The 115,343-nt window shown below is 52.0% G+C and carries 99 protein-coding genes, 7 tRNA genes, 3 rRNA genes, 2 pseudogenes and 1 other annotated feature (2 of these 112 running past the window's edge); of the genes and pseudogenes, 40 read left to right on the top strand and 71 right to left on the bottom strand.

The window, feature by feature from the left end; translation table 11 throughout:
* Positions 1 to 135 carry the 5' portion of a serine endoprotease DegP gene (gene degP, locus MYB54_RS05360; protein WP_039499531.1) on the bottom strand. It extends 1,314 nt beyond the left edge of the window, so only the first 135 of its 1,449 coding nucleotides appear in the window; it begins with the start codon at positions 133 to 135; the stop codon falls past the left edge of the window.
* 189 nt (positions 136 to 324) lie between these two features.
* Entirely contained in the window at positions 325 to 1,836 is a 1,512-nt protein-coding gene (dgt, locus tag MYB54_RS05355; RefSeq protein WP_248721607.1) for a dGTPase, read from the bottom strand.
* Positions 1,837 to 1,957: 121 nt separating this feature from the next.
* Between dgt and mtnN the strand changes: the two genes are divergently transcribed.
* The 3 genes from mtnN (at position 1,958) to MYB54_RS05340 (ending at position 3,995) form a co-directional block, all read left to right on the top strand.
* On the top strand, positions 1,958 to 2,656 hold the full coding sequence (gene mtnN, locus MYB54_RS05350; protein WP_248721606.1) for a 5'-methylthioadenosine/S-adenosylhomocysteine nucleosidase: 699 nt from the start codon (positions 1,958 to 1,960) through the stop codon (positions 2,654 to 2,656).
* Positions 2,657 to 2,658: 2 nt separating this feature from the next.
* A complete protein-coding gene (gene btuF / locus MYB54_RS05345; RefSeq protein ID WP_248721605.1) occupies positions 2,659 to 3,489 on the top strand; it encodes a vitamin B12 ABC transporter substrate-binding protein BtuF in 831 nt (276 codons plus the stop codon).
* A 227-nt stretch (positions 3,490 to 3,716) separates the two neighbouring features.
* On the top strand, positions 3,717 to 3,995 hold the full coding sequence (locus MYB54_RS05340) for a hypothetical protein (RefSeq protein ID WP_014916269.1): 279 nt from the start codon (positions 3,717 to 3,719) through the stop codon (positions 3,993 to 3,995).
* A gap of 333 nt (positions 3,996 to 4,328) precedes the next feature.
* Here the strand turns inward: MYB54_RS05340 and erpA are convergent, their stop codons facing one another.
* Positions 4,329 to 4,676, bottom strand: coding sequence for an iron-sulfur cluster insertion protein ErpA (erpA, locus tag MYB54_RS05335; protein WP_005969047.1), 348 nt, complete (start codon positions 4,674 to 4,676; stop codon positions 4,329 to 4,331).
* 267 nt (positions 4,677 to 4,943) lie between these two features.
* On the opposite strand from erpA, the gene hemL reads away from it, so the two are divergent.
* Both hemL and MYB54_RS05325 read left to right on the top strand, forming a co-directional pair.
* A complete protein-coding gene (hemL, locus tag MYB54_RS05330; RefSeq protein ID WP_075278268.1) occupies positions 4,944 to 6,224 on the top strand; it encodes a glutamate-1-semialdehyde 2,1-aminomutase in 1,281 nt (426 codons plus the stop codon).
* A 162-nt stretch (positions 6,225 to 6,386) separates the two neighbouring features.
* Positions 6,387 to 7,010: a glutathione S-transferase family protein gene (locus MYB54_RS05325; protein WP_014916270.1), complete on the top strand. Its 624-nt coding sequence runs from the start codon at positions 6,387 to 6,389 to the stop codon at positions 7,008 to 7,010.
* Between the two features lie 6 nt (positions 7,011 to 7,016).
* On the opposite strand, the gene MYB54_RS05320 is transcribed toward MYB54_RS05325, so the two are convergent.
* Positions 7,017 to 8,480, bottom strand: coding sequence for an aminotransferase-like domain-containing protein (locus MYB54_RS05320; protein WP_248721604.1), 1,464 nt, complete (start codon positions 8,478 to 8,480; stop codon positions 7,017 to 7,019).
* A gap of 135 nt (positions 8,481 to 8,615) precedes the next feature.
* Between MYB54_RS05320 and MYB54_RS05315 the strand changes: the two genes are divergently transcribed.
* Positions 8,616 to 9,206, top strand: a complete 591-nt coding sequence (locus MYB54_RS05315) for a LysE family translocator (protein ID WP_039280663.1) — start codon at positions 8,616 to 8,618, stop codon at positions 9,204 to 9,206.
* A 42-nt stretch (positions 9,207 to 9,248) separates the two neighbouring features.
* Here MYB54_RS05315 and fhuB read toward each other — a convergent pair whose 3' ends face one another.
* The 5 genes from fhuB to hrpB form a co-directional block, all read right to left on the bottom strand.
* Complete coding sequence (fhuB, locus tag MYB54_RS05310) at positions 9,249 to 11,279, bottom strand: Fe(3+)-hydroxamate ABC transporter permease FhuB (RefSeq protein ID WP_119872177.1); 2,031 nt, start codon at positions 11,277 to 11,279, stop codon at positions 9,249 to 9,251.
* Positions 11,272 to 12,198, bottom strand: coding sequence for a Fe(3+)-hydroxamate ABC transporter substrate-binding protein FhuD (fhuD, locus tag MYB54_RS05305; RefSeq protein WP_248721603.1), 927 nt, complete (start codon positions 12,196 to 12,198; stop codon positions 11,272 to 11,274). Before fhuD ends, fhuB begins: the two co-directional genes overlap by 8 nt.
* Positions 12,199 to 12,214: 16 nt before the next feature.
* Positions 12,215 to 13,012 (bottom strand): Fe3+-hydroxamate ABC transporter ATP-binding protein FhuC, encoded by a 798-nt coding sequence (gene fhuC / locus MYB54_RS05300; protein WP_248721602.1) that lies wholly within the window; start codon positions 13,010 to 13,012, stop codon positions 12,215 to 12,217.
* A gap of 597 nt (positions 13,013 to 13,609) precedes the next feature.
* On the bottom strand, positions 13,610 to 16,090 hold the full coding sequence (gene mrcB / locus MYB54_RS05295) for a bifunctional glycosyl transferase/transpeptidase (protein WP_039523475.1): 2,481 nt from the start codon (positions 16,088 to 16,090) through the stop codon (positions 13,610 to 13,612).
* 102 nt (positions 16,091 to 16,192) lie between these two features.
* The gene (gene hrpB / locus MYB54_RS05290; protein WP_248721601.1) at positions 16,193 to 18,655 is read right to left on the bottom strand and encodes an ATP-dependent helicase HrpB; all 2,463 of its coding nucleotides are present in this window, start codon (positions 18,653 to 18,655) and stop codon (positions 16,193 to 16,195) included.
* A 92-nt stretch (positions 18,656 to 18,747) separates the two neighbouring features.
* On the opposite strand from hrpB, the gene thpR reads away from it, so the two are divergent.
* The 9 genes from thpR (at position 18,748) to panD (ending at position 26,365) form a co-directional block, all read left to right on the top strand.
* A complete protein-coding gene (gene thpR, locus MYB54_RS05285; protein WP_248721600.1) occupies positions 18,748 to 19,278 on the top strand; it encodes an RNA 2',3'-cyclic phosphodiesterase in 531 nt (176 codons plus the stop codon).
* 161 nt (positions 19,279 to 19,439) lie between these two features.
* Positions 19,440 to 20,144 carry a DNA/RNA nuclease SfsA gene (gene sfsA / locus MYB54_RS05280; protein WP_014916279.1) on the top strand — a complete coding sequence of 235 codons (705 nt, stop codon included), beginning with the start codon at positions 19,440 to 19,442 and terminating at the stop codon, positions 20,142 to 20,144.
* A gap of 266 nt (positions 20,145 to 20,410) precedes the next feature.
* Positions 20,411 to 20,866, top strand: a complete 456-nt coding sequence (dksA, locus tag MYB54_RS05275) for an RNA polymerase-binding protein DksA (RefSeq protein ID WP_005969032.1) — start codon at positions 20,411 to 20,413, stop codon at positions 20,864 to 20,866.
* A 128-nt stretch (positions 20,867 to 20,994) separates the two neighbouring features.
* Positions 20,995 to 21,927 carry a tRNA glutamyl-Q(34) synthetase GluQRS gene (gluQRS, locus tag MYB54_RS05270; RefSeq protein WP_248721599.1) on the top strand — a complete coding sequence of 311 codons (933 nt, stop codon included), beginning with the start codon at positions 20,995 to 20,997 and terminating at the stop codon, positions 21,925 to 21,927.
* Between the two features lie 139 nt (positions 21,928 to 22,066).
* Complete coding sequence (gene pcnB / locus MYB54_RS05265) at positions 22,067 to 23,479, top strand: polynucleotide adenylyltransferase PcnB (RefSeq protein WP_203450564.1); 1,413 nt, start codon at positions 22,067 to 22,069, stop codon at positions 23,477 to 23,479.
* Positions 23,476 to 24,036, top strand: a complete 561-nt coding sequence (gene folK / locus MYB54_RS05260) for a 2-amino-4-hydroxy-6-hydroxymethyldihydropteridine diphosphokinase (protein ID WP_248721598.1) — start codon at positions 23,476 to 23,478, stop codon at positions 24,034 to 24,036. The genes pcnB and folK overlap by 4 nt, the downstream gene beginning before the upstream one ends.
* Positions 24,037 to 24,143: 107 nt before the next feature.
* The gene (gene panB / locus MYB54_RS05255) at positions 24,144 to 24,941 is read left to right on the top strand and encodes a 3-methyl-2-oxobutanoate hydroxymethyltransferase (RefSeq protein ID WP_119872181.1); all 798 of its coding nucleotides are present in this window, start codon (positions 24,144 to 24,146) and stop codon (positions 24,939 to 24,941) included.
* A gap of 171 nt (positions 24,942 to 25,112) precedes the next feature.
* Positions 25,113 to 25,967 carry a pantoate--beta-alanine ligase gene (panC, locus tag MYB54_RS05250; RefSeq protein ID WP_248721597.1) on the top strand — a complete coding sequence of 285 codons (855 nt, stop codon included), beginning with the start codon at positions 25,113 to 25,115 and terminating at the stop codon, positions 25,965 to 25,967.
* A gap of 17 nt (positions 25,968 to 25,984) precedes the next feature.
* Positions 25,985 to 26,365 (top strand): aspartate 1-decarboxylase, encoded by a 381-nt coding sequence (gene panD, locus MYB54_RS05245; protein WP_014916285.1) that lies wholly within the window; start codon positions 25,985 to 25,987, stop codon positions 26,363 to 26,365.
* Positions 26,366 to 26,425: 60 nt separating this feature from the next.
* On the opposite strand, the gene MYB54_RS05240 is transcribed toward panD, so the two are convergent.
* Positions 26,426 to 27,196 (bottom strand): ABC transporter permease, encoded by a 771-nt coding sequence (locus MYB54_RS05240; protein ID WP_014916286.1) that lies wholly within the window; start codon positions 27,194 to 27,196, stop codon positions 26,426 to 26,428.
* Positions 27,193 to 28,131 carry an ABC transporter ATP-binding protein gene (locus tag MYB54_RS05235; RefSeq protein ID WP_014916287.1) on the bottom strand — a complete coding sequence of 313 codons (939 nt, stop codon included), beginning with the start codon at positions 28,129 to 28,131 and terminating at the stop codon, positions 27,193 to 27,195. Before MYB54_RS05235 ends, MYB54_RS05240 begins: the two co-directional genes overlap by 4 nt.
* 262 nt (positions 28,132 to 28,393) lie before the next feature.
* Between MYB54_RS05235 and can the strand changes: the two genes are divergently transcribed.
* Entirely contained in the window at positions 28,394 to 29,035 is a 642-nt protein-coding gene (gene can / locus MYB54_RS05230; protein WP_010280785.1) for a carbonate dehydratase, read from the top strand.
* Positions 29,036 to 29,093: 58 nt separating this feature from the next.
* Here the strand turns inward: can and hpt are convergent, their stop codons facing one another.
* A complete protein-coding gene (hpt, locus tag MYB54_RS05225) occupies positions 29,094 to 29,627 on the bottom strand; it encodes a hypoxanthine phosphoribosyltransferase (RefSeq protein WP_187290703.1) in 534 nt (177 codons plus the stop codon).
* A 152-nt stretch (positions 29,628 to 29,779) separates the two neighbouring features.
* Between hpt and MYB54_RS05220 the strand changes: the two genes are divergently transcribed.
* Complete coding sequence (locus MYB54_RS05220) at positions 29,780 to 30,214, top strand: GNAT family N-acetyltransferase (protein WP_180775379.1); 435 nt, start codon at positions 29,780 to 29,782, stop codon at positions 30,212 to 30,214.
* Here the strand turns inward: MYB54_RS05220 and MYB54_RS05215 are convergent, their stop codons facing one another.
* Both MYB54_RS05215 and MYB54_RS05210 read right to left on the bottom strand, forming a co-directional pair.
* Complete coding sequence (locus tag MYB54_RS05215; protein WP_248721596.1) at positions 30,215 to 31,300, bottom strand: ABC transporter ATP-binding protein; 1,086 nt, start codon at positions 31,298 to 31,300, stop codon at positions 30,215 to 30,217. It lies immediately after the preceding gene.
* A gap of 4 nt (positions 31,301 to 31,304) precedes the next feature.
* Entirely contained in the window at positions 31,305 to 32,927 is a 1,623-nt protein-coding gene (locus MYB54_RS05210; protein ID WP_248721595.1) for an ABC transporter permease, read from the bottom strand.
* Positions 32,928 to 33,221: 294 nt separating this feature from the next.
* Here MYB54_RS05210 and MYB54_RS05205 point away from each other — a divergent pair, with 294 nt between their 5' ends.
* The 7 genes from MYB54_RS05205 (at position 33,222) to nrdF (ending at position 39,883) form a co-directional block, all read left to right on the top strand.
* Positions 33,222 to 33,569, top strand: coding sequence for a YacC family pilotin-like protein (locus tag MYB54_RS05205; protein WP_010280797.1), 348 nt, complete (start codon positions 33,222 to 33,224; stop codon positions 33,567 to 33,569).
* Positions 33,570 to 33,676: 107 nt separating this feature from the next.
* Positions 33,677 to 34,540, top strand: a complete 864-nt coding sequence (gene speE, locus MYB54_RS05200) for a polyamine aminopropyltransferase (RefSeq protein ID WP_205594733.1) — start codon at positions 33,677 to 33,679, stop codon at positions 34,538 to 34,540.
* Between the two features lie 44 nt (positions 34,541 to 34,584).
* Entirely contained in the window at positions 34,585 to 35,379 is a 795-nt protein-coding gene (gene speD / locus MYB54_RS05195; protein WP_014916293.1) for an adenosylmethionine decarboxylase, read from the top strand.
* Positions 35,380 to 36,080: 701 nt separating this feature from the next.
* Positions 36,081 to 36,320 (top strand): glutaredoxin-like protein NrdH, encoded by a 240-nt coding sequence (nrdH, locus tag MYB54_RS05190; RefSeq protein ID WP_014916295.1) that lies wholly within the window; start codon positions 36,081 to 36,083, stop codon positions 36,318 to 36,320.
* A gap of 9 nt (positions 36,321 to 36,329) precedes the next feature.
* Positions 36,330 to 36,737, top strand: coding sequence for a class Ib ribonucleoside-diphosphate reductase assembly flavoprotein NrdI (nrdI, locus tag MYB54_RS05185; RefSeq protein WP_010280810.1), 408 nt, complete (start codon positions 36,330 to 36,332; stop codon positions 36,735 to 36,737).
* Positions 36,738 to 36,814: 77 nt separating this feature from the next.
* Positions 36,815 to 38,896: a class 1b ribonucleoside-diphosphate reductase subunit alpha gene (gene nrdE / locus MYB54_RS05180; RefSeq protein ID WP_248721948.1), complete on the top strand. Its 2,082-nt coding sequence runs from the start codon at positions 36,815 to 36,817 to the stop codon at positions 38,894 to 38,896.
* A 24-nt stretch (positions 38,897 to 38,920) separates the two neighbouring features.
* On the top strand, positions 38,921 to 39,883 hold the full coding sequence (nrdF, locus tag MYB54_RS05175) for a class 1b ribonucleoside-diphosphate reductase subunit beta (RefSeq protein ID WP_248721594.1): 963 nt from the start codon (positions 38,921 to 38,923) through the stop codon (positions 39,881 to 39,883).
* Positions 39,884 to 40,006: 123 nt separating this feature from the next.
* Here nrdF and MYB54_RS05170 read toward each other — a convergent pair.
* Both MYB54_RS05170 and dnaQ read right to left on the bottom strand, forming a co-directional pair.
* Positions 40,007 to 40,083 (bottom strand) — tRNA-Asp (locus MYB54_RS05170).
* Between the two features lie 172 nt (positions 40,084 to 40,255).
* Positions 40,256 to 40,993, bottom strand: coding sequence for a DNA polymerase III subunit epsilon (dnaQ, locus tag MYB54_RS05165; protein WP_039280690.1), 738 nt, complete (start codon positions 40,991 to 40,993; stop codon positions 40,256 to 40,258).
* A 55-nt stretch (positions 40,994 to 41,048) separates the two neighbouring features.
* On the opposite strand from dnaQ, the gene rnhA reads away from it, so the two are divergent.
* On the top strand, positions 41,049 to 41,513 hold the full coding sequence (gene rnhA, locus MYB54_RS05160; protein WP_510375062.1) for a ribonuclease HI: 465 nt from the start codon (positions 41,049 to 41,051) through the stop codon (positions 41,511 to 41,513).
* A gap of 19 nt (positions 41,514 to 41,532) precedes the next feature.
* Here the strand turns inward: rnhA and MYB54_RS05155 are convergent, their stop codons facing one another.
* Positions 41,533 to 42,243: a class I SAM-dependent methyltransferase gene (locus tag MYB54_RS05155; protein ID WP_010309446.1), complete on the bottom strand. Its 711-nt coding sequence runs from the start codon at positions 42,241 to 42,243 to the stop codon at positions 41,533 to 41,535.
* 43 nt (positions 42,244 to 42,286) lie between these two features.
* Between MYB54_RS05155 and gloB the strand changes: the two genes are divergently transcribed.
* Positions 42,287 to 43,042 carry a hydroxyacylglutathione hydrolase gene (gene gloB, locus MYB54_RS05150; protein WP_248721592.1) on the top strand — a complete coding sequence of 252 codons (756 nt, stop codon included), beginning with the start codon at positions 42,287 to 42,289 and terminating at the stop codon, positions 43,040 to 43,042.
* Positions 43,043 to 43,112: 70 nt separating this feature from the next.
* On the top strand, positions 43,113 to 44,486 hold the full coding sequence (gene mltD / locus MYB54_RS05145) for a murein transglycosylase D (protein WP_039281742.1): 1,374 nt from the start codon (positions 43,113 to 43,115) through the stop codon (positions 44,484 to 44,486).
* Positions 44,487 to 44,553: 67 nt separating this feature from the next.
* Here mltD and MYB54_RS05140 read toward each other — a convergent pair whose 3' ends face one another.
* The 9 genes from MYB54_RS05140 to rluD all read right to left on the bottom strand — a co-directional run bounded on the left by MYB54_RS05140 (position 44,554) and on the right by rluD (position 55,800).
* Positions 44,554 to 45,342: an endonuclease/exonuclease/phosphatase family protein gene (locus MYB54_RS05140; protein WP_039281746.1), complete on the bottom strand. Its 789-nt coding sequence runs from the start codon at positions 45,340 to 45,342 to the stop codon at positions 44,554 to 44,556.
* Positions 45,343 to 45,576: 234 nt separating this feature from the next.
* A tRNA-Asp gene (locus MYB54_RS05135) sits at positions 45,577 to 45,653 on the bottom strand.
* Between the two features lie 52 nt (positions 45,654 to 45,705).
* Positions 45,706 to 45,821: ribosomal RNA gene (gene rrf, locus MYB54_RS05130) — 5S ribosomal RNA — on the bottom strand.
* A gap of 140 nt (positions 45,822 to 45,961) precedes the next feature.
* Positions 45,962 to 48,868, bottom strand: a 23S ribosomal RNA gene (locus MYB54_RS05125).
* A 227-nt stretch (positions 48,869 to 49,095) separates the two neighbouring features.
* A tRNA-Glu gene (locus MYB54_RS05120) sits at positions 49,096 to 49,171 on the bottom strand.
* Between the two features lie 140 nt (positions 49,172 to 49,311).
* Positions 49,312 to 50,853 (bottom strand): 16S ribosomal RNA (locus tag MYB54_RS05115).
* Together the 16S, 23S and 5S rRNA genes with 2 tRNA genes alongside form the textbook arrangement of a ribosomal RNA operon.
* Before the next feature lie 490 nt (positions 50,854 to 51,343).
* On the bottom strand, positions 51,344 to 53,920 hold the full coding sequence (gene clpB, locus MYB54_RS05110; protein ID WP_039556103.1) for an ATP-dependent chaperone ClpB: 2,577 nt from the start codon (positions 53,918 to 53,920) through the stop codon (positions 51,344 to 51,346).
* A 133-nt stretch (positions 53,921 to 54,053) separates the two neighbouring features.
* A complete protein-coding gene (gene yfiH / locus MYB54_RS05105; RefSeq protein ID WP_039465128.1) occupies positions 54,054 to 54,779 on the bottom strand; it encodes a purine nucleoside phosphorylase YfiH in 726 nt (241 codons plus the stop codon).
* Between the two features lie 43 nt (positions 54,780 to 54,822).
* On the bottom strand, positions 54,823 to 55,800 hold the full coding sequence (gene rluD / locus MYB54_RS05100) for a 23S rRNA pseudouridine(1911/1915/1917) synthase RluD (protein WP_039276777.1): 978 nt from the start codon (positions 55,798 to 55,800) through the stop codon (positions 54,823 to 54,825).
* Between the two features lie 134 nt (positions 55,801 to 55,934).
* On the opposite strand from rluD, the gene bamD reads away from it, so the two are divergent.
* The 3 genes from bamD to pheA all read left to right on the top strand — a co-directional run bounded on the left by bamD (position 55,935) and on the right by pheA (position 58,838).
* Positions 55,935 to 56,669, top strand: coding sequence for an outer membrane protein assembly factor BamD (gene bamD, locus MYB54_RS05095; protein WP_010285959.1), 735 nt, complete (start codon positions 55,935 to 55,937; stop codon positions 56,667 to 56,669).
* A gap of 321 nt (positions 56,670 to 56,990) precedes the next feature.
* Complete coding sequence (raiA, locus tag MYB54_RS05090) at positions 56,991 to 57,329, top strand: ribosome-associated translation inhibitor RaiA (RefSeq protein WP_010285968.1); 339 nt, start codon at positions 56,991 to 56,993, stop codon at positions 57,327 to 57,329.
* A 194-nt stretch (positions 57,330 to 57,523) separates the two neighbouring features.
* Positions 57,524 to 57,649: a sequence feature (Phe leader region), on the top strand.
* Between the two features lie 28 nt (positions 57,650 to 57,677).
* The gene (gene pheA, locus MYB54_RS05085) at positions 57,678 to 58,838 is read left to right on the top strand and encodes a bifunctional chorismate mutase/prephenate dehydratase (RefSeq protein ID WP_014916307.1); all 1,161 of its coding nucleotides are present in this window, start codon (positions 57,678 to 57,680) and stop codon (positions 58,836 to 58,838) included.
* An 81-nt stretch (positions 58,839 to 58,919) separates the two neighbouring features.
* On the opposite strand, the gene tyrA is transcribed toward pheA, so the two are convergent.
* Positions 58,920 to 60,041: a bifunctional chorismate mutase/prephenate dehydrogenase gene (tyrA, locus tag MYB54_RS05080; RefSeq protein ID WP_010285975.1), complete on the bottom strand. Its 1,122-nt coding sequence runs from the start codon at positions 60,039 to 60,041 to the stop codon at positions 58,920 to 58,922.
* 6 nt (positions 60,042 to 60,047) lie between these two features.
* Positions 60,048 to 61,121, bottom strand: coding sequence for a 3-deoxy-7-phosphoheptulonate synthase (locus tag MYB54_RS05075; protein ID WP_014916308.1), 1,074 nt, complete (start codon positions 61,119 to 61,121; stop codon positions 60,048 to 60,050).
* A 249-nt stretch (positions 61,122 to 61,370) separates the two neighbouring features.
* On the opposite strand from MYB54_RS05075, the gene btsR reads away from it, so the two are divergent.
* The 3 genes from btsR (at position 61,371) to MYB54_RS05060 (ending at position 63,682) form a co-directional block, all read left to right on the top strand.
* On the top strand, positions 61,371 to 62,087 hold the full coding sequence (gene btsR / locus MYB54_RS05070) for a two-component system response regulator BtsR (protein WP_010306189.1): 717 nt from the start codon (positions 61,371 to 61,373) through the stop codon (positions 62,085 to 62,087).
* 82 nt (positions 62,088 to 62,169) lie between these two features.
* Entirely contained in the window at positions 62,170 to 62,481 is a 312-nt protein-coding gene (locus tag MYB54_RS05065) for a DUF2799 domain-containing protein (RefSeq protein WP_371928268.1), read from the top strand.
* A 262-nt stretch (positions 62,482 to 62,743) separates the two neighbouring features.
* The gene (locus MYB54_RS05060) at positions 62,744 to 63,682 is read left to right on the top strand and encodes a class I SAM-dependent methyltransferase (protein ID WP_248721591.1); all 939 of its coding nucleotides are present in this window, start codon (positions 62,744 to 62,746) and stop codon (positions 63,680 to 63,682) included.
* 217 nt (positions 63,683 to 63,899) lie between these two features.
* Here MYB54_RS05060 and MYB54_RS05055 read toward each other — a convergent pair whose 3' ends face one another.
* The 6 genes from MYB54_RS05055 to ffh all read right to left on the bottom strand — a co-directional run bounded on the left by MYB54_RS05055 (position 63,900) and on the right by ffh (position 68,037).
* Positions 63,900 to 64,265 carry a hypothetical protein gene (locus MYB54_RS05055; RefSeq protein WP_014916312.1) on the bottom strand — a complete coding sequence of 122 codons (366 nt, stop codon included), beginning with the start codon at positions 64,263 to 64,265 and terminating at the stop codon, positions 63,900 to 63,902.
* Positions 64,266 to 64,498: 233 nt separating this feature from the next.
* Positions 64,499 to 64,846 carry a 50S ribosomal protein L19 gene (gene rplS / locus MYB54_RS05050; protein WP_010285987.1) on the bottom strand — a complete coding sequence of 116 codons (348 nt, stop codon included), beginning with the start codon at positions 64,844 to 64,846 and terminating at the stop codon, positions 64,499 to 64,501.
* Positions 64,847 to 64,908: 62 nt separating this feature from the next.
* Complete coding sequence (gene trmD, locus MYB54_RS05045) at positions 64,909 to 65,664, bottom strand: tRNA (guanosine(37)-N1)-methyltransferase TrmD (RefSeq protein WP_010285995.1); 756 nt, start codon at positions 65,662 to 65,664, stop codon at positions 64,909 to 64,911.
* Between the two features lie 38 nt (positions 65,665 to 65,702).
* A complete protein-coding gene (rimM, locus tag MYB54_RS05040; protein ID WP_010308358.1) occupies positions 65,703 to 66,251 on the bottom strand; it encodes a ribosome maturation factor RimM in 549 nt (182 codons plus the stop codon).
* A gap of 18 nt (positions 66,252 to 66,269) precedes the next feature.
* On the bottom strand, positions 66,270 to 66,518 hold the full coding sequence (gene rpsP / locus MYB54_RS05035; protein WP_010285998.1) for a 30S ribosomal protein S16: 249 nt from the start codon (positions 66,516 to 66,518) through the stop codon (positions 66,270 to 66,272).
* 157 nt (positions 66,519 to 66,675) lie between these two features.
* On the bottom strand, positions 66,676 to 68,037 hold the full coding sequence (gene ffh, locus MYB54_RS05030) for a signal recognition particle protein (RefSeq protein ID WP_010285999.1): 1,362 nt from the start codon (positions 68,035 to 68,037) through the stop codon (positions 66,676 to 66,678).
* A 170-nt stretch (positions 68,038 to 68,207) separates the two neighbouring features.
* Here ffh and MYB54_RS05025 point away from each other — a divergent pair, with 170 nt between their 5' ends.
* On the top strand, positions 68,208 to 69,002 hold the full coding sequence (locus tag MYB54_RS05025; RefSeq protein WP_010286006.1) for a cytochrome C assembly family protein: 795 nt from the start codon (positions 68,208 to 68,210) through the stop codon (positions 69,000 to 69,002).
* A 72-nt stretch (positions 69,003 to 69,074) separates the two neighbouring features.
* On the opposite strand, the gene luxS is transcribed toward MYB54_RS05025, so the two are convergent.
* The 14 genes from luxS to MYB54_RS04955 all read right to left on the bottom strand — a co-directional run bounded on the left by luxS (position 69,075) and on the right by MYB54_RS04955 (position 79,572).
* A complete protein-coding gene (gene luxS / locus MYB54_RS05020) occupies positions 69,075 to 69,590 on the bottom strand; it encodes an S-ribosylhomocysteine lyase (protein ID WP_014916315.1) in 516 nt (171 codons plus the stop codon).
* 153 nt (positions 69,591 to 69,743) lie between these two features.
* Complete coding sequence (gshA, locus tag MYB54_RS05015) at positions 69,744 to 71,297, bottom strand: glutamate--cysteine ligase (protein WP_248721590.1); 1,554 nt, start codon at positions 71,295 to 71,297, stop codon at positions 69,744 to 69,746.
* Positions 71,298 to 71,379: 82 nt separating this feature from the next.
* Positions 71,380 to 71,808 carry a YqaA family protein gene (locus tag MYB54_RS05010; RefSeq protein WP_039499975.1) on the bottom strand — a complete coding sequence of 143 codons (429 nt, stop codon included), beginning with the start codon at positions 71,806 to 71,808 and terminating at the stop codon, positions 71,380 to 71,382.
* Positions 71,805 to 72,371 (bottom strand): fructose-1-phosphate/6-phosphogluconate phosphatase, encoded by a 567-nt coding sequence (yqaB, locus tag MYB54_RS05005; protein WP_039465264.1) that lies wholly within the window; start codon positions 72,369 to 72,371, stop codon positions 71,805 to 71,807. The genes MYB54_RS05010 and yqaB overlap by 4 nt, the downstream gene beginning before the upstream one ends.
* Positions 72,372 to 72,762: 391 nt before the next feature.
* Positions 72,763 to 72,839, bottom strand: a tRNA-Arg gene (locus MYB54_RS05000).
* 53 nt (positions 72,840 to 72,892) lie between these two features.
* A tRNA-Arg gene (locus MYB54_RS04995) sits at positions 72,893 to 72,969 on the bottom strand.
* A 71-nt stretch (positions 72,970 to 73,040) separates the two neighbouring features.
* Positions 73,041 to 73,117, bottom strand: a tRNA-Arg gene (locus tag MYB54_RS04990).
* 8 nt (positions 73,118 to 73,125) lie between these two features.
* Positions 73,126 to 73,218: transfer RNA gene (locus MYB54_RS04985), tRNA-Ser, on the bottom strand.
* 294 nt (positions 73,219 to 73,512) lie between these two features.
* The gene (csrA, locus tag MYB54_RS04980) at positions 73,513 to 73,698 is read right to left on the bottom strand and encodes a carbon storage regulator CsrA (protein WP_005972168.1); all 186 of its coding nucleotides are present in this window, start codon (positions 73,696 to 73,698) and stop codon (positions 73,513 to 73,515) included.
* 324 nt (positions 73,699 to 74,022) lie between these two features.
* On the bottom strand, positions 74,023 to 76,650 hold the full coding sequence (alaS, locus tag MYB54_RS04975; RefSeq protein WP_205557527.1) for an alanine--tRNA ligase: 2,628 nt from the start codon (positions 76,648 to 76,650) through the stop codon (positions 74,023 to 74,025).
* A 138-nt stretch (positions 76,651 to 76,788) separates the two neighbouring features.
* Positions 76,789 to 77,283 (bottom strand): recombination regulator RecX, encoded by a 495-nt coding sequence (gene recX, locus MYB54_RS04970; RefSeq protein ID WP_206556149.1) that lies wholly within the window; start codon positions 77,281 to 77,283, stop codon positions 76,789 to 76,791.
* Between the two features lie 45 nt (positions 77,284 to 77,328).
* Complete coding sequence (recA, locus tag MYB54_RS04965) at positions 77,329 to 78,402, bottom strand: recombinase RecA (RefSeq protein WP_014916321.1); 1,074 nt, start codon at positions 78,400 to 78,402, stop codon at positions 77,329 to 77,331.
* A 107-nt stretch (positions 78,403 to 78,509) separates the two neighbouring features.
* On the bottom strand, positions 78,510 to 79,004 hold the full coding sequence (gene pncC, locus MYB54_RS04960; RefSeq protein ID WP_248721589.1) for a nicotinamide-nucleotide amidase: 495 nt from the start codon (positions 79,002 to 79,004) through the stop codon (positions 78,510 to 78,512).
* A gap of 232 nt (positions 79,005 to 79,236) precedes the next feature.
* On the bottom strand, positions 79,237 to 79,572 hold the full coding sequence (locus MYB54_RS04955; RefSeq protein WP_014916323.1) for a PM0253 family protein: 336 nt from the start codon (positions 79,570 to 79,572) through the stop codon (positions 79,237 to 79,239).
* 481 nt (positions 79,573 to 80,053) lie between these two features.
* Here MYB54_RS04955 and MYB54_RS04950 point away from each other — a divergent pair, with 481 nt between their 5' ends.
* The 3 genes from MYB54_RS04950 to MYB54_RS04940 all read left to right on the top strand — a co-directional run bounded on the left by MYB54_RS04950 (position 80,054) and on the right by MYB54_RS04940 (position 83,077).
* Positions 80,054 to 80,542 (top strand): SRPBCC family protein, encoded by a 489-nt coding sequence (locus tag MYB54_RS04950; protein WP_014916324.1) that lies wholly within the window; start codon positions 80,054 to 80,056, stop codon positions 80,540 to 80,542.
* Positions 80,543 to 80,624: 82 nt separating this feature from the next.
* Complete coding sequence (locus MYB54_RS04945) at positions 80,625 to 81,299, top strand: MarC family NAAT transporter (RefSeq protein ID WP_014916325.1); 675 nt, start codon at positions 80,625 to 80,627, stop codon at positions 81,297 to 81,299.
* Between the two features lie 179 nt (positions 81,300 to 81,478).
* Positions 81,479 to 83,077: a sensor domain-containing diguanylate cyclase gene (locus MYB54_RS04940; protein ID WP_014916326.1), complete on the top strand. Its 1,599-nt coding sequence runs from the start codon at positions 81,479 to 81,481 to the stop codon at positions 83,075 to 83,077.
* Positions 83,078 to 83,321: 244 nt separating this feature from the next.
* Here the strand turns inward: MYB54_RS04940 and MYB54_RS04935 are convergent, their stop codons facing one another.
* Positions 83,322 to 84,536 (bottom strand): MFS transporter, encoded by a 1,215-nt coding sequence (locus MYB54_RS04935; RefSeq protein WP_043902036.1) that lies wholly within the window; start codon positions 84,534 to 84,536, stop codon positions 83,322 to 83,324.
* A 121-nt stretch (positions 84,537 to 84,657) separates the two neighbouring features.
* The gene (locus tag MYB54_RS04930) at positions 84,658 to 85,539 is read right to left on the bottom strand and encodes a LysR family transcriptional regulator (RefSeq protein WP_205569370.1); all 882 of its coding nucleotides are present in this window, start codon (positions 85,537 to 85,539) and stop codon (positions 84,658 to 84,660) included.
* Positions 85,540 to 85,754: 215 nt separating this feature from the next.
* Here MYB54_RS04930 and grxB point away from each other — a divergent pair, with 215 nt between their 5' ends.
* A complete protein-coding gene (gene grxB / locus MYB54_RS04925; protein WP_248721588.1) occupies positions 85,755 to 86,390 on the top strand; it encodes a glutaredoxin 2 in 636 nt (211 codons plus the stop codon).
* 96 nt (positions 86,391 to 86,486) lie between these two features.
* On the opposite strand, the gene MYB54_RS04920 is transcribed toward grxB, so the two are convergent.
* The 3 genes from MYB54_RS04920 to pvcA all read right to left on the bottom strand — a co-directional run bounded on the left by MYB54_RS04920 (position 86,487) and on the right by pvcA (position 88,198).
* Positions 86,487 to 86,903, bottom strand: a complete 417-nt coding sequence (locus MYB54_RS04920) for a bacteriocin immunity protein (protein WP_248721587.1) — start codon at positions 86,901 to 86,903, stop codon at positions 86,487 to 86,489.
* Positions 86,904 to 87,009: 106 nt separating this feature from the next.
* Complete coding sequence (locus MYB54_RS04915; RefSeq protein ID WP_165572846.1) at positions 87,010 to 87,159, bottom strand: hypothetical protein; 150 nt, start codon at positions 87,157 to 87,159, stop codon at positions 87,010 to 87,012.
* 79 nt (positions 87,160 to 87,238) lie between these two features.
* The gene (pvcA, locus tag MYB54_RS04910) at positions 87,239 to 88,198 is read right to left on the bottom strand and encodes an L-tyrosine isonitrile synthase (RefSeq protein ID WP_371928267.1); all 960 of its coding nucleotides are present in this window, start codon (positions 88,196 to 88,198) and stop codon (positions 87,239 to 87,241) included.
* A gap of 297 nt (positions 88,199 to 88,495) precedes the next feature.
* Here pvcA and MYB54_RS04905 point away from each other — a divergent pair, with 297 nt between their 5' ends.
* On the top strand, positions 88,496 to 88,618 hold the full coding sequence (locus tag MYB54_RS04905; protein WP_230857194.1) for a SymE family type I addiction module toxin: 123 nt from the start codon (positions 88,496 to 88,498) through the stop codon (positions 88,616 to 88,618).
* 63 nt (positions 88,619 to 88,681) lie between these two features.
* Here MYB54_RS04905 and MYB54_RS04900 read toward each other — a convergent pair whose 3' ends face one another.
* From MYB54_RS04900 to MYB54_RS04885, 4 genes and pseudogenes are all read right to left on the bottom strand, one after another.
* Positions 88,682 to 89,011 (bottom strand): hypothetical protein, encoded by a 330-nt coding sequence (locus MYB54_RS04900; RefSeq protein WP_119872312.1) that lies wholly within the window; start codon positions 89,009 to 89,011, stop codon positions 88,682 to 88,684.
* Positions 89,012 to 89,441: 430 nt separating this feature from the next.
* Positions 89,442 to 89,972, bottom strand: a pseudogene (locus MYB54_RS22030) (RHS repeat-associated core domain-containing protein); the annotation flags it as partial.
* Between the two features lie 174 nt (positions 89,973 to 90,146).
* The gene (locus tag MYB54_RS04890) at positions 90,147 to 90,728 is read right to left on the bottom strand and encodes a hypothetical protein (RefSeq protein WP_014916337.1); all 582 of its coding nucleotides are present in this window, start codon (positions 90,726 to 90,728) and stop codon (positions 90,147 to 90,149) included.
* Positions 90,700 to 92,793: pseudogene (locus tag MYB54_RS04885) on the bottom strand (RHS repeat-associated core domain-containing protein); the annotation flags it as partial. The gene MYB54_RS04890 and the pseudogene MYB54_RS04885, both read right to left, overlap by 29 nt.
* A 170-nt stretch (positions 92,794 to 92,963) precedes the next feature.
* On the opposite strand from MYB54_RS04885, the gene MYB54_RS04880 reads away from it, so the two are divergent.
* Complete coding sequence (locus MYB54_RS04880; RefSeq protein WP_230857193.1) at positions 92,964 to 93,023, top strand: hypothetical protein; 60 nt, start codon at positions 92,964 to 92,966, stop codon at positions 93,021 to 93,023.
* Between the two features lie 115 nt (positions 93,024 to 93,138).
* Here MYB54_RS04880 and MYB54_RS04875 read toward each other — a convergent pair whose 3' ends face one another.
* The 14 genes from MYB54_RS04875 to vasI all read right to left on the bottom strand — a co-directional run.
* Positions 93,139 to 93,465, bottom strand: coding sequence for a hypothetical protein (locus MYB54_RS04875; protein WP_052903876.1), 327 nt, complete (start codon positions 93,463 to 93,465; stop codon positions 93,139 to 93,141).
* Positions 93,462 to 98,735, bottom strand: a complete 5,274-nt coding sequence (locus MYB54_RS04870) for an RHS repeat-associated core domain-containing protein (RefSeq protein WP_248721586.1) — start codon at positions 98,733 to 98,735, stop codon at positions 93,462 to 93,464. The genes MYB54_RS04875 and MYB54_RS04870 overlap by 4 nt, the downstream gene beginning before the upstream one ends.
* A gap of 20 nt (positions 98,736 to 98,755) precedes the next feature.
* Positions 98,756 to 99,673 (bottom strand): DUF4123 domain-containing protein, encoded by a 918-nt coding sequence (locus MYB54_RS04865; RefSeq protein ID WP_039523223.1) that lies wholly within the window; start codon positions 99,671 to 99,673, stop codon positions 98,756 to 98,758.
* Positions 99,670 to 100,626 carry a DUF4123 domain-containing protein gene (locus MYB54_RS04860; RefSeq protein ID WP_248721585.1) on the bottom strand — a complete coding sequence of 319 codons (957 nt, stop codon included), beginning with the start codon at positions 100,624 to 100,626 and terminating at the stop codon, positions 99,670 to 99,672. Before MYB54_RS04860 ends, MYB54_RS04865 begins: the two co-directional genes overlap by 4 nt.
* 152 nt (positions 100,627 to 100,778) lie before the next feature.
* Complete coding sequence (locus MYB54_RS04855) at positions 100,779 to 101,477, bottom strand: ankyrin repeat domain-containing protein (protein ID WP_248721584.1); 699 nt, start codon at positions 101,475 to 101,477, stop codon at positions 100,779 to 100,781.
* A 65-nt stretch (positions 101,478 to 101,542) separates the two neighbouring features.
* Positions 101,543 to 102,241, bottom strand: coding sequence for an ankyrin repeat domain-containing protein (locus tag MYB54_RS04850; protein ID WP_014916342.1), 699 nt, complete (start codon positions 102,239 to 102,241; stop codon positions 101,543 to 101,545).
* An 80-nt stretch (positions 102,242 to 102,321) separates the two neighbouring features.
* The gene (locus tag MYB54_RS04845) at positions 102,322 to 103,692 is read right to left on the bottom strand and encodes a Tle-like phospholipase domain-containing protein (RefSeq protein ID WP_014916343.1); all 1,371 of its coding nucleotides are present in this window, start codon (positions 103,690 to 103,692) and stop codon (positions 102,322 to 102,324) included.
* Positions 103,693 to 103,701: 9 nt separating this feature from the next.
* Positions 103,702 to 105,738, bottom strand: coding sequence for a type VI secretion system Vgr family protein (locus tag MYB54_RS04840; protein ID WP_248721583.1), 2,037 nt, complete (start codon positions 105,736 to 105,738; stop codon positions 103,702 to 103,704).
* A 196-nt stretch (positions 105,739 to 105,934) separates the two neighbouring features.
* Positions 105,935 to 106,453 carry an Hcp family type VI secretion system effector gene (locus MYB54_RS04835; RefSeq protein ID WP_014916345.1) on the bottom strand — a complete coding sequence of 173 codons (519 nt, stop codon included), beginning with the start codon at positions 106,451 to 106,453 and terminating at the stop codon, positions 105,935 to 105,937.
* A gap of 618 nt (positions 106,454 to 107,071) precedes the next feature.
* Positions 107,072 to 108,427, bottom strand: coding sequence for a tetratricopeptide repeat protein (locus MYB54_RS04830; protein ID WP_014916346.1), 1,356 nt, complete (start codon positions 108,425 to 108,427; stop codon positions 107,072 to 107,074).
* Between the two features lie 28 nt (positions 108,428 to 108,455).
* A complete protein-coding gene (locus MYB54_RS04825; RefSeq protein ID WP_014916347.1) occupies positions 108,456 to 109,892 on the bottom strand; it encodes a VasL domain-containing protein in 1,437 nt (478 codons plus the stop codon).
* A gap of 52 nt (positions 109,893 to 109,944) precedes the next feature.
* The gene (gene tssM / locus MYB54_RS04820) at positions 109,945 to 113,442 is read right to left on the bottom strand and encodes a type VI secretion system membrane subunit TssM (protein ID WP_248721582.1); all 3,498 of its coding nucleotides are present in this window, start codon (positions 113,440 to 113,442) and stop codon (positions 109,945 to 109,947) included.
* A 24-nt stretch (positions 113,443 to 113,466) separates the two neighbouring features.
* Positions 113,467 to 114,891 carry a type VI secretion system protein TssA gene (gene tssA / locus MYB54_RS04815; protein WP_248721581.1) on the bottom strand — a complete coding sequence of 475 codons (1,425 nt, stop codon included), beginning with the start codon at positions 114,889 to 114,891 and terminating at the stop codon, positions 113,467 to 113,469.
* Positions 114,892 to 114,902: 11 nt separating this feature from the next.
* Positions 114,903 to 115,343: the 3' portion of a type VI secretion system-associated protein VasI gene (gene vasI / locus MYB54_RS04810; protein ID WP_248721580.1), read on the bottom strand. 120 nt of this gene lie beyond the right edge of the window; the window shows 441 of its 561 coding nt (coding positions 121-561); the start codon falls outside the window, past its right edge — the gene reads right to left on this strand; its stop codon occupies positions 114,903 to 114,905.

Here is a 115,343-nt window from a genome sequence, read left to right as displayed (position 1 = left end):
CATAGGGGCCAGGCTGGGTAATTGACCCGATGACGCGGCAGACGCCGCTGACTCAGCGGCATTCGCCGTGGTAGAGCCCATCGCCATCGCCAGACTTAACGCCAGCGCACTCAGAACCAGTGATTTTCTTTTCATAGGAGGTTATCTCATAGTAATCAACACGCGAGTCTTACGGCCCGTGTACCCGACACCGAGTACACTCAGGGGTCGTGCTGTATGAGATAAATATGGACCAACAAGGTTCCCGAGGGGAAGATCGTGAAGCGTAAGGAAATATTGAACGGCTTTACAAAAGTCGCGATTTCCGTTGCGGCCTGTTCATCGCTAATCCGCCGCCATCAGCTTGCGGTATTCGTCGTAGGCGTACAAATCGGTCATACCGCTGATGTAATCCTGAATCAGGCGCGCCCGATAATAATATTCACGGATGACGCGCTCGGTTTCGGGTAATCCTTCCAACTCAGCAACCGCTTCACAATAGGCCAGACAGTGCTTGCTGGAGAGCTTGTGATAAAGCCGCGTTTCAATCGGATAGCGTTTGTGCGTATCGTCGCTAACAAGCTGGCTGAAATCCTGATAGGGCATATCGAGCAGCGGGCTATAAATATCCAGCAGGCCGCGAATTACGCGGTCGCCCTGTAGCTCCAACTGTTCAACTTCATGATGGTTAAAAACGTGCTTTAAGGCGACGCGTTTGAAAATGCCTAACAGGCGGTTCTGCGGGCTGTCGTCCTCAAGCAACGCCTGATTGAACGAACCGGCATAAACTGCCGGCAGGTTGTCGATAAAACGCTGCGCGGCATGCGGCACCATTTGCCCCACGGTATGAACACGGAGATTCATGAAGAACTGATCGTCGTGGCTACGCCATTGAAAGCATTCGCGTTCTTTGTAAGCACGTTCGATCGTTTTAGCGAAGATGTCTTTCTCTGCTCCTGCGCCCCAATTTTCGCGCAGACGATCGTAAAGTTCGTCGATCGTGAGGATATCTTTCTCGACGGCGTCCTCAAGATCCGCGATGCAGTAGGAGACATCATCCGCAGCTTCCATGATGTAGCTCAGCGGGTGACGATGAAATTCGCCCATATCCAGCTCTTCACGTAGTGTGGCGACAAACGCTTCCTCTGCCAGATAGTAGCCCGGCTTCTTCATCAAATAATGGTAATCCGCCGGAAGCTCGCCATGCCAATACGCGGGACGGGTGTATTTCAGAATGCAGGCCACCTGCCCATAGGTCAGGTTGAGCTTCAACAACGTATGCACCAGACGGATCGCCTGTGCATTACCTTCAAAGTGACTCAGATCCTGCCGGATTTGCCCACGTAGATCGTCCAGTCCGTCCTGCTGCATCCGCAGCGTAGGCACTCTACAGTCATCGACGCGTTCCGGGGATTCGCTGTCCAGATAGTGGCTATCCAGTAATTTTCTGAACCACTGATTAATCGCCGATTCACCAAAATGCCCAAACGGCGGATTGCCGATGTCATGCATCAGGCACGCCATTTCGACCAGACTTTCAAACGGTGTTTCTCTGTCGTTCAGTCCCAGCGACGCCAGCCGCCCGTCGACTTTCAGGCGGTGCAAAATCTCTTTGGCGATATAGCGCCCCACCTGCTGAACTTCCATTGAATGGGTCAGACGGGAGCGGACGGCCGCATTACGTTCTAGCGGAAAGACCTGGGTTTTTTGCTGTAAGCGGCGGATGGCAGCGGAGTTAATAATACGCCCCCGATCGCTCTCAAACTGGCGCACAATCGTATATTCATCCTCAGCCGTTTTAGGCCGGCTGAAATGGCGCTGAAAGCTCATTTTTTTGGCGAAATTGATACCAGACATACGCTTCTCCCTATCATCCCGCTACAGCACAGTAATGGACATTCCATCTCATCCCGCTAGCCATGATAGACTAACCCCAGCTACACGCCTTCCATTTATAACAGAATTTGCGGGGAACCTTATGAAAGTCGGTATTATCGGCGCAATGGAACAAGAAGTAACGCTGCTGCGCGATCGGATTGAAAACCGTCAGACCTTCCAGCGTGCAGGTTGCGAAATCTACACCGGACAAATCAACGGTGTAGATGTCGCCCTGCTGAAATCCGGTATCGGCAAAGTCTCCGCCGCACTGGGCACCACGCTGCTGCTGGAACACAGCAAGCCAGACGTGGTCATTAACACCGGTTCCGCTGGCGGACTCGCACCTACATTGAACGTCGGTGATATCGTCGTTTCCGATGAAGTGCGCTACCACGATGCTGACGTCACGGCCTTTGGCTATGAACCCGGCCAGATGGCGGGCTGCCCTGCCGCTTTCCTTGCCGATGAAAAGCTCATCGTGCTGGCGCAGGCAGTGATTGCCGAGTTACAGCTGAACGCCGTGCGCGGTCTGGTTGTCAGCGGCGATGCCTTCATTAATGGCGCAGAGCCGTTAGCTCGTATCCGCACCACCTTCCCGAAAGCGATTGCCGTAGAAATGGAAGCGACGGCGATCGCCCATGTCTGCCACCAGTTCGCCGTCCCGTTTGTGGTTGTACGCGCGATTTCTGATGTGGCCGATAAAGCCTCACACCTGAGTTTCGATGAGTTCCTGAGCGTTGCAGCACAGCAATCAACGCGGATGGTAGAAGCGATTCTGGCCAAGCTGGCCGCACGCTAATCGTGACAGTCAGGCTCCTCTGCTGGCTGACCGGGCTGCTGCTCTGCACCGCCGCTTATGCCATTCCGCAGCGTGTCATCAGTCTCGCACCACACGCGACGGAAATGGCCTATGCGGCAGGTATGGGCGAACAGCTGATTGCAGTCAGCGCCTGGTCAGATTATCCGCCAGAAGCGAAAAAGCTGGAACAGGTGGCTTCCTGGCAGGGAATCAACCTGGAGCGGATCCTCGCCCTCAAGCCCGATCTGATTCTGGCGTGGCGCGAGGGGAACCCGCAGCGGCCGCTGGAACAGCTCGCCAATTTCTCGATTCCTATCGTTTATCTGGATGCGAAGACGTTAGACGATATCCCGGCGTCACTACGACAGCTGGCGACCTACAGCCGCCATCCTGAGCAAGCCGAACGGGCCGCGACAGATTTTCAGCAGGAAATAGGTGAACTCCGGCGCGCTGGCAAGGCACCTCACGCCGTGCCATTGCGGGTATTCATTCAATTTGGCACTCAACCGCTGTTTACTTCTTCGCAAGCAACGCTGCAAAGCCAGATCGTCTCACTGTGCGGTGCCGAAAATGTCTTTAGCGACAGCCCGGTGCCCTGGCCGCAGGTCAGCCGTGAACAGGTGTTAAGACGCCAGCCGCAGGCCATTATTGTCGGCGGTACGCCAGATAGAATTGCCAGCGTGCAGGCGTTTTGGCAGCCACAATTAGCGGTTCCGGTAATTACCGTCAATGAAGACTGGTTTAGCCGCAGTGGCCCACGTTTACGCTTGGCTGCCAGGCAAATTTGTTCCCAATTAGCCGAGTTAAGACCCACGCTTTCGTCAGCGAAGTGATTGTTAATTAACAGAGTGAAATCATTCCGATAACAATAGCTTCATTAGTATACAAGTTGTAACACTAACAGGCTTTTATTTCGCCAATAGTTGCCGATAATCTGAACGCAACGGTGGAATCATAGACACTATTCCGTGTTGATTACCACCCGGCGATAAAGCCAAAGCAAAACGAAATAAGAAAACTTTGAACCGATATCGGTTCTTTACACCAGGTAGCTTTAACTATGAAAAATGCGTTGCTTTACGCGGGCTTACTTATGGCAGCCTGTAGCACGGCATATGCAGGAAGTCAGGGCGGGCAGATTAACGCTCAACTGACGATACTACCGGCATGCGGCGTAACGCCTCAATCCGGTCAATATCAAATGAAATGTAACGTAGCCTCTGTACCACAACCTAAAATTACTGAGTCACGTATTCAGGTCGATCAGGCAAAATTTTCGACCTCTGCGGCAAAAACCGCACAGGGTACGGAAACGCGTCTGATTACGGTCGAATGGTAATCACAGTAAAAACACGAGGCGTGTTCTTTTAATTAACGCGTCTTGTGACAGGTTGCTTGTTTACTATGCCCTAAATAATTCGAGTTGCATGAAGGCGGCAACCGAGCGAATCCCCAGGAGCTTACACAGGTAAGTGACTGGGGTGAGTAAGGACAAATCGGCTTAGCCGATTTGAACGCCGCTTGCGGCGGCCCTTCAGGGCGAGGCTCAGAACTGAGCCGAGTATTGCCAACGCACAAGCAGCTTGAAGTATGACGGGCATATAAAAAAACCGTGTCTTGTTGCCGAGACACGGTTTTTATTTTTCAGTCGGTCAATCACCGCAACGCAGGATCAGACGCTGAAAGAGGAACCACAGCCGCAGGTGGATTTCGCATTCGGATTCGTCACGATAAAGCGAGAACCTTCCAGACCTTCGGTATAATCCACCGCACCGCCAACCAGATATTGCAGGCTCATCGGATCAACCACCAGCGCCACACCTTGTTTCTCAATGGTCATATCGCCGTCGTTGATTTGATCATCAAAGGTAAAACCATACTGGAAACCGCTACAGCCGCCGCCCGTGATATACACACGCAGTTTCAGCTCTGGGTTTTCTTCATCAGCAATCAGGTTTTTCACCTTGCTTGCCGCCGCATCGGTAAATTGCAGAGGCAGTGCTGCTATATCATCGCTCATATTTTTACTCCCAACTCAGGGCTTATCAGGTGATAGACCCATATTCATACGCTTATTATCCGGCAGTATGCGAAAACGTTCAAGATTTGACAGCTGCTGTTGAAATAATCGCCGCATTATGCCGCCTCCTCTCCCCCACAGCCAGTACTCTCTGTGGGTATGGCGCGGTGTGTTTTCAAGTGAAAACCCGCACAGCGATTTCATAACGGCGGTCAGTTCATTAGAATACCCCTACATTTTACGATCAAGACCAGTCAGGACCGCGTAATGAACAAATCTGAAAGCCTGTATGCTGCGGCACAGCAACTTATTCCCGGCGGTGTGAACTCACCCGTTCGTGCTTTTAACGGCGTTGGCGGTACTCCGCTGTTCATCGAACGGGCTGATGGCGCTTATCTCTATGACGCTGACGAGCAAGCGTACATTGATTACGTGGGATCGTGGGGCCCGATGGTGCTGGGGCACAATCACCCGGCAATCCGTGATGCGGTGATCGCCGCAGCAGAACGCGGCCTGAGCTTTGGCGCGCCGACAGAAATGGAAGTGCAGATGGCGCGTCTGGTTACCTCGCTGGTACCGAGCATGGATATGGTGCGGATGGTCAACTCCGGTACGGAGGCCACCATGAGTGCGATCCGTCTGGCGCGTGGTTACACCGGCCGCGACAAGATCATCAAATTTGAAGGCTGCTACCACGGCCACGCCGACTGCCTGCTGGTGAAAGCCGGCTCTGGCGCGCTGACGCTGGGCCAACCTAACTCCCCCGGCGTTCCAGCTGATTTCGCCCGCCACACGCTGACCTGCGTCTATAACGATTTGTCATCCGTTCGCGCCGCGTTTGAACAATATCCTGACGAGATCGCCGCGATCATTGTCGAACCTGTTGCGGGCAACATGAACTGCATCCCACCGCTGCCAGATTTCCTTCCTGGCCTGCGTGCTCTGTGCGACGAGTTTGGTGCCCTGTTCATCATCGATGAAGTGATGACCGGTTTTCGTGTGGCGCTGGCGGGTGCACAGTCGCACTACGGCGTAGTGCCGGATCTGACCTGTCTGGGGAAAATCATCGGCGGCGGCATGCCAGTCGGCGCATTCGGCGGTAAGCGTGAAGTTATGCAGGCACTGGCACCGACCGGCCCGGTTTATCAGGCGGGAACGCTGTCCGGTAACCCGATTGCCATGGCCGCAGGCTTTGCCTGTTTAACCGAAGTCGCGAAACCTGGCGTACATGAAAAGCTCACCGCGTTGACCAATCAGCTGGCTGACGGTCTGCTGGCTGCCGCGAAAGCCGAAAACATTCCGCTGGTGGTGAATCAGGCAGGCGGCATGTTCGGCCTGTTCTTCACGGATGCGGAGAGCGTCACCTGCTATCAGGATGTGATGAAGTGCGATGTCGAGCGCTTTAAGCGGTTCTTCCACATGATGCTGGAAGAAGGGATTTACCTCGCGCCGTCCGCGTTTGAAGCTGGCTTTATGTCGCTGGCACATACGCCACAGGACATCGATCGCACCATCGAAGCTGCGCAGCTCTGCTTCTCACGCCTGTAAAACGGACTCGTACACAATGGCGTCACTCACTGACGCCATTGCTGCTCAACACCCGCCTCTGCTCCGCCCCCACTTTTTTCGTCAGGATTCTCGTTTGAGAATGACAAGCCCTCTTAAATTGGTTATGAGTAAGGCTATGTTCCTGAAAATAGCGGAGAGATCATGTTAAAGGTTCTAGGACGCACGTCGTCAATCAACGTTCGGAAAGTGCTGTGGCTGTGTGATGAGTTGGCGATTCCCTTTGACCGGGAAGACTGGGGTGAAGGCTATCAGTCACCGCAGTCACCGGCATTTTTGGCGCTCAACCCTAATGCCATGATACCGGTGATTCAGGACGACGATTTCGTCATGTGGGAATCGAACGCGATTATACGTTACCTCGCCAACGCGAAGGACGGTGCCTGGCTCTACCCACAGGATCCGCGTAGTCGTGCTTCGGTCGATCAATGGATCGACTGGCAGGCCAACGAGCTCAATCCCTCATGGCGTTACGCCTTTATGTCGCTGGTGCGCCAATCCCCCGCACATCAGGATCCGGCGCTCTTGGCCGCATCCTGCAATCTTTGGTCCCGCACGATGGGCATTTTGAATCAGCAATTAGAGCGAACCGGCCACTACGTCGCAGGAAAAACGTTCACGCTGGCCGATATTCCCATCGGGCTATCGGTAAACCGCTGGTATGAAACGCCGCTGGAACACACAGACTATCCCGCCGTCCGCGCCTACTATGAGCGTTTAAGCGAACGCGCGGGCTACCTGACCTGGGGACGCAACGGCACGCCATAAGGCTACTCATAACGCTACGCTACCCGGCTCGATACCGCTCATCTCACAGGCCAGTGCCCCCGCGCGCTTAAGCGCATAGGTGTAGCGTTCATCAAACGGGTAGCAGCACGATAGCCGAAGCGCGTGCTTACAGCGACCGCTCAGCGTGTAAAGTTCGCCGGGCGTGACGCAAATCCGCTCTTGCAGCAGGCGATGGAATAACTCAACGCCATCCACACCGCCCGGTAACTCCAACCAGAAGACAAAACCGCCCTGCGGCTGCGTCGCGCGTGTTCCCTGCGGAAAATGTCGGGCAATCAATCCACGCGCTTCATCCATCTGCGCGGCATAGCGGCGACGCAGGGTGCGTAGATGGTGGTCGTAACCGCCGGACTCCAGAAACTGCGCCAGCGTTTCCGATAGCAGCGCCGATTCCGCCATTGACGAGACCGCTTTCAGCCGTGCTACTTTGGCACGGAAACGACCTGACGCCATCCAGCCGATGCGGAAATCAGGCGCCAGCGTTTTCGTGAAGCTGGAGCAGTAAATCACCCAACCTTCACGGTCGAAGGCTTTCACCGTCGGCGACAGCGGCCAGGTAAACTGAAGTTCGCTGTATAACCCATCCTCGATAAGCGGAACCTGATAGTCGTTCACCAGCTTTGCCAGCCGCTTTTTATCCGCCAGCGTCATGCTGCATCCGAGCGGATTCTGCGCGTTCGGCATAGCGATAATCGCCTGTAATCGCTGTTCTGACAGCAGCAGTTCCAGCGCATCTAGCGCAAGACCGCGTTGCGGATCGGTGGGAATTTCCACCGTTTTCAATCCCAGACTGGCGAGCAGAGGAAAGAGATAAAAATAGGTTGGCGTTTCCAGTCCCACACAGTCGCCCGGCTGCGTGACCGTGCGTAGCGCCAGCTGTAGCGCTTCCATACAGCCGTGGGTGATCGTGATGTCCTCGCGGGTCAATGTCATACCCAAATCCATCGCCCGCCGCGCCACTTCGCGTCGCAGTCGTTCACTGCCCGGCGGCAACGCATAGCGACCAATCAGGTTGGGCTGTCGTCGCAACAAGGAAGCCGCAATACGGCTAATCTTTTCGGTCGGATAGAAATCGGCATGCTGCGGGCACGCCAGAGAAATGTTGATGTAATCCGGGTGCGTCTGAGCAGCAAAAACGGTATCAATCAGATCCAGTTGCTCACTGCCCGGCACAATCACCTGCGCACGATGGGGCTTGCTCTCCGTCAGCGACGGCAGACGTCCTCGCACAAAGTAGCCTGACTGCGGTCGTGCTTCGATCAACCCGCGATCTTCGAGAATGCGCCAGGCATTCAACACCGTATTCACACTTACCTGATGCGATCCGGCAACGCGGCGAATAGAAGGCAGGCGGCTTCCCGGCGCTAACGTCCCTTGATGAATCGCCGTGGCGAAGGTTTCCGCGAGCTGTTGATAGAGCGTACTTTCTTGTGAATCGATAATGGACACAGTTCCCCCGCCAGCCGATGAGTACAGTTAACAATTAATGCATTTTGTACCCATAACAATAATCATTTTGTGTATCTGTAACCATTTCTTTTTTCTGCCTACCATAGTGTTCTCCCCCATCATCAGGATAACACCATGCTCGACCCTTCTTTTTTCAGCTACGTCACCGTCATGTCCATCACACCGGGACCCAATAATCTGCTGCTGGCAACCTCAGGCGTCAATTTTGGCCTGCGTCGTACGTTACCGATGATGATGGGCATTTCCGTTGGCTGCGGGATACAAACGGCGCTGATGGGCGTAGCCTTGGAACTTCTGCTGAGCTGGATGAGCATGATTCGCCTCCCCCTTACCGTGCTGGGGTGTGTCTATCTGCTATGGCTATCGTGGAAAATCGTGCGCTCATCGGCACCGGAATTACAGGGGCGAGTACAGCCGATGACCGTACTGCAAGGGACGCTATTTCAGGCGGTGAATCCGAAAGCCTGGCTGATGTCCAGCAACATCGCGCTGCTTTATGCCGCCAGCGGCGGCCTTTTTACCACAGTAGTCGCCTTTATGGCGCTCAATCTGCCCTGTATTTTAGTCTGGGCACTACTCGGCGATCGCATCGGTAAACATCTTCAGGAACCGTGGAAACTGAAAGCCTTCAACGGCATCATGGCGCTTTCTCTGGTGCTCACCACCTTCTGGATGCTGGTCGAAGCTATTAACCTCTCCGGCTAATCACACGGCCTCGGCGGGCTTCCCTCCCCGCCGAGGCTCGCATTATTTCACCTGTTTCCGCAATAGATAAACAAAGTAAGGCGCACCGATAAACGTCGCGAGCAGTCCTGCCGGAATCTGCGCCGGAAAGAGAATCATCCGGCCAAACCAGTCTGCAATCACCATTAGCGCGCCGCCAATCAATGCGGAGCAGGCAATTTGCGGTAACACGCGGCTAAAGCCCAGCATCCGCGCCATATGGGGTGCCATTAAACCCACAAAGCTCATGGGGCCGACCATCAGCGTTGCCATCGCAGTCAGTACCGATGCCAACAGCAAAACCAGCAGACGCACTGGCGTAACGGCCACGCCAAGTGCTCTGGCCGTGGTGGTGCCCAGCGGCAGAATACGCAGCCAGCGCTGACACAGCGGGACAATCAACAGCAGCAGAACGGCAATCACCGCCGTGCGTATCGCGTCCGTCGGTTCAACCGCATAGGTTGATCCCGACAGCCAGGTCAACACGGTTCCCATACGCGGATCGCCACTGGCCAGCAGCAGCGCAATGACGGTGGTGAACGCCATGCTCAGCGCGATCCCTGCCAGCAGCATACGCTGCGTGGAGAAACCACCGCGTCCGGCGATCATCACCATGACCAACAGCGTCAGCGCCGCGCCCGCACTACCGGCCGGAAGTAACCACACGAACGCATTGCCGGGAATGAAGAACAGCAAAATAATGACGCCAAACGACGCGCCGGAGCTAATTCCCAGCACTTCCGGGCTTCCCATCGGGTTACCCGTCAGCTTCTGTATTAGCGTTCCCGCCACCGCCAGCATCACCCCAGCGGTTAGCGCCGCCAGCACCCGAGGCCAGCGCCATGAGAGCAATTGCGTTAACACATCACCGCCGCCCCACTGCCAGCCGTCGGCATCTTTCCCTAACATCAGCGCCGTAATCACCACCATTCCCAGCAGCATGACGCCAAGTACCAGCCACGTTCCCCACAGGCGACGTTCAGCCGTCGGCGTACTGCTGCTGTCGACCATCGCTGGTTGACCACTATTACGCAGGCGCGGCAACAGCCACAGTAGCAGCGGCGCACCAATCAGCGCCGTCGCGGCACCCGTTGGAACGTCAAGCCACACGCGGCTCAGCCAGATAACGCCCTGATCGGTAACGCCAAGCAGCAGCGCCCCCAGCAGCGGCGCTAATAAGAGACGGTGAAGTAACCGCCGAGCCCCCAGCATTTTCGCCAGCAGCGGCGCAAACAGGCCGATAAAACCGATAATGCCTGCCGCATTCACTAATTGCGCACACAGGAAAATCCCCAGCCCAAGCGCGCTCAGACGTGCCAGCGACAGTCCAAGCCCCAAGTTACGTGCGACGCCGTCATCCAGCCCCAGCAGTGTTAGCGGACGAATCAACAACAGCGCCAGACAGAAACACACCAGAAGACGCGGGAGAACAAACTGCACATTGCTCCAGTCCTGCTGGTTCAGCACGCCGCTGCTCCACAGGAACAGGCCCTGAAGCTGCTCATGATGGAATAGCACCAGCAGTTGATTGACCGCGCTACAGTAGAAACTCAGCACCAGCCCCGCCAGAATCAGCGTCACGGGCGATAAACGCTTGCCCCAAGCGACGCCAAAGACCAACGCACCAACCACCAGCGCCCCAGCCATGGCCGCGACCTGCTGGAGCCATGCGCCACCCGGCAGCGCCCACAGTGTGACCACTGTGATCCCGAGCTGTGCGCCCGTGGCGATCCCCAGCGTTGATGGCTCAGCCAGCGGATTACGCAAGACCTGCTGGAACAGCACGCCGCACAGCCCCAGCCCCGCGCCAATCAGCAGCGCCAGCACCATGCGCGGCAATAGGCTGTAGTGAAACAGCAACTGCGGCATATTATTCAAGGCAGGCTGAGTCAGCCCCTCAAGCCACTGTGACACCGGTAATTGCTGCTGCAAATTGTAGCTGCCCATCCCCAGAATCACGATCAGCAGAAAACCAATCAGTACCACTGGCAGCACCCGCGGATGAGCAACGTGCTTGTGCGCGTGCGAGGCACTGGCAGACAGAGGATTAGGCATGTTTTCTCGCCTCCAGCGCCTGATTCAATACGCGGCAGAAGCGCATCGCCGAGAGCGTTCCACCATACAGCCAGACGGCAGGCACGCGTTGCAAACGCTGGTTACGTACAAACGGCATGGCCTGCCAAAGCGGGTTCTTATCAAGCTGCGCGCTGATGGCACTATCGCCATGCTCGAAGCAGAGCACGTTGGCATCGCCGACGTCTGCCAGACTCTCAATGCCCACAATCGTACTGCCCCAGAAGCTGGTTTCACCACGCCAGGCATTTTCAATCCCGACATGATCCATGACTTCCTGAAAAAGGCTGTTCTTGCCAATCACCAGCACATGGCGGCTGTCGACCAGCGTGATGAGCAACAGCGGCCGCTGGGTGTAAGGCTGGAGTGTGATTTTTTCCTGCTGGAGAAACTGCGCCAGCTCCGTCAGATGTTGCTCGCCAGCCGCTTTCATATTGAGCGCATCGGCCAGCTTCATGACCGAGGCCTGTGCCGACGTCAGTGGTTTTCCCTGTTCGTTGCTGAAGCCAAAGCCCAGCAGCGGAGAAATACGGGACATTTTTGCGACTGAAGGGCCGTAACCTTCAGAGTAAAGAATCAGCGACGGGCGAATCTGCGTCAGCAACTCCAGATTAGGCTCGGTACGCAGCCCCACATCAATTACCGATTCAGGCAACGCGGGCTCTTTCACCCACAGGTTGTAGTTATGCTTATCTGCAATCGCGAAGGGCGTGATGCCCAACGCCAGAAGCAGTTCAACAGGCAACCACTCCAGAGCCACAATGCGGTTTACATCGGGAAATATGGCAGTAGCCCCCCTGCTCGCCGCCGAATAAACCAGCGGTGACAGCAGCAGCGCCGTCAGCAAACGACGGCGTAGCGGATCGGGAGAGGATGGAGAAGAAAAAAATTCAGGCATCATGAGCAGAAAAACCGAGTTAACAAACGAAGCTGACCGGCGCGCCACCCGCCGGATGAGGCAGAATGCCCATGGGAATGCCGTAGATATTTTCCAGCACGTCCCCTTGCATCAGCGCGACAGGCTCACCCTTCGCAATCATTTTGCCGCCGCGCAACGCCACCAGATGATCGCAGTAGCGCGCAGCCATGTTGATATCATGCAACACCGCAATGACGGTGATGCCGCGCTCGCGGCTCATGCGCTGAATCAGCGCCAGAATCTCAACCTGATGCGCAATGTCCAGCGCGGAGGTCGGTTCATCCAACAGCAGGCAGCGGCTATCCTGCGCCACCGTCATCGCCAGCCAGGCTCGCTGCCGTTCACCGCCCGACAGGCTATCCACCAGACGGTTTGCAAAGGGTTTCAACCCCACCAGCGTGATGGCTTCTTCGACCTTTTCCCGATCGGCGCTGCCGAAACGGCCTAATGCGCCGTGCCACGGGTAACGCCCTACGGCAACCAGCTCACGCACGGTCATCCCTTCGGCAGCGGGAAGCTGCTGCGGTAAATAAGCCACCTGACGGGCGAACAATTTGCTGTCCCAGCTTCCGATCGCCTGTTCGCCCAGCAGTGCAGTACCACCGCTAGCGGGCTGATGACGACCCAGAATTTTCAGCAAGGTCGATTTGCCTGAGCCGTTATGCCCAATCAGGCCACAGACTTTCCCGACGGGGAACGTGATAGAGAGCGGGTGTAGCAGCGTGCGTCCGGCGACGGAAAAGCTGACGTCATCCAGTCTGAAAGTGGTATCAGGCAGTACAGTTTGATTTTGCATAGCGCTTTTGGTTTGTCATGTCACCGAAGGAAAGGGGTGAGCAGAATTCACTATTCCCGTAATCGTCAGTCTAAAAGAGAACGATAATGATTACGATAAAGGCAGCATGATAGGCGCAACGGAATGCCAATCGCAAGACTTTTACCCGTCAGCACCAGAGTGGCGTGGAGAGAAAAGCAGTATCAGGCAGGATGTGGTGCTCATCCCAAAATAGTAGAGAAAAAAAATGACCACAGATTCAGTCTATTAGGTACATTTTATACCACTATTGAGGCGGTTTCGTGCGCGATAATACCGTTATTTTCATGCTACCTTGTAGCACGCGCCCGACATAGGGGGCTACGCCAGCCCCCTATGAACCCCGGCGTTTGGCGGAAATTATGCCGCTGAAGCGGTGCCTTCGTCGGTATCAGGCTTAGAGGACCGCTTGCGACACGTTCCATACGTGGCGCAAGCTTGAGCCGCGTCCATGCGGCTCATCCTAAGCCTGCTATCTCCTCAGCATAATTTTTTACGCCGGATAACGACAAAAAAACACGTGATGCCCCTGTCTTTGTCTATAAGAGACAATAGATTAACCGGGGCAGTGAGAAGAATTTATTGACCAAACATTTGTTTGATCCAATCAGCGACACCTTCTCCGTTTTGCTGGTCCTGCTGCGCTGAAGGCTGTGGCTGGCTCGCCTGACACAGTGCCTGCGGATTATCCGTCCAGACCGGCAGTACGCGTCCGGCGCTGCTGCCGTTGCAGATAAAGTTACCACTAGCATCCACCGTCATGGTCGTAATGCCTTCCGGCGGCGTTAGCATTAACGGCAGCGGCGTTTGGTTTTCCAGATAGCGACGATAAATCGTCAGCGCACCGTTCGCCCCAGTCAACTTGGCCGGACCGTTGTTATCGCGCCCTACCCAGCTAATCGCCACTTCTTTACCGTCGATCCCAGCAAACCAGCTGTCACGCAGGTCATTGGTGGTACCGGTTTTCGCCGCCAGATGATAATTCGGGAATTTCACCGCCAGCGAACGCGACGTACCACGTTCGACAACCTGTTGCATGCCATACAGCGTCAGATAAGCCGCCTGCGCCGGAACCGCGCGTTCCGCCTGCGGGAAGCTCTGGTACAACACCGTACCGTCTTCAGCAATCACCGAACGCAGCGAGGAAAGCGGAGCGCGGTTGCCGCCGCTGGCGATCGTCTGGTATTCCTGCGCCACTTCCATCGGTGTCAGGCTGATCGCACCCAGCAGCATCGCCGGTACAGGCTGAATCACGTTTTCCGGGATCCCTAAACGCTTCAACGTTTCCGTAATCTGATTCAGCCCCACGGCCATACCCAGATTGACGGTCGGGACGTTCAGCGAGTTCGCCAGCGCATCGACCAGCATGACGCGGCCACGGAACTCACGATCGTAGTTCTTCGGCTGCCACAGTTGTCCGTTAGACTGTTTGATCGACAGCGGTTCATCCGCCAACCAGGTATTCAGACGATAGGTGTCCGGCTGGCTCAGCGCGGTCAGGTAGGTTGGCGGCTTCGCCAACGACCCGACGGGACGACGCGCCTGTAGCGCACGGTTAAACCCGGCGTACTGCGTTTGAGAACCGCCAACCATCGCGCGGACTTCGCCGCTGAAGCGATCGACAATCACCATCGCCGCTTCCAGATCGCTGACGTTACGCCCTGCACGCAGTGCCGGAACTCCAACTTCCACCGCTTTTTCCGCCGCATCCTGCGAGACCGGGTCGAGCGTGGTAAAGATCTTCACGCCAGAGAGATCGTTAACCTTGTCGCCAAGCCGCTGTTGCAGTTCCTGACGCACCAATTGCATAAACGCCGGCTGCGGGCTGATGACGCCACCTTTCGGCTGTACGCCCAGCGGACGCGCGCTCAGCATGTTGTACAGATCGGCATCAATAACCTGCTGATTCTGCAACAGACGCAGCACCAGATTGCGTCGTTCCAACGTAATCTGCGGGTTGCGCCATGGGTTATACAACGACGCCCCTTTCACCATCCCCACCAGCAGCGCCTGCTGATCGAGGCTCAGTTCATTCACCGGGCGGCCAAAGTAATACAGGCTGGCAAGCGGGAAGCCGCGGATCTGATCGTTACCGCTTTGACCGAGATACACTTCGTTCAGATACAGTTCAAGGATGCGATCCTTGCTGTAGCGATAATCCATGATCAGCGCCATATAGGCTTCGTTAGCTTTACGCCACAGCGAACGCTCGTTAGTCAGGAACAGGTTCTTAACCAGCTGCTGCGTCAGCGTACTGCCGCCCTGAACCGCGCGCCCCGCCGTGATGTTCGCTAAGAACGCACGACCAATGGAGTACAGGCTGATGCCATCGTGTTCGTAAAAGTGGCGGTCTTCGGTCGCGACCAGTGTATCAACCAGCAGATCGGGGAAACCGGCACGCGGCACAAACAAACGCTGTTCGCCATTCGGCGATTGCATCATGGTGATCAGCTTCGGATCGAGGCGGAAAAAGCCGAAGTTACGCTGGTTGTCCAGATTCTGGATCTGCGACAGGCGATCGTTGGCAAACGTCAGCCGCGCCTGAATCTGCCCTTCTTTCCCATCGGGGAAATCAAACGGACGGCGCAGCATATCGATGCTGTTGCCACGCACGCTGAATTCACCCGGACGGGTAATGCGGCTCACCTGACGGTATTGCATGCCTTCCAGCAGGCTGATCATCTCTTTCTGGCTGTAGGCCATGCCCGGCTCAAGGTTGACCATGCGGCCATAGACAGCGGCCGGCAACTGCCAGACTTTGCCTTCAATACGGCTACGGATCTGGCTGTCGAGGTACACACCATAGATCGCCATCGCCACGGCAAAGATCAGGAACAGCTTAATCGCCAGCCCCAGCCAGCGACGTCTTCTCTGCGGTTTACGCGTCATGGTGTCATCGCCGTCGTAATCATCATCGTCGTCATAGTCGTCCTGATAATCGTCATAATCTTCATCATCATAGTCGTCATCCCTGCGACGTCGTATCGCCTGCTTGCGTTCAGGCTTACGTTTTGGCGCTCTCCCTTTGCGTCCGATAGGTTCGCGGTCATCCCGAGACATTACAATCACTTCTCCATCAGGTTGTTCACGGCTATCTGCTCTGCGCTCAAGCCGCCTACTCTGTTTCCAGCCCCTTGTTTGCGAAAGCGGAAACGTCTGAAATTAGTGGTTCTGATATTTCTTGGTACGTCTCGTCGGAGCCGTATTCGCCGGATCGTCCGGCCAGACATGCTTGGGGTAACGCCCCTTCATCTCTTTTTGCACCTCGCGGTACGTGCCTTGCCAGAATGCCGCTAAATCCCGCGTAATTTGTAGTGGACGCTGTGCGGGTGATAAAAGTTCCAATACCAGCGCCACCCGACCTTCCGCCAGCAGCGGGCTCTGCTGCTCACCGAACATTTCCTGCATCCGCACCGACAGTACCGGAGGCTTATCGTCATAATAGGCGATAGGCAAGCGACTGCCGCCAGGTACCGTGTAGTGCGTAGGCAGCGCGCTATCCAGCCGTTGGCGCAGCGACCAGTCCAGCAGCCGCAATAGCGCATCGCTCAAATTGATCTGATGCAGCGCCCGTAAATCACGCACGCCGACAAGTGACGGCTGTAGCCAGATGTCCAGCGTTGCCAGCAGCGCTTCATCATCCACTCGCGGCCAGTCAAGCTCCGGCAACCACTGGTGAGCACACTGTAGCCGCGCGCGTAGCTGCAACGCCGTGGCGTCCCAGTTTAATGCATCAATCCCCTGTTCCCGAATCCAGGATAACAGCGCCTGCTGCAGTGCTTCATCGGAAGGCTTGTTCAGCGGGCGTGTTCGCAGGGTCAGGCAACCTATCTGGTCACGCTGGCTGGCGCGCAGAGTACCCTTTTCTTCGTCCCAGTGCACCACGTTATGTTCATTTATTAGTCCGGGTAGCCGCCGTTCCAGGCGCTCAATATCCAGCGGCAACGCCAGCAGGATCCGCGCCTCCGCGCTTTGCTTGTTTTGCACTAATCGATCGTTCTGTAAGAGCGCCGGAGCCAGCAGCCACTCAGTACCCGACAGCGCCTCATCAGCCGACATCATCGCGCCGCTGCCGTTAGCAAGCTGGTAACGTCCATCCTGACTGCGCCGCCGGGCGATGCGGTCGGGGAAAGCCTGTGCCAGCAGCCAGTCAGCTTCTCCGATATCAATTTGTCCCGAAGCCGTCGATAAACGGCGCGTCAGCTGCTTTGCCCGCCGCAACCAGTGTGGCAATGGACGATGCAGCCAGTCAGCCAGATTAATCGATCCGCTACGCGGCGGTTCTTCGAGGATCGCCGCCAGACATCCGGCAGTTGCCAATGCATCTGAACCTTTCTGTGACGCGGCATACAGCATCGTCGCCAGTCGGGCATCGCAGCCTAACGTGGCGATCTTCCGCCCCTCGGCGGTCAACCGATCCTGTTCATCGGTAATACCAAGCTGGCGTAGCAGCTGGCGTGCGGCATAAAGCGCAGGAGCGGGTGGCGTATCTAGCCAGGTTAATTGCGCCACATCGGTACAGCCCCACTGTAATAAATCCAGCCAGACGCTGCTTAAATCACTGTTCAGTATTTCGGCTTCGCTTTGCGCCGCTGCGCGTTCTGCCTGTTCACGTGAGCACAGATGCCAGCAAATACCGGGGCTTAAACGTCCGGCACGCCCGGCTCGCTGCACCATCGACGCCTGACTGACTCGCTGCGTCACCAGTCGCGTGACGCCGCTTTTCACATCAAAGCTGGCGACGCGCTCAAGGCCGCTATCCATCACCAGCCGGATTCCTTCAATTGTCAGGCTGGTTTCAGCAATATTGGTGGCTAACACCACCTTACGACGACCCGGCTCCGCGGGCAGAATCGCCTTTTGCTGCTCCGCCAACGTCAACGCACCATATAAAGGGCAGAGATCCGTCTCGCTCGATACGCTATTTTCCAGCAGCGCCTGCACGCGGCGAATCTCCGCAACACCGGGCAAAAAAAGCAGCAGCGAACCGTCTTCTTCACTGAGCAAACGCCGCACCTGACGCGCAACGCCCTCTTCTAAACGCTCCTGATTATTCAGCGGCGCATAACACCGTTCTACCGGATAGCTACGACCTTCGGAAACCACGCAGACGGCTTCCGGCAGCAGCGCCGCCAGCCGCGCATTGTCGAGCGTCGCGGACATAATCAGCAGTTTTAAATCGTCACGCAGCCCTTGCTGCACATCAAGCAGCAGCGCCAATGCCAAATCAGCCTGCACGCTGCGCTCGTGAAACTCATCAAGGATAATCAGCGCCACGCCTTGCAGTTCCGCATCCTGTTGCAGCAGGCGAGTCAGCATCCCTTCGGTGACGACTTCCAGCTTCGTTGCGTCACTCACGCGGCTTTCCGACCGCATGCGATAACCTATCGTCTGTCCCGGTTCTTCACCGAGCTGCTGCGCCAGCCGCCAGGCCACGCTCTTCGCCGCCAGACGGCGCGGTTCCAGCATGATGATGCGCCCGTTCACATTGCCCTGTTGCAGCAATTGCAACGGCAGCCAGGTCGATTTCCCCGCCCCTGTTGGCGCATTAAGCAGCACCTGAGGCGCGGTATGTAGCGCCGTTATGACATCATCCAGCACAGCGCTGACGGGCGGTAAAATCACAGACATCTCCGTATAAAGTTAACTTTCAGCGGCGAGCATTGTAGCATCTGGATGAATGTAGCATCTGATGGAATCAGAACAGAGAGATCGCCATGTCAGCCACACGCCGCCTGTTTTTTGCCTTATCACTGCCGGAAACCACACAGCAAGAGATTCTCCGCTGGCGTGCCGAGCACTTCCCTCTGGAAGCCGGTCGTCCGGTCGCGGCGGCCAATCTTCATCTGACGCTGGCGTTTTTAGGCGATGTCAGCGAGCAAAAAGCGCAGGTTTTGCAAACGCTGGCAGGCCGCATCCGTCAGCCCGCCTTTTCCCTTACGCTGAATGACGCCGGACACTGGCCGCGCCCTGGCGTGGTCTGGCTGGGCTGCCGCCGTGCACCGCGCGGGCTGTTACAGTTGGCGGAACTGCTGCGTTCTCAGGCGGCGCGCAACGGCTGCTATCAAACGGCATTACCGTTTCACCCGCACATTACGCTATTGCGCGGCGCGACTCGCCCGGTTGCGATTCCCCCCGCCACCTTTAGCTGGCAAGTCGACATGACGCACTTTTCGCTTTACGAGTCACTTTTCGACAACGGCAAAACCCGCTATCAACAGCTGGAAAGCTGGTCATTTATTAAATAAGAGAATAGTTAGATATACCCTAAATAATTCGAGTTGCATGAAGGCGGCAACCGAGCGAACCCCCAGGAGCTTACACAGGTAAGTGACTGAGGTAAGTAAGGGCAGCCAACGCACAAGCAGCTTGAAGTATGACGGGTATAAACGAACAAAACAGGATACGCATGAACTATACCCCACGTTTACAACCTGCCCGGTTGATTAAACGTTACAAACGCTTTTTGGCCGATGTCGTGACCCCGGAAGGCGAGACGCTTACGCTGCACTGTGCGAATACCGGTGCGATGACGGGCTGTGCAACACCGGGCGATACTGTCTGGTACTCCACATCGGATAACCCTAAGCGTAAGTATGCCCAGAGTTGGGAACTGACTGAAACGCAACAAAATCACTGGATTTGTGTCAATACTCTGCGTGCCAACACATTATTGTACGAAGCCTTATTGGAGAATCGCATAGAAGAGCTGGCAGGCTACCCGGACGTAAAAACGGAAGTAAAATACGGTACGGAAAATAGCCGAGTCGACCTGCTTTTACAGGCGCCGGACAGGATTGACTGCTATATTGAGGTGAAATCTGTCACATTATTGCAACATGAATGTGGTTACTTTCCCGATGCGGTGACACTCAGAGGGCAAAAGCATCTGCGTGAACTGCAACAAATGGTTGCCAATGGAAAACGCGCAGTCCTTTTTTTCGCCGTGCTCCATTCAGGTATTCAGCAGGTTTCTCCCGCCCGGCATATTGATCCACGCTATGCGGAATTATTTACAGAAGCACAACGGGCAGGGGTTGAAATTTTATGTTACGGCTCCACATTATGCCCTGACGGTATTACATTGACGCATAAGCTACCGTTGTTGGGATGACGTACAAGCATTGCATAACACGCCGAACGTACCACTAAAGGCGTAACACATTGTTTATTATTTAATGTAAGCAGGTTGTTCCTCACACTTTATCAGGCCGGTGTCAGGAAGCATTGCCAACCCCATCTTCATCTGCTATTTATAGCGGCCTGTTTTTTCCCCCTTTGGGGCCGATATACCCAGATAGCTGAAGTTATGGCCAACAACGCCGCAATTTCACTGCATAAAAGGGTATTATGCGTGTCGTGTTATGTAGGAGAAGCAACATGCAAGAAGGGCAAAACCGTAAGACATCTTCTCTGAGCATTCTCGCAATTGCCGGAGTAGAGCCGTACCAGGAGAAGCCGGGCGAAGAGTATATGAACGACGCTCAGCTGGCTCATTTCAAGCGTATTCTTGAAGCATGGCGCAACCAACTCATGGATGAAGTGGATCGTACGGTATCGCACATGCGCGATGAAGCCGCTAATTTCCCGGATCCCGTGGATCGCGCAGCGCAGGAAGAAGAGTTCAGTCTCGAACTGCGTAACCGTGACCGTGAGCGCAAGCTGATCAAGAAAATCGCCAAAACGCTGGTGAAAATCGAAGATGAGGATTTTGGATTCTGTGAATCCTGTGGCGTCGAGATTGGCATCCGCCGTCTGGAAGCACGTCCGACCGCCGATTTGTGTATCGACTGCAAAACGCTGGCAGAGATACGCGAAAAGCAAATGGCAGGCTAATTTTCCTGTCCAGAATCGGCTCCTGCCCGTCGCGGGGGCCGACTCCAGGAACGCTACCGCTGATGAATGATGTTCATCACTCTATCTTCTGTCTGGATAAAGCGCTGACGAGATAGCATCAACCTCTTATGTCTGGAACAATTGGCTTCACCGAAACGCATCGTTACGTCGGGCGTTTTGCTCCCTCTCCTTCTGGTGACCTGCATTTTGGCTCACTGATCGCCGCACTAGGTAGTTATCTGCAAGCGCGTTCCCAACAAGGGCGCTGGCTGGTACGCATTGAAGACATCGACCCGCCACGGGAAATTCCCGGCGCAGCCTCCCGCATCCTTGCACAATTAGAACATTACGGCTTGTATTGGGACGGCGAGGTGATGTACCAGTCACAGCGGCATGCGCGTTACCGCGAGATCCTTCAGCAGCTTCGACAGCTGGGAATGAGCTACTACTGCACCTGTACGCGTAGCCGTATTCAGCAGCTAGGTGGACACTATGACGGTTATTGCCGGACGCGTAACCTGCCCTCCGATAACGCCGCGCTACGCCTGCGCCAGACAACGCCGGTATTTCATTTTCACGATAAATTGCGTGGCGAGCTGTATGCCGACACGGCACTCGCGCAGGAAGATTTTATTATCCACCGCCGCGATGGGCTGTTTGCCTATAATCTGGCCGTCGTGATCGACGATAACGATCAGGGGATTACGGAGATCGTGCGCGGCGCCGATCTGATCGAGCCGACAGTGCGACAAATTTCGCTCTATCAGCAGTTGGGCTACGCGATCCCTACCTATGTTCATCTGCCGCTGGTGCTGAATACCGAGGGCAATAAACTTTCCAAGCAGAATCATGCACCAGCACTGCCGAATAGCGATCCACGTCCCGTGCTGCTGGCTGCACTGCAGTTCTTGAACCAACCGCTGCCGGAGAACGGTCAGGAGATGACGCTTTCCTCACTTCTGGCCTGGTCTGTCGCGCACTGGTCCCTTGATGTTGTTCCGTTACAGGCGGCAATAAACCCGTCCGCGATCACATCGGCATTCTCAAAGGGGCATTGGTGAGCTATGATTAGCCGCTATTTTTAGTGACGCACTCTCTTTGGCCGTCACATTTGCAGGCCGTCGCTGGGTCGACGTCAAAAACGTTTCCCAGAAATTTTTTGCTGTGCCGTTGATTTATCCATCACTATCGAGGTGTATTATCTTTTCCCGAGTTGCTAATTTTTGTCGTAAGGTACTGAATCGTGAGAACGAAATGGTCGAATCAGAGGAACCGCGCCAGCATCTGACGGTGATTCCGCGTGACCAACATACTATTTCACGCAGCGATATCAGCGATAACGCGCTGAAAGTACTTTATCGCCTGAACAAAGCGGGCTACGAGGCTTATCTGGTTGGCGGCGGCGTACGCGATCTGCTGCTGGGCAAAAAGCCGAAAGATTTTGATATCACCACTAACGCCACACCCGATCAGGTGCGCAAATTATTCCGCAACTGTCGTTTGGTCGGGCGTCGTTTCCGTCTCGCCCACATCATGTTCGGGCCAGAGGTGATTGAAGTTGCCACGTTCCGTGGTCACCACGAACAGCATCAGGAACAGCAAGAAATCAAAAACTCCTCTCAGCAGGCCCAAAGCGGCATGCTGTTACGCGACAATATTTTTGGTTCCGTTGAAGAAGACGCCCAACGCCGCGATTTCTCGATCAACAGCCTCTACTACAGCATTTCTGATTTCAGCGTACGTGACTATACCGATGGCCTGAACGATCTGCGTCAGGGCGTCATCCGTATGATTGGCGATCCTGAAACACGCTACCGTGAAGACCCGGTGCGTATGTTGCGCGCCGTCCGTTTCGCCGCCAAGCTGAACATGACGGTCAGCCCGGAAACCGCTGAGCCGATTCCTCGTCTGGCCTCATTGCTGCACGATATTCCTGCGGCGCGCATGTTTGAAGAGTCGCTGAAGCTGCTTCAATCGGGCTATGGCTATCCAACCTATAAAATGCTGTGTGAATACCAGCTGTTCCAGCCGCTTTTCCCGCTGCTGAGTCGCTACTTCACACCAAACGGCGATTCCACATTGGAGCGCATGGTTGCACAGGTGCTGAAAAATACCGATCAGCGCCTGCAAAATGACATGCGAGTCAATCCGGCGTTTTTGTTTTCCGCTATGCTGTGGTATCCGCTGGTTGAGCATGCACAAAAGCTGGCTCAGGAAAGCGGTCTGGCCTACTTCGATGCCTTCTCGCTGGCGATGAACGATGTACTGGATGAACAGTGCCGTTCTCTGGCCATTCCTAAGCGCATTACGTCTTTAGTTCGTGATATTTGGCAGTTGCAAACGCGTCTGTCTCGTCGTCAGGGTAAACGCGCTTATAAGCTGATGGAACACCCTAAATTCCGCGCCGCGTATGACCTGCTTTGCCTGCGTGCCGAAATCGAAAACCATCAGGAGCTGCTGCGCCTGGCTCAGTGGTGGGGAGAATTCCAGGTTGCCGCACCGCCGCGTCAGCAAAACATGCTGAAATCGCTGGATGATGGCCCGACACCACACCGTCGTTCCCGTCCTCGTCGACCGCGTAAACCGACTGCGGCACGCAGAGATCAAGCATGACGATCCGTGTGTATCTGGCGCTGGGCAGCAATCTTGCCCAGCCTTTGCAACAGGTGCGCGCAGCATTGTCTGCGCTGGACGCGATTCCACACACTCGCGTCGTTTGCTGCTCCTCATTTTATCGTAGCCGTCCGCTTGGCCCGCAGGATCAACCAGATTACCTCAACGCCGTCGTTGAACTGGAAACCACATTAGCGGCCGAATCGCTGCTGGATCACACACAGGCTATCGAGCTGGAACAAGGTCGCGAACGCAAGGAACATCGCTGGGGTCCGCGCACGTTGGATCTGGACATTCTGCTGTTTGGCGATACCGTCATCCAGACTGAACGTCTGACCGTGCCGCATTACGACATGAAGAATCGTGAATTCATGCTCTACCCGCTCGCAGAAATCGCCCCTGAGCTGATATTCCCCGACGGCGAAACCCTCGCCCAGAGGTTAAGCCATGTCGACCGCAATGGTTTGACACTATGGGATAATAAAGAGTGGGATAATACACAGCGGGATACTGAACCGTATGATGACGAGAAGCTGACCGGAACATTCTGCCACTAATCATCCCCCCATCTGTAACTTGAAGCGCGGCGGGTATATCGCTACACGTCAGCTTACATTAGAATGTCCCCCTCAATTCTTCGCCCTATTGACATAGGAAGACCGTCATGAAACCGACGACTATCTCCCACTTGCGCCAATGGAAACAAGATCAGCGAAAATTCGCTACGATTACCGCTTACGACGCCAGTTTCTCTCGCTTGTTTTTCGAGCAAGGCATCCGCGTGATGCTGGTGGGTGACTCACTGGGAATGACCGTGCAGGGTCACGATTCCACATTGCCCGTGACCACACACGATATCGTTTACCACACGCAGTGTGTCCGCCGTGGCGCACCACTGGCGCTGGTTCTCTCCGATATGCCTTTTATGACCTATGCCACGCCAGAACAAACGTTCAGCCAGGCCGCCGAGCTGATGCGCGCAGGTGCAAATATGGTGAAGCTGGAAGGCGGAAGCTGGCTTGCACCGACGGTAAAAATGCTGACCGAACGTGCCGTGCCAGTTTGCGGTCATCTGGGTCTGACGCCGCAGTCCGTTAATATCTTCGGCGGCTATAAAATTCAGGGCCGTAGCGAAAGCGATGCCAATCAGCTACTGGCCGATGCGCTTGCGCTTGAAGAAGCGGGCGCACAGCTGCTCGTGCTGGAATGCGTGCCTGTCGCGCTGGCCAAGCGCGTAACAGACGCCTTGTCGATTCCAGTGATCGGTATTGGCGCTGGCAACGTGACAGACGGGCAGATTCTGGTCATGCATGATGCCTTCGGCATTACCGGCGACAAGACGCCTAAGTTTGCCAAGAATTTTCTGGCGCAAAGCGGTGGTGATATCCGCGCGGCTGTACGCCTGTATGCACAAGAAGTCGAACAGGGTCTCTACCCAGCCGAAGAACATTCATTTCATTAAAAAACGAGCATTCCGTTAATCGGACTTATACCCTAAATAATTCGAGTTGCAGGAAGGCGGCAAGAGAAAGAATCCCGATGAGCTTACTTGAGTAAGTGATTCGGGTGAGTGAACGTAGCCAACGCACATGCAGCTTGAAGTATGACGGGTATATTTTTTAGGAGTACGAGCGTGTTAATAATCGAAACCCCTCTGCTGCTGCGCCGCGAGGTTCGTCGCTGGCGTCAGGAAGGGAAACGCATTGCTTTAGTTCCCACCATGGGTAATTTGCATGACGGGCACATGACACTGGTCGATGAAGCCAGAGCGCGTGCTGATATCGTTATTGTCAGCGTTTTTGTCAATCCTATGCAGTTTGAGCGGCCAGATGATTTAGCCCGCTACCCCCGGACGTTGCAGGAAGACTGCGAGAAATTGAATCGCCGCGGTGCCGATCTGGTTTTCGCACCGAGCCCGGATGTGATATACCCCAATGGACTGGAGTCGCAAACGTTTGTCGATGTGCCCGGCCTGTCTTCCATGTTGGAAGGTGCCAGCCGTCCCGGTCATTTTCGGGGCGTTGCGACCATCGTCAGTAAGTTGTTCAATATGGTACAACCGGATGTCGCCTGCTTCGGTGAGAAAGATTACCAGCAGCTAGCGCTGATTCGGCAGCTTGTCCGCGATATGGGCTATGGCATTGATATTATTGGTGTCCCTACCGTGCGTGCCAAAGACGGTTTGGCATTGAGTTCGCGTAATGGCTATCTCAGTGCGGAAGAACGCCAGCGGGCGCCGTATGTTCATCAGGTGATGATGGACATGGCGACACAGTTGGACAACGGCGATCGCCAGATAGACACCTTGCTGGAGCAGGCGGCAGACAAGCTGCGTGAAGCGGGCTTTACGCCTGATGAACTGTTTATCCGCGATGCAGATACGCTGCAACCACTGAGCGCGGCCAGCACGCGTGCAGTGATTTTGATGGCTGCCTGGTTAGGCAAGGCCAGATTGATTGATAACCACCAGGTCGATTTGACTGTATGAACCGAGGTAACAAAGCGATGATACGTACCATGCTGCAAGGCAAGCTGCACCGGGTCAAAGTAACTCAGGCTGACTTGCATTATGAAGGCTCTTGCGCCATCGATCAGGATTTTATGGATGCCGCTGGCATTCTGGAATACGAAGCGATTGATATCTATAACGTTGATAACGGCCAGCGTTTCTCTACCTACGCCATTGCGGGCGAAAGAGGTTCACGCATTATCTCTGTGAACGGCGCCGCCGCTCGCCTTGCCTGCGTGGGCGACAAACTGATTATCTGCTCCTACGTGCAGATGTCCGACGAACAGGCCAGAAGCCACAGCCCGAAGGTTGCCTATTTCTCTGGCGATAATGAGCTACAGCGTCAGGCAAAAGCGATTCCGGTTCAGGTTGCCTGATCGCTTTAGATAAGCAAAAGGCGGTGTTACCACCGCCTTTTCATTTACAGAATTAGCACACTACGTCCGTAACCCGCGTCCGCGTTCAATCAGCCACCAGACCAGCAAATAAAACACCACGATAAAGGCAATCAGCACCGACATCGTGAACAGCAGCGGTACATCCTGAATCCCGAGGAAGCCATAGCGGAAGCCGCTAATCATGTACACCACCGGGTTCAGCTTGGAAACGGCCTGCCAGAACGGCGGCAGCAGCGTCAGCGAGTAAAACACCCCGCCCAGATAGGTCAGCGGCGTTAACACAAACGTCGGAATCAGGCTGATATCATCAAAGGTTTTTGCAAACACCGCATTCAATAAGCCTGCCAGCGAGAACAGTGTCGCCGTCAGCAAGAGCGTCAGAACAATGATCCACCAGGCATGAACATGCAGCGGGACGAAGAACAGCGATACGGCAGTCACCAGAACCCCGACACACAGGCCACGTGCAATCCCCCCACCAACATAGCCCGCAATGATCACGTGAGTCGGCACTGGCGCGACCAGCAGTTCTTCAATATTGCGTTGAAACTTGGCGCTGAAAAAGGAAGAAGCGACGTTAGCATAGGCATTGGTAATGACCGCCATCATGATCAGGCCCGGCACGATAAACTGCATGTAGGTAAAACCGTGCATATCACCAATACGTGAGCCGATCAGATTGCCAAAAATAATGAAATACAGCGTCATGGTGATCACTGGCGGCACCAGCGTCTGAATCCAGATACGCCCAAATCGAGTGACTTCTTTCACCCAAATACTCTGTAGCGCTACCCAATACAAATGCATCATGCCTTTTCTCCCTTACCGTTCGCCCCATCCCCATTAACCAAGGTGACAAACAGCTCTTCCAACCGGTTCGCTTTATTACGCATACTCAATATCGTTATCCCCTGCGCGCTTAACTGGCTGAATAACGCATTCAGACCTTGCTCACGCATCACATCCACTTCCAGCGTTGACGTATCCACCAGGCGGAACACATAGCCTTCCAGCTGTGGCAGCGGGCTTTTCGCCGCCAGATCGAAAATAAACGTTTCGGACTTCAGCTGAGCAAGCAACTGCTTCATCGAGGTGTTCTCCACCAGCTCTCCCCGCTGGATGATCCCGATATTGCGGCACAGCATTTCCGCTTCTTCCAGATAGTGCGTCGTCAGAATAATCGTGGTGCCCTGCGCATTCAGTTCCTTCAAAAAGCCCCACATGGAACGACGTAATTCGATATCCACGCCTGCGGTCGGCTCATCAAGAATCAGCAGCTTAGGCTCATGCATTAACGCACGCGCAATCATCAGACGACGCTTCATCCCGCCGGACAACATCATCGCTTTTTCGTTGCGTTTCTCCCACAGATCGAGCTGTTTCAGGTATTTTTCGGCACGCTGCAATGCATCCTGACGTTTCACGCCATAATAGCCAGCCTGATTAACCACAATCTGTAATACCGTTTCGAAAGGATTGAAGTTAAATTCCTGCGGGACCAACCCCAGCTGGCGTTTCGCATTCACTTTGTCCAGCTCAAGGTCATAGCCGAAGACGCGAACTTTACCGGCCGTTTTATTCACCAGCGAGCTGATAATCCCAATCGTGGTCGATTTTCCCGCGCCATTTGGCCCCAGAAGCGCATAGAAATCCCCCGCTTCCACGTTCAGGTCGATCCCCCGTAGCGCCTGGACGCCTCCCGAATAGGTTTTGGTTAGTTGCGCCAGTTCCAGTGCATATGTCATAAGAAATGGATTGCCTTATTATCAGTGAATTCTACAGATTCGAAGTGTGACAAATAAATACTCTAAATAATTCAAGTTTCAGGAAGGCGGCAAGAGAAGGAATCCCGATGAGCTTACTCAGGTAAGTGATTCGGGTGAGTGAACGCAGCCAACGCACAGGCAACTTGAAGTATGACGAGTATAAACTATCGTTTTTCAAACGACGCATGTTGCCTTATATTACTCCTCACTGCCCCTTGTTTGTTACAGGTCATTTACTTTCATGAAAGAAATTGAAACGCTCATCGCCAATAACCAGCTTTGGTCTAAAACGATGGTGGAAGAGGATCCTGGCTATTTTGAACGTCTGGCGCAGGCACAACGTCCCCGTTTTCTATGGATTGGATGCTCGGACAGTCGCGTACCTGCGGAAAGTCTGACCAGCCTTGAGCCTGGTGAACTGTTTGTTCACCGCAACGTCGCCAATCTGGTTATTCACACCGACCTCAATTGCCTGTCTGTCGTGCAATATGCCGTCGAAGTTCTCGAAGTCGAACACATTATCATCTGCGGCCACTACGGCTGCGGTGGTGTTCAGGCTGCGGTGGAAAACCCGGAACTGGGTTTGATTAACAACTGGCTGCTGCATATCCGTGATTTGTGGTACAAGCATAGTTCGCTGCTGGGGGAATTGCCTCCCGAACAGCGGCTGAATACGCTCTGTGAAATCAACGTTGTCGAGCAGGTTTATAACCTCGGCCACTCCACCATCATGCAGTCCGCCTGGAAGCGTGGTCAGAAAGTCACGATCCACGGTTGGGTCTACGGTATTCAGGATGGCCGTCTGCGCGATCTGGAAGTGACGGCGACCAACCGGGAGACGCTGGAACAGCGTTATCGCCGCGCGATTTCCTCCCTGCCTTGATACGCTGTCTGACGCCCACTCGCTGGGCGTCGCTCACGGCATCGGCCTTACTGATACGCTATTCCTGTGGAACAACCTTGCCGACGTAAGGTAAATGGCGATAGTGCTGGGCATAGTCGATGCCGTAACCCACAACGAATTCATCGGGGATCGAGAACCCAACCCACTCGACTTTCACCGCCACTTCACGGCGATCTGGTTTGTCCAGCAGCGTACAAATAGCCAGCGATTTTGGCTCGCGCAGTTGCAGAATTTCCCGCACTTTGCTCAGCGTGTTGCCCGAGTCGATAATATCCTCAACGATCAACACGTCTTTGCCGCGAATATCCTCGTCCAGATCTTTCAGGATTTTAACATCGCGCGTACTGTTCATACCGCTGCCATAGCTGGATGCCGTCATGAAGTCCACTTCGTGAGGGACATCAATCGCCCGACATAAATCGGCCATAAAGATAAACGATCCGCGCAATAGTCCCACCAGCACCATATCGCTGCCGCTATCACGGTAGTGTTCGCTGATCTGTTGCCCCAGTTCGGTAACCCGCGCCATCACTTCCTGCTCAGAAATCATGACTTCCACGGTATGTTTCATCATACTGATAACTCTTTGAAGTAAGGTATTCAGCACCCTCGGTAGAATGACAGACTCATTATCGATGATGCGCCAATGCTGACTTTTGAATCAGTCTGGGCAATGCCCAAGCGCGCGAAGTATATCAGAAACCACACCATGAAGGAGACACCATGAGCACACCACCAGTGGATGTTTGCTACAAAGTGAACGCCCCGCTTTCCAGTCAGCAGTTCATTGAGCTGTTGGCGAAAACGTCATTGGGGCCGCGCCGCCCGCTGGATGATGAGACGGCAATTGCAGGTATGCTTAAGCACGCCAACCTGCTGGTTTCCGCCTGGCAAGGGGAGACGCTGGTTGGGATCGCGCGCAGCGTGACGGATTTTCATTTTTGCTGCTATCTGTCCGATCTGGCGGTATCAGAGGACTGTCAGCACGCGGGAATAGGCAAGAAGCTGATTCAACAAACCGCTCAGCAGCTTGAAAAAGGCTGCAAAATTATTTTGCTGGCCGCGCCGCTGGCGGTGGATTACTACCCGAAATTAGGGTTTGAAAAGCACAATAGTACCTGGCTCATGCCTGCGTCAGACCTGCACACAGAGGCATAATCATTTCGTTTCAGGGCCGTCAGCCGGACTGCTGACGGCGGGTAAAGCAGGATACAAGACTGGCGGATCCGTCTTAATGCTTAAACGCACCTGCTGCCCCGGTTCAAACCAGTTGCCAGTCTGCACCAGCAGCATCAGTTCTCCCATCTTCACCCGATACAAGTTTGATGTGCCCATGAATAGCCTATCTTCGATAGACGCCGGGCCATCGGGATCGAGCGCCAACGCCACGTCTGCCGGGCGTACCATCCAGTCGCATTGTGAATCCATCGGCTGATTGAGCGGATGGGTCGCCTGATGATCGCCCAATGGGCTTTGCCATTGATGGTCGCTCATAATTTTCACAGGCAAATAGTTCGTATTCCCCATAAAATCAGCCACAAAGCGGCTATTCGGGCGATGGTACAGCTCGGATGGATAGCCCTGCTGCATAATCTTCCCTTCATCCAGCAGAATCAGATGGTCGGCGCAGGCAAAAGCTTCCTCCCGACTGTGTGTAGCGAAAACAGCCGCAACATGACGCCGCTTGAGAATCTGCCGCAATTCGGTGATCAGGCGATAGCGGGTCTGGCTGTCCAGACCGGGAAACGGCTCATCCAGCAACAGCAGTTTCGGCTCACAGGCCAGCGCCCGGGCAATCGCCAAACGCTGCTGCTGTTCATTCGATAGCTCGTGTGGATAACGTGCGGCAACCTCATCCAGTTGCAAAAGCGTCAGCATCTCCGCACAAATTGGCTTCGCCTCGCTGTCCGGACGGCCATATAAACCAAACGCAATGTTGCCTTCCACGGTGAGATGCGGAAAGAGCGCGTAGTCCTGAAAAATCAGACCAACCTGACGCAGCTCGGGCAGGACGTACGCTTGCGGCGAGCTGACGGGTTCACCTTCCAGAAAAATCTTGCCTTGAGTAATCGGCAGCAGGCCAGCGATCACCTGTAATAGCGCCGTTTTACCACAGCCGTTTCGCCCCAACAGGCAGATCGTCTCATCATCACGCACGGCAAATGAGATGTTCTCCAGCACGGGAGACTGCTGCAACGTACAACTTACTGCCTGAACGCTCAGAATATCTATCGGCGCGGCCATGTGATTATCCTTTTATATTCAGTGCGCGATTCAGCCAGAAAACAGGGATTAACCCTACCGCTACCAGCACCAGCGCAGGAAAGGCAAATGACGCAATCTGCTCATCCGCCGTAAAGCGGAAAACATACGTTGCCAACGTATCAATCCCAAAAGGGCGCAGTAGCAGCGAGACATTCAGCTCTTTCATACTTTCCGTAAAAATCAGCAGCGCCCCGATGAACAGGCTGCGGCGCAACAGCGGGATATGCAGGCGCGACCAGCGGCTGAGGGGAGAAACGCCCAGTACAAGACTTGCACTGTCCAGCGATCGCGGAATGCCTTCCATGCTGCGCTCAAGGCTGTCCAGCATCAGACGCCCAAATTTAACGCTATAGGCGAGGATGAGAATAAACAGCGATCCCGCCAGCAAAGCCTCCGCGGGAGGTAACCCCGCCGCGTTGGCAAACAGATTAATTCCGCTGTCCACCAGCGACAGTAGGGTAAACAGTCCGACAGCCAGTACCGCGCCGGGCAAAGCAAAACTCAGACTGACCAGCCGAACCGGTGTCTGATTGGCAAATATCCCAGCCGTGCGCGTGTAAAAGATAAACGACAGCGCCATTAGCGTAATGATGATAGTCGCGATGGCAGAGGCTAACAGGCTATTCATCACCGCATGGAGGAACGCCATATCCCACACTGACATCATATGTCGGAGCGCCAGAAAGAGTAGATATAGCACCGGGAACAGAAACGACAGACAAACGATGCCCCAGCAGTAACTGCGAACCGCCTTGCTGCGCCACCCGCTCAACACAGGCGGAACCACCTGAGAAGGATTGGCTTGAGCTTGATAAATTCTCTGCTTGCGACGCCAGACATTAACCAGAAACATCAAGAGGAAGATCGCAGGCAAAATCAATACGCCAACGCGTGCCGCCGCGCCGAGATCGCCCTGCTTCTGCCAGATATCCAGCACCTGCGTTGTCATCGTTGGGGTATCAAGATAAGACGCCGCGCCATAATCGCCCAGCGTTTCAACCACCACTAGCGCGCCACCGCAGGCAATCGCAGGCAGTGCAATCGGCAAACATAAGCGGCGTAAAACCTGGGTACGTGTTTGATTCAGTAATCGAGCCGAATGAATCAAGCTGGCAGGCTGTTTCGCCAGCGCTTCACGCACCAGCAGGTAAATATAGGGATAAAGCACCATCGCCAACACCAGACTTATGCAGCCCAGCGAAACGGGTAGCCCAGCGATGTGGGATTCCCCCCACGACAAGGCTATCTGCAGCCCGCCTTCCTGCAACAACCGGGATAGGTGCCGTAGCACATCGGTATAAAGGTAGGCGAGTAGAAACGCAGGCATCGCGAGCGGCAGGCAAAGCGCCCATTGCAGTACACGATGACCGGGAAAACGGTACATGGCGATAAACCAGGCGGAAGGCAACCCAAACAGCAGGCTGAAGAAAAGCGTGCCAATCACGATGACCGCTGAATGTATCAGATAGGTGGGTAACCCGATTTGCCACAGTTGGCTAAATCCCATCCCATCGGCAAAAAAAGCCTGATAAAAAACCGTTGCTAAAGGAAGCAGCAACAGTCCCGCCAACAACCAACTACTGACGCGCCAGACACCGGAGATCATAGAATAAAAACTGTATTAGGTGAGATCGCTGTTATTAATAACAGAGGCTGACGGTGGCGTCATCGTATCAAACAGCGATAAATGGGCTTTAATCCTGCGATTAACCTGAGGCGATTGCCATCGCCGATTGTCACCAAAATAAAAACCAACTATTTCAATAAATTGCGATTATAAGTTTTCCGCCTTTTCGTCATTCATTTTTTATCGCAATCAGATGTTTCCCGTAAGAAAACTTGGAACCTCATGGGATATCTGTGATAACGTCATCTGACAACATTTGGAACAGGTTCAACCATGAAAAACTCTGCGCTGGCTCTGCTCCTGCTAAGCCTGATGAGCTTCTCTTCCGCCAGCAAGGCGCTGAATGAATTTGAAGCGGAAGATCTGGCCGATCTGACCGCGATCTTTGTTTATCTGAAAAACCACTGTGGCTATCAAGATCTGCCGAATGAACAGATTCGTCGGACGCTGGTCGCTTTTGCTCAGCAAAACCGCTGGGATCTCAGCAATTACAGCGCGTACGACATGACGGCGATGGGTGAAGACAGCTATCGCGATCTGAGTAAAATCGCTATCCCAACACCGAAGAAATGTCAGTCTCTGGCACGTAATTCACTGGGTCTGCTCTCCTACGCACAGTAGTTCCCCCCTCCTCCGTGCTGACTGAAATTTGACCGTGCAAGCGGCAAAAGAGTCAGCTATGATGGCGCGCCAATTTTCATGGCTGTTATCGCGGAGGAAGCCCTAACATGTCCCAGAAAGAAATTTGGTATGAAACCCTGCATGCCAACTTTGGCCAGTACTTTTCGGTTGATCGCGTGCTGTATCACGAAAAGACCGAGCATCAAGATCTCATCATCTTTGAAAACGACGCATTAGGTCGCGTGATGGCGCTTGACGGCGTGGTGCAAACCACCGAGCGCGATGAATTCATCTATCACGAAATGCTCACCCACGTTCCCCTTCTGTCACACGGCAGCGCCAAACGCGTACTGATTATCGGTGGCGGCGATGGCGGTATGCTACGGGAAGTCTGTCGGCATCGCGGCGTCGAACATATCACAATGGTAGAAATCGATGCCGGCGTGGTGGAATTTTGTCGCCAATATCTGCCCAATCACAGCGCCGGTAGCTATGACGACCCGCGTTTTAATCTGGTGATTGATGATGGCGTTAACTTCGTCAGACAGTGCAACGAAAAATTTGACGTCATTATTTCCGATTGCACCGACCCTATCGGCCCCGGTGAAAGCCTGTTCACCTCCGATTTCTATCAGGGCTGCGCCCGCTGCCTGAACGAAGGCGGGATTTTCGTCGCTCAGAATGGCGTGTGCTTCCTGCAACAGGATGAAGCCGTCGGCAGCCATAAAAAGCTCGGTCACTATTTCAAGGATGTCAGCTTTTATCAGGCAGCGATCCCGACTTATTACGGCGGCATTATGACGTTCGCCTGGGCCAGCAATAACCCTGCGCTGCGTCAGATAGACGCCACCACGCTGCGCCAGCGTTTTGCGCAATCCGCTATCGCCTGTCGCTATTACACGCCTGATGTTCACATCGGCAGCTTTGCCCTGCCACAGTATCTGTTGAGCGCGTTACAAAATGCTCAATAATCCATTACTTAGGGAATCACACAGCCATAAGGGGGTGACGTAAATTGCACAAGCTGAAGCTACACGGCTTTAACAACCTGACGAAAAGCCTGAGTTTTTGTATCTACGATATCTGTTACACCAAAACGGCCGACGATCGCGATGGTTATATCGCCTATATCGACGAACAATATAACGCTAACCGTTTAACAGAAATTCTCACTGAAACCTGCTCAATTATCGGTGCCAACGTCCTTAACATCGCGCGTCAGGACTACGATCCACAAGGTGCCAGCGTGACCATTCTGGTCAGCGAAGAACCCATCGATCCACGAGATGTCGATACCTCAGAACATCCTGGGCCACTGCCCCATTCCGTTGTTGCACATCTGGATAAAAGCCATATCTGCGTTCATACCTATCCGGAAAGTCACCCAGAAGGCGGGCTTTGTACCTTCCGTGCAGATATCGAAGTCTCTACCTGTGGCGTCATTTCGCCGCTGAAGGCGCTGAATTACCTCATCCACCAGCTTGAATCCGATATTGTGACCATCGACTATCGCGTGCGGGGATTTACCCGTGATGTCAACGGCATAAAGCATTTCATCGATCACCAGATCAATTCGGTTCAGAACTTCATGTCCGAGGACATGAAATCGCTCTATCACATGATGGACGTGAACGTGTATCAGGAAAATATCTTCCATACCAAGATGTTATTGAAAGACTTCGACCTGAAACACTACCTGTTCAACGTCAGTCCAGAAGAGCTCAGCGCTGCTGAACGGAAAAGAATTACCGACCTGCTGTATCACGAAATGCAGGAAATCTATTACGGCAGAAACCTGCCCGTTCTGTAATCGATACATATAGGGTGTATCTCTTAGTCACAAATATAAGGGCATCAGGGATTTTGCCGTTATCCGGCGTAAAAATTATGCAGCGGTGCACTTGACCGCCGAGTGAGCGACAGGACGTCGCGAAAGCCAGCGCCATGCAGGGAGCATGTCGCTGGCGGCTCGAAAAGCGGGCATGGACACCGATGGAACCGCGTAGCGGCATAATTTAGCCAGAAGCCAGGGTTCGCAGGGCTGCGGCGACTGAGCGCCCTGCGTCGGGTGCGTGCTATGAAGTAGCATGAAAATGCCGGTATCATTGCGCACGAAATTGTCTCTTAGTCAGCATAAAAAAGCGTTACTAAGAAGCCACCTTTTACCAAAGGAAAGCTGGATTAGTCATGTTGGCTTTTGTCTTTCCCACATTACCCTTCATTTCTTCGCACACTATTTCGTCAAAAATGATGCGCGTCACATTTATTTCTTTCTGCATTTTTTGCTTGCATTCTCTCCCAGCCTTGCTGCATCTGGGTTCGCGTCAATTGGTATAAGGTCAACTAAAAATCATATATCTTGTGTGGTTGAAATTTAAAACACCCACATCTAGTATTCTTTGTGTGGCACTCGCGTAACGGGTCGCTACCCAGTGGATCGGTTCGGGTGCACATGCCCTGAAGATAGCCGCTCCGACATACTTCTTTCACGCCAAAGGGTAAATACGAATCATGCGTATTACTATTTTCACTAAGCCAGATTGTGTTCAATGCAACGCCACATGCCGTGCGCTGGACAAGCAAGGAATTAACTATCAACTGGTGGACTTAACTGAAGATGAACAGGCGTTGCAGCAGGTAAGAGCATTGGGCTATCAACAGGTACCCGTCGTGATGACGGCCGACGATCATTGGAGCGGCTTCCGCCCGGATAAGATCAGTACTCTGAACGCCGCCCTGCAATTGCAGTAAGGGGGCAATATGAACCCGCTGGTCTATTTCTCCAGCCAGTCGGAAAACACGCATCGCTTCATTTCTAGGGTTGGCTTGCCAGCCCTGAGAATCCCGATAGCGACAGAACAGCCTGCATTGAAAGTTGATCGCCCCTATATTCTGGTTGTCCCCAGCTACGGTGGAGGCAGCACGAAAGGGGCTGTGCCGCGTCAGGTCATCATCTTTCTCAACGATCCGCATAATCGCGCTTATCTGCGCGGCGTGATTGCCGCAGGCAATACCAATTTCGGTGCAGCGTACTGCATCGCTGGCGACATCATTGCGCAGAAATGTCAGGTGCCTTACCTGTACCGCTTTGAATTGCTCGGCACGGCAGAAGACGTTGCAAACGTGCGTAAGGGAGTAACTGAATTTTGGCAACAACAGACCACGTGAGTGCAAAGGCAACCAAGGCCGACGCAGATGCCCACTCACTCGATTACCATACACTCGACTACCATGCGCTGAACGCGATGCTTAACCTCTACGACGCAGAGGGGAATATCCAGTTCGAGATGGATAAGCTCGCGGCGCGCCGTTATTTCCTACAGCATGTAAACCAGAACACCGTGTTCTTCCACAATCTGGAAGAAAAGCTGCGTTATCTGGTGGAAGAAGGCTACTACGAAGCGGAAGTGTTAGAGCAATACAGCTTCGATTTCATCAAAAGCCTTTTTCAACAGGCTTACGCTCACAAGTTCCGCTTTCAAACCTTTCTGGGTGCGTTCAAATACTACACCGGCTATACGCTAAAAACCTTTGACGGCAAGCGCTATCTGGAGCGCTACGAAGATCGCGTCTGCCTTGTGGCGTTGACCCTCGCTAAAGGGGACACGGCACTCGCTAGTGCGCTGGTCGATGAGATCATCAGCGGACGCTTCCAGCCCGCCACCCCCACGTTCCTCAACTGCGGTAAAAAGCAGCGCGGCGAACTAGTCTCCTGCTTCCTGCTGCGCATTGAAGACAATATGGAGTCAATTGGCCGAGCAATTAACTCCGCGCTTCAGCTCTCAAAACGCGGCGGCGGCGTGGCCTTCATGCTCAGCAACATCCGCGAAACCGGTGCGCCGATCAAACGTATTGAAAACCAGTCGTCCGGCATTATCCCTATCATGAAAATGCTGGAAGATGCGTTCTCCTACGCCAACCAACTTGGTGCGCGCCAAGGTGCGGGAGCGGTGTACCTCAATGCACACCACCCAGATATTCTGCGTTTTCTGGATACCAAGCGGGAAAATGCCGATGAGAAAATCCGCATCAAGACACTGTCTTTAGGTGTGGTCATCCCCGATATCACGTTCCAGTTGGCGAAGAATAATCAGGTGATGTACCTGTTCTCGCCCTATGATGTCGAGCAAGTTTATGGCGTGCCGCTGTCAGAAATTAGCGTCACCGAAAAATACCATGAGATGGTCAACGACAAGCGCATCCGTAAATCCCAAATTAAGGCGCGCGAATTCTTCCAGATCCTCGCCGAAATCCAGTTCGAGTCCGGTTATCCCTACATGATGTTTGAGGATACGGTGAACCGCGCGAACCCGATTCACGGCCGTATCAATATGAGTAACCTGTGCTCTGAGATTTTGCAGGTCAACGAGGCCAGTCTGTACGACGACGATCTTGGCTACAGCCACATTGGCAAGGATATCTCCTGTAACCTTGGATCGATGAATATTGCCAACGCGATGGCCTCGCCCGATTTCGGCCAGACGGTTGAAATGGCGATCCGCGCGCTGACCGCCGTTTCCGATATGAGCCACATCAGCTCCGTGCCGTCCATCGAAAAAGGCAACGACCAATCACATGCGATTGGTTTAGGTCAGATGAACCTGCACGGCTATCTGGCGAAAGAGCGTATTTTTTACGGTACAGAAGAAGCCGTCGATTTCACTAATATCTATTTCTACACCGTCGCTTTCCACGCAATTCGGGCATCAAATGCGTTAGCGATAGAGCGGAACCAGCGCTTCTCAGGCTTTGAACTCTCAAAATACGCCACGGGTGAGTATTTTGATAAGTACATCGAGCAAATCTGGGAACCCACAACAACACGCGCACGTGAGCTGTTTGAACAGGCTGGCATCCGCATTCCTACTCAGCAAGATTGGGCGTCGCTGCGCGAATCCGTGATGGCGCACGGCATTTATAACCAGAACTTGCAGGCAGTTCCGCCGACCGGTTCGATTTCATATATCAACCACTCGACGTCCAGCATCCACCCGATTGTGTCACGTATCGAAATTCGTAAAGAGGGCAAGATTGGTCGCGTCTACTACCCCGCCCCTTACATGAACAATAACAATCTGGAGTATTACCAGGATGCCTATGAGATTGGGCCGCAGAAGATTATCGACACCTATGCCGCCGCGACGCAGCACGTCGATCAGGGGCTGTCGCTGACGCTGTTTTTCCGCGATACCGCTACCACGCGCGACATCAATAAAGCGCAGATCTATGCCTGGACCAAAGGCATTAAGACTATTTATTACATTCGTATACGGCAGATGGCGCTGGAAGGCACCGAAGTTCAGGGCTGTGTGTCCTGTGCGCTCTAAGCCATCGCGGAAGGAAATCGAAGCATGACCGCACTCACTCGCGTCCAGGCGATTAACTGGAACAAAATTGAAGACGACAAAGATTTGGAAGTCTGGAACCGGCTGACGTCTAACTTCTGGCTTCCGGAAAAGGTGCCACTTTCTAACGATATTCCGTCGTGGAGTACGCTCAATGCCCGCGAGCGTCAGTTGACGATCCGTGTCTTCACTGGACTAACGCTGTTAGATACCATCCAAAATACGCTAGGCGCACCAACACTCATGCCCGATGCTGTGACGCCACATGAAGAAGCCGTGCTGTCTAACATCAGCTTTATGGAAGCGGTGCATGCTCGTTCGTACAGCTCTATTTTCTCGACGCTGTGTCTAACCAGCGAAGTTGATGATGCGTATCGATGGAGCGAAGAGAATACGGCGCTACAGAAAAAGTCCGACATTATTCTGTCGCACTACCGCAGTGACGATCCGCTGATGAAGAAAGTCGCCAGCGTGTTTCTGGAGTCATTCCTGTTCTACTCGGGGTTCTACCTGCCTATGTACTGGTCAAGCCGTGCCAAGCTGACCAACACGGCGGATTTGATCCGGCTTATCATCCGCGATGAAGCGGTACACGGCTACTATATTGGCTACAAATTCCAGCGCGGCTTAGCGAAGGCCGATCCTGCTCATCAGCAGCAGGTGAAAAATTTCGCCTACGATCTGCTACAGGACTTGTATGACAATGAGGTGTTATATACACAGGAACTCTATGACGGCGTCGGCTGGACGGAAGATGTGAAGAAATTCCTCCACTACAACGCGAACAAAGCGCTGATGAATCTGGGCTATGAAGCGTTGTTCCCCGCCAGCATGACGGATGTGAATCCCGCGATTCTCTCAGCGCTATCGCCAAACGCGGATGAGAACCACGACTTCTTCTCTGGCTCGGGTTCATCTTATGTGATCGGTAAAGCCGTCAATACTGAAGACGAAGACTGGGACTTCTAAAAAAACGGCCGCTGCTTTTCGGGTGGCCGCATTTTTCCCCAAACGCTTCTCTACAGTCTTTTTTCGATAAACCCAGAAATGAAAAAACCCTGAACCATTTCTGATTCAGGGCTTTCATATAAGTGGCGGAACGGACGGGGCTCGAACCCGCGACCCCCTGCGTGACAGGCAGGTATTCTAACCAACTGAACTACCGCTCCACTCGTGCTCACTGAGCGGGATGAATACTAAGATGACGGCACTATTACGTCAATGCTTTTTATAACTAACCGTTTCTGTTTGCTTATAATTTCATCTTGATGGCTATTCTCTCGCCCGCAACGCGATCAACCGATTCTTTTTACTGCGTAGAGGGCGAATATCGCAGCGGCGCTATTCTGCCCGCCACAGGCAACTCCCGCCTTTTTTAGCAATCAGATCGAGACGTTGTTCATGCGCTAATAGCTCTGCCTCATCAGCGTAAAGTACCTTTAACGCCGATTGAGGGCGGACGATTCTCTGGATCGTTTCGGTATTCTCGCTCTTCTGCTGCGTTTCACCTTCCATCGAAAAAGTCAGTGACGTCTGACCACCGGTCATCGCCAGATAAACTTCTGCCAGAATCTCGGCATCGAGCAATGCGCCGTGCAGCGTACGCTTGCTGTTATCTATCTGGTAGCGATCGCAGAGCGCATCCAAACTGTTACGCTTACCGGGAAAGATCTTCCGCGCCATTAACAGGCTATCGGTGATCTTACAGAACGTCTCCGTCTTAGGAAGATCTCGGTTCAGCAGCCGAAATTCGTAATCCATAAAGCCGATATCAAACGTTGCGTTATGGATGACCAGCTCTGCGCCACGGATAAAATCGAGAAAATCATCCACGATATCCGCATACGTCGGCTTGTCAGCCAGAAACTCATCGCTAATACCATGTACGTTATACGCTTCGGGATCCACTAAACGATCGGGTTTGATATAGACGTGAAAATGACGGCCAGTCAGGCGGCGGTTAATCACTTCAACCGCACCGATCTCGATAATTTTATGCCCTTCATAGTGAACCCCCAGCATATTCATACCGGTGGTTTCTGTATCCAGGACGATTTGTCGCGTAATTTCAGTGCTCATCGTTTTCGTTTATGTCAGACTTGCCGTTTTTACCATAAGGGAGAGTCTACCAGAGATGCGCAAACAGGTAGAAATTTTCACCGACGGATCTTGCCTCGGTAATCCCGGCCCCGGCGGCTATGGCGCCCTGCTGCGCTACAAGCAGCACGAAAAAGCATTGAGTGCTGGTTATCGTCTTACGACGAATAACAGGATGGAGCTGATGGCCGCAATTGCAGCGCTTGAAACACTGACCACTGACTGTGACGTCGTACTCAGCACAGACAGTCAATATGTTCGTCAGGGAATCACCAGTTGGATTCATAACTGGAAAAAGCGAGGTTGGAAAACCGCCGATAAAAAACCGGTCAAGAACGTCGATCTCTGGCAAAGACTGGATACTGCGATTCAGCGCCATTCCGTGCGCTGGGAATGGGTAAAAGGGCACGCCGGGCATCCAGAAAACGAGCGCTGCGATGAACTTGCTCGCGCCGCCGCCAGTGCACCAACGCTTGATGACAGCGGTTATCAGGCTGAGTAAATCACCGTAGGCGTCCGCCTCATCTTCGATATATCTTTGTTGCGCCCACCGTGCGGCGCACTGATGCTTTGCGCAATCTCGCCCTCATCGGCGTAAACGTCAGCGGAATTGTGCGCTTCCGGGCAATAATCAGCGTCAGACACCCCAGCATCGGAATATGTTTATTCAACTTCCCTTTGTTTCTTCGCCATGGCGTAACGTGAAAATGGGTCTGATCGATAACCTCATAGTTCAATAGTCCCAGCCAGTCCGTAATACGCATTTGAGTAAACATGCGGCTGCAATAAGGATGTTTTTTATTGAGTCTGGGGATCAGTTTACCCAAGCCAACCAGGCTGATCGGATTAAACGTGCTCAGGATTAACCAACCATCATCGATCAAGACACGATCAACCTCCCGCAGAATACGATGCGGGTCCGATGAATATGACAGCGTTTGAGCAAGCAGGCAGGCGTCGATCGACTTTTCAGAGAACGGTAATTGATGAGCATCTGCGATGACCTGAAGATTATCGCCGTGTGGAGCAACATTAACCTGATGCGCAATCGCACACTCTGTTACATGGATTTCCGCGCTTAGCGCCCCGACCTTGATAAGATGAAAACCAAAGAGTTTTGGCCACCATGGCAACAAAGCCAGTTCAATCGACTCGCGATAAAATTGCCCACAGGTGATATCATCCCATGAATCAGGTGCAACAATGGTCTGAGGGGTTCGTGCCAATTTCATCTTCTGTTCTCGTCCTCAGGCTGCTAGAAAAAAGAGGTGATGAATGAATCTTATCAGTATCCCCGCACTTCAGGACAACTACATTTGGCTATTGAGCAATAAAGAAAATCGCTGTGTGATCGTCGATCCTGGTGAGGCTCTCCCGGTGCTTAATGCGCTCGATCAGCATTCACTTTTCCCCGAAGCAATCTTGCTCACTCACCATCATAACGACCATGTAGGAGGCGTCAGCAAGCTCCTCAAGCATTACCCTAATCTGCCTGTTTTTGGCCCAAAAGAAACCGCTAAATGCGGCGCAACCTACCTGGTGGAAGAAGGAAATGCCGTCTCTTTGTTAAATTCGGAATTTTCTGTAATTGAGGTTCCAGGACACACATCTGGTCATATTGCCTACTACAGTGCGCCATTTTTGTTCTGTGGCGATACCCTATTTTCAGCGGGATGCGGTCGTATTTTTGAAGGAACACCGAGGCAAATGCATGAATCTATTCAAAAAATAGCAGAACTCCCTGATGATACGATAGTGTGCTGCGCTCATGAATACACGCTATCAAACTTAAAATTTTCTAATGCGATATTGCCAGAAGATCCCATTATTGAAGCTTATCTCCATGAAATCAGTCAGATACGAGAAAAATCACAGTCTAGTTTACCAACGACATTAGGGCTGGAGAGAAGAATCAATCTATTCCTCCGCTGTCATGAAATTGATTTAAAAAGGAAATTGTCAAAGGAACCTGAAAATATAGAGAATTGGCAAGTTTTTGAGATGCTACGTAGCAAGAAAGACTGCTTCTGAAGGTTTAGGTTGTGCTATTCATCTAATCAAAGTATCCTTGCTCGTCTTTTAAGCAACTATTGACCAACATATGAAGGCTAAAGCGATACTCATCGCCTCAGTCTTGCTGGCGGGTTGTCAGGTCTCACCACATGACACCTCGCAACCTAAACAGCATGCACAGAGTTTGTCTTCGGCAAGTCAAAGTGAAGCAGGAAAGTACACAGGTGGTCGAGAGGCCTCAGCGCGATGGCTAGATGACGATAGCCTCGCGCAACGAGATCTGTGGAACTTCATTGGCGACGAGCTGAAGATGGAGGTTCCGGAAAACGCCCGGATCCGCGAGCAAAAAATGCGTTATTTGAAAAATAAGAGCTATCTCCACGATGTAACATTACGGGCAGAGCCGTACATGTACTGGATAGTCGAGCAGATTAAGCAACGTAAAATGCCGATGGAACTGGTACTGCTACCCATAGTGGAGAGCGCTTTTGATCCAAGTGCCACATCATCCGCCAATGCCGCTGGGCTATGGCAGATTATCCCTGGCACAGGACGCAATTATGGTTTGAAACAAAACCAGTGGTACGACGGACGTCGCGACGTGATTGCGTCTACGACGGCTGCGCTGGATATGATGCAACGACTCAACACGATGTTTGATGGCGACTGGTTATTGACCGTTGCTGCATACAACAGTGGTGAAGGTCGCGTCATGCAGGCGATGAAAGCGAATAAAGCGAAAGGAAAATCAACCAGCTTCTGGGCGCTGGCGTTACCGCGGGAAACGTCAATCTATGTGCCTAAGATGCTGGCTTTGAGCGATATTCTTAAAAACAGCAAGAAGTATGGCGTGAGTCTGCCGCAACCCAATGAAAGCCGCGCATTAGCAAAGGTTGAGCTGGGGCAGCAGATAGAGTTGACGCAAGCTGCTGAGATGGCTGGTTTGTCGTTGAATAAGCTGAAGAGCTATAACTCGGGCTATAAACGTAATGTTACCGCGCCAAATGGGCCACATTACATTATGGTTCCTAAAGCTCACGTTGAGCAGTTGAAAGATTCACTGGCTGATGGTGACATCGCAGCGATTCAACCAACACGCTTAGCGCAAACGCAGCCAACACCAGCATCACAGCAGTATAAGGTACGCTCGGGTGATACCTTATCAGCCATTGCGGCACGGCTTAATGTCAGCACGAAAGATTTGCAGAGCTGGAACAATCTGCGTAGCGCTGGTGCGCTCAAGGTTGGCCAGACGTTGCAAGTTGCCAAAGCTTCAGGCAATAGCAGTTCTATCACCTACCAGGTTAGAAAGGGTGATTCACTGGCGAGCATTGCTAAACGGCACGGCGTAAATATCGCTGATGTGATGCGCTGGAATACGGTTATCAACAAGAATGCCAACATCCAGCCAGGCGATCGTCTGACGCTTTATGTTAGCAGCAATATAAAACCTGATTCTTAATGTCATATCAGAATTAGTAACGATAAGCAGCCCTCTACATTTGTGGAGGGCTGTTTTTTTATAGCGATTAACTCAGGCTAAATTCAACGAGCAGTGGGTTATGATCTGAGGCCTGAGTCACCAATACAGAAGACTGGTTAACGGTCAGCTCACGGTAAAAGACGAAATCGAGCGGGCGACCAAACGCCTTTCGCCGTTGGTCATCAACGAATTGTACCTCCTGCAATCCCATCCTTGTCGCAAACCGATTCAGTGCATTAATACGCTGTTGACTCCACGCATTAAAATCTCCGGCCATAATAGCTGGCCCCTGATGATGTACGAGTTGTTCCCCAATCGCAGCCAACTGCTTGGTATAAACTTCAACACCAAAACTAAAGTTAACCGCATGGATATTGATAACCATCAGCCTCTGGCCATTCTGAAGCGCGTAGACGGTCACCAACGAGGACTTAGCCAAACGCAACAGGGGTTCCCTTTCACGTAAAGGACAGCAATATACTGGCTGAGCTGCTGATAGCGTCATCACACCAGATGGATGCTGCGGGAGAATAATGGCAGGAACCTGATCGGCAGAAAGGTAGTTAGTGGTTGCGAAACGGATGAGTTCTGGCGTGCTTTGCGCTTCCTGCAACAGAACTAGCTGGGTACCTTTACCGAAATTCTGCAACACGGAAAGCCAGTTCATTCGTTGTTGCTTAAAAATGTTCCACACCATGACGCGTAAAACATCGCCCTCCAGCAACAATGAGCCTGTCGGTAGCACTTGTCCCGGATAATGCATTTCCCCAGGAGGAAAGATACGTTCAGCTGGTTGGCCGGCAACATACCTCATTGCATAGGTTCTTTTCCGCACGCCTAATCCACTATCGGTTTCAATACTCTAAATACCCTATCAAAAAAGAGCACTCTTCTGTTATAGAATTTTATCGCAGACTTACAATGTACGCTCGGCGATAGGGTAGGAAAAATGAAGTGATCAGCAAAAACAAAAAAGAAGAGAAGGAGAAAGGAATGAATTTATATATAAATTCTAATATTCAGAAATGAAAAAGCCCTAAGCGTTAACTTAGGGCTTTTTCATAATAAGTGGCGGAACGGACGGGGCTCGAACCCGCGACCCCCTGCGTGACAGGCAGGTATTCTAACCAACTGAACTACCGCTCCACCGAATTTCTCTACAACCACCAGATCGCTCTGGCTTACTGCTTAATTTGATGCCTGGCAGTTCCCTACTCTCACATGGGGAAGCCCCACACTACCATCGGCGCTACGGCGTTTCACTTCTGAGTTCGGCATGGGGTCAGGTGGGACCACCGCGCTATCGCCGCCAGGCAAATTCTGTTTCATTCCAGCCGTTACTATGGTGACTTTATCTTTCTCGTCATCACGCAACCACCAGAACCAATCTCTGAACAAGCTGAACATCGTTCTCTATGAGTCTTTCATCACCCACAAAACACCTTCGGTGTTGTAAGGTTAAGCCTCTCGGGTCATTAGTACTGGTTAGCTCAACGTATCGCTACGCTTACACACCCAGCCTATCTACGTCGTCGTCTTCAACGGCCCTTCAGGGGCATCTAGTGCCCAGGGAAGACTCATCTCGAGGCAAGTTTCCCGCTTAGATGCTTTCAGCGGTTATCTCTTCCGCACTTAGCTACCGGGCAATGCAATTGGCATCACAACCCGTACACCAGTGGTGCGTTCACTCCGGTCCTCTCGTACTAGGAGCAACCCCTCTCAATCTTCCAACGCCCACGGCAGATAGGGACCGAACTGTCTCACGACGTTCTAAACCCAGCTCGCGTACCACTTTAAATGGCGAACAGCCATACCCTTGGGACCTACTTCAGCCCCAGGATGTGATGAGCCGACATCGAGGTGCCAAACACCGCCGTCGATATGAACTCTTGGGCGGTATCAGCCTGTTATCCCCGGAGTACCTTTTATCCGTTGAGCGATGGCCCTTCCATTCAGAACCACCGGATCACTAAGACCTGCTTTCGCACCTGCTCGAGCTGTCACTCTCGCAGTCAAGCTAGCTTATGCCTTTGCACTAACCTCCTGATGTCCGACCAGGATTAGCTAACCTTCGTGCTCCTCCGTTACGCTTTGGGAGGAGACCGCCCCAGTCAAACTACCCACCAGACACTGTCCGCAACCCGGATTACGGGTCCACGTTAGAACATCAAACATTAAAGGGTGGTATTTCAAGGTTGGCTCCACGCAGACTGGCGTCCACGCTTCAAAGCCTCCCACCTATCCTACACATCAAGGCTCAAGGTTCAGTGTCAAGCTATAGTAAAGGTTCACGGGGTCTTTCCGTCTTGCCGCGGGTACACTGCATCTTCACAGCGAGTTCAATTTCACTGAGTCTCGGGTGGAGACAGCCTGGCCATCATTACGCCATTCGTGCAGGTCGGAACTTACCCGACAAGGAATTTCGCTACCTTAGGACCGTTATAGTTACGGCCGCCGTTTACCGGGGCTTCGATCAAGAGCTTCGCCTTGCGGCTGACCCCATCAATTAACCTTCCGGCACCGGGCAGGCGTCACACCGTATACGTCCACTTTCGTGTTTGCACAGTGCTGTGTTTTTATTAAACAGTTGCAGCCAGCTGGTATCTTCGACTGATTTCAGCTCCATGAGCAAGTCACTTCACCTACCATCAGCGTGCCTTCTCCCGAAGTTACGGCACCATTTTGCCTAGTTCCTTCACCCGAGTTCTCTCAAGCGCCTGAGTATTCTCTACCTGACCACCTGTGTCGGTTTGGGGTACGATTTGATGTTACCTGGAGCTTAGAGGCTTTTCCTGGAAGCGTAGCATCGGTTACTTCATCACCGTAGTGACTCGTCATCACGCCTCAGTGTTAACGATGACCCGGATTTACCAAAGTCACCCACCTTCACGCTTAAACCGGGACAACCGTCGCCCGGATAACCTAGCTTTCTCCGTCCCCCCTTCGCAGTAACACCGAGTACAGGAATATTAACCTGTTTCCCATCGACTACGCTTTTCAGCCTCGCCTTAGGGGTCGACTCACCCTGCCCCGATTAACGTTGGACAGGAACCCTTGGTCTTCCGGCGTGCGGGTTTTTCACCCGCATTATCGTTACTTATGTCAGCATTCGCACTTCTGATACCTCCAGCAGCCCTCACAGGCCACCTTCGCAGGCTTACAGAACGCTCCCCTACCCAACAACACCTAAGTGTCGCTGCCGCAGCTTCGGTGCATGGTTTAGCCCCGTTACATCTTCCGCGCAGGCCGACTCGACCAGTGAGCTATTACGCTTTCTTTAAATGATGGCTGCTTCTAAGCCAACATCCTGGCTGTCTATGCCTTCCCACATCGTTTCCCACTTAACCATGACTTTGGGACCTTAGCTGGCGGTCTGGGTTGTTTCCCTCTTCACGACGAACGTTAGCACCCGCCGTGTGTCTCCCGTGATAACATTCTTCGGTATTCGTAGTTTGCATCGGGTTGGTAAGTCGGGATGACCCCCTAGCCGAAACAGTGCTCTACCCCCGAAGATGAATTCACGAGGCGCTACCTAAATAGCTTTCGGGGAGAACCAGCTATCTCCCGGTTTGATTGGCCTTTCACCCCCAGCCACAAGTCATCCGCTAATTTTTCAACATTAGTCGGTTCGGTCCTCCAGTTAGTGTTACCCAACCTTCAACCTGCCCATGGCTAGATCACCGGGTTTCGGGTCTATACCCTGCAACTTAACGCCCAGTTAAGACTCGGTTTCCCTGCGGCTCCCCTATACGGTTAACCTTGCTACAGAATATAAGTCGCTGACCCATTATACAAAAGGTACGCAGTCACCTAACAAGTAGGCTCCCACTGCTTGTACGTACACGGTTTCAGGTTCTATTTCACTCCCCTCGCCGGGGTTCTTTTCGCCTTTCCCTCACGGTACTGGTTCACTATCGGTCAGTCAGGAGTATTTAGCCTTGGAGGATGGTCCCCCCATATTCAGACAGGATGTCACGTGTCCCGCCCTACTCATCGAACTCACAATTCGTGCATTTTTGTGTACGGGACTATCACCCTTTACTGTGCGACTTTCCAGACGCTTCCACTAACACACAAACTGATTCAGGTTCTGGGCTCCTCCCCGTTCGCTCGCCGCTACTGGGGGAATCTCGGTTGATTTCTTTTCCTCGGGGTACTGAGATGTTTCAGTTCCCCCGGTTCGCCTCATGACACTATGTATTCATGTCATGATAGTGTGTCGAAACACACTGGGTTTCCCCATTCGGGTATCGTCGGGTATAACGCTTCATATCAGCTTACCGACGCTTATCGCAGATTAGCACGCCCTTCATCGCCTCTGACTGCCTAGGCATCCACCGTGTACGCTTAGTCGCTTAACCTCACAACCCGAAGATGTTTCGATTGAATCATCATCGCGCTGCGATTATTTGAGAGACTCATTGACAGACTGATTCACCACGACACGCCCGAAGGCCGTCATGCATGTTCAGCTGTCATGTTTCAATTTTCAGCTTGTTCCAGATTGTTAAAGAGCAATATCGTAAACATGACTCCGAAGAATCATCTTTAAGATATTCGTGATAATGTCTTTCACTCATTATCGGATTGGCGTCCCCAAGGGGATTCGAACCCCTGTTACAGCCGTGAAAGGGCAGTGTCCTAGGCCTCTAGACGATGGGGACACGAAAAATCCGCACCAGGTCATAAACCCGGCACGCTCGCGTCAGCATGAGTCTACACTCATGACATCAACAGGTGCGCTTGCTCAGTATTTTCATCAGACAATCTGTGTGAGCACTTCACTCAACGCACATCTTCTTGGTAAGGAGGTGATCCAACCGCAGGTTCCCCTACGGTTACCTTGTTACGACTTCACCCCAGTCATGAATCACAAAGTGGTAAGCGCCCTCCCGAAGGTTAAGCTACCTACTTCTTTTGCAACCCACTCCCATGGTGTGACGGGCGGTGTGTACAAGGCCCGGGAACGTATTCACCGTAGCATTCTGATCTACGATTACTAGCGATTCCGACTTCATGGAGTCGAGTTGCAGACTCCAATCCGGACTACGACGTACTTTATGAGGTCCGCTTGCTCTCGCGAGGTCGCTTCTCTTTGTATACGCCATTGTAGCACGTGTGTAGCCCTACTCGTAAGGGCCATGATGACTTGACGTCATCCCCACCTTCCTCCGGTTTATCACCGGCAGTCTCCTTTGAGTTCCCGACCGAATCGCTGGCAACAAAGGATAAGGGTTGCGCTCGTTGCGGGACTTAACCCAACATTTCACAACACGAGCTGACGACAGCCATGCAGCACCTGTCTCAGAGTTCCCGAAGGCACTAAGCTATCTCTAGCAAATTCTCTGGATGTCAAGAGTAGGTAAGGTTCTTCGCGTTGCATCGAATTAAACCACATGCTCCACCGCTTGTGCGGGCCCCCGTCAATTCATTTGAGTTTTAACCTTGCGGCCGTACTCCCCAGGCGGTCGATTTAACGCGTTAGCTCCGGAAGCCACGCCTCAAGGGCACAACCTCCAAATCGACATCGTTTACAGCGTGGACTACCAGGGTATCTAATCCTGTTTGCTCCCCACGCTTTCGCACCTGAGCGTCAGTCTTTGTCCAGGGGGCCGCCTTCGCCACCGGTATTCCTCCAGATCTCTACGCATTTCACCGCTACACCTGGAATTCTACCCCCCTCTACAAGACTCTAGCCTGTCAGTTTTGAATGCAGTTCCCAGGTTAAGCCCGGGGATTTCACATCCAACTTAACAGACCGCCTGCGTGCGCTTTACGCCCAGTCATTCCGATTAACGCTTGCACCCTCCGTATTACCGCGGCTGCTGGCACGGAGTTAGCCGGTGCTTCTTCTGCGGGTAACGTCAATCAATAAGGTTATTAACCTTACTGCCTTCCTCCCCGCTGAAAGTGCTTTACAACCCGAAGGCCTTCTTCACACACGCGGCATGGCTGCATCAGGCTTGCGCCCATTGTGCAATATTCCCCACTGCTGCCTCCCGTAGGAGTCTGGACCGTGTCTCAGTTCCAGTGTGGCTGGTCATCCTCTCAGACCAGCTAGGGATCGTCGCCTAGGTGAGCCATTACCTCACCTACTAGCTAATCCCATCTGGGCACATCTGATGGCGAGAGGCCCGAAGGTCCCCCTCTTTGCTCTTGCGAGGTTATGCGGTATTAGCTACCGTTTCCAGTAGTTATCCCCCTCCATCAGGCAGTTTCCCAGACATTACTCACCCGTCCGCCGCTCGTCACCCAAAGAGCAAGCTCTTCTGTGCTACCGCTCGACTTGCATGTGTTAGGCCTGCCGCCAGCGTTCAATCTGAGCCATGATCAAACTCTTCAATTTAAGATTTGTTTGATTTGCTGAACTCGTCAGCGATGCTCAAAGAATTAAAACTGTTTATTCGTAATGAATTTACTGTTGTTCACTCTTCAAGACTTTTTTATATCGTTAAGATACGGTCTTGTGAGTGCCCACACAGATTGTCTGATTAAATTGTTAAAGAGCAGTGCCACTTCATCGGTGGCGCGGGCTGCATATACTATGCTTTTCCGCTGTGAAGTCAAGTCATTACTGACCGCCTTCGGTGAATCTTTTTCTGTCACACCAACTTCGTAAGTCGCTGTTGCCGTGTCAGTGGAGGCGCATTATAGGGACTTCTCGACTACTGACAAGTGCTAAATGCAAATTATTTTCCAACCGTTCAAAAACAAGCCAAAAAACACCATTTCGCACACTTCACATACAAAAAGTGAATACAACCTGAGCTCATAATGTGAAAACGGGAGCATCGGTTAACGAATGCTCCCGTTGTTCGCTTACCAGTTCATTCGCATTATTCTTGCCGAGCGACTATCTGTTCACCATCGACATCTAATGTGATCGGTTTACCAGGTATCAATTTCCCCCCCAGCATCTGCTGAGCGAGTGGGTTCTCTATCAGTTGCTGTATCGCTCTTTTAAGCGGACGAGCACCATAGACAGGATCAAACCCGACTTCCCCAAGCATATCTAAAGCTGCATCCGTGATCGTGACACTATATCCACGCTCTTCAAGACGCTTGTACAGTCTCTGAAGCTGAATTTGTGCGATCGACGTAATATGCGCCCTTCCCAATGGGTGGAATACCACGACCTCATCGATACGGTTAATAAACTCGGGGCGGAAGCTGTGGCTAACAACTTCAAGCACCATATCTCTCATTTCGGTATAGCTGCGTTCACCAAAACGCTCCTGAATAAGGTCGGATCCCAGATTGGACGTCATGATGACCACAGTATTACGGAAGTCGACCGTTCTGCCCTGACCATCAGTGAGGCGCCCATCATCTAATACCTGAAGCAGGATATTAAACACATCAGGGTGTGCCTTTTCGATTTCATCTAGCAAAATGACCGAATAAGGACGACGGCGTACCGCTTCCGTCAAATATCCCCCCTCCTCGTAACCGACATATCCCGGAGGCGCACCGACCAAGCGTGAAACCGAGTGTTTTTCCATAAACTCAGACATATCGATACGCACCATGGCGTCGTCGCTGTCAAAGAGGAAAGTCGCCAGCGTTTTGCAAAGTTCCGTTTTCCCAACACCTGTTGGCCCAAGGAACAGGAACGAGCCAATAGGGCGATTCGGGTCTGATAGCCCTGCTCGACTACGACGGATAGAATTTGCTACCGCTTCAACGGCTTCGTTCTGCCCAATCACACGCTGATGCAGTTCATCTTCCATGCGTAATAATTTTTCTTTCTCACTTTCCAACATGCGAGAAACAGGAATCCCAGTCCAACGCGCCAGCACATCAGCGATTTCAACATCCGTTACTCGATTACGCAGCAAATGCATCGTTTTCCCTTCCTGCTGCGTTGCTGCTGCCAACTGTTTCTCTAGCTCAGGGATTTTGCCATATTGCAGCTCAGACATTCTCCCCAGATCGCCCTGACGGCGAGCCTGTTCCAGCGCAATTTTCGCCTGCTCTAAAGACGCTTTAATATTCTGCGTTCCCGTGAGTGACGCTTTTTCTGCTTTCCACTCTTCCTCTTGCTGGGAATATTCACGCTCTTTTTGGTCAAGTTCCGCACTCAGCAATTCAAGCCGCTTTTGGCTGGCTTCATCAGATTCTTTTTTCAGCGCCTGCTGTTCCAGTTTTAACTGGATGATTCGACGCTCAAGCCGATCAAGGGGCTCTGGTTTCGAATCAATCTGAATACGAATACTGGATGCCGCTTCATCAATCAGGTCAATCGCTTTATCCGGGAGTTGACGATCTGCGATATAGCGGTTAGATAGCATGGCCGCCGCAACAATCGCCGGGTCAGTAATTTGTACATGATGGTGCAATTCATAACGCTCTTTCAGCCCGCGCAGAATAGCAATCGTGTCTTCAACAGTAGGTTCAGCGACAAACACTTTCTGGAAACGACGCTCAAGGGCCGCGTCTTTTTCAATATATTGCCGATACTCATCGAGCGTTGTCGCCCCGACGCAATGCAACTCACCACGAGCCAGCGCAGGTTTTAGCATATTACCGGCATCCATCGCGCCATCAGCTTTGCCTGCCCCCACCATCGTATGAAGTTCATCAATAAACAGAATGACGTTGCCTTCCTGTTTAGACAGGTCGTTGAGCACGCCTTTCAAACGTTCTTCAAATTCGCCACGGTATTTCGCACCCGCCACCAGCGCGCCCATATCCAGTGAAAGTACGCGCTTGTTTTTCAAGCCTTCAGGCACTTCACCATTAACGATACGCTGGGCTAACCCTTCTACTATCGCGGTTTTACCCACGCCGGGTTCACCGATTAATACCGGGTTATTTTTGGTTCGACGTTGCAAAACCTGAATAGTGCGGCGAATTTCCTCATCACGCCCGATCACAGGATCGAGTTTGCCTTGTTCCGCACGCTCCGTGAGATCAATCGTGAATTTTTTCAATGCCTGGCGCTGATCTTCAGCACCCTGATCGTTCACTTGATCCCCTCCTCTCACTCGTTCAATCGCGTTTGTTACACCTTGCTGCGTAACCCCCGCCTTTTTCAATATATCCCCCAACGTGCCGCGAGACTCCAGCGCAGCAAGCGCGAAAAGCTCCGAAGAGATAAAGGTATCGCCACGCTTTTGCGCCAGCTTGTCGCACATATTCAATACGCGGACTAACTCGCTAGAAGGCTGAACATCACCATCAGTACCTTCAACCTGCGGCAAACGTGTGATTGCCTGGTCGATTTCGGTTTTCAGGTGATTAAGATTGGCTCCGGCAACAGTCAGAAGTGGACCAACAGTTCCACCATCCTGATGAAGCAAGGCGCTCATCAAGTGAAGTGGTTCAATAAACTGGTGATCGCGCCCAAGGGCAAGAGACTGGGCATCAGCAAGAGCAAGTTGGAATTTGTTGGTAAGACGATCCAGACGCATAACACCTCCCATACACTGGTCAAAATTGCTACTGGAGATTAAATGAGGTCATCCCTCAAAAATTTCAAGGTTATTTTGCCAGTCATGACAGGATTTAAACGTTACTTATCTTGGATCGTCTTAATTCAATAGGTTATATCAGCCAGATTAAACTTGCCATACGGCCAGTCACACCATCACGCCGATAAGAGAAAAATTTGTGAGGTTCACTCACAGTACAGGCATTTCCACCAAAAATTTGCGTTATCCCTGCGGCACGTAAGCGCAGACTTGCCAGTTGGTAGATATCGGCAAAAAATTTATTTCCTTCAGGCCGAAATGCTGAGGCCGCAGCCATATCATGCTGAATAAATGCATCCCTGACTTCAGGGCCGACCTCAAAGACATCAGGCCCAATAGCAGGCCCCAGCCACGCCATAATTTGTGCGGGTTTTGCACGGAAGCAGGCTAAGGTTTCTTCCAATACTCCCGCGTGCAATCCCCGCCAGCCAGCATGAGCGGCAGCGACTTCATCGCCGTTGGTTGCACAAAAAAGCACGGGCAAGCAGTCAGCCGTCATCACCGCACAGACTTTTCCTTTCTTATCCGTATAAGCAGCATCACCACAAACGGACGTTGGGGACGTCTCGCCAATACGAATCACATCGGTGCCATGCACCTGTTCCAACCAATGCGGCATAGCGGGAAGGCCAGCCATCTCCACCAGCGCTTGCCGATTTGCGGTAACGTGCGCAGGCTCATCGCCCACATGATTCCCTAAATTCAGCGAATCATAAGGTGCACCACTACGTCCGCCAACACGCGTCGTACTACAAGATTTCACACTTTCTGGCAAAGGCCAGTCGGGGTATATCAGCATAGTCCGTCACCTCTATAAATCGGCACTTATCGTATTGAATATATTACCAGTCGAGCTGATCCTTAAACGCTTCAGTATCGGCTTTCAGCGCATTAATCAGATCGACCATATCCTGTGGCAATTCCGCATGCCATTCCATGTGAATGCCAGTAATAGGATGGTAGAAACGCAACATGGTGGCATGCAGCGCCTGACGATCGAACCCACGCAGCATCTCAATGAAATCCTCCGAAGCGCCTTTTGGCGGGCGCGGACGCCCCCCATATAGCTGATCGCCAACCAGAGGATGATTGATATGCGCCATATGCACGCGAATCTGATGGGTGCGCCCCGTTTCCAGACGCAACCGCAGACGGGTATGCGCACGGAAATGTTCCATGATGCGATAATGTGTCACGGCAGGCTTACCCATTGGGTGCACGGCCATGTGAGTACGCTTGGTTGAGTGGCGAGCGATAGGCTGATCGACCATGCCACCTGCTGTCATCGAACCAATCGCAACGGCCTCATACTCACGAGTAATTTCACGCGCCTGTAGCGCCTCGACTAAACGCGTCTGGGCGGGTACGGTTTTAGCGACCACCATGAGCCCTGTTGTATCTTTATCAAGTCGGTGCACAATCCCAGCACGGGGAACGTCGACAATCTCAGGATAATGATGTAACAAGGCATTCAATACTGTGCCATCTGGGTTACCCGCACCGGGATGAACCACCAGATCTCTGGGTTTATTGATGACCAGGATATCCTCATCTTCATACACGATATCCAGCTTGATATCCTGAGCTTCCCAGCGAGCTTCTTCTTCAATCAATGCATCAATGGCTACCGATTCGCCGCCAAGTACTTTCTCTTTTGGCTTATTGATGACATTGCCGTTAATCTGTACTCGATTCTCAAGAATCCACTCTTTTATGCGGGATCGTGAATAATCAGGGAACAATTCGGCCAAAGCCTGATCTAAACGTTGTCCGAGTTGAGATTCGGCCACCGTTGCGGTGAGTTGTACTTGTTGTGCCATATTATGCAGCTTCTTCGTTAACGTTGGGTTTTGACGGCGACGCCGTTTAAAATAATGTACTATTGTAGCTGGTCTAAATCGGGAGCTTAACGGACAGCCTCCCGGAATAACATTCTGAGGATAATCAAAACGTCATGACGCGTATGAAATATCTGGTGGCTGCCGCCACGTTGAGCCTGGCGCTGGCTGGTTGCTCCAGCAATTCCAAAGATGCGGTTCCTGATAGTCCGCCATCTGAAATCTATGCCAATGCTCAACAAAAACTGCAGGACGGCAACTTTAAAGCAGCCATCACGCAGTTGGAAGCACTGGATAACCGGTATCCCTTTGGCCCCTACTCGCAGCAAGTACAGTTGGATTTGATCTACGCCTATTACAAATCCGCAGAGCTGCCATTGGCCCAAGCTTCTATTGACCGCTTCCTGCGACTCAATCCGACCCATCCAAACGTGGATTATGTCCTGTACATGCGCGGCCTGACCGACATGGCGCTGGATGACAGTGCATTACAAGGCTTCTTCGGCGTTGATCGTTCCGATCGCGATCCGCAGTATGCCCGCACCGCATTTCGGGATTTCAGCAAGCTCATTCAGGGATACCCGAACAGCCAATACGCCACCGACGCAAACAAGCGTTTGGTTTACCTCAAAGAGCGTCTGGCCAAGTATGAACTTTCTGTCGCGCAATACTACACGAAACGCGGCGCTTATGTGGCAGTAGTTAATCGCGTTGAGCAAATGCTGCGTGATTACCCTGATACCCAGGCAACAAAAAATGCCCTGCCGTTGATGGAAAATGCCTATCGCGAACTGCAACTGGCCGCTCAGGCGGACAAAGTCGCAAAAATCATCACTGCGAACCCAGCATAAACGACAAGTGGCACACAATAATAAGACGGCAGCTTCGGTTGCCGTTTTTTATGGCTCGTTCGGTGGGCAATGCATTAATGATGCAGAAAAAACAGGTTGGCGGGAGTCAACAACAGCGCGGTAACGTCAATACATCCTATCAATAATGGCACAGGCCAGATGCCCCCTCAAGCACTTCCCTCCTATTCCCGATGATGCTTCACAAATCGCGTTTTCTTGACAAAAAGTGACGAAAAAAAGCGATCAATATCACGCTTTTTGTCACAACTCACTGTATGCTGAAATTATCCAAGACGGACATAGGCAGAGAGGTAAGTTTATATGACTATTAATATTACCAGTAAGCAAATGGATATCACCCCCGCAATTCGTCAACATGTCGAAGACCGTCTTTCTAAGCTGGACAAGTGGCAAACCCAGCTGATTAACCCACATATTATTTTGTCAAAAGAACCACAGGGTTTTGTGGCCGATGCCACTATCAGTACGCCAAATGGTCCGCTGGTTGCCAGCGCCAAGCATGATGATATGTATGCCGCCATCAATGAGCTAATTACCAAGCTCGAACGTCAGTTGGACAAACTCCAGCATAAAGGTGAAGCCAGACGTGCGGTAGCTAGCGTCAAAGAAGCAAATCTCCAGCCGACTCAAGAAGAGTAACTCGTCCTCTTTACCTCAATATAACGCGCCTGAGGGCGCGTTTTTGCATTCCTGGCGTCGTAATCCACGACCTAAAGCGCCAACGCGATACCCCGTTTAACATTGCGCTCGGCGATTTTGTATTGACAGGATGAAAAGCCAACAGTTACCTTACCTACTCAGAATCTGGATATCTTCCTGACTAACCGAGTAAACATGACAAATAAACTGTTCTTCTTCGTATTCTTTTTCACCTTCCCCTGATTTGGGAGGCGATTCGTCGTAAGAGCAAGAATACGAAGACGAACAAAAAAGCCTCCTGACCAGGAGGCTTTTTTTATATAAGAACATAAGACAGGTAACAGCATCATGACAGACAACCCATTACTGGCACTGCGAGAACGCATCAGCGCATTGGATCTGCAATTAATTGAATTGTTGGCACAAAGACGAGAGCTCGCGCTGGACGTTGCCCGCAGCAAATTGCATTCGCATCGCCCAATTCGTGACAAAGAGCGTGAGCGTGATTTGCTGGACAAACTGACAGCCGCTGGGAAAAAGCATCATCTTGATGGTCACTACATTACCCGCTTATTTCAGCTCATCATTGAAGATTCGGTACTGACGCAGCAGGCACTCTTGCAGCATCACCTCAACCAAACAACGTCACACTCTGCCCGTATTGCGTTTCTCGGTCCGAAAGGCTCTTATTCCCATCTTGCCGCGCGCCAATATGCCGCACGACATTTCGAGCAATTTGTTGAGTGTGGTTGCCAGAAATTTCAGGACATCTTCAATATGGTGGAAACAGGGCAAGCGGACTATGCCGTTCTGCCGATTGAAAACACCAGCTCTGGCTCGATCAACGACGTCTACGACCTGCTGCAACACACGGCTTTATCCATCGTCGGCGAATTAACCAACCCGATAAATCACTGCGTTTTAGTTGCTACCGATACGTCATTGGAACAGATCGAAACGGTTTACAGCCATCCGCAGCCGTTCCAGCAGTGCAGCCATTTCATTAATCGTTTTCCACACTGGAAGATTGAATACTGTGAGAGCACAGCTGCAGCGATGGAAAAAGTGGCTGCACTCAACTCACCAAAAGCAGCAGCACTCGGCAGCGAAGCCGGTGGTCAGCTTTATCAGCTACAGATGCTGGAACACGATCTGGCAAATCAGTCGCAAAACATCACCCGCTTCATTGTATTAGCACGCAAGCCCATTGATGTGACGGAACAAGTGCCGGCAAAAACCACGCTAATTATGGCAACCGGCCAACAGTCAGGTGCACTGGTAGAGGCTCTGCTGGTATTGCGTGATAACGGCATTGTGATGACCAAGCTGGAATCCAGGCCGATCAACGGTAACCCGTGGGAAGAGATGTTCTATCTGGACGTACAGGCCAACCTGCGCAGCGACGCCATGCAGAAAGCGCTAAAAGGATTAGCCCCCATTACCCGCTCGTTAAAAGTATTGGGCTGCTACCCGAGTGAAAACGTCGTACCCGTGGATGTGAACGAATAGTCGATGTGAACAAATAATTGAAAAAGCCATCCTGGTATCCCCGGGATGGCTTCTTAAACACAGCCAAGATAGTAAACGTGTTTATTGACGAATATCGTTTGCCTGACGCAAAAGCACACGGCTCTCCGCCTGAAAACGTTTGGCATAGTCGCCAAACCAGTGTTCGACCTTCTTGAAGCTGTTGATAAATTCTGCCTTATCCGTCTGCTCCAGTAGCTCAATCGCCTCGCCAAAACGTTTGTAGTAACGCTTAATCAACGCCAGATTATCCTCTGAAGACATAATGATGTCGGCATACAGCTGCGGATCCTGCGCAAACAGCCGTCCAACCATGATCAATTCCAGACGATAGATTGGCGATGACAGCGCTAATAGCTGTTCAAGCTGAACATTCTCTTCCGCTAAATGCAGACCATAGGCAAATGTCGCGAAGTGACGCAGCGCCTGAATGAACATCATATTTTGGTCGTGTTCGACCGCGCTGATACGGTGCAGACGCGCGCCCCACACCTGAATCTGTTCCAGCAACCACTGGTAGGCTTCTGGCTGCCGACCGTCACAATAGACGACAACCTGCTTGGCAAGGCTACCGCTGTCTGGCCCGAACATAGGATGCAGACCAAGTACCGGACCACTATGCGCCGCCAACATCGCCTGAAGCGGGCCATTTTTTACCGATGCCAAATCAACCAAGATACAGTCATCCGGCAAAGCAGGCAGACGAGCAATCACCTGTTCAGTCACGTGAATCGGCACGCTAACAATCACCATGCCGGCATCAGACAGCAGTTCATCCGCGCGCGGCCAGTCATCTTGCTCCAGAATCCTCACCTGATAGCCCGACAGCGTCAGCATTTTCTCAAACAGATTACCCATTTGCCCGCGGCCACCGATGATAACAACGGGACGCAACTGCGGGCACAGCGTTTTAAAGCCTTTGTCGTTTTCACTGGTGTAGGATTCGCGCATGGTACGCCGCAGGATATCCTCAATAAGATCCGGCGGAACGCCCATCGACTCAGCTTCTTTACGACGTGAGCTGAGCATGGCCGCTTCACGATCGGGCGCATAGATGGGCAAACCATGGCGGCTTTTCACTTCACCCACTTCCGCCACTAAACGCAACCGACGTGATAACAGCGCGACAAGCTCCTTATCAACCTCATCTATCTGATCACGCAATACGGTCAGTTCAGCTACCATATTTTGTTACTCTCCTGAATGTTTCACTCGTGCAGCGCTCAGCTCTTGATGAACGGAACGCAGCAACGTCTCTGTGCTTTCCCAACTGATACAGGCATCCGTGACTGATACACCGTAGCGCATATCTGAACGCGGCTGTTCTGAAGACTGGCTTCCCTCGTTAAGGTGGCTTTCCAGCATCAAACCTATAATGGAACGATTTCCCGCCTTGATTTGTTCAATCGCAGATTCAACAACAAGTGGCTGACGGCGGTAGTCTTTATTCGAATTACCGTGGCTACAATCTATCATCAGCGCAGGCCTCAGTCCCGCTTCCTGCATCTGTTTTTCACATTCGGCGACATCCTGCGCACTGTAGTTGGGTTTTTTACCGCCACGCAGAATCACATGACCATCAATGTTCCCTTGCGTTTGCAGCAGACAGACCTGACCGGTTTGATTGATACCCACAAAGCGATGCGGCATTGCAGCGGCTCTCATCGCGTTGATCGCCGTACCCAGACTGCCATCCGTGCCGTTTTTGAACCCAACAGGCATCGACAGGCCGGAAGCCATCTCACGGTGCGTTTGTGATTCTGTTGTACGTGCACCGATAGCCGACCAGCTGAATAAATCGCCCAAGTACTGCGGGCTGTTCGGATCAAGCGCTTCGGTCGCCAGCGGCAGTCCCATATTCACCAGTTCCAGCAGCAGCTCACGCGCGATGTGCAATCCTGACTCCACATCAAATGAACCATCCATGAACGGATCGTTGATGAGCCCTTTCCAGCCCACTGTGGTACGCGGTTTTTCAAAATAAACACGCATCACAATGTAGAGGCTATCGCTTAATTCAGCGGCAAGTGACTTCAGACGGCGCGCGTATTCCAACGCGGCATCCGTGTCATGAATCGAGCAAGGCCCGCAGACGATCAGCAACCGATCATCACGACCATGAATGATATCCGCAATGGTCGCTCTCGCTTGCGCAATATCGCGCTGTTCTGCGTCGTTAAGCGGAAACTTAGCTTTTAATTCATCGGGAGTAATTAAAACCTGCTCTGCACTGATATTAATATTGTTAAGTGAATCTTTTTGCATGATCCCATTCCTGAAAAGTTCGGTATATTCGCGATCGTCTGTAAAGACTACTGTCTGTACAACCTGCCTACGCGTGATGTTTACACCATAACACGAACCGTAAAGATTTCAATCCACTTAGTGTAAATAAAAAATTACCACCCTAAATATTGCCAGAAAAACGATATCTGCCTGTTCTATCACTTCCCGATGCAACCATGCTAATCCCTGGCCTGAATAGTGATAGAATCACGCCAACAAGGGGGAAGGATGCTGAAAGCCATAATCATCGATGACGAACAGCTGGCACGTGAAGAGCTCAGCCTGCTACTGGAAAACGAGTCTGATATCACCATCATTGCACAGTGCAGCAATGCGCTGGAGGCGATACCGGCTATCCACCGGCTGCAACCCGATGTGATCTTTCTGGATATACAAATGCCAAAGGTCAGCGGATTAGAGCTGGTCGCCATGTTGGATCCAGAAAATATGCCTTATGTCGTCTTCGTGACAGCCTATGATGAGTACGCGGTGAGGGCATTTGAAGAACATGCTTTCGACTATTTACTTAAACCGCTGGATGCACAGCGACTCAGTAAAACGCTAAATCGTTTACGCCGCGGTGTTAGTGTAAATAAAAACGTACAGATAATTTCAGAGCCCTTACTCCGCCATATTCCCTGTAACGGACACAATCGTATTTTTTTGCTCAAGATTGAGGAAGTCGAGTATCTTTGTTCAGAACTCAGCGGCGTGCACGTCGTGGGCGTCAGCCAGTCCGGCTATACCCAACTTTCACTGAAAACACTGGAAGAGAAAACGCCCTTCGTCCGTTGCCATCGTCAATATATGGTTAATACGGAACAGCTGAAAGAAATCCAGTTAATGGAAAACGGCGCAGCAGAAGTATTGACGCATACGGGAAAACACATCCCCGTCAGTCGCCGCTATCTCAAATTACTGAAAGAAAAATTAGGCATCGCCTGATGCGGTGCTTCTTCAGGCCAATGGCCGCAACATTGAAGGTTTGATGATGAAATACAGTTATGTCTTGGCTGTAGTTCTTTTAATGACAGCATGCCAAAGCAACGTCCCGTCGCTACCCGCTAAAAGTGAGTCGGGCTTCTGGTACGAAACAGGTTATCAGGATGCAATCTCTGGCATGGTCGTAAAGGACGATAGCACTTTGCAGGAATGGTTTGGTAACCCTCAAGTTGACCGTGAAACCTACCTGCGTGGCTATCAGGCCGGACAGTCGGCTTTTTGCGGTACAGATAACATAGAAGAATGGGGAAAAGCAGGGAAAAACTTTCCCGCCAGCTGCGATGGCGTAGAGAATGCTGAGATACTGCGAACTCGCTGGCAACAGAGCCTGCCTTAACATCCTCCTAAAGATAAACGATGACCCATACTCATCAGCAATTTAGCTGGCAAAACGCTATGGTTCATCGCATCTGGTAACAATTCCACTCACTTTTGTACTCGCACAGAAATACATCAGACATACCTCCCCTCTATTATCGCTCACATTAAATAATCACATTAGGTTATTAACAACCTGATACTGAGATAACGAAAATGCATATCTCACTGATAGTTAAATCTATTATTCCTAATAGCGATTGATATTGTGGAGTGCTCATATGTCCGGTTCAAGCAAGCCTCATAACCCGTCTCTAAATAGCAGTTCAAGACTCTTATCACACGCTACCTCATCACAGGAAAGCCATGATGAACGAGTCGCTGCGATAAAGAACAAAATTATCGAGTCCGGCGACCATCCCGGCATTTCCGTAGAGGAACAACTCGCGCTTCTGGACGCTTTCTCTCACCTTGAGCTAGGCCAGTTTTTAATAAAACATCACGGGTTAAATGCGTACTGGACGCATAATGTGATAGCACATCAGCCAGCCCACTATGTTAATCCCCTCGAAGAAATCATCTACACACAGCTACCCAGCGTTTTGGCAACACGTGAACGATTTGGTATTTTCCAACGCCAGCTTCAAGAACTCTTGCGCCCCGACGCTATCATGGTATCTGTCCCCTGCGGTGTCATGGCCGACTTATTGCTGTTGGACTATACGCGGCATCGAGATGTGAAATTAATCGGGATCGATCTAGATAAACAGGCGCTGGAAGAAGCTTATAAACTTGCTAGTCAGCAAGGGCTGGAAAATAAGATATCGTTGGTACTGGCCGATGCCTGGACAATAGATTTGGCAGCACAGGCAGACGTGATTACCAGCAACGGACTCAACGTCTATGAACAAGATGATGACAAAGTTACTGAGCTTTACCGCGTGTTCTACTCCGGGCTGAAACCTGGAGGTACGTTGATAACCAGCTTTATGACACCTCCCCCTACGCTGTCGCAAGATTCCCCATGGATAAATACCGATCCAAAATTGCTAGCCCTCCAATATGTCCTTTTCTCACGCATTATTGGAGCAACGTGGACGGCGTTTCGTACTCACAAGAAAACACAGTCGCAGCTAGAACAGGCAGGATTTACAGATATTCAGTTCATTAACGATCATATGAATATGTACCCAACAGTCATCGCGAATAAGCCGTTCTGAACAGGGTAAAAAACGGTATCAACACGATGTTTTGATCGCCGTAACCGATCAATATTGAAAAATTGATCTGTATAAACGTTTATAAAATAACCACGCCTAATGTCATCATGGTACTGAAATTCAAACAATAATGATGGCACCAGGGAAAGCGAAGCCCACCAAGATGGTGGGCTTTTTACTGTCATAATAATGCCAGGGTATCGCTCAGAGAGGGGAGCTACCACTCAAGGGATTGTTTGCTCGCCTTAAGATTTTCTTTGTACATCATATAAATGTTACTGTAATTGCACATATCAAAACCGCTTTCACAGTAATCCTCTATGACCTTATCCATTATTTTTCTATCTTTAGCTTTAGTGGCAAGCTTAAAGGCGTTGAGGTTTTCCTTCTCCATCATACGCAACATACTTTCCTGGCACATATCAAAACCACTCTCGCAGTAATCCTGCTTCACCGTCTCTTTTATAAACTCAATAACTTCATTTTTCTGAGCTTCGGAGTTATCAAAATCCATAGGGTGGATAAAGCCAGCTGCTGCCATAAACGAGGAAAAAAAGAGAGGAATGAATAATAGTTTGCGCATATAGATTAGATCTTCCTTTAATTTTTAATAATATAGATGAGCAATGTTACATCCGGAAATATCCTATCACTAGAAAACTTGCAGGTCACTTTCAACGGCTTTTACAGATGAATTTTTTCATTAGGCAAAACATTTTTCAGCAAAGGCTGACACTATCAGGCATAAAAAAAGGGTTTAGCCTTTGGCTAAACCCCTTATAAATAACAACTTTCGGATGTTGCGAAAGCGCTATCTTAGTTAAGACGCTCTTTGATACGAGCAGACTTACCAGTACGCTCACGCAGGTAGTACAGTTTGGCTTTACGCACGGCACCACGACGTTTAACAGCGATGCTGTCAACTACTGGAGAGTGAGTCTGGAATACACGCTCCACGCCTTCGCCGTTAGAAATTTTGCGAACAGTGAATGCAGAATGCAGACCGCGGTTACGAATAGCAATAACCACGCCCTCGAATGCCTGCAGACGTTTTTTGCTACCTTCAACAACCCATACCTTCACTTCTACGGTATCACCCGGACGAAATGCAGGTACGTCCTGCTTCATTTGTTCGTCTTCGATTTGCTTAATAATGTTGCTCATAATATGTCTCTTACCCTAGGTAAACTGATAGTTGGGTTCGCGCGGTAAACCGGCGTAACCACCTAATACTCTTGTTGCTCAGACTGATATTCACGTTGGAACTCAGCCAGCAACCTTGTTTGCTCGTCAGTCAGAGCTAGGCTTTTCAGAAGTTCAGGTCTTCTAAGCCAGGTTCGGCCCAGCGACTGCTTCAATCGCCAGCGGCGTATCTCCGCATGGTTACCAGACAGTAACACTGCCGGAACTTCCATGCCTTCCAGTATTTCAGGGCGAGTGAAATGAGGACAGTCCAGCAATCCATCGGCAAAAGAATCTTCTTCTGCTGAAGCCTGATGCCCCAGAACGCCCGGTATAAAGCGGGCAACGGAGTCAATCAGGGTCATCGCTGGCAGTTCCCCACCACTGAGTACGTAATCGCCGATCGACCATTCTTCATCGATTTCGGTTTTAATTACGCGCTCATCAATCCCTTCGTACCGCCCACAGACCAGAATCATCTTCTGGTTCGTAGCGAGTTGATGTACGCCTTGCTGATCTAATTTACGGCCCTGAGGTGATAAATAAATCACTTTCGCGCCTTCGCCTGCCGCTGCTTTTGCTGCGTGGATCGCATCCCGTAAAGGTTGCACCATCATCAGCATTCCGGGGCCGCCGCCATAAGGCCGATCGTCCACGGTGCGATGCCGATCGTAAGTGAAATCGCGAGGACTCCAATACTGTACGTTCAGCAGGCCATTTTTAACTGCCCGGCCAGTGACTCCGTAATCAGTAATTGCCCGGAACATCTCTGGAAACAGGCTAATCACCCCAATCCACATAGTCTCGTTCCGCTGGGTACTACTGGTCGATTCAGAGTTCAAAAACCAGGATCCCAATCTACTTCAATAGTTTGAGCAGAAAGGTCGACGCGCTTAACAACCTGTTCAGTGAGGAACGGAACCAGCCGTTCCTTGACTCCGAAGGCATCTTTCAGGTTAGCCTTTATTACCATCACATCGTTCGAGCCGGTTTCCATCATGTCGATGATTTTACCTAACTCATAACCCGTTACGGTCACGACCTGACAGCCAATAAGATCCTTCCAGTAATAATCACCTTCGCCCAGATCGGGCAGTTGTGACGAATCTACGACAATTTCACAATTGGTCAGTAAATTAGCCGCATCACGGTCATCAGCACCTTTCACTTTGATGATCAGATCCTGATTGTGATACTTCCAGCCTTCAATCTCGACAAGCTGCCAACCGCTTTTACTCTGGATGAACCAAGGTTGATAATCAAAAATGCTCTCGGCATCTTCGGTGGATGAAAACACTCTGAGCCAACCTCGGATGCCATATGCCGACCCTATCTTCCCCATCACAATCGGGTTAACAGGAGGTTTTGGGCTGAGTTGATTGCTCATTATCACCACCGCAACAGGTTATGCTGCTTTTTTAGCGTCTTTGATCAGCGAAGATACGCGATCAGACACAGTTGCACCCAGACCAAGCCAATGCTCGATACGGTCCAGATCCAGACGCAGGGCTTCTGCTTGACCAGATGCGATTGGGTTGAAGAAACCTACGCGCTCGATGAAACGACCATCACGCGCATTGCGGCTATCGGTCACGACTACTTGATAGAAGGGGCGTTTTTTCGCGCCGCCACGTGCCAAACGAATTGTTACCATAACATCCTCTTTAGTGAATAAAACAACTGGGCCCCATCGAGGAACGGAGCCCAGTATGTCATATAAAAAGCCCGAAAATTTTACTCATTTTGGCGCAAAAAGCAATCTAAAGCGTATAATCACGCCAAGAGTTTCTTTACACCATCGATTTCGGTGATTAACGTCCCGGGAATCCAGGTGGCATCATCCCTTTCATACCGCGCATCATTTTCGCCAGACCGCCGTTTTTCATCTTCTTCATCATTCGTTGCATATCATCGAACTGTTTCAGAAGACGGTTCACGTCCTGTACCTGCATACCGGAACCCTGTGCGATACGACGTTTACGCGATCCTTTAATAATCTCAGGTTTGGCACGTTCCTGACGCGTCATCGAATTAATGATCGCCTCCATACGCACCAGCACCTTGTCATCCATTTGCGACTTAACATTATCAGGCAGTTGCCCCATACCGGGCATTTTGCTCATCATGCTTGCCATGCCGCCCATGTTGCGCATCTGCTTGAGCTGATCCAGGAAATCGGTCAAATCGAACCCATCGCCCTTCTTCAGCTTATTAGCAAGCTTTTCTGCCTGTGTACGATCGACCTTGCTTTCAATATCTTCAATCAGTGAAAGCACATCGCCCATACCGAGAATTCGCGAGGCAACGCGCTCAGGGTAGAACGGCTCCAGCGCTTCGGTTTTTTCGCCGACACCGAGGAATTTAATTGGCTTGCCAGTAATATGACGGATAGACAACGCCGCACCGCCACGGGCATCACCATCAATTTTAGTGAGGATCACACCGGTCAGCGGCAGCGCTTCATTAAAGGCTTTCGCCGTATTCGCCGCATCCTGCCCCGTCATGGCGTCAACCACAAACAGCGTTTCAACCGGCTTAATCGCCGCGTGAACCTGCTTGATTTCGTCCATCATCGCGTCGTCAACGTGGAGACGACCCGCGGTATCGACTAACAAGACATCATAGAACTTCAGCTTAGCGTGCTGTAACGCACGTTCTACGATAGCCAGCGGCTTTTCCTGCACGTCTGACGGGAAGAAATCGACACCTACCTGCTCGGCCAATGTTTCCAACTGTTTAATCGCCGCAGGGCGATAAACGTCAGCTGAAACCACCAGCACTTTTTTCTTCTGCTTTTCGCGCAGGAATTTACCCAGCTTGCCCACGCTGGTCGTTTTACCCGCACCTTGCAGACCGGCCATCAGAACAACCGCAGGTGGTTGCGCAGCAAGATTCAGCTCAGCGTTGATTTCACCCATTGCGCTGACGAGTTCATTCTTAACAATCTTGACGAACTCTTGGCCCGGCGTCAGACTTTTATTGACTTCATGTCCGACAGCGCGCTCTTTCACGCGATTGATAAAATCACGCACCACGGGTAACGCGACGTCGGCTTCCAGCAATGCCATACGCACTTCACGCAGCGTTTCTTTTATGTTGTCTTCAGTCAACCGCCCGCGGCCGCTGATATTGCGCAATGTGCGCGAGAGTCGATCGGTTAAATTTTCAAACATATCTCATGCTCAACGTAAGACAGGCCGCCAGCGCGACACGAATGGAAGAGATTATACACAAAAGCGGGAACGATCTCAGCGCTGCTGACGGAGAACTGTTGGTGCCCACGGCGACTAACGCTATACTGATTCTTCATTTTACCTAGTTGATATTTAATAACCTAATTTGTATGTCTGTTTTCGCTATTGTGGCGCTTGTCGCCTACACACTCAGCCTCGGACTGATTATCCCCAGTCTGCTGCGCAAGAACAGTGCATATCGTCGGCTGGCAATACTCTCGGCCAGCGCTGCGCTAATTTGCCATGCGGTGGCGCTCTATCAACGCATTTTCGATGTTCAGGTCGGCCAAAACCTTAGCTTGCTGAATATCGGTTCTCTGGTCAGCCTCATCATCTGTACGGTGATGACATTTGTCGCCACGCGCGATCGTGGCTGGTTTATTCTTCCTATTGTCTACACCTTTGCGCTGATCAATCTGGCCTTCGCCAGCTTTATGCCGAGTGAATTTATTACGCATCTGGAAGCGTCGCCGGGCTTGATGATCCATATCGGACTGGCCCTTTTCTCCTATGCAACGCTGCTAATTGCTGCCCTTTATGCGCTTCAACTCGCCTGGCTTGATTATCTGCTCAAGAATAAAAAACTGGGATTTGCCGCTGACATGCCGCCGCTAATGGGCATTGAGCGCAAGATGTTTCACATTACGCAGATTGGCGTCATTTTGCTCACGCTGACGCTCTGTACTGGTTTGTTCTATATGGATGACCTGATCGATAACAAAGAGAACCTGCACAAGGCCGTGTTCTCCCTGTTTGCCTGGTTCATCTATATTCTGTTGCTCTGGGGACATTACCATGAAGGATGGCGGGGACGTCGCGTCGTCTGGTTCAGCCTGATCGGCGCCCTTATGCTGACGCTGTCCTACTTCGGCAGCCGGGTTATACAGCACTTCCTCGCAGTCTGACTGCGTTCACGCAGCATAAAAAAAAGAGAACCCACTTCGGTTCTCTTTTTTTATCTGTGCCTATCCAAGAAACTAGATATGTAGCTCGGCTAGTTTATCTTTCGGCAGCGCCAGATCGTCATTTTGGTTGATACCAATATCGTGATCCACGATGTGTTGAGCAATGTCCTGCGCTTCTTTCAGTGAGTGCATCTCATAGGTGCCACACTGGAATTCGTTCAGCTCAGGAATTTTACGCTGATCGGTCACTTTCAGAACGTCCGCCATCGCCGCTTTCCAGGAGTCAGCAACACGTTGCTCATCCGGCGTGCCAATCAGGCTCATGTAGAAACCCGTACGGCATCCCATCGGAGAAATGTCGATAATTTCAACGCCATCACCGTTTAAATGATCGCGCATAAAGCCTGCAAACAGGTGCTCTAGCGTGTGGATACCACGCTCTGGCATGACTTCAATGTTCGGACGACAGAAGCGCAGGTCAAATACCGTGATATTGTCGCCATGAGGGGTTTTCATGGTTTTAGCGACCCGAACTGCAGGTGCGGCCATACGAGTATGGTCAACGGTAAAGCTGTCTAGTAACGGCATAATTCCACCTCCTCAAAGAAAAAAATTCATTTTTTCTCGTTTCCGAGAACTTTTCCTTTTTATGCGAGTCTGACTTACTGAAAGACGCGCATTTATTATCATCATCCCTATTAGAGATGTTTATTTGGCCACAGTTCCTGTGGCCTTTTCTTTTTAATGCGTCGCCAGATAGTCGTCAAAACTCATCGTATCTTCAGACTCAATCTGACGTTGACGCTGCCAGGAGTTCTCGCTCGCAGCAGCCAATTGTTCTTCCGTCAACACCTGCAGCGGCTCGCTGCTGAGCATTTTGCGGTATTCTTCCGCTAAATTCAGCCCCACGCTACCATTGCCTTCTTGCTTCATCAACGTTAATAGTCGGCCAGAGAACGTCGTTTCTGGATCGTCAAAACCAACAAGCAGCTCATCGCATACCTGCTGATAGTGCAGTTGATTGTTTTCCGCATCCAGTACTTCCGCAACGCGACGCAAATCTGCAAATAGAGATTTCCCCACTTCAGCAATTGGCTGCTGGATGGTTTCACACCGCATACCTACCGTTTGCCCAGGTTTACGCCCTTCCAGAATCACTCGGTTCCAGTTTTTACGCGTACACAGTAGCTCATCCGCGCTCATTTCAGGTGCATCTGCCAGCGCACACCAGATCAGGAATAAATCCAGGAAACGAACCTGGCTTTCACTCACCCCGGTCGGAGAGAAAGGATTGATATCCAATGAACGCACTTCGATATATTCGATTCCGCCACGCAACAACGCATCAGATGGCGTTTCACCCGCACGCGTCACACGCTTCGGACGAATCGGCGCATACAGCTCGTTCTCAATCTGCAAGACGTTCGTATTCAGTTGTAGATAACGACCATCCTTCTTCATACCAACCCGAGCATATTCCTCAGATGGCGTTTTTATCGCGCGTTTTAACGCAGCAACATAGGTGTCCAAATCGTTGAACGTAATCCCCAGATTGCTCTGTGACTTATTGGTATAGCCTAAATCACTGAGCCGCAGAGAGGTCGCATAAGGCAGATAGAGCATGCCTTTTTCCGTACGCTCAAACGGTAGTGCGGTCTCCCGACCTTTCAGGAAAGAAGAGCAAATCGCCGGAGAAGCGCCAAACAGATAAGGGATCACCCAGCCAAAGCGGTAATAGTTACGGATCAGCCTGAAGTATCCCGCTGAAATAGCTTTTTTCCCACTTTCTGCATCAGCAACTCCTTCTCGCGCCTGCCAGAATGACAGCGGAAGAGAGAAGTTATAATGCACGCCGGAAATAGTCTGCATCAACGCGCCATAGCGGTTTTTCAGCCCTTCACGATAAAGTGTTTTGAAGCGCCCGATATTTGATGAGCCATACTGCGCCAGCTCTATATTTTGCTCGCTGTCGATAAAGCACGGCATGCTCAATGGCCACATCCGCTCATCGCCCAGATTGCGGGAAACGTGACGATGAATATCGCGCAGAAACGTCAACAGATGATCGACATCTTTATCAACCGGCGTAATAAACTCTAACAGCGCTTCTGCAAAGTCTGTCGTAATCCACGGGTGTGCCAACGCCGAACCCAATATCTCAGGGTGCCCGGTCGTAGCAAGATGTCCGTTTGCTGTTACGCGCAATGTTTCGCGTTCAATTCCACGCTGAATACCCTTCACTGCCAGTGGGTGTTTTTCCAGCCAAGAAAGTGCTTCTGAAATGTCCGGGATCAAATCGACCTCCCGTTGTTAAAATGTAATGGTTGTAAGCATAATTGAAACTCAGCAGCACTCACCAGTTCGCATTGCAATCTGGTTAAGACCACCACGCCATCCCCTGCAACGTTATACCCGTCAATATGATATACCGCAGCGCTTTTCCAATACCGATGAAAACCGCTGATTGCACCCAGGGCATGCGTAGCCAACCCGCTAACACGCACAATAAATCGCCTACTACCGGCACCCAGCTAAATAACAACGCAGCGCAGCCATAGCGCTGTAACCAGCGCATGGCCACCGAATACCCAGCTTGTTGTTTTGGCTGAGGGAGTAAGCGCCCTATAAAAATATTTGTTAACCCACCCAGCGTATTTCCTACCGTTGCCACAGCAATCAACAGGTAGGGCTTTGCGCTATCCGCAAGCAATAACGTTACCAGCAGCACTTCCGAACTGCCAGGCAGCAGTGTTGCACTGAGCAGGCTACTCCAGAAAAGAGAAAAGACGGCCCAGAACTCACTCACAATGTACGGACGTCAACCACGGCCATGTTAGCGCGTTTAGCGGCTTCAATGCCGTAGTCTGCATCTTCAAACACGATACAGTGTTCTGGTGCGACAGAAATCAATGTAGCGCAACGCAGAAAGGTATCGGGGAAAGGCTTATGCTGTGTAACATCATCAGCCCCAACGATTGCATCAAAATAATCATGCAGCCCTAAATGCGTTAGCAATCTATCAGCCATGCCATGTGTACTACCTGTGCCAACTGCCATAGGACGCCGTCCGCGATAGTGCTTAACAACATCAATCAGCGGCAGTGGTTTTACGGTATCCAGCAGCATTTCCTCAACAACAGCGGTTTTTTCCGCCGCGAGTTGGTGAGCATCAATATCAGCCTGATGGCTGTCGATAATACGCTGTGCAATACGCCAGGTGGGCGAGCCGTTCAATGCTGTCATGGCACTGGCATCATATCTCATACCATATCGGGCAAGAACCTGATCCCACGCTTTATGGTGCGTTGGTTCGGTATCAAGCAGGGTGCCATCCATATCAAAGATCAGCCCTTGATAGCGATCGTACATCATGACTCCATGATCACTGAAAAGAGAGCTTACTTTATCGTAAAGTGAAAACGTTGTCGCTTACTCAATAACCTTATAAAAAACAGGTTATTACCTCCATAGTAGTAAGGCAGTCTTCATTTACTCGTCGGCTCAATCTCAATATATAGGCAAGGGAGGGGTAAGAATTAATACACGGAAGTGATGAGAAAAATATCGTTCTGATATCAGCAGAATAGAAGGCTGTGCCGCTAGAATGCGAAAAATAGGCTAGAGAGCGATGGGTAAAACAGAAATGCGTATTGGAGAAAATTATCTGCCTTGCTTAGTATTTTGAGTCCTTGCTAGAGCAAGGTTATTCTTACACTTATTGGTTCGCGCTAAGGCAAGAATTTTATTTAACATCGAAATATGGTGCATCCGGGAGGATTCGAACCTCCGACCGCTCGGTTCGTAGCCGAGTACTCTATCCAGCTGAGCTACGGATGCAGAGTGTGGTGCAGAAATAAATGGGGTGAGCAATTAAACGAGATACTTAAGAATGGTGCATCCGGGAGGATTCGAACCTCCGACCGCTCGGTTCGTAGCCGAGTACTCTATCCAGCTGAGCTACGGATGCATTGATAATTCTTCATCTGCGACAAAACTTGCTTTCACTAATACTACTTGCCTTGCAAAGGCAGTATTTAATGGTGCATCCGGGAGGATTCGAACCTCCGACCGCTCGGTTCGTAGCCGAGTACTCTATCCAGCTGAGCTACGGATGCATATTAAATGGCGGTGAGGGAGGGATTCGAACCCTCGATGCAGCTTTTGACCGCATACTCCCTTAGCAGGGGAGCGCCTTCAGCCTCTCGGCCACCTCACCTTACATTACCTGATTCGCTACTAAGAACTTCTTGTTAGTGCTCACCGGTACTGCGTGGCGCACATATTACTTCCCCAGACTTATAAGTCAAACAATTTTTCCCACCTTGTGTTCGTTTGAACAATTCGCATCCAAGACGCGTACTTTCACAACAAAAAGTCTATTTTATCGACAGAAAAACAGGCGGTTACCTTGCCAAAGGTAGCGCACAGGAAAAATGGATATATCGATAAATGTGTGGGGGAAAAGCAGGAAATAACAATTGCGTCCCGCGAACACGAGACGCATTGTCAATCAATATGACGTTGGTTGAGATTTTTCGGCCTGAATACGCTGATAGATCTCTTCACGGTGGACAGAAACCTCTTTAGGTGCATTAACACCAATACGCACCTGGTTGCCTTTCACTCCTAATACGGTAACCGTTACCTCATCGCCGATCATGAGGGTTTCGCCAACTCGACGAGTCAAAATAAGCATTCTTTGCTCCTTGAAAGATTATAAAGAGTCGGGTCTCTCTGTCTCCCCGCCATTATCCATCATGTGCCGTGAAAACGTAAACCTAGACGATGGTATAACCACACCATCACACTCCGGTTTGTCACTACTTGTTAGTTTAGTCGATATCAGTAGCTTGTGCTTTTGTTATCACAACAACAGGACTGAGCATGTAAAGCTTCAGAATATCTGAAGGTAACACACTTTCTATCCTGCTTGCCGGATCCTTTTCCGCAGACAAAAACGCCACAACCAGAAAGTTATGGCGTTTTGTCGGATAACGCGAATAAAACGTTATCTGTCGTTTTACAGCTTAGCAGCAACCCAAGATTCAACGCTTGCCAGCGCAGCAGGCAGTGCAGACACGTCTGAGCCACCAGCCTGAGCCATATCTGGGCGACCACCGCCTTTACCGCCAACCTGCTGGGCAACAAACCCAATCAGTTCACCGGCTTTTACGCGGTCAGTCAGATCTTTCGTTACACCAGAAATCAAGCTAACTCGGCCTTCTGCCGCCGTTCCTAGAACGATAACAGCAGATCCAAGCTGATTCTTCAGGTCATCAACCATCGTGCGCAGCAGTTTAGGATCAACATTGTCCAGTTGCGTAACCAGCAACTTCACACCGTTAATCTCTTTTGCTTTGCCAGACAGCGACGAACTTTCCTGCGCCGCTTGTTGAGCCTTCAACTGCTGAAGCTCTTTCTCCAACGCGCGGGCACGATCCAGAACAGAGCGTACCTTATCCGTCAGGTTGTGACTATCCCCTTTCAGCAGTTGCGCAATGTCTTGCAAAACGTCGCTCTGGCGATGCAGCGCAGACAACGCATTCTCACCCGTGGTCGCTTCAATACGACGCACGCCGGCAGCAGTACCTGACTCAGAAATGATCTGGAACAGGCCGATATCACCTGTACGGCTTGCGTGCGTGCCCCCACAAAGCTCAATGGAGAAATCTCCCATTGTCAGAACACGGACATGGTCATCGTACTTCTCGCCGAACAGCGCCATTGCGCCCTTCGCTCTCGCATCGTCCAGTGCCATGACATCCGTTTGCACGGTAAGGTTACGGCGGATTTGCGCGTTAACGATATCTTCAACCTGACGAATCTGCTCAGGTTTCATCGCTTCCGTATGTGAGAAGTCAAAACGCAGATAGCTATCGTTAACCAGAGAGCCTTTCTGCGCGACGTGATCGCCCAGAACCTGACGCAGCGCAGCATGCAGCAGGTGCGTTGCAGAGTGGTTCAGACGAATGCGATCGCGACGTTGGCTATCAACGTTTGCATCGACACTGTCGTTAACACGCAGCGTACCCTGAGTCAGTTTACCGACGTGGCCAATTGCCTGACCGTATTTCTGAGTATCCTGAACGGCAAAGCTGACGCCCGCATTTTTCAGTTCACCCTGGTCGCCAACCTGACCACCGGATTCACCATAAAATGGCGTTTCGTTCAGAATCACAACCGCTTCATCACCGGCCACAATCTGATCGACCGCGTTTCCATTGTGATAAATCGCAATAACCTTCGCTTGTTGCTGCGTTTTTTCATAGCCGCAGAATGGCGTGTTTTCATCCACACGGATGAGGCTGTTGTAATCTACGCCAAATCCGCTGGCTTCACGCGCACGCTGCCGCTGTGCCGTCATCGCAGCTTCAAAACCTTCTTCATCGACTTTCAGGCCGCGCTCGCGACACACATCTGCAGTAAGGTCGACAGGGAAACCATAGGTGTCATACAGGCGGAAGGCTGTTTCACCATCCAGCGTATCCCCTTTCAGGTTTTTAATTTCTTCGTCCAGCAGAGACAAACCGCGTTCCAACGTGCGGGCAAACTGCTCTTCTTCTGTCTTCAGCGCTTGCTCAACCACAGACTGCTGTTTTTTCAATTCTTCAGCTGCAGGCCCCATGACGTGAATCAGCGGCGCAACCAGTTTGTAGAAGAAAGCATCCGTAGCGCCCAGCATATTACCGTGACGCGCAGCGCGGCGGATAATACGGCGCAGAACATAACCACGGTTTTCATTAGACGGCATCACGCCATCGGCAATCAGGAACGCACAAGAGCGGATATGGTCAGCAATAACACGCAGCGACTTATTAGTTAAATCTGTCGTTCCGACGGCTTTCGCTACCGCCTCAATCAGCGTTTTGAACAAATCAATGTCATAGTTTGAATTGACGTGCTGCAAGACGGCAGAAACGCGTTCTAACCCCATGCCAGTATCGACGGACGGTTTTGGCAGTGGCAGCATTGTGCCGTCAATCTGACGGTTGAACTGCATGAACACCAGGTTCCAGATTTCAATATAGCGATCGCCGTCTTCATCAGGGCTTCCCGGCGGGCCACCTGCGATATGCTCACCGTGATCGTAGAAAATCTCGGTACACGGACCACATGGCCCCGTTTCGCCCATCTGCCAGAAATTATCAGAGGCGTAAGGTCCGCCTTTGTTATCGCCAATACGAATAATTCTTTCGCGCGGCACGCCAACTTCGTCAGCCCAAATGTCGTAGGCTTCATCATCTGTTGCGTATACCGTTACCCACAGTTTTTCTTTCGGCAGATTGAACCACTGAGGAGACGTCAGCAATTCCCACGCATAGCGAATCGCATCATGCTTGAAATAGTCACCGAAGCTGAAGTTACCCAGCATTTCAAAGAAGGTGTGGTGGCGTGCGGTATAACCTACGTTTTCCAGGTCATTATGTTTACCACCGGCACGTACGCAGCGCTGCGAGGTCGTCGCTCGGACATAGCTACGTTTATCCAGCCCGAGGAACACATCTTTGAACTGGTTCATACCCGCATTGGTGAATAACAATGTCGGATCGTTGTTCGGCACCAGAGAGCTGCTATCAACAACCTGGTGTCCCTTACTGTGGAAAAAATCGAGAAACGCTTGACGGATCTCAGCGGTGCTCTTGCTCATAATTGTCCTGGAATCAAGCTAGAAGAACAGATCGCGGGCAAGGTTAGTCCAGCATGCTGACGTTACCGAGCAACTCACGAACAAAAAAGTGGGAATAAGATAAATTTTCTTCGATGGGAAGTAAAATCCCGTGTGCGTTCAATCTGAAAAATTCGTATAAATTGACTGGATTTCTTCATGAAAGAAACCACGATAGAGCAGATATCGCTGATGTTTGACTTTGTCTTTCCATTCATCGGACAGAGGATGCCCGAATTTTCGTTCCACAACCGATTTCGCCAGCGCACACCAATCGATATCACTCTCGTCTAATGCTGTGGCTAACGTTGTCTTATCGATTCCTTTCTGGCTTAGCTCCATTTTGATCCGCTGAGCACCATAGCCTTTGCGGCTCCGGCTGCTGATATAGCGGCGAGCATAACGCTCGTCATCCAGCCAACCGTGTTCCTTACAATACGCAATAGCCGCTTCCACATCTTCCGCCGCAGCTCGGGCTGTAGCTTCATCTGCTTCATCTTCTGCACTTGCGCTTTCTGACTTATATAAATACGCCGCACATTTGCGGCGTATTTCAGTTTCACTATAATCGCGAACGGAAAGCACATTCATCGCATAGCGTAATGGTTTATTCATCCATCTACCCGCTAAAGTGCCCTGCCACAATCCATTCAGCCACCATTAAAACTCTTCGTTGCCTTCACCAGCGAATTCATCTTCGTCATGGCTATTTCCAGCGGTGGCTGGCGTCAGCTCATTGCCTTTATGCAGCAGCATTTCACGCAATTTCTTATCCAGTTCCGCAGCAATCGCCGGGTTCTCTTTCAGGAAATTACAGGCATTTGCTTTACCCTGGCCGATCTTGTCGCCGTTATAGCTATACCAGGCACCCGCTTTTTCGATCAGCTTGTGTTTCACACCCAGATCGACCAACTCACCGTGGATATTGATGCCTTCGCCGTACAGAATTTGGAATTCAGCCTGTTTGAACGGTGCTGCCACTTTATTCTTCACGACTTTCACACGGGTTTCGCTGCCGACAACTTCTTCGCCTTCCTTGATTGCACCAGTACGACGAATATCCAGGCGAACAGAAGCATAAAACTTCAGAGCGTTACCACCGGTAGTGGTTTCAGGGTTACCGAACATCACACCGATTTTCATACGAATCTGGTTAATGAAGATCAACAGCGTATTGGCTTGCTTCAGGTTACCCGCCAGTTTACGCATAGCCTGGCTCATCATACGTGCAGCCAGCCCCATGTGGGAGTCGCCGATTTCACCTTCAATTTCTGCTTTCGGCGTCAGTGCCGCAACGGAGTCGACGATGATAACGTCAACAGCGCCAGAGCGCGTTAATGCATCACAGATCTCCAACGCTTGCTCGCCGGTATCCGGCTGAGAACACAGCAGGTTATCGATATCTACACCAAGCTTTTTCGCATAAATCGGGTCCAGCGCATGCTCAGCATCGATAAACGCACACGTTTTGCCTTCGCGCTGGGCGGCAGCAATAACCTGTAAGGTCAGCGTTGTTTTACCGGAAGATTCTGGGCCATAAATCTCAACGATACGCCCCATCGGTAAACCACCAGCGCCCAAAGCGATATCCAGGGACAAAGAGCCTGTAGAAATGGTTTCAACATCCATTGAGCGATCCTCGCCCAACCGCATGATAGAACCTTTACCAAATTGCTTTTCGATTTGACCCAGTGCTGCCGCAAGTGCCTTTTGTTTGTTCTCATCAATAGCCATTTCTGCTCCTGTCATGCGGCGTAAAGCTGCTGTCTCTACGCGGCTGCTTAATCATGAATTGCCGAATAATTACTGACATTATACTGTATGCGCATACAGCATCAAGGTTATTTTTTCAGAAACGTGTCGAGCAACGTTTGCAGCGCAAAATGGACCGATTGCAGACGCACCGCGTTTCTGTCTCCACTGAAGCGCATTGTCTGAGCGAATGCCCCACCCTGTTTGTCAGTGAAGCCAAACCACACCGTGCCGACAGGCTTCTCTTCGGTTCCCCCGTCTGGCCCGGCGACGCCGCTTACCGATATGGCAAAATCTGCACCGGCGGCCTGCAAAGCCCCTGCGGACATCTCATTGACGACGGCTTCACTCACCGCACCATGCTGTTCCAGTGTCTCTGCGTTCACATTCACCAGACGTTGCTTGGCCAAATTGCTGTATGTCACAAAGCCATAGTCAAACCAGCCTGAACTGCCAGCAACATCGGTAATAGACTTAGCCAACCAGCCTCCGGTGCAGGACTCTGCACATGTCAGAGTGGCACCGCGTGCCTTCAATTTTTCGCCCACCAAAGCACTTAACCGCAGAATGTCAGCTTCCGTCATTGCCGCCTCATCTTAATCAAGGATTGTTGGGTCAGGGTAACACTTTTCCCCGAAAAAGACGCTCCGCTGCACGGTATGCGAAGCGCATAGCAAAGAAGATGAAAAAAGATGAAAAACGAGGGAAATCGAATAAAACGCTGCCGAATAACCGGGGAGAAAATAGCACGACGCTAAGAGAGTCGTCTGGCAGGAATAAAGAGGGAACAGGAGTAATTAATAATGATGGCGCGATTTACATACAACCTGCACAACTGGTGCATCGCCAGTCCTGCTTATTTATAGCCTGAAAGAAATATCTGAAATAACATTCTTCGATAGGGACATTATTTTCTTCAAAGCTATCGGCCAGCCAGTCGATATTTTCCAGAATCCAATCATCCTCATCGAGTCCGTCCCGGTACATTTCATCATCAGGATCGATGATAGAGTAGATCCCCATCGTTCCCATATGATTTTCTTTATATTTTTCCGGTAACGTGAAAGCATTTTCTTTATAAGATATTAACCAGTGGCCGTGGCAAAGCAGGTTGCCATTACGACTCCACTTAGCAACAAATGGGTTACTCATATTTATTCCTACCAGCATGAAAGCTGGTTATAAACGTATCACGACATGTCTATAAAGTAAATTACCACACAAGCAGTGCGCCATTTAAATAATAGAAAACAGGGATACAAATTTATTACACCTTAATAGGTACAAAACCATTAACGATAACTTGATAAATATCAATTTACATAGCAATAAAATATCTAAACAGGGAAGTACAAATAAAAAAAAGCCCACTAAAAATAGTAGGCGGGGTACTGCTATTATCGTTATGTAAAAACCCTGGTGTTTTGCGGCACTTCATTCGGCTTCTGTCTGACTCTTACAGTACCGAACGAACATTAACGCAACATTAGGCGCATAAAAATTCTGACGATTGCTGTGATAGTCTGCGCCAACACTATCGCCACCGTCTCCGCTTTGCTTCGTTGGTCGAGATCGGTCAGAATGGCCTGCATATGCCCATAAAGGGGTAATAATCCATTAGGGAGGATGACGGGTGTTTCCCTCTTTCTTAAGAAGAACCGCAGCGAAAAACGGCAGTTATGCCAATGAAATCAGCAGCAGCATTACGATCGATCGCCCGGCAGAACGTTTATTTGATCTCTGGCGCAAACCGGAAACGTTGCCGATCCTGATGGGCCATTTCGCCAGCATCGAGATACTGAACTATACCGACTCTAACTGGCGGATTAACACGCCGATTGGCGCGCTCATTGAGTGGCAGGCTCGTATTATTGATGAAAAACCGGGAGAGTATATCCACTGGCGTTCGCTGGAAGGGGCACGGGTTCCGAATGAAGGCCGGCTTTCTTTTCAACCAGCCACATCGGAAGCGGGTACAACCGTAACGCTGACGATTCGCTACAACCCACCGGGGGGCTTGATCGGGAAAAAGATCGGCCAAATGTTTGATATGTTTTCTCGCGATATGCTGACGAAAACGCTCTATCGTTTCAAAAAATTAGCGGAGGATGAACTGGCCTAAGCCGCGCCAGACATCATAGCAACAGGTCATCAGCGACCGTTTTCCCGAACTGACGAAAGCGCCCCAATAAAAGGAACGTAGAATGCTGGAATTGATTCAAACCATTGGTCTTGGTCTGGTGTTAATCCTGCCACTCGCGAACCCACTGACAACGGTAGCGGTATTTTTAGCGATGTCCGGCAACATGAGCCAGGGGGAACGAAATCGCCAGATCTTTCAGGCCTCGCTCTACGTCTTCATCATTATGACCGTCGCGTACTACGCGGGTCAGGTCGTAATGAATACCTTCGGAATATCCATTCCTGGGTTGCGCATTGCCGGCGGGCTCATCGTCGCATTTATCGGGTTTCGCATGCTTTTTCCTCAGCAAAAGCCAGAGCATGCGCCTGAAGTCAAAAGCAAAAAAGAAGAAATCAACGACAGTTTCTCCGCCAATGAGGTCAATATCGCCTTCGTTCCACTGGCGATGCCCAGCACCGCGGGGCCAGGAACCATTGCCCTCATCATCAGTTCTGCCTCACAAATCAAGAGCGGCGTCGATATCACGCCATGGGTGATTACCGTTGCCCCCGTACTCACGTTTATGTTGATCAGCCTGATCGTCTGGCTCAGTCTGAAAAGTTCGAGCCTGATTATGCGTCTTATCGGGAAAAGCGGCATTGAAGCCATTTCACGGCTGATGGGGTTCCTGCTGGTTTGCATGGGCGTACAGTTCATCATTAACGGTACGCTGGAGATCGTACATTCCCTGCATTAAGTTGAAGATGCGGGGAGATATCAATACGTTGCCAGATAGCCCAATTAGCGTCTATAACTTTGAATGGCGGGTTTATTCATTGGTCGCAAGCGAATACCCCGCCGGTTTGCCATTGATGATGACATAACAAAAAGAAAGCGTGATTTTGCTTACCTAGCGGAAAATAGGTGCGGCCAACAATGAAAATAAAAAAACGATTCCCAATCAATTTACGTTCGCTCATTTTATCTCTCGCCATTATCAGCATGGTCATTACGCTGACCAATGCTTATGTTGCTGTTTATAATGTACAAAAGAAGCTCATTACCGATCAGATACTGAGCTCAAACCTTAACTATTCTTCCAAGTTAGCGGCGACCACAGAAAGTTTTTTATCTTCAGCACAGCAGGAACTGGCTTACAGCGCGACATCAATAGCGGACAGTTTTAGTGACGATGCGACGCTACTTAGTAAAAGTGAACAGACATATCGCATGAGCCAAAGCTTTAACTCTATTTTCGTTGCAGATACTCAGAATCAGATACACGCGGTTTACCCAGCCTCACTGAATCTGAAAGGAAGTACGCTGACCTCTGATGCCAGCAAGCTGGCGCTCGTGGAACAAAGGCCGTTAATCAGCCAGCCTTATATTTCAGTTACGGGAAATTTGATCGTACTGGTTTCCTCCCCGATAAAAGACAAACAGGGAAATTATCTCGGTTACATCGGAGGAACCATTTATTTAAAAAATCAAAGCGTCTTAAACGAATTCATGAACACCCATTTTTATAACGATTACTCCAGCGTTTACGTCATTGATAAAAGCGGGATTGTTCTCTATCACCAGGACAAACAGTGGGTCGGCAAGCCCGTCAGCGATGAGAGAATTAAAAACGCGCTTCACAACAAGAAAAGTGGCACCGCCGCGATGCCCGATATGCAAGGTACGCCGTCTTTGGCGGGTTTCGATACGGTCAACTCATCCGGCTGGATCATCATTACTTTGCATCCTTCTCAAACCGTTATCGATTTGCTCAGCAGCGTGATGCGTTCCGTTTTATACGAAGGTGCCCCGGTAATGGCATTAACGCTTATCGCTCTGACCCTACTCGCCTTCTATATCGCCAACCCTCTGCGTTTGCTGGCCGTTTCTGCCAGTAAAATGGAGGAGCCCGGCGTGATTGAAAAAATCAAGAAAGTCCCCTCCTGGTATTTTGAGGTTGAGCAGCTAAAACGCGTCATTCTTTTCGGTACCCTGCTGCTGCATAAGCGGATTGGCAAACTGAGTTTGCAGGCCCACACCGATCCACTCACTGGGTTGCTCAATCGCCGTGGTATCTATGAAAGCATTGAACTCATTCTCTCAAAGAGCAATCAGGTTGCCGCCATCGTGATTGATATCGACCATTTCAAACGCGTGAATGATACCTACGGACACAATATCGGCGATGACGTCATCAGGCTGTTGGCGAAAAACATAAAACAGGGTTCGCGCGAATCCGATCTGATTTGCCGCACTGGCGGAGAGGAGTTCCTCGCACTTCTGCCCGATACGGACATGACGCAGGCCGCTGATATTGCTGAACGGCTGCGTAAAAAAGTGGAAAAAATGCCGCTACCGATTCCTGAAAACATCACGATTTCACTAGGCGTCACCTGTTTTATTCCAGGAATGGAGCAGATCGATAGCGTCTTGAAAATCGCGGATGATGCCCTCTATCAGGCCAAGCATGAAGGCAGAAACCGAGTCGTTATTAAAGTCGCTTCCGATCATTCAGTTAATCACGACACGGAATAGACACGCTCAACATGAATGCCGCGAGCGAGAAAGCAGGCAAAAAAAAACCCGCACAAGGCGGGCCAAGGTCATTCTAATGACAGGGATGGTTAACTAACACAACACTCACAGGGATGTGAGGTACTGACAAGGGATGGAAGGACTATAGCAAGCCAAATGTATAGTATTGTCATCAGCAAGTAAGGTTAATCTACCGGTTGTAAAACAACATTGGTGAGACTTCCCAGCCCCCTATCTGGCTATTTCAGCCTGCTTTCCCCGTTCGTAATGACGCTTTTTGGGTTTTCATCAGCGCAGCCAGCAGCGCCATAATGGCCAGAACGCTGGCAAGCCCTCCGACCATCAGCCACCCTCCCTGATGCCATGCAGCCATCGCAACCGTGGAGCCAGCTGCGCCCCCCAGAAACATACCGCCCATGAATACGGTATTGATCCGGCCTCTGACCGCTTCACCGAGCCCGTAAATAACATGTTGATTGGCAATTAGCGCACTTTGTACGCCGAGATCGAGCAGGCCCACACCGATAATCAGGCCAATAACGGAATTGAAACCGATGAATATTGCCCATGAGAGCAGCGTCAGCAACGCGCCGGCAATCACAACCGGGCGGCTGCCGATTCTATCGGCCAGTCTTCCCGCCAGCGGAGCCGCAAAAATTCCCGCTACGCCAATCACGCCGAACAGGCCCGCAGCAGCAGCGCCCATTTGAAAACGTCCGCCTTCCAGATACAGCGCAAGCACGCTCCAGAACGCACTGAACGATGCAAACAACAGCGCCTGAATCAGCGTAGCTTTACGCAATGCGCGTTCATCCTGCCACAGCGTCACCAGCGAACGCATCAGCTCACGGTAACGAACAGTTTGATTCGAGGGTGAAGCCGGTAACATTCTTCCCATTGCCCACGCGCCCGCTAGCGCCAGCGGCACACTCAGCCAGAACATCGCTCGCCAGCCCGCACTTTCCGCCACCAGCCCCGCAATCGTACGGCTAAGCAGAATGCCGCTCAATAGGCCGCTCATGACCGTTCCGACAATCGCACCACGCTGTTTCGCATCGGCAAGCGCCGCCGCAGCCGGAACAATCTGCTGTGCGGCGGTCGCCCCAAAACCGATAAGCAGCGAAGCACCTAATAACGCGACAGACGATGTCGACAAGGCCGCAAACACAGAAGCCAACGCCAGCATCAAAAATTGCCACACGATCAGCCGACGGCGGTCAAATTTATCACCGAGCGGAACCAGTAACAGCAGCCCTAAGGCATAGCCTAGCTGCGTCACGGTTGGAATAAGCGAGGTTGCCCCGCTCGACGTAAAGCTTTCGCCAATCACGCCCAGCATCGGTTGGTTGTAATAGATATTGGCAACAGAAATACCACTGGCTGCCGCCATTGAGAAAATCAATACTTTGCCGGGTGCCCGCTGCGTGCTGACATCGGCTTCGCTGGATAATGTACTCATCATCATACCTGTCTGTGTGTTTCCTGCCGGAAATCGGCAGGTGATGAGCAGAGCATAGGGTGCCCGACTCATTCCCAGTAGAGAGGTAAAATGGATATCAGCTATTCCGAATAGGAATATTTCAGGAGAAAAGTTGCTTGACGAAATCGGTAAAAATTCTGGCGCGAGCTGATGTCATGCGGCCTCCGGGGTAGACAGCCCACAGATCCATCTTACCCAGCGACCATGAATCCAGTGCGGTGACGACCTGCCCGCTTTCAAGCTCTAGCGCAAACATCCATTCGGACGCCACAATCAGTCCTACACCGGATAGCACCGCTGCACGCACGCCTTCCGCCGCAGAAACTCGGATACGCCCATTGGGGAATACCGTGGTCTGTGTTCCATCCCGAGAAAAAATCCAGCGATCGGTTCTCTCTCCCTGCAAATAGATGACGGCAGGATACGCAGCCAGAACGTCAGGAGAAGCTGGCACACCGTGACGCGCGAAATAGTCAGGGGTCGCCAGCAGGCGCATGGAACACGATGCCAACCGCTGGGCAATCAGGCTTGAATCCTTCATTTCGCCCAAACGCAGAGCCACATCAATGCCTTCAGCAATCAGATCGATCGGGCGATCGTCCAGAATGACATCAATATTTAGCTGGGGATGCTCGGCCATGAATTCATGGAGCCGCGGTATGATGAGCTGTCTGGCGAAAGTCACGGGCGCACCGATGCGTAGCCGCCCAGACAGCGCCGTGCTCCCACTTACCACATGCTCTTGAGCATCCCCCAGTACCTTTAACGCGGGGGCGATTTGCTCATAAAAATTCTGTCCAGCTTCTGTCGGCGTCAGCCCTCGGGTAGAGCGGAGCAGTAACGGCGTTGCCAGCTGATTTTCCAGTTGCATGATCGCTTTGGACACCGCAGGCTGCCCAATACCGAGCCTGCGGGACGCAGCGGAAAACGACCCCGTTTCAAAAACGCAGATAAATGTTTCCAGCGCGCTCAGGCGATCCATGATTTCTCTTCCGAAAAAGGGGTTTCACTGCATCATACAGGAATCCTACGAGGATAAGGCGGATCCACACCGCGCCCTTCTTTTCCCTGCCATCGCCATCTTCAGGCACATTCGCTTTACCGCCAACCGCATCAGGTATTACTCTGGTGGCATGACTTGTCATGACAAGGCTGGCAAATTTTTGCTGCCTTTTTCAAAATCTTACGAGGCGATGCATGAAACTTTTCATTTACGAACACTGCCCATTCTGTGTCAGAGCCAGAATGATTTTTGGCCTGAAAGATCTGCCTGTTGAGCAATCCGTCATCATGGAAGGCGACGTTGACACGCCAACACGCATGGTGGGTCGCAAAGTGGTGCCGATCCTGCAGAAAGAAGATGGCAGCTTCATGCCGGAAAGCATGGATATCGTCCACTATGTCGACAGCAAGCAAACGCCGTTAATCGCCGATAAACCGGTTGATGCTGAGATTGAAGCCTGGTGTAAGTCCATTTCCAGCGAGGTGTTTAACCTTGCGGTTCCCCGTTTTACGAAAGCCGATTTCAAAGAGCTTTCCACGCCAGAGGCGCGCTATGCTTACATCCTGCGCGAAGAAAAAGCCTTCGGTGATCTGGATGCACTACTCGCAAAAACGCCGGAACTGATTGCGGAAGTGGAGCAGAAACTCAAGGCGCTGGAGCCACGTCTGGCAAACATCAGTACCATTTCCACCACCGATTTTATTCTGTTCCCGATCTTACTGTCGCTCACGATCGTGAAAGGCGTACAGTTTGGTCCTCACGTTCACGCGTACCTTGAACGTGTCTCAACAGCCAGCAAGGTCGACTTGTTGACCGATAAAGCGCTGTAAAACGGCAAGATAGAAACAACAAAGGAGCGGCTTATAGCGGCTCCTTATTTTAGCAACGTTCGGATAACGTCGTTCATTTACCAACGACGATCATGATTATTCCTCACTGAGCGCACATCCTCCGGTGCCAGGCTCAAGTTTAGTCATCGAGTACGACTGAGTATTTTTCGTTTTCTTTATCAGGAAAGGGTTCATTGAAAAGTAACTTCCCACATGCGCATCATCCACGAAACAGGCAATGATCTCCTTTTCATTTTCCGAGATAATACGTAGCGAATACGTCCAACTGCCATCTGTGTCTGTGGCTTCTGCCCGGTCTTTTTCCTGGCTAAACACATAATCACCGGTATTTTTCAGCAACGTCCCCTTCGGGAAATGTTTCGGTCCAAAAGAACTGCGAAAAGTAGTCACATCCAAATGTTTCAGCAGCGTCAGCGCATCCGTTTTTGTTGCCGAAAAACCGGTCTGGGGAATCATCAATACTGAAAAAATCACGGCCAAAAATAGCTTCATTTACTGCAACCCTGCGATAGAACATCCGTGCGCGTATTCTATTTTAAAAACACGGTTCGCAATAGCGTTATGGGGCACGCTTTTACCCCATAACACGTGACGGATTTCAGGCGTTATTTTGCCGTAACGTCTTACTAAACGCGCTTTGCGTTTCCGGCATGACATGATGATATTCCAGCGCATGCTGATTAAGGAAGCACACACCTTCGATCGGCAGCGTACCAAAAGGGGAAAGCGGTTTAATGCGACGGTCCATGCTATTTTCCACCCTGTATATTCCTTTATAAGATGACAATATCGATGTCTCGGTGAACGATAAGGCGAGAACAGCGCGCTTATGCCAGATCAGGCTGTTTAACTAAGTAATGGCTAGGCATACCGCGGATTTCCACGATTTCGCCATCCAGTTGCTGTGCTTCTATATTCTTCATTAACACAAACTGCCCATTAACATTGGCGGCTACGCCATGCCAGGGGGTCAACCAATCGTCCTTGGTGGGCATCATATGAATACCCAGCTTCAGGCTGTCCGAAGGCTGCGGATGAATAGACAAACGGATGGCGTCTGGAAATTGTTCAGCAAGCAGATTGCCCCATGCCCAACTGCGTTGGATAACGCTACACGCGCGTTTTTTGGCATCTTTCTGTAACGCCGCATTAGAGCCGGTATAGTCAGGCCTCAGGCTATCTTCATAGAGGAAACGGGTCATTGAGCGGTAAAGCTGCAAACCTTCTTCGCTCTGCATGAGCTGCGCTTTCACCTCCTCTTCTGAGTCAGCATAATTCTCAACCAGCTGCTGCCGAAGACGATCATAGTCAGCGGTGAGCGCCGCCATATTCTCTACATCTTTAAGATTAAAAACGCTGAGATGAACAGCACCCAGTTCATGCAGTAAATTTTCAATCTCATCCTGATAAATATTAATCGTTTCGTCGCTGGTCCCAATCAGATCGCCAAAGACATGCCCATCAGAACAAATACGGATATGCGCACCGGGTGGATAATAAAGCTGAATACGCTGACATAACGAATTCAGGAAGATCAAGGACAAACGCTCCGCCATATCTGGCATTCTGCCCAACACCTTATAAGGGCTAGGAGATTTAAACGGAAACGCAGGCAGAACGAGTTCAATTTGACGTTCTTCTTCAACAAAAGCACGAATTCTGGGTAATTGAACCCGGGTCACCTGAGACTCTTCTTCACTAATTGGTTTCGTCGACTGGGTAAATCTACGCCGATATTGAATTAACTCACTTAATATTAGCGATGAAACTAATTCATTATTCATCATATACAAAACAACCCCATTACTTTACATTAATTTAAAAAAGGAATTAACTACATAGCTATGGCGTAGAAACAATAGAATAAAACCCTTACGCGAATACAATAAAAAAACTGAATGACATATTCAGTTTTTTTATTTACGACGCTAATAATTAATTTGAATTATAAATAAACATAATAAGAATTAAGGGAGTAATTATTAAAAATTAGGATAAGTGGCGATGGAATCTGATCTCTTCCTTTTGTTCAGTACCGCACGTCCCATTACGAAACTGGTAGCGCTGACCCAACGCATCAGTCACTGCCGTCGGCGATTAACCTCAAAGGCCGCTGGCTAGAAGAGTCGGGCTTTATCACCAGGATTCCGGTAACCGTCACGGTGAAGCAGGGCAAGATTATTATTAAGACGCAGATTAATCTTTAGAGGTTAACCAACAGCTAAAAATAAAAAAGCCGAAAGGATCGTGAAATCACTTCCGGCTATTATTTATTTCACTTCAATCTTATAATGGTCTCGATCTGACCAAGATATAACCTTGTACTTACCTATATAATCATTTTTTTCTTTATAAAAATCCATAACCTCTGACGGATACCATCCATAACCAAATAAAAACAAGGCATCTATCTTAACCAAGGATTTAATGAGATCTAATTTCTCATCCTCATCTTTTACAGTTTTAACCATGAACTGTTCAGAAGCCGAAAAACCAAGGTCTTCGACTTCTCTCACTGAAAGTTCGCCTTTAACCCTAAGCTTTACTGTATTAGTTGCAATATCGCTTACAACAATAGAGTTATCGGGAATCACATTCATAATACATTCACCCTTAACATAACAGGAGTCGATGTAGGAACAGAGTTGATAACCATTTCGGGAGCTCCTCCGGGCAGATGCTGTCCCGGCCCAAGGAAGTAATCATTACCACCTAATGGACTTCGAGGCTGCATATTTGTTATCCCTTCTATTTTTCTGACATTAAATCCATCTTTTAGAGAGCCAGGATTTAACCCCATGTCTTTCTCAATTCTTTCTGCCATGGATCTTGATATTGAAGTTTCACTTCCTTGAACACCGTCAAAATATTTCAGTACACCTTCTTTATCCGTAACAAAAGTTCCATCTCTTCCTATTGATCTCTTCCTATTGAAGGGTACTGATCCCAGCTTGTCGGGCTAATGTTATATCCAACATCATCCTCTAACATCTTAGATTGCCGAGCTCTCGCATTATCAACTCTTGACGAGCCTTCTTTCGGCGTTAATCCAAGCGGGTCTACCCAACTGAGCGGATTTTTTACATAACCCTGCGGCCTTATACCTCCCACCAGCCCTATAGGGTCCGGCGACAGATACTGTCCGCTCTCCGCATCATAGTAACGATGCCGATTGTAGTAAAGCCCCGTTTCCGCATCAAACAGTTGACCCTGATAGCGCAGCTCACAGTACACCTCTTCGTTCGCCGCATCTCCCAGGTAGCGCCGCAGCGGGGTAGGCCGTCGCTCTTCCCGGTGTGCGCCCCACAGCCCCTGTTCCCCGCGCCAGCGGACTTCCCCTTCCTCACTGCACAACTCTCTTGCGGTTCCTGTCAGGTCCGTAACGATGTAGTGCAACTATGTGCTGTCGCCCTGAGCTTCCACCTGTGCCAGCGACCGGAAGCTTCCCAGCTCGTACACCAACTGCACTTCCCGTGACGTTGACCCGTCCGCCCGGTACTGCTGCTGACCAATCAGCTGGTCACCGTCCCACCGGTACGCCACCCGCGCGACCGCCTGAGCGGGTTACTCGGCCAGCCGTTAAGTATTGAGGTGCTGCCCAGTAAAATAACCATTCGGGCAGAACAGGGGAATATGCTGGCGTAACAATACCAACCGCTAAAAATAAAATAGCCGGAAGGATCATTGGGATCTCTTCCGGCTATAAAACACCACTTATATAGTGCTTAATAAAAATTACATAATGATATTAAAATCATCATTTCCAATAAGAGAATTTAAAAATGACTTACAAATCACATCGTCCTTATCAAAGGATATAACACCAAACCCTATATCTCCATGAGGATATATTGCCAATTGTAACTTCAAATTAATCATAAAAAAAACCTGACCCAGCACACCACCATGTCCCATAATCAACTTACAAACATCCATAAAATTACCATTATCAAAATGCAGACTTAATGAAGATGCGGGCAACGGGATATCACCATATAAATAACTTTCAAAATCATCACTAAGAGGTTTCAAATAATTATTAATTTTAGCATCATTATATATCTCCCCATATTCTTTCAATATACCACTTTCAACTTCCCTTTCATCATTAAAAGACAAAGCTGATAGAGCAAAAAAATCATCCCAATGGGGAGAAAAAAAACTACGCACGATATCTATAGAGTCATCAATCAATAAAGTTGAAAATGGCGTTTTTTTTTCAAAACAACCAACCCATTTATTCGATGAACTAAAAGAATTAAAGTTAATATCAGTTAGATTAAAGTTACTACTTGTCAATTTTAATGATTTTTCCATCACTCATCCCCACTGTAATCTTTTTACTCGGAGTAGGTGCGCTTTTCCCTATTCCAACCTTCCACTCTCCGAGCTTATCGCTGTGAGTGGTATTGCTCTTGCTCCATATTTCTCCTGTATTTTGATTTTTATAATCACCACCTCTTATTCTTGTAAAATCTTCAGGATGTGATGATGGAGTTCGAACAATATCGCCAACTTCAGCAGAATTAACTTTTTTCTTTGGATTATCTAAATGGCTTGTACCTTTACATCCTGACCCAGTCAACCCCAGAGGATCAACCCACTCTAATGGATTGTGAACGTAGGCTTGCGGCCTTATTCCCCCAGCGATCCCCAGGGGATCAGGCGACAAATACTGCGCTGTCTCAGGATCAAAATAACGGTACCGATTATAATATAATCCCGTTTCAGCATCAAACAACTGACCCTGATAGCGCAGCTCACAGTACACCTCTTCGTTTGCCGCATCTCCCAGGTAGCGCCGCAGCGGGATAGGCCGTCGCTCTTCGCGGTGTGCGCCCCACAGTCCCTGCTCCCCGCGCCAGCGGACTTCCCCTTCCTCGCTGCACAGCTCTCTTGCGGTTCCTGTCAGGTCCGTAACGATGTAGTGCAGTTGTGTGCTGTCGCCCTGCGCTTCCACCTGTGCCAGCGGCCGGAAGCTTCCCGGCTCGTATACCCACTGCACTTCCCGTGCTGCTGACCCGTCCGCCCGATACTGCTGCTGACCAATCAGCTGGTCACCGTCCCACCGGTACGCCACCCGTGCGACCGCCTGTGCAGACGGCACCTGTCCCTCGCGTACCTTACTGACTCTGCGGCCAAATGCATCGTAGCGATAGCGCCAGCGTGCCCCGTCCGGCAGACTCACCCGCACCAGACGGTCCTGCACGTCCCAGTCAAAGTACGTTTCCTTCGGCCTGAACCCCGGGCGCGTTTCCCGCTTCACCGCCAGACGCCCGCAGTCGTCATACCGGTACTGCGTATGGCCCCGCTCGACCACCCGGCCCGCTGCATCGTACCGCGCCGACGCCTGCACCACCGCATCCTGCACCTTCAGCGTCTCGCCCAGACCCGGCGCTATCTGCGACACCTCGCACAGGTTCTGTTCGCTGTCGTAACCAAACAGCCGCGCCTGACGCCGCCGCCCCTCATCACGGCGTTCCGCCGTCACCTGACCGGCCCCGTTCAGCCGGAAGGCCTGCTCACCCCAGTGGCTGTCGCTGATGCCCGTCAGCCGGTCCAGCACATCGTACTGATAACGACGCTCCAGCACGTCATTCACCCGGCCATCCGCCCCTTCCAGCGCCTGACGCTGCAACAGCCCCGTCGGGCTCCACTCGTGGCGTAATGCAAACCCGCTGCCGTTACTGCGCCGCTGCTCTTCGCCCGCCGCCGTGTGGCTGAACTGCAGCGGCTGGTGTGAACCGATACCCAGTGACGACAGCCGACCTGACTGCCACGCCAGCTGCAGCGGGGCCAGAATCCCTTCCACGACAGCACGCTGACCACCCGAGTCGTAACCGCTCTGCACCGCCTCGCCGTTGACCGTTTCCGACGTCACCTGCCCCGCACGGTTATAGGCGTATTCCACCACCGCATCCGGGCTGGCCGCTTTGGTCAGCCGACCAGCCACGTCATACGCCAGTTCGGTAATACCGTCCGTTTCCCCGTCCGCTTTCCGCGCCGTGATGCGCGTTATCCGCCCTGCCGCATCATGTTCGTAGTGCAGCGTGCTGCCATCCGGCGCGGTGCGCTGCACCAGACGGTCTGCCACATCATACTGATAGCGGTACACCCGCCCGTCGTAATGCCGCTCCTCGCTCAGGCGACCGCTGCGGTCAAAGCCGTACGTCCAGTCCCGTCCCTGGCTGTTCGTCACCCCGGCGAACTCCGCTTCCGCATTGTAGTGGTAGCGCACCGTCGCCCCCAGCGGGTCCGTCGCTTCCAGCAGGTTATCGAACGCCCCGTAGCGGAACTGGTAGCGCTGACCCAGCGCATCCGTCACCGCCGTCAGGTTACCTTCCACATCGTAACCAAACCGCGTCTCGCTGCCGTCTTCATAAGGATAAGCAACCAAAGCAGAGCATGACTACACCGTGGGATACGTTCCGCACAAACCTGTGGCAAACAGGTTTGAACAGCGTTAGCTGACCCGCAGGGCAAGTATCAAAATGAGACGAGTAAAACGGCAAGCCCAACCCGCCCTCGGCGATTAACTTTAAAGGCCGCTGGTTGGAAGAATCGGGCATCATCACCGACATTCCCATAACTATCATAGTGGAAAGAGGTTGAATTATTATTGAGACGCAGATTAATTTATAGCGGCTGACTAACTGCCAAAAATAATAAAGCAGGAAGGATCTTTGTGATCACTTCCGGCATTTATACCTAACCTAGTTTAATTCATCTATAACCATCGAGATAATGGACTTTCTTGTAGATATTTTTCCAATAAATCTTTATCGATGATTTTCTTCTCAATAATAGGACGGAGAATTTCTTCCAAAATCTCAAAATCCTCTTGACACCCTGTATTATCTAAAAGAACTTTAAATGCACTATCAACAAGTGACATTTCACCATGAGAGTTAGCATCAAGAATAAAATCAACAAGTTCTGATTTTATTCTCTTATTTTCAAAATACTCCTCCTCATCGGAAGAGTATTCTTTCTCGTAAGATGAAGCTAACTCATCAGACAGATACACTAGCCGGGAATTTAAATTATCAGTCATTCTATTATCTCATATGCTCCAGCGGGAATACCATTTTTAATCAGCACTTCTCTATCTTTCTTAGCGTACCTTGCTGCTTTACCACTTAAGCCCCCTCCGTCGCTAACATCTATAATATTTTCATCAGGTATTTTTGATAAATCTACTTTTATCTTACAACCATTCCTATTATAAAAATCGGCGGTTTTTTCTTTTTTTGTTGTTGATATTAATTGCGTATCTAATTTCCCATTACTTACATGCTCTTGTGCTGAATAATCAGCACACGGATTTTTAGGCTGAATATCTTTACCTGCCTTAGCCTGAGCTTTTTGTTCTTCCGTCAATCCCCGATAAGTTGTCCCCGTATGCTTCTTATCAGTTTGACTTTCTTCCTTCGGCGTCAGCCCCAGCGGATCAACCCAAGTGAGAGGATTATGTACATACGCCTGCGGTCTCAGACCACCCAGCAATCCTATCGGGTCCGGCGACAGGTACTGTCCGCTCTCCGCATCATAGTAACGATGCCGGTTGTAGTAAAGCCCCGTTTCCGCATCAAACAGTTGACCCTGATAGCGCAGCTCGCAATACACCTCTTCGTTCGCCGCATCCCCCAGATAGCGCCGCAGCGGGATAGGTCGACGTTCTTCGCGGTGGGCACCCCACAGCCCCTGTTCCCCGCGCCAGCGGACTTCCCCTTCCTCGCTGCACAGCTCTCTTGCGGTTCCTGTCAGGTCCGTCACGATGTAGTGCAACTGCGTGCTGTCGCCCTGCGCCTCCACCTGTGCCACCGGCCGGAAGCTTCCCGGCTCGTACACCCACTGCACTTCCCGTGCTGCTGACCCGTCTGCCCGGTACTGCTGCTGGCCTATCAGCTGGTCACCGTCCCACCGGTACGCCACCCGTGCGACCGCCTGTGCAGACAGCACCTGGCCCTCTCGTACCTTACTGACTCTGCGCCCAAACGCATCGTAGCGATAGCGCCAGCGTGCCCCGTCCGGCAGACTCACCCGCACCAGACGGTCCTGCACATCCCAGTCGAAATACGTTTCCTTCGGCCGGAACCCCGGACGCGTTTCCCGCTTCACCGCCAGACGCCCGCAGTCGTCATACCGGTACTGCGTATGGCCCCGCTCGACCACCCGGCCCGCTGCATCGTACCGCGCCGACGCCTGCACCACCGCATCCTGCACCTTCAGCGTCTCGCCCAGACCCGGCGCTATCTGCGACACCTCGCACAGGTTCTGTTCGCTGTCGTAACCAAACAGCCGCGCCTGACGCCGCCGCCCCTCATCACGGCGTTCCGCCGTCACCTGACCGGCCCCGTTCAGCCGGAAGGCCTGCTCACCCCAGTGGCTGTCGCTGATGCCCGTCAGCCGGTCCAGCACATCGTACTGATAACGACGCTCCAGCACGTCATTCACCCGGCCGTCCGCCCCTTCCAGCGCCTGACGCTGCAACAGCCCCGTCGGGCTCCACTCGTGGCGTAATGCAAACCCGCTGCCGTTAGTGCGCCGCTGCTCTTCCCCCGCCGCCGTGTGGCTGAACTGCAATGGCTGGTGTGAACCGATACCCAGTGACGACAGCCGACCTGACTGCCACGCCAGCTGCAGCGGGGCCAGAATCCCTTCCACGACAGCACGCTGACCACCCGCGTCGTAACCGCTCTGCACCGCCTCACCGTTGACCGTTTCCGACGTCACCTGCCCCGCACGGTTATAGGCGTATTCCACCACCGCATCCGGACTGGCGGCTTTCGTCAGCCGACCGGCCACGTCATACGCCAGTTCGGTGATGCCGTCCGTTTCCCCGTCCGCTTTCTGTGCCGTGATGCGCGTTATTCGCCCTGCCGCATCATGCTCGTAGTGCAGTGCGCTGCCATCCGGCGCGGTGCGCTGCACCAGACGGTCTGCCACATCATACTGATAGCGGTACACCCGACCGTCGTAATGCCGCTCCTCACTCAGCCGGCCGCTGCGGTCAAAGCCGTACGTCCAGTCCCGTCCCTGGCTGTTCGTCACCCCGGCGAACTCCGCTTCCGCATTGTAGTGGTAGCGCACCGTCGCCCCCAGCGGGTCGGTCGCTTCCAGCAGGTTATCGAACGCCCCGTAGCGGAACTGGTAGCGCTGACCCAGCGCATCCGTCACCGCCGTCAGGTTACCTTCCACATCGTAACCAAACCGCGTCTCGCTGCCGTCTTCGTACACCACTTTCGACGGTGACTCGCGCACGCCGTCATACTCCCAGCGCCGCACCTGTACGCCCGCTTCATGCCCGATATGCCGCTCTGTCAAACGGTCAAGGTCGTCATACCGGAACATCACCGATGGTGCATTATCCCGCTCAAGGCTGCTCAACAGGCCACGGCGGTTATAGTGATAGCGTTGCAACACACCGTCCGGGCCTATCACCGTCGACAGTTGCCCCGTGTCACCATAACGGTACAGCCACTCGCGCCCTTCCGGGTCGTTCACCTCGACAACCTGCCCGGCCGCATTACGCTGGTAGCGCCATTCGCTGCCCAACGGGTCGGTGTAGGCCAGCAGTTGCCCGTTATCGTCATACGCATATTGATGCGCCGTACCGTCAGGGAGAGTAACCTCGGTCACCTGCCCCCAATCGTTACGCTGATACGTCGTTCGACCACCCAACGGATCGATCTCGGCCACCAGTTGGTTGTCCACCCATTCGAACCGGGTCTCACCGCCGTCTGGCGTGCGTTCCAGCAGAATATTGTTGCGCTCGTCGCGCACATAGCTGAATACCCCACCAAACCCGCTGTGGTAGTGGCTGGTCAGCGTGTCATCGTCGTATTCGAAGTGACCCGGCCAGTAGCCTTCTGACGTTCTGTCCCGGATAGCGCGACCTTTTTTATCGTAGTCGTGCTCAACCCAGGTCGAACCTAAGTCCGACCAGCGTAACAGCCAGCCTTCCGGCGAGTAGCGATAATCAAAGTTGCGCCCTTCATCCGCCCGTACGCTCAGTAAATGCCCACGGTCATCATAGCTATAGCTCGCCAGCGTTTTTAACGGCTGACGCTGTGGGGTACACAGCGTCAGTGTCGTAATCCTTTGGTGTTCCGATGTGACGTGAATAAAACGCCCATCGGATAACTGCACCCAGAGCAACTCGCCGAATACCCACTCGAAAGCCACCCGATTGCCCGCCGCATCGTCAATCGACGTCAAACAAAGCTGGAGACCGAGCGCATATTCAAAGCGATAGCGCAAACCACCGACATGGTGAAGCACCAGCTCACCCTGCTGCCGGGTTAACCGCCATTGTGGGTTGGACGGTGAGCGACTGAACGCTCCTTCATTCGGGAGCGTGAAAAATGCCTGATTAAATTCGCCATCGGTTAACGTTGCGACCCCATCGTTAAGCGTCAGGCTGATATCCCAGTTGCTACGCCACACAGTGCCCAATAAACCTGAGTGACGTTTTCCCGTGGAGCGATAGTAACGTTGCAATGAAAGCGGCAGCGGACTGCTTACCTGAATGTCGGTGCGCTGCTCCACCACGGCACCCGTTGCCATGTCGACCGGGTCACCATTTTGTTTGCCATTTTTGGGGTCAGATTTAGCGTCTTCATTTTGTTCTTGTGCTTTTTTCTGGGCTGCACCATCGTCACCTGGCTTCGATGGATGAGCGGCTCCAGGCGTTATGGGCTGCGTGCCTTTAGGTAGCGCTATCGTTTCCTTATCCTGCGGCGTACCTTTATCTTTGCTTGTTACTTCCTCAGGTTTTTGTTGTGGTTTTTTATCGCTGCTAGCTTCGCTTTGAGGTTTAGCGCTCTGCGGCGTTTCCGGTGATGTGGAATGAGATTGCTCAGATGATGTATGAGCAGTCTGAGAAGCGTGTGTCGATCCGGTTGAATTACTTTTCCCCCCAGCAGCCCCCGTCTCAGATACGCCGAGCTTGCCTTTGTTATGCCCGCCACCGCGCCCCAGAGCCATCGTCGCCGCTAACACCGTTGCCATAATGCCAAGAGAGCCGTCAGACGCTGATGCCCGCTTTGTGTGCTCATCAATTTCCTCATCAGTACGATAGTCGCCTGATGCACCTTTCTGCACATCCATTGTCATTGCCGAGAGATCACAACTTCCTTTTGGAAGTGAACTCGCGATAATCTGCGTCATAATTTTAGGGATGAACGCCGCAAATTCGGCTTCAATTAATCCCACTACGCTGTCAAATAGCTCAATTAGTAAGCCAAGGACATTAACTAGTAACTGGAAAGTATCCGCCATCAGGGCAACAATCCAACTGCGCCCACCAGAAGCGCCGGTCACCAGTAAATCCAGCGCTTGCTTCATCGTTATCAGCAGCGCTTTGCCATCTTGCGCGTATTTCCTAATATCGCCGCGTATAGCAGTGAGCCATTTAACCACGTCACCATTACTCAGACTTCGAATAATTCGGGTTGCTTCCTCAATATCCTGAGTTTTGTTACCCTTAAACTTCCTCATGGCTTTAGTAATGGCATTCCCGCTGATTTTCAGCGCATCGCCCGCACCAGGAACAAAGCCAATGACACACAGCACACCGTCAATACGGTGCATGTTATCCTTCATCAGCTCAGGCTTTTTGTAGCTATCCCAACACCATTCCCCAAGGAAATACACATCCATTGCTTGCCCGACCACGGGAATACAGCCCAGAATCACTTCACAGAACAACAGCACCGCATCATCAATACTTGCTGCTTTGCTTGCCACCTCTGCCGACAGTCGGTGTTGAATCCGGCGGATTTCCTGTTTCAATGGGCCGTTGTCACGCCGGATGATCATTTCCAATTTTTGGAAACGTTTAAGAGCGGGTTTGTATTCATCAGGAACAGACTCCCAAAAACGGAGCTTACTCACCACTGCTTTTTGTGCCGCGCTGTATTCCAGGAATCCCTTTTCTCTCAGTATGATGAACAGGGAAAAATACTCCCCAGACAACGCCATATATTCCGGATTTGACTGGAATACAGGGTTATTCTTCACCGTTTCCTGGGGTTCAAACGTATCGCTGCCTTCTCCTACCAACAGCTCAAACGTGCCACACCCCATATCATGGATAAAAAACATCCCGTTATCATCGGTTTTGCCTTCTATCTTGTGATCCCTGCTATCGGTTAATTGAAAAGGGGCGTTCGGTATTGGATCGCCTGAATCGTAATGGTAATAAACGAGTATTTCGCAGCCACAGGTTGTACATCCCCCTGAAATTTTATTATCCGTGGCAAAATTACGCTTCGCGGCATCCCCGCTGGCAGCTAACGCGCTGCTTTTATCCTGACTCATGAAATGACGTCCTTTTTATTTTATGCTTCGTCTAGATGGTCAATTGCTGCCTGATACAGGCGATCCATACGGCTTTGCGTGCCAATATATTCAGGCTGTACCAGAATGTTTTTTGCCCAAGGCTGATGCATGAATTCCGGCGAAAGTTCTGTCGCCAGTGCCAGCCAGCGCACGATATCGCGGTCGTTATTAAAGCCGCTGTTCCTCGCCTGTTCCGCCTGCTGATAAGTAAACGCCTGTAGTTCATCATCAGGCGCGTTTTGCCAGTCAACATGGTAAGCACGCAGATGTTCCATATAGCGCGCTAGATTGTGATGCCCGTAAGGCACCATGATGGCTTGCCATTGTTCAGCACTCAGTTGGCGAGGCAGGATGTCAGGAATAGAGTGTGGTTCGCGGGCGGTGAGATTTAAGGCACGTATCGCGCCGTCAGGAGAAATATCGCAGAAGCTGGCTATTGGGCCATAGAGCGCACAGGCTTCCTGTGCGGAACTGGCGGATAACAGCTGATTCATCACCTGCCAGTCACCCACGCGCAGGATGGCATTCTCCCCAGAAGGTGAAGTCACCAGGCTCCACTGTCGCAGATGTTTCGTCACCTCAAGCAGTTGATCGAGCGGTGAATATGCCTGCATAAACCATTCCATCTGTAGCCCCATTCCCCAGCCCGGCTGAGTGATGATGTGTTCTTTCACCTGCGACCAGTTAGCGGCGTGAAGCGGGATGCAATAGGGCGATACCGAGGCATGAACGCGCCCCGCTTCTCCCCAGTACAAACGCGTCTGTTCCAGGCTGCCCCCCCAGCGTTCGGCCAGCCACGGCACAGCATCGTTCATCGACGCTTCGGCGATAACAAAACAGCCGCCCTGAGCGATACGCGTTTGCCAGACGGCGTCATCTTCCGGCAGCAGTTCAAGGAAAGGTTGCGATACACTCACAGCGTGACCTCCGGTATGTCAGGTAACTCTCCCCGCATCCAACCGGGGCGATGGTAATTAAGCTGCACACTCTCAATACGTTCAGGCTCAGATTTAAAAATCCGAATACTGTCCGCGATCGAATAACGTTCAGTTAGATGAATAAAGATCGGGTGCAAATAGAATTCACTGCCGAGCACCCAGCGATGAGCGGACCAGGCTTCACATTCCGCTTCGCTGGCTTTCGGGTAATAGTTCTCAGCTAATGCAATGCCGCTAATAAAGCGTGCTTTTACTATTTCAATATTCAGAGGAAAAACACATTGTGCACTGACAAAAAGAAACAGTTCATTCGCCAGTCGGTGCAGACGATTATCATTAGCGAGAAGGTAATATTGATAGTGCGTTAATGTAATGTGGTACGTTTGATTAATATCGTTCTTTTTTTCTTTATTAATATCCTGCTGTGCGAATAGCTGATACTCCCCACGTTCACTATTCATGATGGGCAAATACAGGTTATTCAGCGGGCCGAGAAAATCCGTTTTTTCCGCAAAGTCCAAGGTAGGCCACCAGGCCGATAAAATGTCTGGCGCATAGCTACGAAATAGTGCTCGTGTGCCATCAGGCCAGAGACAAAAAATACGCTGCTGCCAAAAATCAGCTACCTGCTGCAATGTCAGGTCGCCATGCATGAGCATCACGCCACCATGCCGCTCCGGCTGTGTCTCAGCCAGCCAATGCAGCAGTGTTTCTCCTGGTTTTCCTTCTTCTATTTTCACCACAATAGGCGCCCACATCTGCCAGTTTTCGGCATCCTTGCCAAATTGCAGCTGTTGCCATATATCCGCCGCAGCAGGTTGAAAAGCCTGCCAATATTCCGGTAATTGGGGATAATTCAACGGCGAGATAATAGCGAACAACGGCGCATTAAACTGGCTGATTTCAAACAGAGTAGAACCGTTTGCCATCATCGTTATTTGCCTGTGAATAAATGAGATAATTTTTAATACGATGAGCGTGTATTGATAATCGCAGCAACGACCCGATAATCACGAAAATTATCGGATCGAGACATGCCGTTTATTTTTATGACGCAAAATACATAATAAAACGGAGAATAAAACTATACTGGCAGCCCTTTTTCCCAACGCTCCCGAACTTCAGTAGGTGACAGCGGTGGGAATTTAACACCCCGTTCCAGTAACAGCTGTTTTACCTTTAGTGCCCAAGGATAGTGCGGAGATTTAGGGGACATAATGGATAAGCTGTCGTGCACACGCCACGCCAGGCTACTACCGGTTGAAGAATAGGTATCGAAATTTGCGCCCTGCTCAATCAACCAATAAACAATTTCGTATTCATTTACATAAGCAGCATAAAGCGCACTATTTCTTTTATTTTGATCTTCTAAATTCAGATCAGCCCCTTTCTCAACAAGTAGCTTAATATCAGCCCACCGTTGCTCATTAATGGCACTAAATATTGCAGGCTGGCCACGCCGACCAATTGCATTCGGATCTCCACCTGCATCCAGAATAATGCGCAGCCAGTCCGGATCTTTGGCTCCCGCCACGGAATTAACTGCGCTGTCGCCAAATCCGTCTTTATAGTTTGGATCGACACCCAGTTTAAGTGCCAGCGTGACGGCCTTTTTATCCTTCGTCTCATAAATCAGCCACAGCAGCGGCGTGACGCCTTCTTTTCCCTGAATATTCAGGTTAACACCCTGCGACAGTTGATGACGAGCGGCTGATTCGTCACCTTTTTGAATGCTTTCCAGCACCGCCACCACGGGCGGTTCAAAAAGTTCACTCGCCCGCATACTGTGTCCTCCCGCCTGACAAGCGGTTAACAGTGGCAAACTAGCCAGCAGCCAACACCACCATCTCAAAGAGGTTCTCCTTTTTTCCAACGCTCCCGAACTTCAGCAGGTGACAGCGGTGGGAATTTAACACCCCGCTCCAGCAACAGCTGCTTTACCTTTAGTGCCCAAGGGTAGTGAGGAGATTTAGGCGACATAATGGATAGGCTGTCATCCACGGTAAAAGCGAGATTACTGCCTGTATCATCATAAATATTACTATCTGCGCCGTGTTCTATCAGCCAATAGACGATTTCATATTTATTCAGATAAGCAGCATAGTGAGCACTGTTTACTTTGGAACCATCAACGAGGTTCAAATCGGCGCCCCGCTCTACGAGTAATTTGATATCGGCCCAGCGTTCCTCACCAATAGCACTATATATTGCTGGCTGGCCACGACGCCCAATGGCATTCGGATCGCCCCCCGCATCCAGAATAATACGCAGCCAGTCTGGATCTTTGGCTCCCGCCACGGAATTAACTGCGCTATCGCCAAAGCCATCTTTATAGTTCGGATCGACGCCCAGTTTAAGCGCCAGCGTGACGGCCTTTTTATCCTTCGTTTCATAAATCAGCCACAGCAGCGGCGTCACACCTTCTTTTCCATGAATATTCAGGTTAACGCCCTGCGACAGCTGATGACGAGCGGCTGATTCGTCACCTTTTTGAATACTTTCCAGTACCGCCACCACAGGGGGCTCAAAAAGTTCACTCGCCCGCATACTGTGTCCTCCCGCCTGACAAGCGGTTAATAATCCCAGAATAACGACGCCTACCCATTTTATACTTGCCAACCATTGCATTATATTCCCCTGAATGTATTGGTTATCTTCCCGATATCTTCCTTTTTCTGGCTTTCAATACCCGCAATCACCTGATCCATACCGTGGCGAGCAATCGGCGAGCCCCCTACTGCGGGAAGCGCCATCATATCACCGCTGGCTTTCGGCAGGCCCCCTTCCAACAGTTTTGCTACACCAATGACTCCCCCAAGCGCCGCACCGGCGACTCCGCCAATCAATGCGCCCGCACCGGATAGCAAACCAGGAATCAAAGCCTTGCCATAGGTTTGTGCCATAGTTAATACCTCACCATCCACCGCCTGCGTCGTTATCAGCGAGGCCGTTTTCGCCAAATCTGCACCACCTGCACGCGACACAGTATTGTTATGCAACCCCGCAGCATTAAAGGTATAGCCGGGTAATCCCGTTACGCCAACGCCAGCCGATGCCAAACCACCGCCTAATGAATGCCCTACGATGACAGGTGGCGGAGAAAGAACATTTTTTACCCGCTTTGCCAAATACATGGCCTGATTGTATTGATCCGTCTCCAATCCCATACCTTGCCCAGCGTTAGTCAACCAGTCTTTAACACCCGTCACCGCATTATTGGTGCCCCGGTAGGTCAACATGGTTTCGCCATTAATCGCTGATTTAAACAGTGCAGAACCAAACCCTGTTTTCTTATCCATGAAGTCATTATCCGTCAAACCCGGAAGTTTTTGGACATCCATCAGTTCCAACCCAACCGGTGCTTTCGGCAGTTTATCCAGCACACCTCGTCGGAATTCATCGACCGAATAAACGTACTGGGCCGCTTCGGCGCGTAAGATGCTGTCGTTGTTAAACGCCAGTCGCTTTGCCGCATCGGCTAATCCCGGCAGCGTTGCCGCCTCGGTCGCCAATTTGGCGCGCGCCAGATAGCGATCTTTACGCTGGGCGACGGAGAGCAGGTCATCAAGAATGGGCAACTCGGCGACCGAAGCCCACTCCATTAACGTCGGCAACAGCATTGGCGTCAATGCCAGCAGAGGGGCGCGGCTTTTTGCCGATTGCTCAGCGCACGGCTTCACTGGGGACTGATAAGGTGAGTCGCCGATGATCACATTCCCGCTACCAGCAGCAACCGAGCCGCCGCAACCGATCGCATCACCAATACGCGCCGCCAGCTTTCCATTGATGATGACCGTACCGGATCCCGCGGATATCGCACGATTGTGCACGCCGTGGGGCACATTCGGGCAGGGGCAAGCGTGGAGTAAAACCGCATCGCTTTTACGGGCGGCCGGTTTGCCATTGATAATGACATCGCCGCTGCCTTCAATAATCGGGGTCGCAGGGAAACAGCCGTGACCCGCGCAGCTGTCACCTAAACGTGCAGCACCTGGCATAGTTCCTCCTTAACGTCTGTCTGGCGCATCGGGCAGCGTAGGCTTCGTCGGATCTTCTGGCGTAATGGATACTGGCGCAGTCCCTACGCCAGCCGCACCGCCATCGTTGATTTTCACAATCGTCCCGGAAATTGTGACACCCGCGCTATCAATCTTGATAAAGCCGCCAGGCCCTTTGATGGTCAGTGCCTGCCCCGCTTCCAGCACGATATCCGCAGCTTTCAGGTAGCTGTCCGTATTCACCAGAACGCGCTGGTGCGCGCCGATCAGCGTCTCTTCAGAACCAGACATCGTGGTCTGACGGCTCCCTTCGATACGGGTAATCTCCCCCCCACCGATGAAACGTTTGAACGACGCACCAATTTTCTGAATAAAACTCCGGCCAATTTCCTGATGATGATCCTGACCGATGTTTTCAAAATCATCCTTGCCTATCGTTCGGTGGCGGTGACGCGTGACCCGTTGGAACTGATCCTGATCCACGCTGAGGTGCTGATCGCGCCCTACGCTTTGCCGGTGGATGTTGTTGATAACGCCATCCATATCTTTCTGAGCGTGATAGTAAATCTGTTCACGCGTCGCCTCATCCTCAAAACGCAGTTCGTTGAAGCCGCTGCCTTTATGCGTATCGGTACGAAGCGTGGTACGCGTTTTATGTGCTGGTAAAACGTACGGCGTCGGGTTGGTGGCGTGGAAAGTACGCCCGGTGACAATCGGCTGGTCCGGATCGCCTTCAAGGAAACTGACGATCACTTCATGGCCGATACGCGGGATGGCAATCATGCCGTACTGGCCGCCCGCCCAGCCCTGGCTGACGCGCACCCAGCAGGAACTCTGGTCATTGCTCGCACCGTAGCGATCCCACGGGAATTGCAGTTTTACCCGACCATACTGGTCACAGTAGATTTCCTCCCCCGTTGGGCCGACGACGCTGGCGATTTGCGGGCCGTCCACCATCGGTTTGTAGGGCATGGCAGCACGCCACGTCGTTGTGCCTTTCACCACGGCAAAGCTGTTGCTCATGGTCGTCGGTTCGCCGCCGCTTTCCTCTTCCAGCGCCTGCGGCTGTTGTCCGACGTGCGTCACGCTCACCGTCTGCCACACCGCATTCAGCGTCGCATTCGGGTGCTCCGTCAGCGTGAAGGTGTTACCCGGCATCAGCCCCGCGCAGTTGGATTCCCCTTCGCTCGTCACCGCCCCTGAGCGCAGCGCATCCAGCCGGTAGCCGCTGAACGCCTTGCCGCTCGGGTCTTGCTTATAGCGCCCCGGGTAGTCGTAATGCTGATAGCTTTCGCGCTGGTGCGCCAGCTCGCCGCTCATTTTCTTGTGCGACAGCCCGTAAGCCGGTGTTTTGAAGCTGTAGTCTTTCAGCTCGACTTCGGCCGTACTCACCCGCTCCGCGTAGTGGAAGCGCCGGACATATTCGCCCTCACTCAGCCCCTGCGTCGCCAGATTGAAGAACAGCTCGGGGCCTTTGGTCAGTGCACCCGCATCGTCAGCAAACACCACCCGGTGTTTACCCTCTTCGTATTCGTGGAAGAAATACAGGCCCTCCTCGGCAGCCAGCCGGGTGATAAAGGCTAAATCGCTTTCCCGATACTGCACGCAATATTCGCGCACCGCATGCTCGTTACGCAGCGCAAAGGCGTGGTCGGTGATACCGGCTTCTTCCAGCAGCGCCCCGATAATCGCCTCCGGCTTCTGCGCCTGAAAGATGCGGGCGTTGGTGCGTAATCCCAGTCGCCACAAGGCCGGACGGACTTCTATCTGATAGCGCGTGCGCCGGAATCCGGTGTCACCCTGCGTGAAGCCACTGATAATCCCGCTGACCCGACGTTTCAGTTCGCCTTCATACCAAATCATCAGCTCGCACGGCTGGTCCAGCACCGCGCCGAAATCGAGATCCGGCAACGCGCTCGCCAGACTCAGCGACAGGCTGAAAGGCCGGTTCAGCCCCTCATCCAGCCTGAAATCCACCACCGCGAAAGTGCCTGCTTCCAGAGCACCGACCTTTACGGTGAACTGTAATCCTGTACTGTTTGCCACCCGTCCTCTCCTTCTTCCTTCGCCGTTGCCATGGCTACCGCACGCCTCGGGTTTTCCCGGAGCGGCACGTCGCTATCCTGATTAAAATAAAAACCTGCGCTGTGGTCTGAGTCTGCTCACACCACAGTTCATGTTGATAAAGCATCGCGTTGAGAAAAACGCAGAAAACCCGGGACAAGCCCGGGTTCGGTGGGAATTACGCTTCGACCGGTGCACGCCAGTCATCAGAGCCGGAAGTCCCGGCAACGGTGTGCTCCCAATCAATTTTGCGGTAGGCCAGCGACACTTCGATCAACTGGGTGTAGTCCAGTTTTGACGGGTCCTGGCAGTGTGGCATTTTGCAGTCGATGTCCACGATGGTGGAGTCAGTCAACACGGTAGAGAAGAAGTGTTCTTGCTTACCTTCAACCGACGTGCGGTACCATTTCAGGGTCACGGTCGGCAGCATTTCGCCAGACGCCAGGGCGTTGTACATCAGCGGAACCGCTTTGTTTAGCGCGACGGTGAATTTGAACGGCTTATGCACGCGTTGGCCAGACGGCTGACCAGACTGTGGGTCGGTCGGTACGGTGACAATGTGTTTGAATTCCTGAACCAGCATTTCGTCTTCGTGGCCTTCCACATAGATGTTGCCGACAGAATCAGAAGTGAAAGCACCCGCAGTAATGTTGCCCTGAGTTTTACCTTCGATGCTGATATAGCATGGAGTTGGCATAGTCTTGCTCCTTGTTGTTGAACGGAATGAGTTATTGAACAGAATGAGTAACTTCACCGTCTATATAGCAATTCACATGCCAAAAATTATCTTCATGTTTTATAAAGAAATTTACCTAACTAAAATTCCCCCTAAGTAAAATTTGAGCAAGAAGTTGCGCAGACCTCGCGAATCGTTTGCAGACATTGCGCAAAAAGTGATTTACACCAGAAAGTGAGCAAGAAGTTGCGCAGAATGCGCAGTTATGCTGAAAGTTTGCGTTAGCGATGAATTAATGAAATGAATAACCGATAGAAACCGTGCTTATTAATAGCAAAAAACTATATTTGGCGATAAATCACTCACTTTCATAACAATAATAGTAAGCGGTCACTTACGTTTTTTATGCAAAGCAGGAATGGCAAAGTCAGGACATCCCGTAATAAAAGAGTAATTAAAGGAGTCATAAAAACAAAAAAACGGGTGTTGCTATCACGCAACCCCCGCCTGTTTATTGCCACGACTTATTTATGCGACGCCGCTCCAGTCGGATCGCAACGCGCTGTCGGCTCTGCTTTAACGATTTACTCTCAGCGGTTGCTTATCCGCAAGTGAGCACTAACGAACAACCACCACGGATTACTCTGTTTTCCCCGATGACCAGTGCATCGCCAACCGCTGTCCGGCTTTGATTTCATCCGGCTGCATCGTCGCTTCCAGATCGTTACGCGCATGAATGGCTTCGCTCATTCCCTCCGTCGCTGCCATCGCGTACCAGGCGTAAGCATGAATACGATTGCGGGAGGCACCCAGCCCATCCTGACGCATCATCCCCATACGGTACTGCGCCATGCGGTTACCGTCATTCGCCGCCAGACGGTACTGCTTCATCGCCTCGACATAATCCTCTTTACCGCCTTGTCCGAGCCGTAGCATCTCGCCATAGGCCAGACGGGATTCCGTGTCTCCTGCTGATGCCGCTTTGGCATATTCTTCACGCGCTCGTGCGAATTCGTTCGCTTTAAATAACCGCTCACCCAGTTCGCGCTGTGCCTGGATATAGCCTGCGGAAGAAGCCTGAACCAGATACTGTTCGCGCTTTTCATGGGTTGTCTGGCTCTGGCTGAGTAAATAATCGGCCTCACCCGATCCGCCGGACGCAGCACGCTCCAGCCAATAACGCGCTTTTTGCTCATCCCAAGGTAAGCGCTTACCTTCGCGGTATGCCTTGCCCAACCAAAGTTGTGCTTCGGCATCACCTGATGACGCGGACTTTTGATACCAGTTCAGCGCATTTTCGCCGTCTTCGTGCCGCGCCATCCACAGCTGCGCCTGTGCCTGACCCAGCGTCGCCGCACGGAAATACCAGCGCTCAGCCAGATCGCGCCGGATAACCACACCGTTACCCTGCTCGTAGCGCTGCGCCAGTTGATACTGCGCATCCCGATTGCCGAGTTCAGCGGCTTTCAGCAGCCACGACACGGCCTCTTTTTCGCCCCCCGCATGCGTCGCGTGCCACTGGGCAACAATCAGCTGCGCGGGGGGATAGCCATTTGCCGCAGAGGATTCAAATGCACTCAGGCAGGCCGCAACCAGCTTTCCCTGATGCTGAACCTGACAGTCCATACCGAGCCGATGTCCCGCTTCCCCATTTCCCAGACGTGAGGACGTTGTCCACCACTGGCGAGCTGACGGGCTGTTCTTGGGCGCACCCAGTCCGGCCTGATACCAGTCGCCAACCTGAAGCGCGGCGGCCGCGCGCAGTTCCGCATTAGCGGGAAGTTCAGGCAGGCCAGATGCCTTCTGCATCCACTGCATCGCCTCGGTGTACTGCGATCGCGCGGCTAGCGTCTTTGCCAGCTGATATTGCGCTTCACCGTTTCCCCGATTCGCCGACGCCACTAATTCTGTTTCAGACAGCGATGTGACCGGCGCCTGACATGACGCCAGCCAACAGGCCGACAGGACTATCACTAATTTTTTGTATTTCATCATGTGCTCAGCGTTTTTCCCTTCACGATAATCAGCTGGCAGAATTACCCTGCTGCAAACGGTACAAGCGAACGTTGAAGGCGCGCAGTTCGTCTTCCATCACACGTAGCTCCGCAGGCGTCAGCGACTGGTTCCTGGTTTTACGCGCCTCAAGTTCCCGCAGCCGTATCCCAAAGGGAACGTCCGATATCAGGTCTTTTTGCATATCGTAGAGCTTTGATTTCAGGTAGGAAATCGTCACCGTCCGCCGCTGCCGCTCCAGTTCCAGCAGTTGCTGCAACGTGTCGTTGACTCTGGCACGGGCCTGTTCGTACCCGCGTGTTTTTGGTTCATCACCCTGCTGACGTTCAAGCGCAATCTGCCACTGGCGTTCCATCTCTTTTACCGCCAGCGAGTCGGGATAGAGCTGCTGCATCACGTTTTTCAAGCCGTTGCCGTATTCATACAGATAGAACGGCGACGCATTTTTCACCTGCTCCAGCTGTGCCTGATAGCGGTTAATCAGCTCACCTTCCATGCCTTGCAATTTCTGTTCGCCCAGCGCAATACGCACCCGGCGAATGTCATTATGATCGGGGGCGGCAGGCAACGCATACGCTGGCTGTTGCAATAGCGCCAGCGCATCAGCTTTCTGTTCCTGCCAATACTGCCAGCCTGTAATGGCCGCGACAGGCAGCGCACAGGTCAGCAGCCCGGAGACAAACCAAAACCACGCGGGCTTCTGCTTTTTATGCGCCTCAATCTTCAATACCGTCGGCTTCATTTGCCCTTTCTCCCGTCCGATGAGAATGCTGCCCGCAGGCAGAGCAGCCTGACCCGAGCCTGATGAACCACTGCTTTGCACCGTCGCGCCGGGCTCCATGTCTGAATGAAAGAACACCATGGGTGGAATCTGCATATCCTGCTTTTTCAGTTCCTGATCGTCCGACACAATGACAATCTCGGTTTCATCAAACAAATGGGTATAGCCTTCGACGAAATGCAGCAGATTCTCGACGCGAGGAATGCGGCTCAGCCCCGAGTTGTGCAGCTTTTCACTCATCAATTGCAGCGCGCGTTCGCAACGGTAAACCAGCCGCTTGTGTTCATGGCTGATGGCGTACTGCCGCACCACTTCGCTGATGCGAGCAATAAACCAGTCCAGCATCTCGATACGCGCCCGTTCCTGATGTACCGGCGGCCAGAAGTTATCCCACTGCGTTACGATCAAATTCGCCAGAAACTCACAGCTTTCCGTGAAGCCGGTCAATCCCGCCAGCCGCGAACGTGCCAGCGTAAAGTAAATCGCGGTCTGGAGATCCACGCCCTGCTTTTCAAAGATGGTGGTGGCCATATCGTGCACCAGCATCCAGTCCACGTCAGGACGAGACGCGTGACTCAACTTGTTAATTTCCGCCCGAAGTGCGTCAAACTCCGGCAGCATCCGTGGATCGCGGCCGACTTTCAGGGCCTGTTGTGCATCTTGCATATCACATCATCCAGCAATAGGGAGCCTGAGCAGCAGGCTCCCGAGAGTTAAATTAATAAAGCGAGTCAGGCAGCGTGAACTGGCTGAACAGACCACCGGCAAACGGGTTATGGCTGGCATCGGTATACACGCGATACGTCATCGCGCCGTTTTCCAGCGAGAAGCGCACGTCAAAGGTGTTCTCATTCACCTGAGTCAGCTGATCGCTATTGATTAAGCGGAACATCGCCCACGGCCCGCTAAAGCTCAGACTACGCGGCGAACGCTCACGATCGTCTGGCACCAGCGTCAGCTTGCTTTCGGCACCGTCACGCATACTGTTTGGCCACACCAGCGGCGTTTTCTGGCGACGACCGTGGCTGTATTCCAGCAGCTGTCCGTCCAGATTCAGCACGCTGCGGCGCTTGTTCGCCGTCAGTTCCAGCGGCTCCAGCACAAAATGCACTTCCAGGCTGCCCTGCGCATTAAACAGGGTCTGGCGGATGCGGGTAGCGCGTTCAAGCTGTTTCACCAGCTCTGCTTGCAGAGGCGATGCCATGCCTTCTTCCAGCATGCCGCTCTCCATCATCGCCTTGAGGTTGGTCTGATAGAAGCTGTCCAGCGTCCCGCCAGTCATGAAGAACATTTCCATTTCCGATAGCGGCACATCCTTGTTCGATGACGGATCGAAGGGGTAACGATCCGCCAGCTTCTCATTGAATGGCGTCACGACCTTATCCAGCCATTCCTGATTCAGCGACGACATCGCCAGCCCGGTCACCAGACTCGCGCTCTCTCCGGCTAATTGTCCTACCCAGCGATCCAGCGGCGCAGGAAGGCTGCGGGCGTATTGCTGTAAGGCGAATACCGGATCGGCAAATTTATTCCCCTGCCGGGCCTGCACCGCTTTCAACGCCGCCTGTCCCGGATCGGTCGCGTTAACGATCTGATCGAGATAGTGATAGAGATCCGTCAACTTCTGATTGACCTCTTGCACCAGCGGCCCCTGCTCACCGCGTCCGCTCAGCGCCGCATTGATGGTCATAAACGGACGACCAGTACGCGTGTTAATACTCTGCGCCGTGTCGTTATCATCATCGGACAGCTTACGGATACGGGTGTTGTCACTGACCGTAGTCAGCACGCGCTGGAAAGGCTGATCGTTGCCGGTAATATCCGTGAGAATGTCGAGCGCCTGCTCCGGCGTATCGAGCGTCTGCACATCAATGTTCGCCAGCACTTTCTGCCACTGGTTGATGTAATCCGTAATGTAGCGGTCATTCACCTGACGCAGAATTTCCCGCCGATCGGCCTCGCTGAACTGCGCACGCTCACGCTGTCCCAGCACCCAGGCGTCCAGTGCCGTCAGCTCTAACAGCGCTTTGTCCTGCTTGAGGTAATAATCACTAAAGCCGGGATACGTCAGCAGCCGAGGCACGCTGCCCGCTTTGTCATTACGCAGGGAAAACACCGGGTCAAACGTCGGCCCGACTTCGTCACGAATCGCTAAATCCGGCGGCAGCACCTGCGTCGCCTTCATCACCAGACTCTGGTAAACGCGCTGATACATCGGCAGCTTGCTCAGTTCCTGCTGGGCCAGCGTAATCGGCCCATTAAATGGCGCGAACGTGCTGATCGCTACCGCGTCTTTCTGCTCACGCGCCTTGTGCCAGTCGGTGTGCTCAAGGGCGTAATCCAGATGCTGCATCAGCTGTTCCTGCACGTTGCCCTGTCCGGGAAATGCCTTCTGCCAACGCTGCGCCATAAACTGTTCGACCAGCGCTTTATTGCGCCCTGACGCATCATCCAGCATCCGCATCACGCGCAGAATCGTCAGCTTTTGCTCACTATTGGCCGGAGCCTGATTCAGATCTTCCAGCAACCCTTGCATCACCGCCGGGAGAAAGCGCTGATTCAGCATTTGCAGATAGGTGCCTTCAACATGAGGCCCAATCTTGTCGCCCTGATACAGGCCAAGATCGGCCAGCAGCGGCGTGCGCTCGTGGTAATTACCAAAGGATAAGGTCGCATCGCGAATCAAATTCAGACGCGGCAACTGCTGATAGCCGTAGCCCTGCTGGCCTTCCAGCTCATTGGTGCCGATAAAGGCCTGCGCTTTCGTCAGGACGTTACGTCCCGCCTCTTCATTGACCCGATAGAAATGGTGCCAGCTGCCAATCAGCGCCAGACTGGCGAGCAGCATGCAGCCCACGCCGATACTCAGCCGACGTCGGCGATAGAGGCTATGCAGCCGGTTTTCCCCCGCCAGACTGGCCTCTGGGAAAATGACGTCAGGGAAGAGACGCTGCACAAAGAACGTATTGGATTCACCGCGCAGCGCAGGGTTAATCGGCTCTGGCAGTTGATAGCGGCGGGAAGCCGATTGCGCAAAGGCATCGAACGGCACCCCTTGTTGGTAGACCGAGCTGACGTAGACGCCGCGGATCAGGAACGCGCGATCCTCGCCCGTCGCTAACGTTTCCGTCAGCACTTCCATCACGTAATCTTTCACCCCAGCCAGTTGGCGAACAAACGAGAACAGCGAATTGCGCACGCTTCTGTCGGATTGCGTCAGCAGCATATCCGGCAGGTTGTCATTCAGGTGCGTGACCCACTCGTCCCAGAAGCGCTCCAGCTCTTCTAACCAGCCTTTGCTGTTGCTCGCCTGCGGCGTAAACGTCACCCCTAATACGGCCTGACGCGCCTCGCGGTTCAACTGGCGATAGACCTTATCGAAGCCGCTCAGCATATCCAGCCGGGTCAGCGCGATATATACCGGTAAGCGCGTATTGATGTTGACGGAAATCTCCTGCAAGCGGGCACGCATCACCTGCGCGTAAGCTTTGCGATCGGCGACGCCAGCCTGTGCCAGCCAGGAGATATCCAGCGTGAGCACCAGACCGTTGAGCGGCTGGCGGCGGCGGTTTTCACTGAGCCACTGCAACAGGTGCTGCCACAGTCGAGCATGACGTTGTCCGAGCGAATCGCCTTCCAGCTCGGGCTGGGCAAGTAGCTGTCCGTTTGGGTCCCAAATCACCGCGGATTCGCCGACCCAACTGCTCACCTGCTGGCCTGCCGCCACGTCTCGCAGCTCCGCATCCAGCTTCGGATTCATTTTGTTTGCCGGATTAGCGCGATGGATCAGGCTACTTTTCCCGCTGCCAGCCAGACCAATCGTCAGATACCAGGGCATCGCGTACAGCGCGCGTTTACCCAACTGGATCTGAAACGCCTCCAGCCAGCGGTCGAGAAACGTTTGCTGGCTGTCGACATACACCTGCAAGGGATCCTGTTCAATCACCTGCTGCTCATGGCGCTCCGCCCGCATCTGCTGCACGCGACGCCAGACCAGCCAGGCGCTGTAGGAAAACGCCAGCCACAGCCAAACCAGCGTGAACACCACGCGGCCCCAGATTCCCTGCAACGGACGCGACTCGCCCACCGTCAAACGCGGCCCCAGCCACCAGGCCAGAACCAACACGACGACCCACAGCAGCACGCCCAAAAGTAACCAGGAGGGTTTCAGTTTAGGTAACTGCTTGCGTAGAAAGGTTATGATTGTTTTAAACATAAGTGACCATTCACTCCGAATGTCTTATTTTTTGCGGGATGCCGCCAACCGCTCCACGCGGCTGACCATTCCCGGTTCCCATTGCATCAGGCCCAATTGTTGGCTTTCCTGCCACATGTGCTGATAGTGCTGTGCTGCCAGTGATTTCATCCCTTCTTCGGCGAGTAAATCCGCCAGTACCAACTCGGCATAAAAGCGGTCACGCGGCTCTTTCAGGCGACGCATGCGTTCATCCAATAGCTGCATCGCCGCCCCAATCCCTTTCTCATCCCGACAGGCCGCTGCCTCCGTCGCCAGATCGTCCTGCCGCGCCCCACCGCCGCCGCGAACGGGCTGACTGGACTGCAACCACTGGCTACACTTCCCAGTCAAAAAGGGCGCGCCATCGCTGAACGCCAGTTCACGCAGCTCCGGCAAGCGCTGAATAAACGCAGAAAGCTCCTCGGCAATCGCCGTCGCGACAGAAGCATGTCCCAACCGTGACGCCACCGAGGCGGACAGCATGTGACCATCAAACCAGTAAGGAGCCAGCACCAGACTTTGTTCTATGCGTTCCCACAGCGCCAAATCGGCCTGAGCCAGCGCACTTTGGTATTCATCCACGCGATCCGACGAGACGGGTGCCAGCTGGGTTTTATTCCCTTTGGACGACATCGGCGGTGTGGCAATACCGGACCAGATAGCGTGGCGGCGCAGACGGTAGCCCATCGGTGAGTCAGGATGACGCTCAACCAGCAGCGCCGCGACGTTCAGCTGCGTTTGCCGCCAGCCGCGTTCATCGGATGAGTTAATCTCCACCGAACTAACGGGCGTCGAGGCCGCGCTGGCGCTGGTTTCACTCCCGCCCGCGCCTCCACTACTGCTGGCTGCCGGAGTCGATTTTGCCGTCTGATTCGCCTGTTCCTGCGCCTGCTGCCGCTGTCTGGCACGCTTAACGCCCTGCACCAGTTCATCCATCAACGCCGCTTTGTCACTGGCCAGTTCGCCCCAGCGGGTCGCCACCTGCTCCGTCAACTGCTGTAATTGCTCCAGCTCTGCGCTGGATGCACTTTCTGCAATACGGGGCAGCGCGCTCTCAAAACGCCGAATAATCTGGATCATCAACTTCTGTTTCTGAACCGGACTGGCAGGCCACGCGGGCACCCAGTAGCTCTCCAGCCAGCTGTCCAGCAGCATCAACGCAGTAGAAAACGGTGTCGCTTTGGCCGGGTGCTGTAAGCAGCGCAATAGCTGCACCAGCACCCGCATGTCTTTGGTTTTGCTTTCCAGTAAGGTCAGGCAGTAACCCGCCACCACGTTAAGATCGACCTGGTTATGCGCCAGCGATCCGAGCTTGACCAGCTCCGTTTCAACCTTTTCCCAGAGCGGATCGTCCGGCAATACCGCCGCGCGCAACATCTCATCCGGCAACGAGGTTTGCAGGCGTTTACACCAGGGATGTGCATGCATGAACGCCTCCTTTACCAGTGGCACTGCTGACGCAGCAGCGCTAATGCGTCGCCCAGCCCGGCGAGCTCGATACGCAGCGTGTGACCGTCTGCGCCGTTAAGCACCAGCTCGCGATGCCCAATCCAGCGCTTTAACGCATCAATCGCGGGCAGGCCGCGTCCCGACTCCAGCAGCAGTCCACGATTGCGGATAAACCAGCTGTCGGACACCGTCACGCCATCCAACTGGGATGTGACGGACTCACCTGCCCAGGGTTCGCTGAGCGTTAAGCGCAAATGCGTAATATTGCTGGCGCAGCTAATCACCAGCGTATTGCCATCGGCCAGCACGCGGGTGAGCGTCATATCGCCGCTGTCTGCTTCACGTCCCAGTTGAAACGTTCCGCCCGTCGCAGCGTTATCGTTCTGTGGGGACAGCGTGCCGCTGCGTTCCGCTTCCCGCCCCAGCGCGTC

The sequence above is a fragment of the Pectobacterium nicotianae genome (genome assembly GCF_023272715.1).
Classification (GTDB): domain Bacteria; phylum Pseudomonadota; class Gammaproteobacteria; order Enterobacterales; family Enterobacteriaceae; genus Pectobacterium; species Pectobacterium brasiliense.
This window is presented reverse-complemented; position numbering and strand designations above follow the sequence as displayed.

Coding starts and splice junctions, on each gene's coding strand:
- dgt (WP_248721607.1), bottom strand. CDS start 1,836: ATGTCTGGTATCAATTTCGCCAAAAAAATGAGCTTTCAGCGCCATTTC.
- mtnN (WP_248721606.1), top strand. CDS start 1,958: ATGAAAGTCGGTATTATCGGCGCAATGGAACAAGAAGTAACGCTGCTG.
- MYB54_RS05340 (WP_014916269.1), top strand. CDS start 3,717: ATGAAAAATGCGTTGCTTTACGCGGGCTTACTTATGGCAGCCTGTAGC.
- erpA (WP_005969047.1), bottom strand. CDS start 4,676: ATGAGCGATGATATAGCAGCACTGCCTCTGCAATTTACCGATGCGGCG.
- hemL (WP_075278268.1), top strand. CDS start 4,944: ATGAACAAATCTGAAAGCCTGTATGCTGCGGCACAGCAACTTATTCCC.
- MYB54_RS05325 (WP_014916270.1), top strand. CDS start 6,387: ATGTTAAAGGTTCTAGGACGCACGTCGTCAATCAACGTTCGGAAAGTG.
- MYB54_RS05315 (WP_039280663.1), top strand. CDS start 8,616: ATGCTCGACCCTTCTTTTTTCAGCTACGTCACCGTCATGTCCATCACA.
- fhuB (WP_119872177.1), bottom strand. CDS start 11,279: ATGCCTAATCCTCTGTCTGCCAGTGCCTCGCACGCGCACAAGCACGTT.
- fhuD (WP_248721603.1), bottom strand. CDS start 12,198: ATGATGCCTGAATTTTTTTCTTCTCCATCCTCTCCCGATCCGCTACGC.
- fhuC (WP_248721602.1), bottom strand. CDS start 13,012: ATGCAAAATCAAACTGTACTGCCTGATACCACTTTCAGACTGGATGAC.
- mrcB (WP_039523475.1), bottom strand. CDS start 16,090: ATGTCTCGGGATGACCGCGAACCTATCGGACGCAAAGGGAGAGCGCCA.
- thpR (WP_248721600.1), top strand. CDS start 18,748: ATGTCAGCCACACGCCGCCTGTTTTTTGCCTTATCACTGCCGGAAACC.
- sfsA (WP_014916279.1), top strand. CDS start 19,440: ATGAACTATACCCCACGTTTACAACCTGCCCGGTTGATTAAACGTTAC.
- dksA (WP_005969032.1), top strand. CDS start 20,411: ATGCAAGAAGGGCAAAACCGTAAGACATCTTCTCTGAGCATTCTCGCA.
- gluQRS (WP_248721599.1), top strand. CDS start 20,995: ATGTCTGGAACAATTGGCTTCACCGAAACGCATCGTTACGTCGGGCGT.
- folK (WP_248721598.1), top strand. CDS start 23,476: ATGACGATCCGTGTGTATCTGGCGCTGGGCAGCAATCTTGCCCAGCCT.
- panB (WP_119872181.1), top strand. CDS start 24,144: ATGAAACCGACGACTATCTCCCACTTGCGCCAATGGAAACAAGATCAG.
- panD (WP_014916285.1), top strand. CDS start 25,985: ATGATACGTACCATGCTGCAAGGCAAGCTGCACCGGGTCAAAGTAACT.
- MYB54_RS05240 (WP_014916286.1), bottom strand. CDS start 27,196: ATGATGCATTTGTATTGGGTAGCGCTACAGAGTATTTGGGTGAAAGAA.
- MYB54_RS05235 (WP_014916287.1), bottom strand. CDS start 28,131: ATGACATATGCACTGGAACTGGCGCAACTAACCAAAACCTATTCGGGA.
- can (WP_010280785.1), top strand. CDS start 28,394: ATGAAAGAAATTGAAACGCTCATCGCCAATAACCAGCTTTGGTCTAAA.
- hpt (WP_187290703.1), bottom strand. CDS start 29,627: ATGAAACATACCGTGGAAGTCATGATTTCTGAGCAGGAAGTGATGGCG.
- MYB54_RS05220 (WP_180775379.1), top strand. CDS start 29,780: ATGAGCACACCACCAGTGGATGTTTGCTACAAAGTGAACGCCCCGCTT.
- MYB54_RS05215 (WP_248721596.1), bottom strand. CDS start 31,300: ATGGCCGCGCCGATAGATATTCTGAGCGTTCAGGCAGTAAGTTGTACG.
- MYB54_RS05210 (WP_248721595.1), bottom strand. CDS start 32,927: ATGATCTCCGGTGTCTGGCGCGTCAGTAGTTGGTTGTTGGCGGGACTG.
- MYB54_RS05205 (WP_010280797.1), top strand. CDS start 33,222: ATGAAAAACTCTGCGCTGGCTCTGCTCCTGCTAAGCCTGATGAGCTTC.
- speE (WP_205594733.1), top strand. CDS start 33,677: ATGTCCCAGAAAGAAATTTGGTATGAAACCCTGCATGCCAACTTTGGC.
- nrdH (WP_014916295.1), top strand. CDS start 36,081: ATGCGTATTACTATTTTCACTAAGCCAGATTGTGTTCAATGCAACGCC.
- nrdI (WP_010280810.1), top strand. CDS start 36,330: ATGAACCCGCTGGTCTATTTCTCCAGCCAGTCGGAAAACACGCATCGC.
- nrdE (WP_248721948.1), top strand. CDS start 36,815: ATGCTTAACCTCTACGACGCAGAGGGGAATATCCAGTTCGAGATGGAT.
- nrdF (WP_248721594.1), top strand. CDS start 38,921: ATGACCGCACTCACTCGCGTCCAGGCGATTAACTGGAACAAAATTGAA.
- dnaQ (WP_039280690.1), bottom strand. CDS start 40,993: ATGAGCACTGAAATTACGCGACAAATCGTCCTGGATACAGAAACCACC.
- rnhA (WP_510375062.1), top strand. CDS start 41,049: ATGCGCAAACAGGTAGAAATTTTCACCGACGGATCTTGCCTCGGTAAT.
- MYB54_RS05155 (WP_010309446.1), bottom strand. CDS start 42,243: ATGAAATTGGCACGAACCCCTCAGACCATTGTTGCACCTGATTCATGG.
- gloB (WP_248721592.1), top strand. CDS start 42,287: ATGAATCTTATCAGTATCCCCGCACTTCAGGACAACTACATTTGGCTA.
- mltD (WP_039281742.1), top strand. CDS start 43,113: ATGAAGGCTAAAGCGATACTCATCGCCTCAGTCTTGCTGGCGGGTTGT.
- clpB (WP_039556103.1), bottom strand. CDS start 53,920: ATGCGTCTGGATCGTCTTACCAACAAATTCCAACTTGCTCTTGCTGAT.
- yfiH (WP_039465128.1), bottom strand. CDS start 54,779: ATGCTGATATACCCCGACTGGCCTTTGCCAGAAAGTGTGAAATCTTGT.
- rluD (WP_039276777.1), bottom strand. CDS start 55,800: ATGGCACAACAAGTACAACTCACCGCAACGGTGGCCGAATCTCAACTC.
- bamD (WP_010285959.1), top strand. CDS start 55,935: ATGACGCGTATGAAATATCTGGTGGCTGCCGCCACGTTGAGCCTGGCG.
- raiA (WP_010285968.1), top strand. CDS start 56,991: ATGACTATTAATATTACCAGTAAGCAAATGGATATCACCCCCGCAATT.
- pheA (WP_014916307.1), top strand. CDS start 57,678: ATGACAGACAACCCATTACTGGCACTGCGAGAACGCATCAGCGCATTG.
- tyrA (WP_010285975.1), bottom strand. CDS start 60,041: ATGGTAGCTGAACTGACCGTATTGCGTGATCAGATAGATGAGGTTGAT.
- MYB54_RS05075 (WP_014916308.1), bottom strand. CDS start 61,121: ATGCAAAAAGATTCACTTAACAATATTAATATCAGTGCAGAGCAGGTT.
- btsR (WP_010306189.1), top strand. CDS start 61,371: ATGCTGAAAGCCATAATCATCGATGACGAACAGCTGGCACGTGAAGAG.
- MYB54_RS05065 (WP_371928268.1), top strand. CDS start 62,170: ATGACAGCATGCCAAAGCAACGTCCCGTCGCTACCCGCTAAAAGTGAG.
- MYB54_RS05060 (WP_248721591.1), top strand. CDS start 62,744: ATGTCCGGTTCAAGCAAGCCTCATAACCCGTCTCTAAATAGCAGTTCA.
- MYB54_RS05055 (WP_014916312.1), bottom strand. CDS start 64,265: ATGCGCAAACTATTATTCATTCCTCTCTTTTTTTCCTCGTTTATGGCA.
- rplS (WP_010285987.1), bottom strand. CDS start 64,846: ATGAGCAACATTATTAAGCAAATCGAAGACGAACAAATGAAGCAGGAC.
- trmD (WP_010285995.1), bottom strand. CDS start 65,664: ATGTGGATTGGGGTGATTAGCCTGTTTCCAGAGATGTTCCGGGCAATT.
- rimM (WP_010308358.1), bottom strand. CDS start 66,251: ATGAGCAATCAACTCAGCCCAAAACCTCCTGTTAACCCGATTGTGATG.
- rpsP (WP_010285998.1), bottom strand. CDS start 66,518: ATGGTAACAATTCGTTTGGCACGTGGCGGCGCGAAAAAACGCCCCTTC.
- ffh (WP_010285999.1), bottom strand. CDS start 68,037: ATGTTTGAAAATTTAACCGATCGACTCTCGCGCACATTGCGCAATATC.
- MYB54_RS05025 (WP_010286006.1), top strand. CDS start 68,208: ATGTCTGTTTTCGCTATTGTGGCGCTTGTCGCCTACACACTCAGCCTC.
- luxS (WP_014916315.1), bottom strand. CDS start 69,590: ATGCCGTTACTAGACAGCTTTACCGTTGACCATACTCGTATGGCCGCA.
- yqaB (WP_039465264.1), bottom strand. CDS start 72,371: ATGTACGATCGCTATCAAGGGCTGATCTTTGATATGGATGGCACCCTG.
- csrA (WP_005972168.1), bottom strand. CDS start 73,698: ATGCTTATTTTGACTCGTCGAGTTGGCGAAACCCTCATGATCGGCGAT.
- alaS (WP_205557527.1), bottom strand. CDS start 76,650: ATGAGCAAGAGCACCGCTGAGATCCGTCAAGCGTTTCTCGATTTTTTC.
- recX (WP_206556149.1), bottom strand. CDS start 77,283: ATGAATAAACCATTACGCTATGCGATGAATGTGCTTTCCGTTCGCGAT.
- recA (WP_014916321.1), bottom strand. CDS start 78,402: ATGGCTATTGATGAGAACAAACAAAAGGCACTTGCGGCAGCACTGGGT.
- pncC (WP_248721589.1), bottom strand. CDS start 79,004: ATGACGGAAGCTGACATTCTGCGGTTAAGTGCTTTGGTGGGCGAAAAA.
- MYB54_RS04955 (WP_014916323.1), bottom strand. CDS start 79,572: ATGAGTAACCCATTTGTTGCTAAGTGGAGTCGTAATGGCAACCTGCTT.
- MYB54_RS04945 (WP_014916325.1), top strand. CDS start 80,625: ATGCTGGAATTGATTCAAACCATTGGTCTTGGTCTGGTGTTAATCCTG.
- MYB54_RS04940 (WP_014916326.1), top strand. CDS start 81,479: ATGAAAATAAAAAAACGATTCCCAATCAATTTACGTTCGCTCATTTTA.
- MYB54_RS04935 (WP_043902036.1), bottom strand. CDS start 84,536: ATGAGTACATTATCCAGCGAAGCCGATGTCAGCACGCAGCGGGCACCC.
- MYB54_RS04930 (WP_205569370.1), bottom strand. CDS start 85,539: ATGGATCGCCTGAGCGCGCTGGAAACATTTATCTGCGTTTTTGAAACG.
- grxB (WP_248721588.1), top strand. CDS start 85,755: ATGAAACTTTTCATTTACGAACACTGCCCATTCTGTGTCAGAGCCAGA.
- MYB54_RS04920 (WP_248721587.1), bottom strand. CDS start 86,903: ATGAAGCTATTTTTGGCCGTGATTTTTTCAGTATTGATGATTCCCCAG.
- MYB54_RS04915 (WP_165572846.1), bottom strand. CDS start 87,159: ATGGACCGTCGCATTAAACCGCTTTCCCCTTTTGGTACGCTGCCGATC.
- pvcA (WP_371928267.1), bottom strand. CDS start 88,198: ATGATGAATAATGAATTAGTTTCATCGCTAATATTAAGTGAGTTAATT.
- MYB54_RS04900 (WP_119872312.1), bottom strand. CDS start 89,011: ATGAATGTGATTCCCGATAACTCTATTGTTGTAAGCGATATTGCAACT.
- MYB54_RS04890 (WP_014916337.1), bottom strand. CDS start 90,728: ATGGAAAAATCATTAAAATTGACAAGTAGTAACTTTAATCTAACTGAT.
- MYB54_RS04875 (WP_052903876.1), bottom strand. CDS start 93,465: ATGACTGATAATTTAAATTCCCGGCTAGTGTATCTGTCTGATGAGTTA.
- MYB54_RS04870 (WP_248721586.1), bottom strand. CDS start 98,735: ATGAGTCAGGATAAAAGCAGCGCGTTAGCTGCCAGCGGGGATGCCGCG.
- MYB54_RS04860 (WP_248721585.1), bottom strand. CDS start 100,626: ATGATGGCAAACGGTTCTACTCTGTTTGAAATCAGCCAGTTTAATGCG.
- MYB54_RS04855 (WP_248721584.1), bottom strand. CDS start 101,477: ATGCGGGCGAGTGAACTTTTTGAACCGCCCGTGGTGGCGGTGCTGGAA.
- MYB54_RS04850 (WP_014916342.1), bottom strand. CDS start 102,241: ATGCGGGCGAGTGAACTTTTTGAGCCCCCTGTGGTGGCGGTACTGGAA.
- MYB54_RS04845 (WP_014916343.1), bottom strand. CDS start 103,692: ATGCCAGGTGCTGCACGTTTAGGTGACAGCTGCGCGGGTCACGGCTGT.
- MYB54_RS04835 (WP_014916345.1), bottom strand. CDS start 106,453: ATGCCAACTCCATGCTATATCAGCATCGAAGGTAAAACTCAGGGCAAC.
- MYB54_RS04830 (WP_014916346.1), bottom strand. CDS start 108,427: ATGATGAAATACAAAAAATTAGTGATAGTCCTGTCGGCCTGTTGGCTG.
- MYB54_RS04825 (WP_014916347.1), bottom strand. CDS start 109,892: ATGCAAGATGCACAACAGGCCCTGAAAGTCGGCCGCGATCCACGGATG.
- tssM (WP_248721582.1), bottom strand. CDS start 113,442: ATGTTTAAAACAATCATAACCTTTCTACGCAAGCAGTTACCTAAACTG.
- tssA (WP_248721581.1), bottom strand. CDS start 114,891: ATGCATGCACATCCCTGGTGTAAACGCCTGCAAACCTCGTTGCCGGAT.